Source organism: Chryseobacterium rhizosphaerae (genome assembly GCF_003385455.1).
GTDB classification, from domain to species: Bacteria; Bacteroidota; Bacteroidia; order Flavobacteriales; family Weeksellaceae; genus Chryseobacterium; species Chryseobacterium rhizosphaerae.
Genome location: NZ_QNUF01000001.1, coordinates 1 through 115,343 on the forward strand (window position 1 = coordinate 1; position 115,343 = coordinate 115,343).

General features: G+C 36.4%; 95 protein-coding genes and 1 pseudogene (1 of these 96 running past the window's edge). 57 read left to right on the top strand and 39 right to left on the bottom strand.

Annotation, left to right across the window (positions count from 1 at the left end):
- Positions 1-321 precede the first annotated feature (321 nt).
- A complete protein-coding gene (locus tag DRF57_RS00005; protein ID WP_047492913.1) occupies positions 322-690 on the top strand; it encodes a hypothetical protein in 369 nt (122 codons plus the stop codon).
- A 36-nt stretch (positions 691-726) separates the two neighbouring features.
- Here the strand turns inward: DRF57_RS00005 and DRF57_RS00010 are convergent, their stop codons facing one another.
- Complete coding sequence (locus DRF57_RS00010) at positions 727-1,428, bottom strand: hypothetical protein (protein WP_228450240.1); 702 nt, start codon at positions 1,426-1,428, stop codon at positions 727-729.
- Positions 1,429-1,524: 96 nt separating this feature from the next.
- Between DRF57_RS00010 and DRF57_RS00015 the strand changes: the two genes are divergently transcribed.
- The 30 genes and pseudogenes from DRF57_RS00015 to DRF57_RS00160 all read left to right on the top strand — a co-directional run bounded on the left by DRF57_RS00015 (position 1,525) and on the right by DRF57_RS00160 (position 36,435).
- Positions 1,525-2,097 carry a C40 family peptidase gene (locus tag DRF57_RS00015; protein ID WP_115916201.1) on the top strand — a complete coding sequence of 191 codons (573 nt, stop codon included), beginning with the start codon at positions 1,525-1,527 and terminating at the stop codon, positions 2,095-2,097.
- Between the two features lie 16 nt (positions 2,098-2,113).
- On the top strand, positions 2,114-2,440 hold the full coding sequence (locus tag DRF57_RS00020; RefSeq protein WP_047492909.1) for a LytR/AlgR family response regulator transcription factor: 327 nt from the start codon (positions 2,114-2,116) through the stop codon (positions 2,438-2,440).
- 108 nt (positions 2,441-2,548) lie between these two features.
- Positions 2,549-2,944 (top strand): DUF2255 family protein, encoded by a 396-nt coding sequence (locus DRF57_RS00025; protein ID WP_115916203.1) that lies wholly within the window; start codon positions 2,549-2,551, stop codon positions 2,942-2,944.
- Between the two features lie 94 nt (positions 2,945-3,038).
- Positions 3,039-3,647 carry a methyltransferase family protein gene (locus DRF57_RS00030; RefSeq protein WP_115916205.1) on the top strand — a complete coding sequence of 203 codons (609 nt, stop codon included), beginning with the start codon at positions 3,039-3,041 and terminating at the stop codon, positions 3,645-3,647.
- A gap of 85 nt (positions 3,648-3,732) precedes the next feature.
- A complete protein-coding gene (locus tag DRF57_RS00035; protein ID WP_047492905.1) occupies positions 3,733-4,545 on the top strand; it encodes a 2,3,4,5-tetrahydropyridine-2,6-dicarboxylate N-succinyltransferase in 813 nt (270 codons plus the stop codon).
- A gap of 24 nt (positions 4,546-4,569) precedes the next feature.
- Entirely contained in the window at positions 4,570-5,733 is a 1,164-nt protein-coding gene (locus DRF57_RS00040) for a glycosyltransferase family 87 protein (protein ID WP_047492900.1), read from the top strand.
- A 3-nt stretch (positions 5,734-5,736) separates the two neighbouring features.
- Positions 5,737-6,666 (top strand): glycosyltransferase family 2 protein, encoded by a 930-nt coding sequence (locus DRF57_RS00045; protein ID WP_047492894.1) that lies wholly within the window; start codon positions 5,737-5,739, stop codon positions 6,664-6,666.
- A 1-nt stretch (position 6,667) separates the two neighbouring features.
- Positions 6,668-7,444 carry a polysaccharide deacetylase family protein gene (locus tag DRF57_RS00050; RefSeq protein ID WP_115916207.1) on the top strand — a complete coding sequence of 259 codons (777 nt, stop codon included), beginning with the start codon at positions 6,668-6,670 and terminating at the stop codon, positions 7,442-7,444.
- An 88-nt stretch (positions 7,445-7,532) separates the two neighbouring features.
- Positions 7,533-8,630, top strand: coding sequence for a glycosyltransferase family 4 protein (locus DRF57_RS00055; RefSeq protein ID WP_115916209.1), 1,098 nt, complete (start codon positions 7,533-7,535; stop codon positions 8,628-8,630).
- 248 nt (positions 8,631-8,878) lie between these two features.
- Positions 8,879-9,736: an ATP phosphoribosyltransferase gene (gene hisG, locus DRF57_RS00060; protein ID WP_084084328.1), complete on the top strand. Its 858-nt coding sequence runs from the start codon at positions 8,879-8,881 to the stop codon at positions 9,734-9,736.
- An 11-nt stretch (positions 9,737-9,747) separates the two neighbouring features.
- A complete protein-coding gene (hisD, locus tag DRF57_RS00065; protein ID WP_115916211.1) occupies positions 9,748-11,025 on the top strand; it encodes a histidinol dehydrogenase in 1,278 nt (425 codons plus the stop codon).
- Between the two features lies 1 nt (position 11,026).
- Positions 11,027-12,058: a histidinol-phosphate transaminase gene (gene hisC, locus DRF57_RS00070; RefSeq protein WP_115916213.1), complete on the top strand. Its 1,032-nt coding sequence runs from the start codon at positions 11,027-11,029 to the stop codon at positions 12,056-12,058.
- A complete protein-coding gene (gene hisB, locus DRF57_RS00075) occupies positions 12,055-13,149 on the top strand; it encodes a bifunctional histidinol-phosphatase/imidazoleglycerol-phosphate dehydratase HisB (protein ID WP_115916215.1) in 1,095 nt (364 codons plus the stop codon). Before hisC ends, hisB begins: the two co-directional genes overlap by 4 nt.
- 2 nt (positions 13,150-13,151) lie before the next feature.
- A complete protein-coding gene (gene hisH, locus DRF57_RS00080) occupies positions 13,152-13,730 on the top strand; it encodes an imidazole glycerol phosphate synthase subunit HisH (protein WP_115916217.1) in 579 nt (192 codons plus the stop codon).
- 1 nt (position 13,731) lies between these two features.
- On the top strand, positions 13,732-14,454 hold the full coding sequence (hisA, locus tag DRF57_RS00085; protein ID WP_115916219.1) for a 1-(5-phosphoribosyl)-5-[(5-phosphoribosylamino)methylideneamino]imidazole-4-carboxamide isomerase: 723 nt from the start codon (positions 13,732-13,734) through the stop codon (positions 14,452-14,454).
- The gene (gene hisF / locus DRF57_RS00090) at positions 14,447-15,199 is read left to right on the top strand and encodes an imidazole glycerol phosphate synthase subunit HisF (protein WP_115916221.1); all 753 of its coding nucleotides are present in this window, start codon (positions 14,447-14,449) and stop codon (positions 15,197-15,199) included. Before hisA ends, hisF begins: the two co-directional genes overlap by 8 nt.
- Complete coding sequence (hisIE, locus tag DRF57_RS00095) at positions 15,196-15,783, top strand: bifunctional phosphoribosyl-AMP cyclohydrolase/phosphoribosyl-ATP diphosphatase HisIE (RefSeq protein WP_115916223.1); 588 nt, start codon at positions 15,196-15,198, stop codon at positions 15,781-15,783. Before hisF ends, hisIE begins: the two co-directional genes overlap by 4 nt.
- 562 nt (positions 15,784-16,345) lie before the next feature.
- The gene (locus DRF57_RS00100; RefSeq protein WP_115916225.1) at positions 16,346-17,059 is read left to right on the top strand and encodes a GNAT family N-acetyltransferase; all 714 of its coding nucleotides are present in this window, start codon (positions 16,346-16,348) and stop codon (positions 17,057-17,059) included.
- A gap of 955 nt (positions 17,060-18,014) precedes the next feature.
- Entirely contained in the window at positions 18,015-19,562 is a 1,548-nt protein-coding gene (locus DRF57_RS00105; RefSeq protein ID WP_115916227.1) for a T9SS type A sorting domain-containing protein, read from the top strand.
- 4 nt (positions 19,563-19,566) lie between these two features.
- A complete protein-coding gene (locus DRF57_RS00110) occupies positions 19,567-22,413 on the top strand; it encodes a hypothetical protein (protein ID WP_123863260.1) in 2,847 nt (948 codons plus the stop codon).
- A 7-nt stretch (positions 22,414-22,420) separates the two neighbouring features.
- Entirely contained in the window at positions 22,421-26,074 is a 3,654-nt protein-coding gene (locus DRF57_RS00115; protein WP_228450238.1) for a DUF6443 domain-containing protein, read from the top strand.
- Between the two features lie 6 nt (positions 26,075-26,080).
- Positions 26,081-26,554, top strand: coding sequence for a DMP19 family protein (locus DRF57_RS00120; RefSeq protein WP_115916231.1), 474 nt, complete (start codon positions 26,081-26,083; stop codon positions 26,552-26,554).
- A 287-nt stretch (positions 26,555-26,841) separates the two neighbouring features.
- Positions 26,842-27,771, top strand: a pseudogene (locus DRF57_RS00125) (RHS repeat-associated core domain-containing protein); the annotation flags it as partial.
- A 57-nt stretch (positions 27,772-27,828) separates the two neighbouring features.
- Positions 27,829-28,143 (top strand): hypothetical protein, encoded by a 315-nt coding sequence (locus DRF57_RS00130; RefSeq protein ID WP_115916235.1) that lies wholly within the window; start codon positions 27,829-27,831, stop codon positions 28,141-28,143.
- A gap of 72 nt (positions 28,144-28,215) precedes the next feature.
- The gene (locus DRF57_RS00135) at positions 28,216-28,788 is read left to right on the top strand and encodes a hypothetical protein (protein ID WP_115916237.1); all 573 of its coding nucleotides are present in this window, start codon (positions 28,216-28,218) and stop codon (positions 28,786-28,788) included.
- A gap of 10 nt (positions 28,789-28,798) precedes the next feature.
- Complete coding sequence (locus DRF57_RS00140; protein ID WP_115916239.1) at positions 28,799-29,194, top strand: hypothetical protein; 396 nt, start codon at positions 28,799-28,801, stop codon at positions 29,192-29,194.
- A gap of 134 nt (positions 29,195-29,328) precedes the next feature.
- Positions 29,329-29,724 (top strand): hypothetical protein, encoded by a 396-nt coding sequence (locus tag DRF57_RS00145; protein WP_115916241.1) that lies wholly within the window; start codon positions 29,329-29,331, stop codon positions 29,722-29,724.
- Positions 29,725-30,108: 384 nt separating this feature from the next.
- Positions 30,109-32,997, top strand: coding sequence for a SusC/RagA family TonB-linked outer membrane protein (locus tag DRF57_RS00150; protein ID WP_052188600.1), 2,889 nt, complete (start codon positions 30,109-30,111; stop codon positions 32,995-32,997).
- Between the two features lie 26 nt (positions 32,998-33,023).
- The gene (locus DRF57_RS00155) at positions 33,024-34,532 is read left to right on the top strand and encodes a RagB/SusD family nutrient uptake outer membrane protein (RefSeq protein WP_084085835.1); all 1,509 of its coding nucleotides are present in this window, start codon (positions 33,024-33,026) and stop codon (positions 34,530-34,532) included.
- A 76-nt stretch (positions 34,533-34,608) separates the two neighbouring features.
- A complete protein-coding gene (locus DRF57_RS00160; RefSeq protein WP_115916243.1) occupies positions 34,609-36,435 on the top strand; it encodes an alkaline phosphatase in 1,827 nt (608 codons plus the stop codon).
- A 195-nt stretch (positions 36,436-36,630) separates the two neighbouring features.
- On the opposite strand, the gene DRF57_RS00165 is transcribed toward DRF57_RS00160, so the two are convergent.
- The 6 genes from DRF57_RS00165 to DRF57_RS00190 form a co-directional block, all read right to left on the bottom strand.
- Positions 36,631-37,626, bottom strand: a complete 996-nt coding sequence (locus tag DRF57_RS00165) for a phosphatidylinositol-specific phospholipase C (RefSeq protein ID WP_228450434.1) — start codon at positions 37,624-37,626, stop codon at positions 36,631-36,633.
- 117 nt (positions 37,627-37,743) lie between these two features.
- Positions 37,744-38,424 (bottom strand): hypothetical protein, encoded by a 681-nt coding sequence (locus DRF57_RS00170; RefSeq protein WP_115916245.1) that lies wholly within the window; start codon positions 38,422-38,424, stop codon positions 37,744-37,746.
- A 16-nt stretch (positions 38,425-38,440) separates the two neighbouring features.
- Positions 38,441-38,929, bottom strand: coding sequence for a hypothetical protein (locus tag DRF57_RS00175; protein ID WP_115916247.1), 489 nt, complete (start codon positions 38,927-38,929; stop codon positions 38,441-38,443).
- 84 nt (positions 38,930-39,013) lie between these two features.
- The gene (locus DRF57_RS00180) at positions 39,014-40,237 is read right to left on the bottom strand and encodes a 3-phosphoshikimate 1-carboxyvinyltransferase (RefSeq protein WP_115916249.1); all 1,224 of its coding nucleotides are present in this window, start codon (positions 40,235-40,237) and stop codon (positions 39,014-39,016) included.
- A gap of 78 nt (positions 40,238-40,315) precedes the next feature.
- Complete coding sequence (locus tag DRF57_RS00185) at positions 40,316-40,642, bottom strand: nucleotide pyrophosphohydrolase (protein WP_047488591.1); 327 nt, start codon at positions 40,640-40,642, stop codon at positions 40,316-40,318.
- Positions 40,642-42,051, bottom strand: coding sequence for a hypothetical protein (locus tag DRF57_RS00190; protein WP_115916251.1), 1,410 nt, complete (start codon positions 42,049-42,051; stop codon positions 40,642-40,644). The genes DRF57_RS00185 and DRF57_RS00190 overlap by 1 nt, the downstream gene beginning before the upstream one ends.
- Positions 42,052-42,235: 184 nt before the next feature.
- Here DRF57_RS00190 and DRF57_RS00195 point away from each other — a divergent pair, with 184 nt between their 5' ends.
- The 8 genes from DRF57_RS00195 (at position 42,236) to guaB (ending at position 49,326) form a co-directional block, all read left to right on the top strand.
- A complete protein-coding gene (locus tag DRF57_RS00195) occupies positions 42,236-42,487 on the top strand; it encodes a type B 50S ribosomal protein L31 (protein WP_047489008.1) in 252 nt (83 codons plus the stop codon).
- Between the two features lie 183 nt (positions 42,488-42,670).
- Positions 42,671-43,831: a putative sugar nucleotidyl transferase gene (locus DRF57_RS00200; RefSeq protein WP_115916253.1), complete on the top strand. Its 1,161-nt coding sequence runs from the start codon at positions 42,671-42,673 to the stop codon at positions 43,829-43,831.
- A gap of 99 nt (positions 43,832-43,930) precedes the next feature.
- Entirely contained in the window at positions 43,931-44,440 is a 510-nt protein-coding gene (locus DRF57_RS00205) for an RNA polymerase sigma factor (protein WP_047488602.1), read from the top strand.
- The gene (locus tag DRF57_RS00210; RefSeq protein WP_174772388.1) at positions 44,415-45,083 is read left to right on the top strand and encodes a hypothetical protein; all 669 of its coding nucleotides are present in this window, start codon (positions 44,415-44,417) and stop codon (positions 45,081-45,083) included. The genes DRF57_RS00205 and DRF57_RS00210 overlap by 26 nt, the downstream gene beginning before the upstream one ends.
- Positions 45,084-45,141: 58 nt before the next feature.
- Positions 45,142-46,422 carry a DUF4252 domain-containing protein gene (locus tag DRF57_RS00215; protein ID WP_115916255.1) on the top strand — a complete coding sequence of 427 codons (1,281 nt, stop codon included), beginning with the start codon at positions 45,142-45,144 and terminating at the stop codon, positions 46,420-46,422.
- A 12-nt stretch (positions 46,423-46,434) separates the two neighbouring features.
- A complete protein-coding gene (locus tag DRF57_RS00220) occupies positions 46,435-46,935 on the top strand; it encodes a DUF4252 domain-containing protein (protein WP_047488610.1) in 501 nt (166 codons plus the stop codon).
- A gap of 11 nt (positions 46,936-46,946) precedes the next feature.
- Complete coding sequence (locus DRF57_RS00225; RefSeq protein WP_228450435.1) at positions 46,947-47,672, top strand: hypothetical protein; 726 nt, start codon at positions 46,947-46,949, stop codon at positions 47,670-47,672.
- A gap of 193 nt (positions 47,673-47,865) precedes the next feature.
- The gene (gene guaB / locus DRF57_RS00230; RefSeq protein WP_047488614.1) at positions 47,866-49,326 is read left to right on the top strand and encodes an IMP dehydrogenase; all 1,461 of its coding nucleotides are present in this window, start codon (positions 47,866-47,868) and stop codon (positions 49,324-49,326) included.
- A gap of 66 nt (positions 49,327-49,392) precedes the next feature.
- Here the strand turns inward: guaB and DRF57_RS00235 are convergent, their stop codons facing one another.
- From DRF57_RS00235 to DRF57_RS00245, 3 genes are all read right to left on the bottom strand, one after another.
- Positions 49,393-49,590 carry a KTSC domain-containing protein gene (locus tag DRF57_RS00235; protein ID WP_115916257.1) on the bottom strand — a complete coding sequence of 66 codons (198 nt, stop codon included), beginning with the start codon at positions 49,588-49,590 and terminating at the stop codon, positions 49,393-49,395.
- An 87-nt stretch (positions 49,591-49,677) separates the two neighbouring features.
- Positions 49,678-51,555 carry an AAA family ATPase gene (locus DRF57_RS00240; protein ID WP_206607179.1) on the bottom strand — a complete coding sequence of 626 codons (1,878 nt, stop codon included), beginning with the start codon at positions 51,553-51,555 and terminating at the stop codon, positions 49,678-49,680.
- Complete coding sequence (locus DRF57_RS00245) at positions 51,555-52,625, bottom strand: DUF4407 domain-containing protein (RefSeq protein WP_115916259.1); 1,071 nt, start codon at positions 52,623-52,625, stop codon at positions 51,555-51,557. Before DRF57_RS00245 ends, DRF57_RS00240 begins: the two co-directional genes overlap by 1 nt.
- 227 nt (positions 52,626-52,852) lie before the next feature.
- Here DRF57_RS00245 and DRF57_RS00250 point away from each other — a divergent pair, with 227 nt between their 5' ends.
- From DRF57_RS00250 to DRF57_RS00280, 7 genes are all read left to right on the top strand, one after another.
- The gene (locus DRF57_RS00250) at positions 52,853-54,754 is read left to right on the top strand and encodes a zinc-dependent metalloprotease (RefSeq protein ID WP_115916261.1); all 1,902 of its coding nucleotides are present in this window, start codon (positions 52,853-52,855) and stop codon (positions 54,752-54,754) included.
- Between the two features lie 368 nt (positions 54,755-55,122).
- Positions 55,123-56,763 (top strand): T9SS type A sorting domain-containing protein, encoded by a 1,641-nt coding sequence (locus DRF57_RS00255; protein WP_115916263.1) that lies wholly within the window; start codon positions 55,123-55,125, stop codon positions 56,761-56,763.
- Between the two features lie 3 nt (positions 56,764-56,766).
- Positions 56,767-59,823 carry a hypothetical protein gene (locus tag DRF57_RS00260; RefSeq protein WP_123863261.1) on the top strand — a complete coding sequence of 1,019 codons (3,057 nt, stop codon included), beginning with the start codon at positions 56,767-56,769 and terminating at the stop codon, positions 59,821-59,823.
- 5 nt (positions 59,824-59,828) lie between these two features.
- Positions 59,829-63,419 carry a DUF6443 domain-containing protein gene (locus DRF57_RS00265; protein ID WP_115916267.1) on the top strand — a complete coding sequence of 1,197 codons (3,591 nt, stop codon included), beginning with the start codon at positions 59,829-59,831 and terminating at the stop codon, positions 63,417-63,419.
- A gap of 3 nt (positions 63,420-63,422) precedes the next feature.
- Complete coding sequence (locus DRF57_RS00270) at positions 63,423-63,707, top strand: hypothetical protein (RefSeq protein ID WP_123863262.1); 285 nt, start codon at positions 63,423-63,425, stop codon at positions 63,705-63,707.
- A gap of 446 nt (positions 63,708-64,153) precedes the next feature.
- Positions 64,154-65,047, top strand: a complete 894-nt coding sequence (locus DRF57_RS00275) for an RHS repeat-associated core domain-containing protein (protein ID WP_262511484.1) — start codon at positions 64,154-64,156, stop codon at positions 65,045-65,047.
- A gap of 146 nt (positions 65,048-65,193) precedes the next feature.
- Positions 65,194-65,781, top strand: a complete 588-nt coding sequence (locus DRF57_RS00280; RefSeq protein WP_123863263.1) for a hypothetical protein — start codon at positions 65,194-65,196, stop codon at positions 65,779-65,781.
- 91 nt (positions 65,782-65,872) lie between these two features.
- On the opposite strand, the gene ruvC is transcribed toward DRF57_RS00280, so the two are convergent.
- The gene (gene ruvC, locus DRF57_RS00285) at positions 65,873-66,427 is read right to left on the bottom strand and encodes a crossover junction endodeoxyribonuclease RuvC (RefSeq protein WP_115916273.1); all 555 of its coding nucleotides are present in this window, start codon (positions 66,425-66,427) and stop codon (positions 65,873-65,875) included.
- Between the two features lie 102 nt (positions 66,428-66,529).
- Between ruvC and DRF57_RS00290 the strand changes: the two genes are divergently transcribed.
- Together DRF57_RS00290 and DRF57_RS00295 are read left to right on the top strand one after the other, a co-directional pair.
- Complete coding sequence (locus DRF57_RS00290; RefSeq protein WP_115916275.1) at positions 66,530-67,021, top strand: hypothetical protein; 492 nt, start codon at positions 66,530-66,532, stop codon at positions 67,019-67,021.
- Between the two features lie 2 nt (positions 67,022-67,023).
- Positions 67,024-68,385 carry a T9SS type A sorting domain-containing protein gene (locus DRF57_RS00295; protein WP_115916277.1) on the top strand — a complete coding sequence of 454 codons (1,362 nt, stop codon included), beginning with the start codon at positions 67,024-67,026 and terminating at the stop codon, positions 68,383-68,385.
- 39 nt (positions 68,386-68,424) lie between these two features.
- On the opposite strand, the gene DRF57_RS00300 is transcribed toward DRF57_RS00295, so the two are convergent.
- Positions 68,425-68,952 (bottom strand): 2'-5' RNA ligase family protein, encoded by a 528-nt coding sequence (locus DRF57_RS00300; protein WP_115916279.1) that lies wholly within the window; start codon positions 68,950-68,952, stop codon positions 68,425-68,427.
- Between the two features lie 20 nt (positions 68,953-68,972).
- On the bottom strand, positions 68,973-70,088 hold the full coding sequence (locus tag DRF57_RS00305; RefSeq protein WP_115916281.1) for a serine hydrolase domain-containing protein: 1,116 nt from the start codon (positions 70,086-70,088) through the stop codon (positions 68,973-68,975).
- 264 nt (positions 70,089-70,352) lie between these two features.
- Between DRF57_RS00305 and DRF57_RS00310 the strand changes: the two genes are divergently transcribed.
- On the top strand, positions 70,353-71,762 hold the full coding sequence (locus DRF57_RS00310) for a pyridoxal phosphate-dependent decarboxylase family protein (RefSeq protein WP_115916283.1): 1,410 nt from the start codon (positions 70,353-70,355) through the stop codon (positions 71,760-71,762).
- 35 nt (positions 71,763-71,797) lie between these two features.
- Here DRF57_RS00310 and DRF57_RS00315 read toward each other — a convergent pair whose 3' ends face one another.
- The 3 genes from DRF57_RS00315 to DRF57_RS00325 all read right to left on the bottom strand — a co-directional run bounded on the left by DRF57_RS00315 (position 71,798) and on the right by DRF57_RS00325 (position 77,040).
- Positions 71,798-72,508: a Dph6-related ATP pyrophosphatase gene (locus DRF57_RS00315; protein WP_084085798.1), complete on the bottom strand. Its 711-nt coding sequence runs from the start codon at positions 72,506-72,508 to the stop codon at positions 71,798-71,800.
- 41 nt (positions 72,509-72,549) lie between these two features.
- A complete protein-coding gene (locus DRF57_RS00320; RefSeq protein ID WP_115916285.1) occupies positions 72,550-73,608 on the bottom strand; it encodes a hypothetical protein in 1,059 nt (352 codons plus the stop codon).
- An 84-nt stretch (positions 73,609-73,692) separates the two neighbouring features.
- Positions 73,693-77,040 carry a methylmalonyl-CoA mutase family protein gene (locus DRF57_RS00325; protein WP_047488660.1) on the bottom strand — a complete coding sequence of 1,116 codons (3,348 nt, stop codon included), beginning with the start codon at positions 77,038-77,040 and terminating at the stop codon, positions 73,693-73,695.
- 249 nt (positions 77,041-77,289) lie between these two features.
- Here DRF57_RS00325 and DRF57_RS00330 point away from each other — a divergent pair, with 249 nt between their 5' ends.
- Positions 77,290-77,622 carry a hypothetical protein gene (locus DRF57_RS00330; RefSeq protein ID WP_047488663.1) on the top strand — a complete coding sequence of 111 codons (333 nt, stop codon included), beginning with the start codon at positions 77,290-77,292 and terminating at the stop codon, positions 77,620-77,622.
- 22 nt (positions 77,623-77,644) lie between these two features.
- Here the strand turns inward: DRF57_RS00330 and DRF57_RS00335 are convergent, their stop codons facing one another.
- On the bottom strand, positions 77,645-78,751 hold the full coding sequence (locus tag DRF57_RS00335) for a DUF3667 domain-containing protein (protein WP_115916287.1): 1,107 nt from the start codon (positions 78,749-78,751) through the stop codon (positions 77,645-77,647).
- Positions 78,752-79,094: 343 nt separating this feature from the next.
- Between DRF57_RS00335 and rplM the strand changes: the two genes are divergently transcribed.
- From rplM to rpsB, 3 genes are all read left to right on the top strand, one after another.
- Entirely contained in the window at positions 79,095-79,550 is a 456-nt protein-coding gene (rplM, locus tag DRF57_RS00340; RefSeq protein WP_047488670.1) for a 50S ribosomal protein L13, read from the top strand.
- Between the two features lie 6 nt (positions 79,551-79,556).
- Positions 79,557-79,943 (top strand): 30S ribosomal protein S9, encoded by a 387-nt coding sequence (gene rpsI / locus DRF57_RS00345; protein WP_034746528.1) that lies wholly within the window; start codon positions 79,557-79,559, stop codon positions 79,941-79,943.
- A 208-nt stretch (positions 79,944-80,151) separates the two neighbouring features.
- Positions 80,152-80,913: a 30S ribosomal protein S2 gene (rpsB, locus tag DRF57_RS00350; protein WP_047488674.1), complete on the top strand. Its 762-nt coding sequence runs from the start codon at positions 80,152-80,154 to the stop codon at positions 80,911-80,913.
- A gap of 405 nt (positions 80,914-81,318) precedes the next feature.
- Here rpsB and DRF57_RS00355 read toward each other — a convergent pair whose 3' ends face one another.
- The 10 genes from DRF57_RS00355 to tsf form a co-directional block, all read right to left on the bottom strand.
- Entirely contained in the window at positions 81,319-81,753 is a 435-nt protein-coding gene (locus tag DRF57_RS00355) for a DUF6759 domain-containing protein (protein ID WP_047488677.1), read from the bottom strand.
- 6 nt (positions 81,754-81,759) lie between these two features.
- A complete protein-coding gene (locus DRF57_RS00360; protein WP_115916289.1) occupies positions 81,760-82,461 on the bottom strand; it encodes a DUF6759 domain-containing protein in 702 nt (233 codons plus the stop codon).
- Between the two features lie 17 nt (positions 82,462-82,478).
- On the bottom strand, positions 82,479-83,156 hold the full coding sequence (gene trmB / locus DRF57_RS00365; protein ID WP_047488683.1) for a tRNA (guanosine(46)-N7)-methyltransferase TrmB: 678 nt from the start codon (positions 83,154-83,156) through the stop codon (positions 82,479-82,481).
- Positions 83,157-83,407: 251 nt separating this feature from the next.
- Positions 83,408-84,169 (bottom strand): DUF6759 domain-containing protein, encoded by a 762-nt coding sequence (locus tag DRF57_RS00370; RefSeq protein ID WP_047488686.1) that lies wholly within the window; start codon positions 84,167-84,169, stop codon positions 83,408-83,410.
- Positions 84,170-84,466: 297 nt separating this feature from the next.
- The gene (locus DRF57_RS00375; RefSeq protein WP_047488689.1) at positions 84,467-85,258 is read right to left on the bottom strand and encodes a hypothetical protein; all 792 of its coding nucleotides are present in this window, start codon (positions 85,256-85,258) and stop codon (positions 84,467-84,469) included.
- A 170-nt stretch (positions 85,259-85,428) separates the two neighbouring features.
- A complete protein-coding gene (locus DRF57_RS00380; protein WP_167449333.1) occupies positions 85,429-88,827 on the bottom strand; it encodes a T9SS type B sorting domain-containing protein in 3,399 nt (1,132 codons plus the stop codon).
- A 113-nt stretch (positions 88,828-88,940) separates the two neighbouring features.
- Positions 88,941-91,793 carry a T9SS type B sorting domain-containing protein gene (locus tag DRF57_RS00385; RefSeq protein WP_084085788.1) on the bottom strand — a complete coding sequence of 951 codons (2,853 nt, stop codon included), beginning with the start codon at positions 91,791-91,793 and terminating at the stop codon, positions 88,941-88,943.
- Between the two features lie 282 nt (positions 91,794-92,075).
- Positions 92,076-94,913, bottom strand: coding sequence for a T9SS type B sorting domain-containing protein (locus DRF57_RS00390; protein WP_115916291.1), 2,838 nt, complete (start codon positions 94,911-94,913; stop codon positions 92,076-92,078).
- Between the two features lie 78 nt (positions 94,914-94,991).
- Positions 94,992-98,339, bottom strand: coding sequence for a T9SS type B sorting domain-containing protein (locus tag DRF57_RS00395; RefSeq protein WP_115916293.1), 3,348 nt, complete (start codon positions 98,337-98,339; stop codon positions 94,992-94,994).
- Between the two features lie 194 nt (positions 98,340-98,533).
- Positions 98,534-99,361 (bottom strand): translation elongation factor Ts, encoded by an 828-nt coding sequence (tsf, locus tag DRF57_RS00400; protein WP_047488703.1) that lies wholly within the window; start codon positions 99,359-99,361, stop codon positions 98,534-98,536.
- Positions 99,362-99,504: 143 nt separating this feature from the next.
- Here tsf and DRF57_RS00405 point away from each other — a divergent pair, with 143 nt between their 5' ends.
- The gene (locus tag DRF57_RS00405) at positions 99,505-100,272 is read left to right on the top strand and encodes a DUF6759 domain-containing protein (protein WP_115916295.1); all 768 of its coding nucleotides are present in this window, start codon (positions 99,505-99,507) and stop codon (positions 100,270-100,272) included.
- A gap of 56 nt (positions 100,273-100,328) precedes the next feature.
- On the opposite strand, the gene DRF57_RS00410 is transcribed toward DRF57_RS00405, so the two are convergent.
- Both DRF57_RS00410 and gltX read right to left on the bottom strand, forming a co-directional pair.
- Positions 100,329-101,285: an acetyl-CoA carboxylase carboxyltransferase subunit alpha gene (locus DRF57_RS00410; protein ID WP_047488710.1), complete on the bottom strand. Its 957-nt coding sequence runs from the start codon at positions 101,283-101,285 to the stop codon at positions 100,329-100,331.
- Between the two features lie 49 nt (positions 101,286-101,334).
- Positions 101,335-102,843, bottom strand: coding sequence for a glutamate--tRNA ligase (gene gltX, locus DRF57_RS00415; protein WP_115916297.1), 1,509 nt, complete (start codon positions 102,841-102,843; stop codon positions 101,335-101,337).
- 407 nt (positions 102,844-103,250) lie between these two features.
- Between gltX and DRF57_RS00420 the strand changes: the two genes are divergently transcribed.
- Complete coding sequence (locus DRF57_RS00420) at positions 103,251-104,657, top strand: MAC/perforin domain-containing protein (protein WP_115916299.1); 1,407 nt, start codon at positions 103,251-103,253, stop codon at positions 104,655-104,657.
- Between the two features lie 66 nt (positions 104,658-104,723).
- On the opposite strand, the gene DRF57_RS00425 is transcribed toward DRF57_RS00420, so the two are convergent.
- The 10 genes from DRF57_RS00425 to pdxA all read right to left on the bottom strand — a co-directional run bounded on the left by DRF57_RS00425 (position 104,724) and on the right by pdxA (position 114,172).
- Positions 104,724-105,776 (bottom strand): glycosyltransferase, encoded by a 1,053-nt coding sequence (locus tag DRF57_RS00425; protein WP_115916301.1) that lies wholly within the window; start codon positions 105,774-105,776, stop codon positions 104,724-104,726.
- On the bottom strand, positions 105,773-106,741 hold the full coding sequence (locus tag DRF57_RS00430; RefSeq protein WP_115916303.1) for a CgeB family protein: 969 nt from the start codon (positions 106,739-106,741) through the stop codon (positions 105,773-105,775). Before DRF57_RS00430 ends, DRF57_RS00425 begins: the two co-directional genes overlap by 4 nt.
- Positions 106,738-107,727, bottom strand: a complete 990-nt coding sequence (locus tag DRF57_RS00435; RefSeq protein WP_115916305.1) for a hypothetical protein — start codon at positions 107,725-107,727, stop codon at positions 106,738-106,740. The genes DRF57_RS00430 and DRF57_RS00435 overlap by 4 nt, the downstream gene beginning before the upstream one ends.
- 2 nt (positions 107,728-107,729) lie before the next feature.
- A complete protein-coding gene (locus DRF57_RS00440) occupies positions 107,730-108,527 on the bottom strand; it encodes a DUF5672 family protein (RefSeq protein WP_084085767.1) in 798 nt (265 codons plus the stop codon).
- Between the two features lie 2 nt (positions 108,528-108,529).
- Positions 108,530-109,780 (bottom strand): ornithine--oxo-acid transaminase, encoded by a 1,251-nt coding sequence (gene rocD, locus DRF57_RS00445; protein ID WP_115916307.1) that lies wholly within the window; start codon positions 109,778-109,780, stop codon positions 108,530-108,532.
- Between the two features lie 352 nt (positions 109,781-110,132).
- Positions 110,133-111,488 carry an acetyl-CoA carboxylase biotin carboxylase subunit gene (gene accC / locus DRF57_RS00450; protein ID WP_047385963.1) on the bottom strand — a complete coding sequence of 452 codons (1,356 nt, stop codon included), beginning with the start codon at positions 111,486-111,488 and terminating at the stop codon, positions 110,133-110,135.
- A 98-nt stretch (positions 111,489-111,586) separates the two neighbouring features.
- The gene (gene accB, locus DRF57_RS00455; RefSeq protein ID WP_084085763.1) at positions 111,587-112,069 is read right to left on the bottom strand and encodes an acetyl-CoA carboxylase biotin carboxyl carrier protein; all 483 of its coding nucleotides are present in this window, start codon (positions 112,067-112,069) and stop codon (positions 111,587-111,589) included.
- A 125-nt stretch (positions 112,070-112,194) separates the two neighbouring features.
- Entirely contained in the window at positions 112,195-112,398 is a 204-nt protein-coding gene (gene rpmF, locus DRF57_RS00460) for a 50S ribosomal protein L32 (protein ID WP_007843326.1), read from the bottom strand.
- Between the two features lie 67 nt (positions 112,399-112,465).
- Positions 112,466-112,996: a YceD family protein gene (locus DRF57_RS00465; RefSeq protein WP_047488744.1), complete on the bottom strand. Its 531-nt coding sequence runs from the start codon at positions 112,994-112,996 to the stop codon at positions 112,466-112,468.
- 84 nt (positions 112,997-113,080) lie between these two features.
- Positions 113,081-114,172: a 4-hydroxythreonine-4-phosphate dehydrogenase PdxA gene (pdxA, locus tag DRF57_RS00470; RefSeq protein WP_047488747.1), complete on the bottom strand. Its 1,092-nt coding sequence runs from the start codon at positions 114,170-114,172 to the stop codon at positions 113,081-113,083.
- A 48-nt stretch (positions 114,173-114,220) separates the two neighbouring features.
- Here pdxA and DRF57_RS00475 point away from each other — a divergent pair, with 48 nt between their 5' ends.
- Both DRF57_RS00475 and DRF57_RS00480 read left to right on the top strand, forming a co-directional pair.
- Complete coding sequence (locus DRF57_RS00475) at positions 114,221-114,805, top strand: riboflavin synthase (RefSeq protein ID WP_047488750.1); 585 nt, start codon at positions 114,221-114,223, stop codon at positions 114,803-114,805.
- A gap of 1 nt (position 114,806) precedes the next feature.
- Positions 114,807-115,343, top strand: partial view of a sensor histidine kinase gene (locus DRF57_RS00480; protein ID WP_084085761.1) — the 5' end (the start) only. It continues 918 nt past the right edge of the window; 537 of the gene's 1,455 nt are visible here — the first part of the coding sequence; the start codon lies at positions 114,807-114,809; the stop codon falls past the right edge of the window.

Sequence of the window (115,343 nt, forward strand, 5' to 3'; positions counted from 1 at the left end):
ATGTAAAAATATATAATACAGTAAGTTAATAACTGGATAATATTTAATTAAGAATAAATTAAACTTCTGAGCGAAAGATTAGCTCAAAAATTTTGATCCCTGACATTGTTTGAAAAATATTTGTATTTTAGCCGAAATATGTTGTTTTTTAATAAACATATTGCCTGCTGATTAAAATTCAGACAATTTGAAGAAAAAATTAGTAGATTTGTACGAACAAAAAATAATAAATATTAAACACTATTCTTTGTCACAGGATGTTTTCTGAACAAAACGGAAACAGAGAATAACAGGATTTTAGGTTATAAAACTACTGAAACTATGAAGAAACTTTTTTTACTTTTATTAACGGCGTTTTTATTTATCGGTTGTAGCTCTGATGATGACACTATTTATGATTATATAGGAACATGGTCAGGAACTTATGAAGGGAGTGACAAGGGAGTCTGGAATATTGTGGTAGATAATGCCGGAAAAGTGACAGGTACCATGCATTCTGATGTAAATAACGAAAATTATAATATTTCCGGTAATCTAAGTACTTCAGGAGATTTAACTGCAGTAGTAGGGCTTCCGTCAAAAGGAGATTTCAGAGGAACCTTAAATACGGATAAAAAAGGAAATGGAAATTGGTCCAACTCACTTCCCACCCCTGCAAAATCAGGAAGCTGGAAAGGAGAAAAAAAATAAAATAGAAAGTCTGCAGAGCCCTGCAGACTTTTTTATTTACACAAATCCCATATGAGTAATCGTGTGGGATTCTTTTTTCAAGGCTACAAAATAGATCAGAAAATCATCCTCCGCGAATTGCTTTTTAAAACTGATCTTTTTCTTATTTTCCAGTATCATATGTTCTTCAGCATATTCAGCAGTGTAATGCTCGAAATCCAGCCTGATCGTTATAATGTCAGCCCTATAAGATGGTAAACTTTCATCCAGGAAAAGAGTCTGATCCCGGATTTCTGCTTTTGAGGATAAATTTTTTGTGTTACCCAACGGAAATCCTCTGAGAAGAGCTTTTCCTTCTTCTGTTTTTAATCCTTCCTTTACAGTTCTTTTACCTCTTTCCGATACGGCGTCAAGGTCTTTAATTTCGGTCATTCGCTTCGCAAACTTCTGGTAGAGGAGGGGATCTCCTGCTTCTTTTATATAGTCGGTCAAACTGGCCCGTATGATTTTTCCGACTTTTGAACAGTGCCCAAATTCTGAACTGTTCTGTCTTACTTTTTCATAAGAAGGGCTCTTTTTAAAAGCCGTTTTGTTGAACCCACTTTTCTTCCGAACCACATTTTTGCCGTTCAGATTATAAAAAACCAGGTCACCCACAGCTCCTTTGATCTTGATGAGACTTTCATACGTTGCCATATTGCTATTGCCAAAATTGAATCCAAATATAGGAATAAATAATGGAGATTTAAATTTTAACATATATTTATCATATAGTTGTAGTATAGTTATACCGTAATTAAATTATAAAATGTATATTTGTATATAATTAGTTAATTAAGTAAAAATCAGAGGAGTATGGGACCGGAATTATTTGTGAAAAAACTAAGAATAAAACAGCTGGCTGTTCTAATGATAGCTTCTGCTATTGTCGTTTCCTGTGGATCATCAAAAAGTGCTTCTGCCCATAAAAAATCAGGATCTAAAACGGTGGCAAAATCTGAAAACCTTAGAAGACTTGATTCTAAATTTGATGGAAAAGTCCCAAGATCGGCGAATGATATCCTGAAAGACGCTGAGAAATATATTGGAACTCCCTATAAATTTGGAGGGAATACTTCTTCCGGATTCGACTGTTCCGGGTTTACGGTAAAAGTATTTGAAGAAAATGCTTTCACCCTTCCAAGAAGATCGTCAGACCAGGCCGATGCCGGGAAAAATATAGATATTACCGATGTTAAACCCGGAGATCTGTTATTTTTTGCAACAGCGGGAGGAAGCAGGGTTTCCCATGTAGGAATTGTTCATGACATTGGACCCGATGGGGAAGTGAAGTTTATCCATGCTTCTACCTCAAAAGGAGTGATTATTTCATCCCTGAACGAAAAATACTGGAATAAAGCCTATCTTCATGCCCAAAGAGTTTTGTAACTCATTATAATTTGTAATGGAGAACAGGACATTTGCTTTTGTTAAAACAGATAAAAAACTGATAAAGCTTTTCTTTAAAGATATTACCATCATTAAAGGATTGGGAAACTATGTTGAAGTCCATACCCTTGACCATAAAAGATATATTTATTACAAAAGCCTTAAGGAACTGATTGATAACTTACCCGATGGGTTTATGAGGGTACACAATTCATATATCGTCAATATCATTAATATAGAATCCTTTGAAGATAATCAGCTGATATGTGGAACATTGAAAATTGCTGTTGCTAAAAGCTATAAAGAATGCCTTACTACTGCTCTCAATACAATGATGCTTTAGACCATCTGGATCATAAAAATGTATAAAGACATACTATTTTTAACCAGTTGAATAATAAAGTTTGTATTCTTTTCCTGTTATTCTAGTTTTACAAAAAAAACGTTGAGTATGAATAACAACAAAGCACTGGAGTACATAAAAACAAATTCTATTATCGGAATAAAAGCCGGAAACCAAAGACCTGATTTTTTAGAAATCTGGATGGTGGTCGTCCGGGATAGGATATTTGCCAGATCCTGGGGACTGGCCGAACGAAGCTGGTACCATTCTTTTGTAAAAAATTCTATGGGACAGATCCAGTGTGGTGATACCATCTACACTATAAAGGCAATAATTCCCGATGACATCAATGAACTTACCGACGAAATTAATCAGGCTTACCTGACAAAATACAATACAGGGCAAAATATCCGATACTCAAAAGGAATCATTCGTCAGAAACATATTGATCACACCATGGAATTGATTATTTGTAACGTATTCATCAATAGAAATGAAATCTAATGCCTCTGATAAAAAATCATACTGTCGATTGAATTAAATGATTGCAATAGCATTGCATTCCCAATCTGATGAAATTTGTAGAAAACTATAGATTATGACAGACTTCATGAGATTTTTTATTCCTCTGTATTTTATTCTGTTCTTTACCGTTTCATTTTTGGGAATCAGTTTTACAGTAGCCCGAAAAATTGGTAAAAACCCGAATGTCCTTCCAAAAGATGACTCAGCCTATGGGCTAATTGGTTTTTATTTTAAAATCACTATAATAACGCTGTTCATCTATACTGTGCTTTTTCTGTTGTTTCCCCAGACTGTTTTTTCAACTTTCAGAATCAATATTCTGGATCTTGATAGCATAAGGTATGCTGGGATAACCTTAATGATAATTGCTTTTATTTGGGTGGTTACTGCCCAGGTTCAGATGAAAAACTCATGGCGTATCGGCATCGACAGTAAGACAAAAACCGAACTGATCACCCATGGATTATTCAGATTTTCAAGAAATCCTATATTTCTGGGGATGATGGTAAGTCTTATAGGATTTTTTCTTGCTTTCCCTACAGTCATTGCTTTTATCTTTTCACTGATGGGGTGTATTTTGATGCAGATTCAGATCAGGCTTGAAGAAGAGTATTTGCAAAAACAACACGGACAGGCTTATCTAACTTATAAAAAGAGGGTTGGACGGATGCTGAGCCTTTAGCAAAAGCATAAAGTTAACAGGTATTTTGCTGAACTTTTTTGTATCTTTGGCCGTATAATTTTTCAAACTAATTTAAATAAGAAACATGTCGTTACAACAAACAATTGAAAACATTTGGGATAACAGAGATTTATTACAAAATGAAGACAGCCAGAAAGCGATAAGAGAGGTGATTTCTTTACTTGATTCAGGAGAACTTCGTGTAGCTGAACCTACAGAAAATGGATGGCAGGTAAACGAATGGGTGAAGAAAGCAGTAGTAATGTATTTCCCAATCCAGAAAATGGAAACTATTGAAGTAGGACCATTTGAATTTCATGACAAAATTCCTTTAAAGAAAAATTATGCAGAAAAAGGAGTAAGAGTTGTACCTCATGCGATTGCAAGAGAAGGATCTTTTGTAGCTTCAGGAGTAATTTTGATGCCTTCTTATGTAAATATTGGGGCGTATGTAGATTCAGGAACTATGGTAGATACCTGGGCTACAGTAGGAAGCTGTGCACAAATCGGTAAAAATGTACACTTAAGTGGTGGAGTTGGTATCGGTGGTGTATTAGAGCCGTTACAGGCTGCTCCGGTAATTATTGAAGATGATTGTTTCATTGGTTCAAGATGTATCGTTGTAGAAGGAGTTCATGTGGAAAAAGAAGCCGTACTGGGAGCGAATGTTGTATTGACAGCATCTACAAAAATTATTGATGTGACAGGAAGTGAACCTATTGAAATAAAAGGAAGAGTGCCTGCACGTTCAGTAGTTATTCCTGGAAGTTATACAAAGCAATATCCTGCCGGAGAATATCAGGTTCCATGTGCTCTTATTATCGGACAGAGAAAAGAATCTACAGATAAGAAGACTTCACTTAATGATGCTTTGAGGGAAAATAATGTAGCTGTATAGTTTACAACCATAAAAAATGCCACATTGAAGGAAAAAATTTCATCATTTATACTAAACCCTAAATATATATTTGGGGTTTATATTATTACCGCCATTGCTACAGCCTTGTCAAAATATTCGAGGGGAGAGCGTGCCTACAATAATTACCTGATTTTTAAGAACGTTTTTTTTAACACGCTTAAAGAAAGAAACCTTTATCTTTCTTATCCGGAATACTTGGATGTTAATCATTATGGGGTATTCTTTAGCGTGATTATTGCTCCCTTTGCAATGCTTCCGGATTGGGCAGGTCTAATCCTGTGGAATGTAGCCAATGTGTTGGTTTTCCTACTGGCAGCGAAAAAATTACCGTTCTCGGAAAGAAATAAATCCTTTTTCTTATGGCTTTGTTTACAGGAGTTTATCACCTCCAGCCTTCACCAACAGTTTAATGTGGCACTGGCAGGATTGATTATTCTTTCTGCAGCTCATATTTACAGAAAAGAAGAAGTACAGTCTGCTTTATCAATCTGCATAGGTTTTTTTGTGAAGATCTATGGAATTGTAGGGCTTTCCTCATTCTTCTTCATAAAAGATAAAAAGAAATTCATACTTTCCTTTATTGTTATTTCCTTAGCATTTCTGGCTATTCCGATGTTATATTCATCTGTTCATTTCGGTCTGCAGTCTTATGTAGACTGGTTTGTAGAATTGAAACATAAAAATATGGAGAACCAGCAGCTTGGAAACTTTCAGGATATTTCCCTTATGGGATTTGTGAGAAGAGTACTTGGGGATGCTACAATTCCCAATACCATATTTCTGGCTATCGGGGTTCCGCTTTTCTTTTTACCTTACCTGAGAATCAGCCAGTATAAATATCTGGGTTTTAAACTGTCCATTTTAGCCTCTTCATTATTGTTTGTAGTGTTGTTCAGTTCAAGTTCTGAGCCGCCTACCTATATTATTGCTGTGGCGGGTGCTGTCATTTGGTTTTTGATTCAGGAAAAGAAAAGCCCGGTAGTGATTGCTATGTTGGTTTTTCTGATTCTGTTTACGTGTTTTTCAACTTCAGATTTATTTCCAAAAACAGTAAAAGAGAACTTTATTCTGAAGTATGCCATTAAAGCTGTTCCATGTGTGGTGATATGGCTAAGGCTTACCTGGGAGCTGATGACTAAAAAATATACAGATAAATTATCATACTAACTCATGAAGAAAATCTCAATTGTCATTCCTGCTCATAATGAAGAAGGTAATGTTGCATTAGTCCATGAAAGAATCAGGGATGTTTTTTCCGGGTTGGAAAACTATCATTATGAAGTTATTTTTGTTAATGACGGAAGCAGAGACAATACCCAGCAGCGATTGGAAGAACTGTCTCAACAGTTTGAAGAAGTAAAATATATTGAATTTTCGAGAAATTTCGGACATCAGCCTGCTGTAAAGGCTGGGATGGATAATGCCAATGGCAATGCCGTCATTTCGATGGATGGTGATCTTCAGCATCCTCCAGAACTGATTCCTGAAATGATCAAAAAATGGGAAGAAGGCTATGATATTGTATTTACTGTCAGAACTTATCCCAAAGAAATATCTTTTTTTAAAAGAAAAACATCAGACTTTTTCTATAAAATATTATCCGGCTTATCCGATGTTAATTTAACAAAAGGAGGAGGTTCAGATTTCAGATTAATGGATGCCAATGCTATTGAAGTAATGCGTACCTTTACCGAAGACGATTTATTCCTCAGAGGTCTCACCAGCTGGATGGGATTCAAACAGGCCGGAATTGATTTTAAGGCTGATACAAGATTATCCGGGGAAAGCAGCTATAATTTTAAAAAAATGCTCACTTTTGCCTTTACTGGAATTACAGCTTTTAGTGTAAAACCATTGTATCTGGCCGCTTATTTAGGATTTTTATTTTCAGCACTTTCCATAGTGGGATACGGCACTTATGTGATCCATTCATTTGTTGCAAAAACCGAAATTTCAGGTTGGGCATCTCTGATTATGACTATTGTCTTTTTTGGAGGACTGCAATTGATCATTATGGGAATTATGGGAATTTATTTAGGTAAAATATTTAAGCAGGTGAAAGACAGACCTAATTATATTATTAAAAACAAAAATTTTTAGAATGGTATTATTGAGTTTTGATATCGAAGAATTTGATATGCCATTAGAGTATAAGGGCGAAATTCCCTTTGAAAAGCAAATTTCAATTTCGCAGACAGGACTGGAAAGGATATTGGATATCCTTAAAAAACATCAGGCAAAAGCTACCTTCTTTTCTACGGTAGTTTTTGCTGAAAACAGCAAACACCTTATTGAAAGGTTATTGAAAGAAGGCCATGAGCTGGCTTCCCACACATGGTTTCATTCGGAATTTGAAGAAAAACACCTGAAAGAATCAAGGGAAAGATTACAGGAATTATTCTCAACAGATGTAACGGGATTAAGAATGCCAAGGATGATGCCCGTGGATGAAAAAGCGGTTGAAAAAGCCGGATATTTTTATAATTCATCTGTTAATCCTACTTTTCTTCCGGGAAGATATAACAATTTAAAGGTATCAAGGACCTATTTCAAAGAGGGGAATGTAACCCAAATTCCAGCTTCAGTATCACCCAATTTCAGAATTCCTTTATTCTGGTTGAGTTTTCATAATTTTCCTTTATCATTCTATAAAAAACTGGCTTCAGATACCCTGAAAAAGGATAAATACCTGAATGTTTATTTTCATCCGTGGGAATTTGCAGAAATTAAAGAGGAGGCATTCAAGCTTCCCGGATTTACGGTGAAAAATTCAGGAAGAGATATGGTAGAGAGGTTTGATTCATTCGTGGGCTGGCTTAAAGAAAAAGGCCATCAGTTTGGTACCTTTCAGGAGTTTCAAAAACAGATACAACGATGATATTAGCATCAGCGAAGTTTCATCATAAACAAACCCAGACGAAAGTAACAATTGCCTGTGGTTTTATAAATAAAATAAACAGATCCCTATGAAAATTGCCTTTGACGCAAAACGTTTTTTTCACAATACGTCCGGTTTGGGTAATTATTCCAGAGACCTTGTAAGAATACTTTCTCAATATTATCCTGATAATCAGTATATATTGCTTAATAAAAACACCTCTGAGCGGGGAAAAGATATTCTGGATCGTCCAGATGTCCTGTTTGTTGAAACCTCAAAAGGAAGTCTTTCAAGGCAGCTGAAAATGGGAAAAGATGCCCAGAAACAGGGTGCTGATATTTTCCATGGTCTATCCGGTGAACTGCCGTTGAAATGGGATAAAACACCTATCAAAAAAGTGGTTACGATCCATGATCTGATCTTTATGAGATATCCTCAGTATTATTCTTTTTTTGACAGGAAAATTCATTTCTGGAAATTTAAAAAAGCAGCTGACACAGCCGATAAAATTATTGCCATTTCGGAACAGACCAAAAGAGATATTATCCACTATTTAAAAGTTCCGGAAACTAAAATTGAAGTAATTTACCAGGGCTGTCATAAAGCTTTTAAAGAACAGCAGTCTGAGGGATTTATGCAGTCTGTAAAAGAAAAATGTAAGCTTCCTGAAAGATTTATTCTGAATGTGGGAACGATAGAGGAGCGAAAAAACCTTCTGAATATTGTAAAAGGAATCCACGGAACAGATATTCCTCTGGTAGTAGTGGGAAGAAAGACAAAATATTATCAAAAGATAGAACGCTTCCTGAAAAAGAACAATATGGTAAAGCAAGTCCTGTTTTTGGAAGGGGTTTCCATGGACGAACTGGCTGCGATCTATAAACTGGCTGATATTTTTGTGTACCCAAGTTTCTTTGAAGGCTTTGGAATCCCGGTGATAGAAGCACTTTTCTCAAAAACAGTGACGGTGACCAGCAATACGAGCTGCCTACCTGAAGCGGGGGGAAGTGATTCCGTCTATATTGATCCCAATAATGCTCTCGACATTGGAGCTAAAATAAAATTTTTATGGGAAAATGAATCCGAAAGGAAACGTCGTGTAGAAAGGAGTTTCGAGTTTGTTCAGAAGTTTAATGACCAACCTATTGCAGAGGAGCTGATGAATTTTTATCAAAAAATTATCTGAAAAAACTTTGCATTTTAAAAATAAACCCTACATTTGTACCACAATTCAATACAATGAAACCCATTTTTTTAGCATTACATCATTATTATCATCATCTCTGTTAGGCGGAATTGATTGATATATGTGCATGCTAAAATCAAAAATAATAAAAACCGTCTGAGTAAATAGGCGGTTTTTTTGTTTCCTGAATTCACCTCAGAAATTTTCAATCAATCAGTTTTTATTTACTCGGACTCAAAAAAGACGAAATGAGTAAAATAAAAATTGCAATCCAGAAAAGCGGCCGGCTCTACGAAGAATCTTTACAGCTTCTCAAAGACTGCGGAATATTTGTCAACAACGGTAAAGACCAGCTTAAAGTTTCGGTAGATAATTTTCCTATGGAAATCATGTACCTGCGAAACTCAGACATTCCTCAGTATCTTGAAGATGGGGTAGTGGATATCGCTATTGTAGGCGAAAATCTTTTGATAGAAAAAGCAAAAGATATCCGGATCATTCAGCAGCTTGGTTTTTCCAAGTGCAGGGTTTCCCTTGCTGTTCCCAAAGAGGTGGAAACGGATGAACTGTCTTATTTTCAAGGGCGAAAAATCGCAACTTCCTATCCCAATACCCTAAAGACTTTCTTAGAAAAAAAAGGAATTACTTCAGATATACACATCATCTCAGGTTCTGTAGAAATTGCACCTAATATTGGTCTGGCAGATGGGATCTGCGATATCGTAAGTTCTGGAAGTACTTTGTTTAAGAACGGATTAAGAGAAACTGTCAGCCTTCTTAAATCGGAAGCCGTGCTTGCCCAAACCCCTAAACTATCTCAGGATAAAGAAGTTATTCTCGAAAAGCTTTTATTCAGAATCAAGGCTGTTTTAAAGGCGAAAAAATCAAAGTATATCCTGATGAATGTTCCTAATGAAAAAATAGCGAAGGTAGCAGATGTTCTTCCTGTCCTTAAAAGCCCTACGGTAATTCCTCTGGCAGAAGAAGGGTGGAGCAGTATTCATTCTGTGATCGATGAAGAAAGATTCTGGGACGTGATTGACGAACTGAAAGAAAACGGAGCCCAGGACATACTCATTATTCCCATTGATAAAATGGTCATTTAAAGCACATACCTATGAAAATATACAGATATCCGAATAAGAATATATGGGCAGATTTAGTACAGAGGCCCGTTTTAGAAAGAGCAGAAATCTCAGGACTTGTTGCTGAAATATTTGAAGAAGTAGAAAGAAATGGAGATTCAGCACTTCTTGCATTTAACAGGAAATTTGATCAAGCAGAAACTGATGGTGTCATCGTTTTGGAATCAGAAATTGAAGAAGCCGAAAAGCTGGTTAGCAGTGAGTTAAAGAAAGCTATTCAGCAGGCAAAAGACAATATCTTTCAGTTCCATGAATCACAGAAGCAGAAAGTTCAGAAAATTGAAACAACGAAAGGAGTCATTTGTTGGAGAGAAAATCGTGCCGTTGAAAAGGTAGGGATTTACATCCCGGGAGGAACAGCTCCTTTATTCTCGACGGTTTTAATGCTTGCCATACCGGCTAATCTTGCCGGATGTAAGGAAGTTATTCTCTGTACCCCACCGGATAAAAACGGAAATGTCAATCCTGCGATTCTTTATACAGCAAAACTATGTGGAATATCCAAAGTTTTTAAAACCGGAGGAGCTCAGGCAGTTGTTGCCATGACTCTGGGAACAGAAAGTATTCCCAAGGTGTACAAAATTTTCGGACCGGGAAATCAGTTTGTGGTCGCTGCCAAAGAATATGCCCAACGATATGGAGTCGCCATTGATATGCCTGCAGGACCAAGCGAAGTTCTTGTGATTGCGGATGAGCAAGCTGTGCCGGATTTCTGTGCTGCAGACCTGCTTTCACAGGCTGAGCACGGCAGTGACAGTCAGGTGATTTTCGTGGCTACCGACCTTAAAGTTTTCAATGAGACAATGAGTGCTATTGATCAGCAAATCAAAAAATTGCCAAGAAATGAAATGGCAGGAAAAGCACTGGAAAATAGCTGCTTTATCCTGGTGAATTCCCTAGAAGAAGCTCTTGAGTTCAGCAACCTGTATGCACCGGAACACCTTATTTTGGCAATGAAGGATTTTAAAAAATACATTCCAATGGTTCAGAATGCAGGATCAGTTTTCTTAGGAAATTACTCCTGTGAGAGTGCAGGAGATTATGCCAGCGGAACCAATCACACGCTCCCTACAAATGCTTATGCAAGAAATTATAGCGGGGTTTCCCTGGATAGTTTTGTCAAGAAAATAACATTCCAGCATCTCTCTGAAGAAGGACTTCAGAATTTAGGAAAAACAATAGAGCTCATGGCAGAAGCGGAAGGACTCTTTGCCCACAAAAATGCAGTATCAATAAGATTAAAACGATAAAATGAAAAATATGAATATCAATACTTTAGTACGGGATAATATTTTAAAACTACAGCCTTACATCAGCTTCAGGGATCATAATGAATTTAGCAGTCCTGTGCTGCTGGATGCCAATGAAAGCCCGTTCGGAGAATTTAACCGTTACCCGGATTCTACTCAGAAAAAACTTAAAAATAAACTGGCGGGTCTTAAAAAAGTATCTCCTTCACAGATTGCTGTTGGAAATGGAAGTGATGAGCTTATTGATTTGATTATTAAGGTTTTTTGTGAGCCTAAAAAAGATTCGATACTTATGATGAATCCTTCTTTTGCCATGTATGGGTTCTATGCAGCGATCAATGAAAATAAAGTATTGAAGTTGGATCTGGATGAAAATTTTGAAATTGTCAAAGATGATTTTTTAAAAATTATACAGGAACAGCCCATCAAAATATTCTTTCTGTGCTCACCCAATAATCCAACAGGAAACAGCATAGAAGATATTGAATTTTATATTCAGAATTTTGAAGGAATTGTAGTGGTCGATGAAGCCTATATTGAGTTTTCTGAAAACAAATCAAGCCTGGAACTTCTAGATCAGTATCCTAATCTGATTGTTTTACAGACTTTTTCCAAAGCCTGGGGGACTGCAGGTGCAAGAGTAGGAATGGCTTATGCTTCTGAAGAAATTATACGCCTCATTAATACGGTAAAAGCACCTTATAACGTTAATTCTTTAAGCCAGCAGCTGATTCTGGAAACGATTGATAATGAAGAGAGACTTAAAGAAAACGTCAATAGTATCTTAAAAGAAAGACTATGGCTGAAAGAACAGTTTAAAGAGGTAGATTGTATTTCAAAAGTTTTTCCTACCGATGCCAATTTCTTTTTGATCGAACTGAAAAATGTGGAGGGCGTTTATGACAGGATGCTGGAAAATGAAATTCTGACAAGTAAAAGAGATCCCGCAATTCCCGGATGTATCAGGATTAATATCGGAAACCGTAAAGAAAATGAAATGTTGATTACCGTTTTAAAAAATATTCAATTATGAAAAAAGTGCTTTTTATAGACCGTGACGGGACCCTGATTATCGAACCTCCTACAGATTTTCAGGTGGATTCCCTGGAAAAACTTGAATTTTATCCGGGAGTATTTCAGAACCTTTCCAAAATAGCTAATGAATTGGATTATGAACTGGTAATGGTAACTAATCAGGATGGGTTGGGAACAGATAGTTTTCCTTTCGAAGATTTTATAAAACCTCATGATAAAATGTTGAAAGCTTTCGAAAATGAAGGCATATTTTTCAGTGATATTGTAATAGATAAAAGCTTTGAATATGAGAATCTGCCTACCCGGAAACCGGGTGTTGGAATGCTTGGAAAATATATCTACGGGAATTATGACCTGGAAAATTCATATGTAATTGGTGATAGAGGTAGTGATGTTCAACTAGCTGTAAATTTGGGATGTAAAGCAATTTATCTTAATAATGACTTTAATAATGAATCTGCGCTTAGTACGACCCGGTGGGCAGAGATCTATCAGTTTTTAAAGCAGGGAATGAGAAGAGCTAAAGTATCCAGAAAGACAAATGAAACAGACATTGAAATTGAGATCAATTTGGATGGAAGCGGGAATTCTGAAATTTCTACAGGATTACACTTTTTTGATCACATGCTGGAGCAGATTTCCAGACACGGAAATATGGATCTTGTCATAAAAGTAAAAGGAGATCTTAAAGTGGATGAACACCACACCATAGAAGATACAGGAATTGTATTGGGAGAAGCCGTTGTAAAAGCCTTAGGTAAGAAAAAAGGAATTGAGAGATATGGATTTTTACTGCCTATGGATGATTGCCTGGCACAAGTGGCTATTGATTTCGGAGGAAGATCCTGGCTGGTATGGGATGCCGAATTTAAAAGGGAAAAAATTGGCGATGTGCCAACGGAAATGTTCTCACACTTCTTTAAATCTTTTACGGACGCTTCAAAATCCAATCTGAATATCAAAGCGGAAGGAACCAATGAACACCACAAAATAGAATCTATTTTCAAAGCATTTGCAAAGGCCGTTAAAATGGCAGTAAACCAATCTGATACCAATTATAATTTACCTTCTACAAAAGGAAGTTTATAATCATGATAGCTATAATAAAATATAACGGAGGCAATGTAAGTTCAGTTCAAAATGCACTGAACAGGCTGAAGGCAGATTCTGTAATTACAGATGATCCTGAGCAGATTATAAAAGCGGATAAAGTTATTTTTCCAGGGGTAGGCGAAGCCTCTTCTACCATGAAGCTGCTGAAAGAGAAAGGGCTGGATGTACTTATTCCAAGCCTTAAGCAGCCTGTCCTGGGGATTTGTCTGGGAATGCAGCTGATGTGTGGGGATAACGAAGAAGGAGGTATCCGCGGAATGGGAATTTTTAATGTGAATGTAAAACGGTTCCCACCCACAGATTTAGTTCCTCATATGGGCTGGAATACGGTTTCAGACCAGGAATCATCTCTTTTTTCAGGAATTGAAAAGAATAATGATGTTTATTTTGTCCACAGCTTTTATTGTGAACTGTCTGATTTTACAACTTCTGTGTGTGATTATATCCTGCCGTTCAGTTCATCGTTGCAAAAGGATAATTTTTATGCTGTACAGTTTCACCCGGAGAAATCAGGAGGAATCGGAAGTCAAATATTAACCAACTTTATTAAACTATAACATGAAAATTATTCCAGCCATTGATATTATCGACGGAAAATGTGTGCGCCTGTCAAAAGGAGATTACACTACAAAAAAGATATATAACGAAAACCCTGTAGAAGTTGCCAAAGAGTTTGAAAATTTTGGAATCCGGTATCTTCATTTGGTAGATCTTGACGGAGCAAAATCAAAACACATTGTTAACCGGAAAGTCCTGGAAGATATTGCCGGAGCAACATCTCTTCATATTGATTTTGGAGGTGGGCTAAAGACACAGGAGGATATTGAAACTGCATTCAGTTCCGGAGCACAGCAGATTACATTGGGAAGTATTGCCGTTCAGGATCCTGAATTCTGTTTTGAAATGATTGAAAAATATGGTACTGAGAAAATCATCCTGGGGGCAGACTGTGACAACAGGAAAATTAAAACCTCCGGCTGGCAGGAAGAAAGTGATAAAGATATTATTGATTTTATTCTTCAATATCAGAAAAAAGGAATTCAGCATGTTATATGTACTGATATTGCCAAGGACGGCATGCTGGAAGGACCTTCTACAGGACTGTATATTGAGATTTTATACAAAACGGGAATACAGCTTACGGCAAGCGGTGGCATTTCAGGTATCAAAGACGTCTATAAAATGAAAGATATCGGATGTTCCGGGACTATTATCGGAAAAGCCATTTACGAGGGAAAAATAAGCTTACAACAACTTCAGAACTTTATTGAAAATGCTTAAAAAGAGAATTATTCCATGTTTGGATATTAAAGAAGGCTCCACAGTAAAAGGGGTGAACTTTGAAGGACTTCGCAATGCCGGAGATCCTGTGGAGCTGGCTGTAAAATACGAACAGGATGGAGCTGATGAGCTTGTTTTTCTGGATATTACGGCCACTATTGAAGAAAGAAAAACCTTTGTTGAATTGGTGAGAAAGATAGGTAACGAACTGAGCATACCTTTTACCGTAGGCGGTGGAATTTCCTCTGTTGAGGATGTCAGAAAGCTTTTGGAGGCAGGTGCGGATAAAATCAGCATCAATTCTTCCGCAGTCAAAAACCCACAGCTCATTTCTACACTGGCAAAGGAATTTGGCAGTCAATGTGTAGTGGTAGCGATTGATACCCGTCTGGCAGGAAATATTGATTGGGTGCATATAAAAGGAGGACGTGAAAAAACAGAATGGATGACATTGGAATGGGCCAGAGAAGCAGAATCTTTGGGAGCAGGGGAAATTCTTTTAACTTCTATGGATGGCGACGGAACAAAAAACGGTTTTGATCTCCGGATTACAAAACTGGTTTCTGAAAATGTGGGTATTCCGGTCATTGCCTCGGGAGGAGCTGGAAATGCTGCTGATTTTCTTAAAGTCTTTAATGAAACAAAAGCTACAGGAGCCTTGGCAGCCAGTGTTTTTCATTTTAATGAAATCGGAATTATGGACTTGAAAGAATTATTAAAATCTAAAAAAATTAACGTAAGATGAAAATTAACTTTGATAAAAGCAATGGGCTTATTCCTGTCATTATTCAGGACAATAGAACCCTTCAGGTGGTGATGTTGGGATATATGAATGAAGAAGCTTTTGAAAAAACAAAAAAGGAAGGGGTGGTCACCTTTTTCAGCCGCTCCAAAAACAGACTCTGGACCAAAGGGGAAGAGTCCGGCAATTTTTTAACGGTAAAAGATATCAGAATAGACTGTGATCAGGATACTGTTTTAATAAAAGTGATTCCACGGAATGGGGTCTGCCATACAGGAAGCTTCAGTTGTTTTGGAAATAAGGATTCCAAGGGATTTCTGTATGAGCTGGAAGAAAAGATATCCCAAAGGATTGACAACCGGGTAGAAGAATCATATACCTATTCTCTGTACCAGCGGGGGATTAATAAAGTAGCTCAAAAAGTAGGAGAAGAAGCGGTAGAGCTGGTGATTGAGGCTAAAGATAATAATGAGCAACTCTTTAAAAATGAAGCTGCCGACTTACTTTATCACTTCTTAATTTTACTGAAAACAAAAGGCTATACCTTGGAAGAAATAGAAGAGATCCTTCAGAACAGGGACAAATAAAATTTAAAACTTGTTCAAAGGGTTTTATTTGGTTTATATATATGATGATTATCAGCTAATGTGAATAAAATGACGAATATTTATTCGGTTAGTTTATTATTTTATTTTCAAGTTGTTTAAAATTTCCTGATTATGATACAAAGAAAAGCTAAAAGATGTAAATCTCTCCAGTGTTTTTCTTTTGTCTCATATCGTGTCAGTAATACTTTGAATCCGTATATCCATGCGTTCATTCGTTCTATTATAAATCTTTTTATAGTTCTTTATCAAAAATTTCTTCTCTATCTGAGAGGTTTCCGTTCCTTTTGTTGAAATCAATATTGCCAGACAGATCTTTTCTTATTGATGCATCTACATTATTAAATGACAATTTTTTGTTTAATAAAAAAAATTAATATAAATTATTATAGATGGTTATATTTTCTTCGATATCATTAAATATAGAGTCTTATATTTTCTAATTTGCATGCATGTAAATTAAAAAAAAATATAATGAATTGATTATTAGTGTTGTATTGTGTTTATTTGTGTTTTTTCATAGATTTGTGAAAAACAAAAATGAATGAGAAAAGCAACCTCTCAAGATAGGGAAAAAGTGGTCGCTATATTATGCGAAGCTTTCATAGATGTTCATATCCCCAATTCTATAAATTTTGTTGTGAAAAATTCTGGCAATAGATATAAAAGACTGAAAGGCCTAATGGAATTCCAGTTTGATGTATCTATGTTGGATGGCAGTGTATTTTTAAGTGACGATGATAAAGGCTGTATTTTGTACCTTCATAGAACTAAATTCAGCTTTAAAAAGTTATTATTAGAAATTAAATTGTTATTGACCTGCATAGGTATGGATAATATGTTAAAGGTTTTAAAACGGGAAAAACTCTTAAAAAATTATCATCCTAAGGACAGATATATTCACTTGTGGCTAATGGGTGTTCTTCCTAAGAATCAAGGAAGTGGTATAGGAACTAAACTTTTACAAGAGTCTTTAAATACTTATAAAAATAGGCTTATTTATGTAGAAACTACTACTCTTGAAAATCGAAACTTCTATAAACAAAATGGATTTGAAATTTTTCATGAAACTTTTGAGTTAGATTACCCACTTTATTTTTTAAAACATGTTCAATACGGAAATTTATTTTATTTATATACTGATCATCATATTATTGATAATTATTGTCTCTGTAAAAACCATATCATTTTGGAAAAGGAGAGACAGAAGTTATCATCTAAAATTTTTAGGACTACTTTGTTCTGCACTCATTTATAATATTGTAGAAGGTTTATTGCCAGACAAATATTTTGGCATCAATTTAATATCCCAAAACATTTTTGCTTGGATTATTGGATTAGGAGTTGCTTATCATTACTTTATTTTTACTAAAATTGAATATGGTATAGTCTTACTAAAGAAAATTTCTTTCAGCTTAATTGGAATGTTAGCATTACTAAGTCTGATAATTCTTTTTATTCTCCCGTATACAATTACTGGTTCTTTGTTAATCTGTCACGCACGTACAGAAAACCAACAATAAAGCGTCTTAAATCCATATTCCCCTATCTGTTCATGCGCGAGAACACGTAAGCAATTTTACTTTTCAGGATGTTATATTTTGTTTGTTTCAGTGTTTCGTGCATTGCTAACATTTCCCATCAATAAACGCTTTTACGGAGTTTGTTGGTATCTCTACGTGTGTGAGAAATTTTATTCTTCTAACTGTTATTTATGTCTTTGTTCACCAGTAGTTGAAAAAATATTTATATATTAGCATCAATAATTTTAACGAAACAAGCGTAAGTTTCTATCATTAAGGTAACAGAAAACTCGGAATCTTCTATACAACCTAAAAATGATAGACTTACGCCCGTGTATCTATAATGGCGCGGGCTGTAAGTCATATCTGGTTGTAGGGCCATCCGAGTGCCTCTGTTACTGATTGGCCTCAGCTCTGCGCCTTCTGTGTATTTATTTCAAAAAAATAACAGGAGTTTAGCAATGTGTGGAAAGTTGCTATAAAATACGACACGATCTGTCGCTATGGCTTATTAGCTTTGCCTTAGTTAAGAAATTAAAAACAAATACCAACTTTAAAACAATATTTTTATGAAAACACTCTATTTATCAGCGTAGAACAAGCTACCGTAAAAAAAACATATAAAAATGGGATTTTCACTATGTCGAGAATTAATAATAATTTTTATCTTCACCAATTAAAAGAACAAATATGAAAAAAATCTATTTGAGTGCATTATACTTATGCACAACCTTGGGTATATCATATGCTCAGGAAACAAAGGTCCTATGGCAACGGGACATTACATCCTCCACGCAGGATTTTCTAAGCCAGGTCACCACCACTATCGATGGGCAATACCTGATCACAGGAAGCTCGATTCAGAGCAGTAAACAAAACAATAAACAGAACAACGGTTACGACTTTCATTTAATAAAACTCAACCAGCAGGGAGAACAGGTTTGGGAAAAATACTTCTCTGGTCAAAACCATGATTATTTATCAGGAACTGTGACCACTCAGGACGGAGGATTTTTAATTTCTGGTACCTCATATTCAAACAAAGGTTTGGATAAGAAAGAAGATTCCAAAGGCGGATCGGATATCTGGTTGATCAGGCTGAATGAATTTGGAGACGAACTGTGGCAAAAAACCTTGGGAACTTCATCCGATGAAGAAGCCAGAGCCGTAATCCAAACGACAGATTTAGGCTTTTTTGTGGCTGGAAATGTTCAAAACTCTCCCAAAGGTTACGGTTCCAAAGATGTATTGATTGTAAGACTAGATAAGGATGGCAAGGAATTATCCCAACTTATTTTTGGCGGAAAAAATTTAGACGAAGTAGAAAAAATGATCCCTACGCGGGATGGTGGGGCTTTGTTGGGGGTATATTCCCGAAGTTCTGTTGGAGGCACAAAGAAAACAGAAAACTATGGTGAAGGAGACTATTATATAATCAAACTTAGCAAGGACGGAAAGGTTGAATGGGAAAAGAATTTTGGAGGTAAAGAAGATGACCATATCAGAACATTGGCTTTAACTTCAAACGGATATATTATTGGAGGAGAAAGCAGATCCGAACGATCAGGATCTAAAACAGTTGGAATAGAAGAAGGTACAGACCTATGGTTAATCTCCCTTACCGAAAAAGGAGAACAAGTCTGGCAGAAGTCTTACAATTTCGGTAACAGAGATATTCTGATGGGGATGAACGTGGTCCATTCTGCGGATGACACCTCTATTAAAGGGATTTTACTTGGAGGCTATACACAAACTGAGGGTAGAATAGAAAAAAATGACGAAAGTTTTTGGCTTCTCTATATTGACCAGCAAGGGATTGAAAAATGGAGGAAATATGTAAGTGGAGACTCGAGAAAAAGAGAGGAGAGACTTTCAGATTTGAAACTCAACAGGGATGGCTCGATTGTTATAGCAGGTACCAGTGCTGAAAAATTTGGAGAGGAAAATTGGAAAATTGTAAAGCTGGGAGACAAACAGGTTGATCAGTTAATAGAAAAGCAGGATATCAAGATCTATCCGAATCCGGTTTCAGATTATGCTTATGTAGAAATAGGATTCAACGATTTCAAGGAAGCTGATATTTCAGTTTATGATATGAGTGGAAAGCTTTTACAGCAGATCAAGACGAAGAATAAAGTTACTAAGATTAATACCCAGACTTTGGTTCAAGGGGCTTATCTGGTGACGATAAAAACGGATACTAATAAAACAGCGAATGCTAAATTGATTAAAAAATAATACCATGATAAAGAAAATAGATATACATAGGCTTATATTGCTATTCCTACTCCTATTTGGAATACAGCAGATGTATGCCCAAAACAGTATTGGTGGACCCATAAAAAGCTCGATTGCTTCACCATCAAACTTCTCATTATCCAGCTATTCCAATGTTCCGGTTAATGAAGCTACAGGACTCCCTGACATAAATATTCCACTCTTAAGCGTTCCGATTGATAACGCTATAAACTATCCGATCAGCTTAAACTATAATGTCAAAAATTATGAAAATGAAGATCGGATCAGTGATATTGGATTTGGATGGTCACTGCTGGGAACAAGTGTTGTTTATAGAAAAATAATAGGAAGTATGGATGAGTGCTATTTTTCATCCGGACAGTCTGATTTAGAACCGGATGTTTACTATTACAATTTACCCGGTTTATCAGGAAAATTTATATTTAAAAAAGAAAGTAATAATACATATAACTTGATTAATCTAAGCGCAAATAATGCCAAAATAGAATATACCAGGGACAACAGTAATGCTGCAATATTTAAAGCAGCACAATTTACCATAACCGCTGACAACGGTTACAAGTATTATTTTCAAGAATATGATTACAGTCAATTTGAGTGCGAACCTACTTCGGTTCCTGTATTTAAATCTGCTTTTTATCTGACAAAGATTGTAAGCCCAATAGGAGCAGAGATAGCAAGCTTAGATTATGAAAAGAAAAATAAAACTCCTGTGGGCGGAATCATATACCAATACTGTAAAATAAAGTCTATAAAAACGCCCAGGGGAGAAGTTTCATTTGATTTCGTCTATGATGAAAGCCTTGAAAAGACGGTAAATGACCCTTACACCTTACAAAAGATTTCGCTAAAAAATCCGGCAGGTGAAATCCTGTACAGCTATGTAATAGATAATAGCATTCTCACCCATCCTTATGATGATCCATTACAAAGAAAACGGATCTTAAACTTTGTACGGAAAAATGATAAAAATGGTACAAAGATCGAGCAGACTTCTTTTACTTATAAGAATTTTGCAGATGCATTGGGACGTACTAAGGATGGTATTTTAGAAAAAATAATAAGCCCTACGGGAGGAGTTGTTCAATATAATTATGAAAGTAATGAAAAGTTTTTTGATTATAATGACCCTAGCTATCGGAATTATTTAGAAATATCTGGGTATGATCCTGTTGTCCAAACGAAAGAAACCCTATACAATTCATCATTCAATACTGAAACGGCAAAGATTTACAATTTTACAATCCCCGGAGATGTGAATATTGCTAAAAAATTTGAAATGATGATAGATATACAAAACTATAGCTATCCTCTTCCGGATATACCGGATTGGGAAGACCCTTTCTTTCCCAACGGTCCAAAGCCCAGCACCAAAAAACCTAGCCTAACATTTACTCTCAAAAAAGGAACAGAGCAAGTCAGAAGTAAGGTTTATAAAACCGGGGGAGGGGACACATTTGAATTTTTTAATACAGCAGGGAACTATACCCTTGAAATTGTATCAACAGATCAGGCAAAGGGCAGTGGCTTTTTTTCAATCATAGGAAGGAAATTTTTACCGGGTCCTTTTAGAAATTCAGTTCCGGCAGAGGGAAACAGAATTAAAAATATCCAATATTATAAAAATATATCAGCAACATCGCCCGAAAGAGCTATCAATTACGGTTATGATTCCTTTACCTTAAATGACAGCAGCAGTGGATATCTGGTTAATAGTGAAAGAGAGGATAACACAGGGCGTTATTCTTCTTATATTCTCTATAGGAATGTTAAAGTCTGGGAAAATGGTAAAGGCTACACAAAAAAGACTTTTATAATACCTGATGACTATCCAAAAGTGCAAAATGGAGGCACACAATTAGAGCCTACTTATTTTTGGCCTTACTATAATGTAACAAAAGCAGGTTTGCCTCAAAAAGAAGATATTTATGATGAGCAGAATACTTTATTGGCATCCAATGAGCTTAATTATGAATTAGACTATTATTCTGACAGAGAATATAATTTGAATTTTTACGCCAGAAAGTATTCTACCAAACCCTCTTTTATTAAAAAAGCAGCTCAAAAACAAAAATTATTTTATCCCGGTGGAAAAGTATTGGAGAGTGAATCGGAAACCCAGATTAATACCCAGAATTTTAAACCGTCCTATATGAAGTCGGTTGCCAATGGAGAAACCACTGAAAAATTTTTGAGCTATCCCATGAACCTGTCCGGTTACACTCATCTGCAAAATGCATTTATGACAGGACTCCCTGTAGAAACTCAGGAAAAGGAAAATGGAAAACTCGTATCCAGGTCAACAACATTATTTAATAATAATTCTTTATTGCCAACCTCTGTTGTTACAAGCAATATAGCAGACGGAAGCACCAGAGAAAACTTAAAAATGGATGTATATGATGATAAAGGCAACCTTCTTCAGGTTTCCAATTCAGCAGGATATACTACTGCCATGATCTATGGGTACAACCAGACCTCTTTAATTGCAAAAGTGGAAGGAGCTACCTATAATCAGGTCGCTTCTCTGGCAGCAGATATTATTCAGGCGTCTAACAATGATAACCTGAATGCTGCCTATGAACCTGCATTGATTACCGCATTGGACAATTTCAGGAATAATCCTGCCCTGGCTGGTTATCAGATAACTACCTATACCTATGACCCTGTTGTGGGGATCACAAGTACAACCCCACCGTCAGGATTAAGAGAAATCTATCAGTATGATAATGTGGGAAGGCTGAAAGCTGTAAAAAGAATGGAAAAAGATTCCGGCGGGTCTGTCACTTTTACCACTTTAAAAGAATATCAGTACAACAATAAACCATAATCTAATCATGAAAAAGATATTAAATATATTAAGTTTGTTGTTTGTGTCTCTATGTTTTTCACAAACCAACCTTACCTCATCAGAAAATTATATTTACAGCAAAAGCTGCCTTACCAAAGATTGTTCCAAAGCTTCAGAAACGGTACAGTATTTTGACAGCTGGGGAAAACCCATTCAGGTTATTGATATAAAAGCAACTCCACAGGGAAAAGATATGGTAAGCCATATTGAATACGATCCGTTGGGAAGACAGGTGAAAAACTATCTTCCGGTACCACAGGCAGGGACCCAGAACGGAAGTATCTATACCTCTCCGTTGGCTAATGCTAACGCTGTATATGGCTCGGAGAAAATCTATTCCGAAAAGATACTGGAAAATTCTCCATTAGAAAGAGTATTGCAACAAATAGAGGTGGGAAATCAATGGACTGGTAAACCCGTGAATTTTAATTACGATGCCAATACCGACGGTGAAATAACCCGGTATACCGTTTCAACTAGCTGGCTGGAAGGAAGAACAAAATATGAGGTCACCAAGTCAGGGACCTTCAGTGGCAATACATTGGCTAAGAATACTATTACCAATGAAGATGGAAACATAAGCACAGCATTCAAAAACAAAAAAGGACAGACTATCCTTATCAGAAAAAAAGTTGATGGGCAGAATGCAGATACCTATTATCTCTATAATGAATTTAACCAGCTGGCTTATGTAATTCCTCCACTGGCTTCCCAAGCCGGCTCAGTGGATCAGACTACATTGGATAACCTTTGTTACCAGTATCATTATGATGGTTGGAACAGGCTGGTAGAGAAGAAGATTCCGGGGAAAGGCTGGGAATATTTTGTATATGACAGGCAGGACAGGCTGGTAGCTACTCAGGATGCCAATTTAAAGGCAAAAGGACAATGGCTATACACCAAGTATGATCAGTTTTCAAGAGTGATTATGACCGGAATATGCCAGGCTATGGGGAGTACGCGTTTAGAAGAACAGAATTATGTCAATACAAAAGGAAGCAATAGTGAAACCAGAAGTTCTGGTGTATCTATGAACTATAGCGGAATGGATATCTATTATTCCGTTACCCAGGGTTATCCCCAATATGATAAAGTTTATAATTTCCTAAGCCTTAATTATTATGACACCTATCCTGTAGGAACACCAGCTATTCCTCCACAGGTACTTGGAGAAAATACCCTGCAGGATAATGTCCAAAACTCTATCATAAGTACAAAAGGATTAGCTACCGCAAGCTATGTGAAAAATACCGAAGCCAGTGATATAGGATGGACAAAGAAGTATATCTACTATGACACCAAAGGAAGAGTGGTGAGTGCACATTCCATCAACCATCTTGGTGGCTATACCAGGACCGAGTCTGAACTGGACTTTATTGGAATGGTAAAGCAGTCCAAGGTATATCATAAGAGAATTTCATCCGATACAGAAAAGGTCATTATACAAACTTATGAATATGATAACGGGAACCGTCTGAAAAAACAATGGCATCAGGTCAATGGAAACCCTCAGGAATTATTAAAAGAGAATACCTATAATGAACTTTCCCAGCTTACTAATAAAAAAGTAGGAAACAATCTCCAGAGTATAGATTATGCCTACAATATCAGAGGCTGGATGACCAAAGTCAACGATCCATCCAATTTAGATGGAAAGCTCTTTGGGTATGAAATGAAATATACCAATCCCGTTAATACCAACATCACACCGGGAATATTTAGTGGGAATATTGCGGAAATTGATTGGAATAATGCTTCAGAAAATATATTGAAACGGTATAATTATACATATGATGGTCTTGACAGACTTAAAAATGGGGTGTATTCAGAACCCAATTCTTCAGTGCCGTTCAATAATTATTTCAATGAAAGTCCTACCTATGACCTGAATGGAAATATCAAGACCTTGCAAAGGAATGCCTTTCCTGTTATTGGAGCTACTGCAACACAGGCAGATAACCTGGAGTATCAGTATACCGGGAACAGGCTGGACAAAGTGATAGAAAAATCTCTCAACAATACAGGCTACGAGGGAGGCAATAACCTGATCGATTATGATCAGAACGGGAATATGACCAGTATGAAGGATAAAGGAATCCAGAATGTGACCTACAATTTTCTGGATCTTCCGGGTAACCTTTTCATTACCCAGACTAGTGGTTTTGGTGCTGCTAACGTCAGTTTAGATTACCTTTACTCTGCCGATGGTACCAAGCTTAGAAAAACCTACAGTAGCGGAGGAGGAAAGCTGACATCTTCTGTGATCAGGCTAACAGACTATCTGGATGGTTTCCAGTATACCTATACCGAAAAAAGCCTGGCGTGTATTACCTGCAGAACGGAGGTGGCCTATGAAGAGCAGGCCTACAAAAGCATTGCACTTGAGGGAGGAATAGGATGGATATTGGATTTTGTACCCACCTCCGAAGGCTATTACAGTTTCAGGGAAAACCGTTATATTTACCTGTACAATGACCACCTTGGGAATGCAAGGGTAAGTTTTGTAAGAAACAGCGCAGGAGCTCCTGAAATTATTGATACCAACAACTATTACCCTTTTGGGCTCAACCATATCGGAGGATCGTTCTCTTCTAAATTAGGCAGTCCTTATTCCTATAAATACAATGGGAAAGAGCTTCAGGAAACAGGAATGTATGACTACGGATGGAGACAATATATGCCGGATCTGGGAAGATGGAACGGCATGGATCAATTGGCAGAAAGCTATGCTTCTACTTCTCCGTACGCATATGTTGACAATAACCCGGCCATGATGTATGATCCGGATGGCAGGGAAATAATAGGATCAGGAAGCGGCTGGAAATTCACGGGAAGCGATATTGACCGTCTGGGAAGTTATTTTAGTGGCGGCGGAGATTATGGTTTCTTTTCGGGGCAGCTTAATAGTTGGAATATGGGGAAAACTTCCTCGTTCTGGAGCGGGCTTAATGGGGAAAGTGGCGGTATCCAATTTTCTCTTGATCCAGTCATTGTAAGAGGCCAGGGTAATATCAGGAATTGGAATCTGGGAAGTAATTATCTTCCTAACATCTTTGCCATGGGAATGGCATTTAACAATTCTCTTGCAGGATTTAATTACCAGAATGGAATTGGGAGATTTGATCCAATGGCTTGGGTAAAAAATGACAGAGGAGTAGAGATGATGAGCAGTATGTGGGATGTAGTGGGTATTGTGGCTGCCAACAACATTTCTCAGGAAAACCAAACACAGGCATTAGGGTTAGCTGCTTTAGCGATTATAGCTACAAAAGGAAAAGCTGCACCGGGAATCATAAAGAATGAAAGTAAGATATGGACAGTAGGAGCTTACAATGAACTAAAAGGAGTAGAAATCGGATTAGATGCACATCATGTTGGACAGGGTGCTGTTATGAAGAAATTGGTATCAGGTTTTGATTACAAAACGGCTCCAACAATTCTAGTTCCAAAACTCGGACATACACAAGGTTCTGGAGTACTTTCAAGATCTACTAGTGGATTTACAAATGCAAGGCAAGTAGTAGCTAGAGATATTTTTGAACTGAGAAGGGTTTATGGTGAGAAAGGTATTCCAAATAGCGCTTTACAGGAGCTAATACAATTGAATAAAACAATGTATCCAGAAGCTTTTATTAAATAATAATTTATGAACAATCAACAATTAATAGAAAAAACGTATTTAGAATCCACAAAAGGAATAGAAGAAGAATGGTTTGTTAGTGAAATTCCTTATTGGTATAGTTATATTATTAATCTTCCGGCTTATTTACAAATTACGTATTTAACTGTGGTATTAGAGAATCAGGTTTTAAATGGTGGTTTTCATCAATATTTTGCAAACGGCTATGGACAATTTGCAAAGGAAACAGTAGAAGCTTTAATAGAAATTGGAGCTTTTAAAAAATCTAATTTATTAGATAAGGCCTTGCACATTGTACAAGATGAAAATATGAATGATGTTGAATTTCGGAAGGAGTTATTAAATAAGACCCTTAAAAAACTTTTTGTTACTGATGACTTATATGACCCTTTGGAAAGTTTAGATGATCTGTACTACGATATTGAGGATGAAGATATTTCTGACCTATTAGGAGATTATTTAAATAAAATATTGTTATGAATTTAATTGAATTAGTACAAAAGATTAATGGAATAGATGATGAATTAATAATTTTTCTAGCAGATATGAAAAATTGGTAATGTTCCAAATGTGTTGGTAATAAATTAGAGTATTGATTTTCAATACTCTAATTTTAAAAATATGAATAAGAAGTTGAATTTGAAAAGATATTGTGGATAGCTGGTACAGAAGAAAAGAGAAAATAGGCTATCTAAAGTATTGAAGATCATATGAGGTGTTTCAGATGTGTTGGTGTCTAATCCGGAAATTTATACAGCTATAAATACAACGGCAAAGAGCTTCAGGAAACAGGAATGTATGACTATGGATGGGGACAATATATGCCGGATCTGGGAAGATGGAACGGCATGGATAAGCTTGCAGAGAAATATTATAGCACTAGCCCAAATGCTTATGTAATGAACAATCCGGTGATGAGCTTTGACCCTGACGGAAGGGAAATAAAATTTTTTGGGGGAGGCATTGATCCCAGCACTACCATTTATGGAGGGGATTATTCCGGAATTTCATCATTTTCACCATTTGGAGGATATAGCGGGATGAGTGGAGGTCTTGCTTTTGGGAAAACACAGGCCTATGGAGATTTAATGAATGCGCTTCAAAACGGGGGAGACTTTTCTTTGAAAACGCATAATGGATATATGAGCTGGTGGACGGGAGGTGCTGCAGGAAATGCCAATACTTCACAGGAGATGATAGCGCATATGATGAAACTTGCAGGAAGTGTTCAAAGAGATCTTACTGATATTGCGAACAATCAATATTTTAGCGCGGGACATTTAATAGCGAGCGAATCTGTGGCTCGTTTTGGAGCATATTCCCTAAGCAAAGCTTTAAAACCAGATTATTCAGTAAATTATACAGTTTTGGATGATGCTGCAAAACCGTATAGAATAACAACTATGGCAGGCATTAAATTAAAGCCAGCTACAGCTGCAACTTTAAGTAAATTTGCTAAATATGGAGGAGTAGCCTTAGCTGTAGTTTCTATTGGAGCTACAGAACTTCAGTATGCAGATGGTCAGATAGGAGAAACAGAAAGAATAATGAATCATATGATGACTGGAGTAGGCATGATTCCTACTCCATGGACAATTGGAGCAGGCTTAGTATATGGAGTAGTTACAGGTGGCTATCAAGCAGTAACTGGTAGAAGTATTTTTAATGATATAGGATTCGGTCCGCAAAAGAAATAGAAAATTATGAAATTAATATTTTATCTCATATTCCATTTAAGATTGTTATTTCGGAAAATGAATACATTTAAAACCGAAGATATTGGTTATGAAAAATTTTGGTTGGCTGGTGCTATTACTATTTTTCTCGAATTGAATTTTTCAAGTATTGACAATGTATTTTTTGGTAACTATTTACACATTTACCATAAGTATATTTTTATTTTGATTATACCAATATTTATGTTTTTTGTTTATTATTTACTAATCAATAGGCAGGCATATTTAGATTATAATTTTAAAGAAAATAATAAAGGATATTTAGGATTACTTATCTTATTTATATTAACTGTAATTTTAATGTTTATGGTAGTTCCAAGAAAGAATTATTAATAATTCGGTAATATTCCAAATGTGTTGGTAATAAATTAGAGTATTGATTTTCAATACTCTAATTTTAAAAATATGAATAGGAAGTTGAATTTGAATTCTTATGAATATGATTCTGAAATGCATAAAACCTCACAAACTCTTAGAACATGGTCTGGATATGCTTTTTCAGCCAATAAGTTTATATTTCAACCTGCTGCCGACAGAGCTGTTTTATATGGAGCTGGGGAAGCTTACTCTACCACCAATTTGGTCTTTGAAAAAGCATTACCAAAGATATTAGGCTCAAGAAGAATATACGTGCCATTGATGGAAGTAAGTGTTAAAAATGCACAAAGGCTAGCTGTAGGAACCAGAATTGCAGGAACAGCATTAGGTATAGCAGGAATAGCTTTAGCAGGAAATGATATTAAAAATAATGGAGTAACAACATCTAATTCATTAGATCTTGTAATGTCTGTATTGGCTGTTTCACCTACAGGTTGGGGACAAGCAATAGCAGGGACTTATTTTATTGCTAACGGAATTACAACATTAGTAACAGGAAAAGATATAGGACAACATATTGAGGGTGCTGTTAATACCTATTATAATAATGATGTAAGAGCAGAAGAACAAAGAAAATTTAACGCAGCCATGGGCTATTAAAAATTTATATATGATACTAATTGATTATTTATACTATCAATTTACAAATTTTTATCATCAATTTGAAAAAGATGGTACACATAAGGGATCGGGAATTATTTTAACATGTGCTATGTTATGTTGGAATTTGGTATTTTTTATTATTATATCGGATAAATATTTTAATACTAATATAGGGCCCTCAAACAAATATGCATTAATAATCTATTGCTTGCCAATTATTTTATTTTTAGGTCTAAGATATTGGAAATTTACTTCTTATGAAGAAATTAATGAAAAAGTGCAAAAATTTAGTAAAACAAAGAAGATAATTGCCGATATTTTGTTAATTACTTATGTTATTATCTCTTTTCCTGTATTTATTATTTTTGGTATTTATTTAGGATCGTTAAAAAATACATTTTAATAATTATAAGTTACAATTAGAGCATTGAAATCCAATGCTCTAATTATTTATAAACAAAAAAAAATTACAACATGATATAAAGATAGAAGAACAAAAAAATATAACGCAGCCATGGGCTATTAAAAAAATTATTTATGATATTTACTGATTATATTTATTACCAACTTACTAACTTTTATAAAAATTTCAATAAAGATGGAGCTGAAAAAGGATATGGAATTGTAATGGCCTGTGGTCTGCCTTGTTTGAATATTGTATTTTTAATTATAATATTAGATAATTATTTCAACACTAATCTAGGTCCTTCTAATAAATATTCTTTGATTCTCTATTGCCTACCTTTTATTTTTTTATTAGGATTAAGATATTGGAAATTTACTTCTTATGAAGAGATCAAAGAAAAAGTACAAAAATTTAGTAAAATCAAAAGTACAATTGCTGATATTTTATTAATAATTTATGTCATTATTTCTATACCTGTATTTATTATTTTTGGTATTTATCTTGGTTCATTAAAAAATACATTTTAATTATTACTAAGTTATAATTAGGGCATTGGCTTTCAATGCTCTAATTATTTATAAACAAAAAAAATAAAAATTATAACATGATATAAAGATAGAAAAACAAAAAAATATAACGCAGCGGTAATCTATATCGCAATTATATCCGAAATCAATTCTTCCTTTCCTCCTTTATGTCAAACTTAAAACAAATTTAACATAAAATGCTGTCCATAATATAAATGGAATGATTACTTTATTTGTTTATCTGTTTTGTAATCAGCGTGTTGTATTTTGTAGTGGTATGCGAATATCGGATTAAGCTAAAATTTCTTAATAAAAACATAAGGAAATCTTAATGCTGTCCGGGTCTGGGCTGGTCTAATTTTGCATCTAATTAAAAAGGATGTCATGAATGTATTTAAAGTCCCTGTTTCAGTTTCTTATCTGACGGGGAGGGTTTTACTTATTGGTGCGATATCGGTTTCACCGATGTTTCTTTCTCAAAAAAAAGACAGCTTAAAAGAAAAAGCCATTGATGAAGTTATTGTAGTAGGTTACGGAACACAGAAAAAAAGCAAAGTGTCCGGTGCTGTTACCGAAGCTTCATTAGATAAGCTTACTTCCAGATCTCTTTCAGGAGTAGGAGAAGTCCTTCAGGGGAAAGCTCCCGGAGTAACGGTAGTGAATGAAGGAGGTGATCCTAATGGTTCTCCCAAAGTAAATATCCGCGGTTTAGGTGGTATTAACGGAGAAACTCCTCTTTACGTGGTAGACGGAGTGGTTTTCAACGGAACTCCATCTATTAACCCGAATGATATTCAGGATATCTCTGTTCTTAAAGATGCCTCTGCAGCAATTTATGGAGCAAGATCTTCCGGAGGGGTAATTCTTATTACCACTAAAAAAGGAAAAAAAGGAGTTCTCACTGTAGACTTTGACGTTAAATATGGTATTAACGAGGCCTGGCGATTGAAAGAGTCTTTAAACGCGGCTGAATTTCAGGATGTGATGTACCAGGCTTATGCAAATGCAGGTAAGCTGGGGAGCTTACCCATTGCTTTTAATCCTGAAAAATATCCTGACGGAAGAATTACCAGGACAGACTGGATGAAAGAGATTTTCCGTACAGGAACGATTCAGGAATATAATCTTAATTTAAGCGGTGGTGGAGAAAAGTCCAGATTTTATGTGGGAATGAACCACAGAGCACTGGAAGGGATTTTATTGAATACTCAGGCAAAGCGATATAATTTCAGAGTGAACTCTGAACATAAGGTGAAAGACTGGCTGACGATTGGTGAGAATATGTACTACAATTATTCTGATGGAAATACAGCAGATACTAAAAGTGGATATACGGGAGCTCTGATTGCGGCGATGTATTATCCGCCGAATGTTCCGGTGTATACCCCAACAGGTGCTTTTTCAGGATTACCCATTGATGTGGCCGGTGGTTACGGAGATATGATCAATCCGGTAGCCTATCTTAAGAGGATCAATATCAGGAATCCTACCCATGAAATTTTAATTAATCCTTATGCCGAAATTACGCTGGCAAAAGATTTGAAATTCCGTTCCAATTTCTCACAGACATTTAAAATTGGAAACGTAAAGAATTTTACCTCCAGGGTCTTGGAGGTTGGGAAAATATTTGATACAAACAATTTAGAATATCAGTCTAATAATACATCTACTGCCCTTGCAGAGCAGCTTCTTACCTATAAGTTTACTGCAGGTAAACACAATTTCGACTTCCTGGCAGGTTTTACTTTTCAGAAAACTGTGGAGGATGGATTCCTTGCAAAATCCTTTGATTTCAGAAGTGAGGCAGATGTTTTCCAGCATCTTCAGAATGCAGCAGATACCAATAAAGAAGTATCCAGCTATAGATTCAAACAGGCTTTGGTATCTTATCTGGCAAGGCTAAATTATGATTATGCAGGGAAGTATATCATCAGTTTGCTGGGAAGACGTGATGGTTCTTCATTAGTGGCAAAGCAGAACCGTTTTGCTAATTACTATGCTGTTTCCGGAGCTTGGGTAGTATCCAGAGAAAATTTCATGAATGATATTTCCTGGTTGTCAAACTTAAAACTTAGGGGAAGCTATGGTATTCTGGGAAATCTTGGAGGTATTTCTCCTCAGGCAGTTAATCCGTTAATGACAAGAGATAACAATGTGATTTTTGGACAGGACCCTTCACAGAACATTGCCTATTATGCTACGACGCGTCCCAATCCGGATCTGAAATGGGGAAAATCTGAACAAACTAACTTTGGGGTAGATGCTTCTTTCCTTCACAACAGTCTTTCTTTACAGTTTGATTACTTCGTGAAAAATTCTAAAGATCAGATCTTTAATGTGAGCTTACCCAGTACAGCTACCTATAATAACCAGTATGTAAACGCCGGATTATTTCAGGATAAAGGCTATGAAGTAGGAATTAACTATAATGGTAAGAAGACCGGGGATTTTACTTATTCAGTGGGAGTTACTTTTAGTCAACTAAAAAATACGGTGAAGCAACTTGCTGATGTAGATGAAATTTTTGTTAATGACAATGGAGTAAGAGGTGTATTGAAACCAACCCGTATAAAAATAGGAGATCCTTTATATTCTTTTTACGGATATAAGACAGGTGGTATTTTCCAGTCTCAGGATGAGATTAATAATTATAAAGATGCCAACGGAAATTTAATTCAACCCAATGCAAAACCCGGAGATATTAAATTCCTGAAGAAAGATGGAAATACAGGGGTACTGAGCAACCAGGATTTTGTAAATCTGGGCAGTCCATATCCTAAATTCTCTTATGGATTTTCTTACAATATGACCTGGAAAAATTTTGACCTTAATATTTTCTTACAGGGAGTATATGGGAATAAGATTTTTAACGGGATGAAGTTTATTTCCTTAAATCCAGGTGGAACAGGGCAGAATTATAATATGGACAGAGATATCCTGAATGCCTGGACTCCTCAGAATACCAATACTGATATTCCAAGGCTTGTACATGGTGATCCAAGTGGAAACTATTCCAAGGTATCAGACTTCTATGTGGAAGACGGTTCTTATCTAAGACTGAAAAACCTGACCATCGGGTATTCGTTACCGAGAGAGCTTTACCAAAAGCTTGATGTGAATAAGGTTAGAATCTATGTGACCACCAATAATCTTTTCACTATTACTAAATATACAGGTTTTGATCCTGAAGTAGGAATGAATTCTTATGGGGTAGATACCGGAAGATATCCACAATCGCGCTCATTTATTTTCGGGGTGGAAATAGGATTATAATTTTTAAACAACAAAAAGTAAAAAAAATGAAATTTTTCAATAAAATATTTTTAGTATCAGGAATATCGGCAATGCTTTTATCATGTACAGGAGAGCTGGATGTTCAACCGGAAGGAACCCCTACGGAAGCCAGTTTCTGGAAAACGGAAAATGATCTGATTACCGGTGCCAATGCCATGTATAAACCTCTGTCTGACGGAGAGTTTTACGGAAGAGGATTCTTTTGGTTCATTAATGCCAGTGATGATATGGTAACAGGAAGAGCAAAGAGTGAGGCAGATAATGCCAAGAACTTCAGCAGCAATTATATCGCAGCAGGAGATCTGGAAACCCAATGGAACAAAAGATATAATGTGATCGGAGTTGCCAATCGTGTGATCCGTAACGTTGATAATATTCAGGCTTCAGCAGCTATAAAGAATAAATATTTAGGTGAAGCTTTATTTATGAGCAGCCGGATGTATTTTGAACTGGCATATAACTATGGAAATGAAAAAGCAGGTATTCCTATTATAGACCGCACAAAAGAACCGGATCCCAATCCTATTCCAAGAGCGGCTAATGTGATGGTGAATTACAACTATATTGTGAATGACCTGAAAAGAGCAGCCGAATTATTGCCAACTCAGGCTGAGCTTCCGGCAAAGGATTTCGGAAGACCCCATAAAGCTGCAGCATGGGCACTTTTAGCAAAAGTATATCTGTTTATGAAGGACTGGCAGAATGCAGAATATTGGGCTAATGAAGTCATGACAAAAGGAAACAGAAACCTGTTGAACAATTATACAGATGTCTTTAAAGCCGAAAATAACTATAGCTCAGAATATATCTGGTCCATACCAAGTACCCCTAAATTTAATTCAGTGGGAAGTATTCTTCCGGGAGTAATGCTTGAAAACAAAGGCTGGGGAGAATATAATGGATGGGGATATTTCCAGCCGACAAAAGAACTGTATGATGAATATGAAGCTGGGGATCTCAGAAGAAGTACAACGATTCTAAAACTGGGCGATAAATTTACTTTTAACGGAACTGAAAGAACCTATGCTTCTTCCAATTCTCTTACCGGCTACCAGTTCAATAAATACATGGATGCTTTTAAATATCAGCTGAACAGTGGCCATGTAAGTGCCAACGGGGATTATCCGTGTACAGATCTTGCCGTTCCGATTATGCGTTATGCTGAGGTAATCCTTATCAAGGCAGAAGCTTTACTGATGAAAGGAAGCAATGCTGACGTGGAAATCAATATGATAAGAAAACGTGCCGGTTTAGCTCCAAAATTCGGATGTACTATGGCTGACCTGAAGCACGAAAGACGTTGTGAGCTAGCAGGAGAATGGGCAGACCGACACAGAGATCTTGTCCGTTGGGGAGATGCTAAAGAAACGTATGCAAAACCTCTTCACGGGATAAACAATCAGGAAGTATGGGCGGCAAGAAACTTTAACCCTGCAGTACATAATGTATGGGCCGTTCCGCAAGCTGAAATTGTAAACAGCCATAATGTTATTAAACAAAACGAAGGTTGGTAAAATGTTAATCTAATATATATTATCCACTATGTCATCACAGCATTGCTGTGGTGATATAGTTTTTTTCAAAGGTATTATGAAACTATCAAAAATTTTGGCTGTATTAGCCCTGGCTGTTTTCTCTGAGAATCAGGCACAGAATTATGTAAACTATAGTGTAGGCAATGCCCATTCACATAATGATTATATGCAGGAAATCCCTTTCTGGCAGGCTTATTATGCTAATTTTGGCTCTATTGAAGCAGATGTTTTTCTGGTAAAAGGGAAATTATGGGTAGCCCATACGGAAAAAGAGCTGTCTTCAGACCGGACTTTAGAGAGCCTTTATCTGGACAATATCTCCAAACAGATTAAATTGAATAAAGGACATATTTATCCGGATGCCAATAAAAAGCTTCAGCTGCTTATCGATATCAAGCAGGACTACAAAACAAGTCTCAGCACCTTGGTAAATACCCTGAAGAAATATCCTGAGATTACAGGGAATTCAGGTATTAAAATAGTGATTACGGGAGGAAGGCCTCAGCCGGGTGATTTTAAAAATTATCCCAGCTATCTTTATTTTGATGGAGATCTTGAGAAAAATTATACTCCGGACCAACTGAAAAGGGTAGGAATGTTCAGTGCAGATTTACCTGAGCTTGTAAAATGGAATGGGAAAGGAATTCCAAGGGATGAAGAAACCGATAAGATTAAAAAAGCAGTAGAAAAAGCACATGTTCAGCAAAAGCCAATGCGTTTTTACGGAGCTCCTGATTTCCCTAATGCTTGGGTCAATCTTATGGATATGGGAGTGGATTATATCAATACTGATCATATTCCGGATCTTAAAAAGTTCATGAATACCATTCCTAAAAATTTTTATAAAAATACAAAAGAATACACCACCTATACGCCGACCTATAAAACAGACGGAGTAGCTAAAAAAGTAAAAAATGTAATCCTTCTGATTCCGGACGGAACGTCGTTACCACAGTACTATGCTGCATTTACAGCGAATAAAGGAAAGCTGAATGTTTTTAATATGAAGTCTACAGGATTGTCCAAAACCAATTCTTCCAATGCTTATGTTACAGACTCGGCTCCCGGTTCTACCGCTTTTGCTACAGGTGTGAAAACCAAAAATACATTTGTGGGAGTAGACAATATGGGAAAAGCTTTGGCACAGATTCCTGATATTATCGCAGATAAAGGAATGGTTTCCGGTTTGATTTCTACTGGAGATGTCACCGATGCTACACCTGCAGATTTTTATGCACATTCAGATAACAGGAATAGCTCGGAGCCGATCCTGAAAGACTTTGCTTCTTCCAAAACAAAAATTTTAATCGGGGGTCCTACCAGTGGATTATCCCAGGAAAACCTGCAAAAGTTTAAAGAGGCGAAAGTAGATGTGTTCTATGATTTAAAATCTGTTAGTAAAATAAACAACCGTACATTGATTATTGATCCTTTAGCTTCGCAGAGAATTACAAACGGAAGAGGAAATTGGCTGGCAGATGCTTTTGACCTTACCTTAAATGAGGTAAAGAACAATAAAAAAGGATTCTTTATGATGATCGAAGCGTCACAGACAGATGGAGGAGGACATAGCAATAATATTGAGCAGCTGGTGACCGAGTTATTGGATTTTGATCACGTGGTAGGGAAAGCCATGAAGTTTGCTGATGAAAATAAAGAGACATTAGTGATCGTTGTTGGTGATCATGAAACAGGAGGGTTAACCCTTCTTGATGGGAGCCTTAAAGACGGATGGATATTTGGAAACTTCAGTACCAATGATCACACTTCAATTCCTTCCAGTGTATTTGCGTACGGACCCAATTCCAAAGAATTTACAGGCCTGTTTGAAAATACAGAGATCTTCAATAAGATTTTGGCAGCATATGGCATTCAGAAATAATCTGTAAATATAAACTCAAGGGCATTTTACCCTGGGCTCTCACACAGTTGGGAGATTACGCAGACTATTGATATATCTGCTCAATCTGCAAGAGATGAAAATTATAGGCAGATAGCATTAATTGGATAATAAAACCGGCTGTTTCAAAAGTGAAACAGCCGGTTTTGTATTTATATTTCTTAGAAGTTTAAGATTCTAAAAATTAGTTTTGACGATCAGCTCAGATAGTTCAGCATTGACAAAGTCGATAGGCATTACCCCATAAGATCCTTGTGTATTGGTTTGGAAGAAAGTTTTCAATTTAGGATTAATGCTGTTGGAAACTGTAGGGATGCTAGGTATTCCAAAGATTCCGGGTTTATAGCCACTTGTAAAGTTGACAAAAAGTTTATTGGTGCTGTCGTTCTTTGCTTCATTCAGCAGAGAAGAGATTCCGGCCCACTTATCATCATTATTTGTTACTTTATAATAATCCTGAACCTTCATGGGAGCACCGTTGTTATTAATTTCAAATGTAGTATTGTCTGCCCATGAAGTTGCGTTGATTCCTTTGGCTGTTCCTGCTGAGAACCTTCTTAATAATTTGATCTTTCCCCTTACCTGTCCAAGAGTGGGAATATTGGTTCCCAGATCCCATTTTGATGGATTTTTCTGAATGTACGAATCAAAAGTACTTTCAAAGCTTCTGGTAGTATTGGAAGCGTCATATTCTTCTTTCACAGACATGATGATGGTTTCTGAAGGATGACTCTCCAGAAATGCGTAGCAGGCATTAAGTACATCATCAAAATTCAGATTCTGATAAATAGGACCATGGTGAATGGCAAAAGAATTATCAATATGTCGGCAACGGATATCCAGAAAACGAACCCCTGTATTGAGCTGTTCGCCGATACTTAGGTTTTGAGTTTTTGCCGTACCACTGTTAGAAGGGATTTCTCTGGTAGCACCGGAATCATGAGTTCCCGGAATAGAAATCCTTGAAATAGAAATATTATCCTGAATACCGGACATCCAGCTGTTCATAGCTATAGGAAGTGCTGCATTTCTGGAATTGGCTTTTTCTAGAGCTGTTATCCCTTTATCATTTACATCTCTTTCGATGCTCGAATCTGAGCACGAGAAAAATAAACTTGCGGTGGCAATGCTAAGACTGATCATTGTGAAACGTCTCATGTGGTTCTTGAACATAGTTTTATTATATTTTTATGTAACCTAAAAATAAGAATATGTCAAGATATAAGGAGTTAATTTAATTTTAAGAGATAATTAATTTGTATGATTGGAATAAAGAAGAAAATATACCTTCTAAAAAATGAAATCATCGGTAGAGCCGGGAATTCTGAATCGGTGCTTTCCAATGGTAAAATCATTCATCTTTATAAGAGTCTTCATCTTGTGGGTAAACTCTTTGTGAGAGGGGTCGGGAGCTTTTGTTTCATCATCACAGGATGAATATTCTTTATCAACAATAACCTTTCCCGTTGAAAAATTGATCTCATTCAAAAAACTGAAATCACAGGTATCTTCAAATTGATCATGAGAGCCTATCAAAAAGAAATCTCCGTTCTGATACCGGAAGGTATGGCTATAATTTTGGGTATGTCTTGAATTGGTATTAAATGTCTGAGAAATGGTCAGGGCGTTATTTTTGATGGAAATTCCCGGAGGGGTATTCTCTTCAGGATAGAAGCCCATTCCGCTTGAAAAAAGAACGGTGGAGTTTTCCTTCCAGACCTTAAGACTGTTATCCACGTTTTTCAGAATGTAGAAAACCCTTTTGTAATCTTTAAATTCCGGATAGTCTGTGCTTGCGGAAGCTTTTTGATCCGTATTAAATATCAAAACCACTTCATCTTTCCCGTCCTTATCCAGATCTCCTTTAGATTCGGCAATCTTTGTATATCCTTTCGGTGTTGAAAAATTTTTCAGGCCCTGAGCATTATAGAAAGTGATGGATAAGAAAATAATAAAGAAAAGACTTTTCATACAGATATATTTGAATTTATAATCCGGTATCTTCTTTTTCAATCAATCCGGATTCTTCCAAGTGGCACATACAGCCCTTTATCGTTTTGTAGATCCCGTTAATATCGGTTTCTTTACCCTTAGTATTAGTTACTGTAATGCCCGTAGAATAGGAATTGTCTTCTGCGTAGTATGTTCTGAAAAGCTGATATTGATACCCCTTATTGGTAAAGGTCAAATAGTTGAGCTCCATTCCTGCATTCTGTTTTCCTCCACCTCTCATATAAGATCTGTACTTGAACTTTTTCCAGCTGTCTTTTGTCTTTTCAGCGGGAAATTCCATTTCTACATGATCTTTACTTCCAAAACGGTACTGAATGTATTCATTCTCTTTATCTTTTACCAAGGCCATTTTCTTTCCTGTTTTCGTTTCAAAAGAATACAGGATTTCTTCATTGGGAAGCAGGTATTGTGCCCAAACTGACAATGGAAGTGCCAAAGAAAATAAAATTAAATATTTTTTCATGGAAGGATATGGTGTATTAAATGTAGCAATTTGAAATGATTTTTTGATTCCATATTCAAATTACCACATTCTTAAATTTTCAAATTATTTCGTAACGACAGAAGCCAGATCCTCCCAGAACATTGGGTACGATTTTTCTACAACATCCTCGTCTTCGATATTAAGTTCTTTAATCAGGCAAAAAGGAGCAAAGCTCATCGCCATTCTATGATCCTGGTAGGTTTTGATAGAAATATTTTCTTGCGGATTTCCAAAATGGGTAGATTGGATCGTTAAATCGGTGATTTCTGTTTCCGTTCCCAGTTTTTTCAGCTCATTATATAAAGCCAGTAATCTGTCGGTTTCTTTCACTCTTAAAGTTCCCAATCCGGAAATGTCAAAAGGGATTTGTAGTGCTGCTGCCGTTACACAAAGCGTTTGTGCAATATCCGGACAGTTGTTCATATCCAGCACAATCTTTTCAGGAAAAGAAAAATCCGGCTGAGGTTGTAATGTGATTTTATGCTCGTCTTCAGAAAAGATAGTTTTAATTCCGAAGAAGTCTTCATAGATTTTTGCAATGGCAGAATCCCCTTGTGTAGATTCTTTATAAAAGCTTTTTAAATGAATGGTTTTTCTACCCAAAGCGCAGATAGAGTAGAAGTAAGAAGCCGAGCTCCAGTCACTTTCCACTTCATAGCTTAATGCTGAAGATGCACTGTCCCCGTGGTAGGGCTCTACTTTAATGGTATTTCCTTCAAAGCTGCTTTTAATACCAAACTTTGTTAAAATATCCAGGGTCATTTCAATATAAGATCTTGATGTTACCTCGCCCACAAGATTAATCTTCAGCCCGTTTTCAAGTTTTCCTGCAATAAGAAGAAGCGATGTAATAAACTGACTTGAAATATTGGCAGGAACATTCACCTGGGTTTGAGTGATTTTTCTTCCTGTGATTTTTAAAGGAGGAAACCCTTCATTTTCCAAATATTCAATGTCCACACCAAGATCTCTCAAAGCACTTACCAAATTTTTGATCGGTCTCTCTTTCATTCTCCCTGAGCCGGTAAGAACTGTTGTTTTCCCTTCCTGAATTGAATAATAGGACGTAAGAAAACGCATGGCTGTTCCTGCATGGTGAATATCCACCACATCGGTATTTGCAGATAATGCTTTTTTAAGCAATTGCGTATCCTGAGAATTGGAAAGATTTCCGATTTTTATATTGCTAAACAGACTTTCCAAAATCAATAAACGATTCGAAATACTTTTCGAACCGCTGATCTGTACTGTTTTATCTCCAGTTAATGTTGATTTTTCTAGCTTCATTATTTCTTCATATTTCAAAATCCGGGCATCAGATTTCAGGTATTCATTGTCTGGGACCTGAAATCTGATGATGGGATCTTATTTTAATTTTTCATTATTCTGATGGCGATCCTTATCCCGATCAGTTTTTATTTTCATTTTTTTGTCGAACGCTTCCTGCAGATTGACACCTGTCTGGTTGGCCAAACATAGGGTAACAAAAAGGACGTCTGCCAGCTCTTCTCCAAGATCTTTGCTTTTGTCACTTTCTTTTTCGCTCTGCTCACCATATCTTCTGGCGATGATTCTTGCTACTTCACCCACTTCCTCTGTCAGCATAGCCATATTGGTAAGTTCATTAAAGTATCGTACACCGATGGTTTTTATCCATTCGTCAACCTGTTGCTGTAGATGAGTGATTTCCATTATTGATAAGCTCCAAGAGTAGGGTTAGTTGTTCTGGGTACATTCACGATGTCAAAAGGTACCGTTCCTGCAACGGTTACATTTCCTTTACCTCTGGCCGGAGAAGGCATTTTTAACCTTAAATTCATTTTAGCCATGAAATAATTGACAAACTGAGGGTCCTCATTTTTGATACTTTGTACCACGCTGGTATTATTGTCGAAAGGAAAGCCTGCTTCTGAGGTTCCCGAATATTTTAATAAACAGTTTTGAATTAAGAATTCAAACTGCTGCCCCGGTGTCTGTTCAAAATGAACGGAATTATCTCTGTCAGAATATACAATACTGTTTTGTAGGGTAAGTTGCTGTAAAGCTCCCTGCTCTGTCTGCCCTGCATCATTTTTCCATTCATTGGTTGCAAAAATCCCTGTTCTGTCAAAAGAACTCATGCTTTTGGAATAATTAGCAATTGTGGCATGAGTATAGTTGTGATTTCCCCCTCTGAAAATCCCGATACAGGATGAACCACAATTATTCATTACCAGGTTGTTGGCATTAACTGTAGAGCCTACTGCGTAGATTCCATATTCAAAGAAGGTATGGATGAATGAATTTTTAATAGTCGCTGTAGTCTGTCTCATATCCAGTCCTCTGGTTCCTCCAAAAAGTCTTGCATGGTTCATATTCAGTGTAGAATTGGCTTCCATTCTTATTGAATTCCAGTTTTTAGGAAGGGTATCATGATCCAAATCATTTCTGTCCCCACGGAGAATAACTTGTTCGTCCTGTGTTCCGTTGATATTTAAAGTAGCACCTGAAGAAATTTTCATTCCACTGTTTTGATGGAAATATACTTTCGTACCCTGCTCTATATTCAACATGATATTCGGATTAACAGTCAGGTTCCCATAGATGATTTTGGCTTTATTATTATTCCAGGTCGTATGATTTGTAATTACATTAGGATTAGTGGAGGTTTGAATAAAAAACTCAGCATCCTGAACTACAGAAAATAAAGTGACATGCTGTTGGCCTGTAGGTCCCGTGAAAAGAACTTTATCTTCGGCAATGGCTTCAGGCCCTGAAGCTTCAGGAGCTATTTCAACAAAAATAAAAAGACTGTCTTTCTTTCTTAAGGGAACATCTTTAAAGTCATATCCCGGTTTTCCGTCTACATTGATTCTATATAAGGAAGCAGCTCCTTTTTCAAGATTAATCCTTGGAATCAAAATATCTTTATCCTCATTATTATATACTTTTACAACATATGTTTCTGAACGAACCTGGTGGTAAACTGTGTCACAAAATACCGTATCCCTAGAAAAACGCAGCTCCTGTGAAGGGGCATCGAACGTAATATCGTCCTTATTACATGATACTGCGGCAAGCAGTACCCAGAAAGAAAAAGCCAGTAATAATTTGAATTTCATCGAAATTAAAGTTTAAGTAAGTTCCAAATTTAACGAAAATACTTTGAATTTCTTATCATTAAAAAAATATTGAATTCAGTATTTGCATATTTGAAAAAATGTTGTATTTTTGCAACCTAAAATTAGCAGAGAAATATCCATTACTATTTCGGAAGCAAACTTTAATTTTTTTAAAAATAGTATTATGAAAAACGGAATTCACCCAGAAAATTATAGACTTGTTGTTTTCAAAGATATGAGTAACGACGAGGTGTTTCTTTGCAAGTCTACTGCAGAAACAAAAGACACTATCGAGTATGAAGGACAAGAGTACCCTTTAATCAAAATGGAAATCTCTTCATCCTCTCACCCTTTCTACACTGGTAAAGTAAAACTAGTTGACACTGCAGGTAGAGTTGATAAGTTCATGAACAAATACAAAAAATTCGCTAAGTAATTTTTTGCTATCAAAATATAGAAGTCTTCCAATCTTTTGGAAGACTTTTTTTATGTCACTTTATGACATCTTTTTGTATTTTTGTTTTCAGATAGAATCCGGAAACAGGCATTTTATTTCGGAGGATAAAACCTCCAGCCCTTTGTTTCTGATTTCTACCTTCTAATCTATAACTTCTACAAAATGCAATTAGTATTTTCAGACGCACAATATTGGGAAGACTTTCTTCCACTTACTTTTACCCGCCCTGTTGCAGCAATGCGATGCGGAATCCTTACCTTCTCGGAAAGATGGCAGAAAATTCTGGGAAATAATGAAGTTTCTTATTTTACAGAAAACTATCTTCAGAATAAGTTTAAAAATCCTGAAGATACGGAGAGCCTATTTTTGGTTTCCAATTTTTTGCCCACAGAATCAGTAATTCAGCAGATCAAAGACCTTAAGCAGGGAGAGGCGCTGGTATACGAAGACGAATTGGTGGCGGCCAGGATTAATATGAAGGATTTTTCTTTACATCAGATTGAAAAAATGACGGATATTAAGGAAAAGCTTATTTTCTTTAAAAAGCCTGCAGATCTTTTTACGTACAATCATTATGCTATTGATTTTGACTTTGAACTTCTTACAAAAGGAAGAACTTCACAGGAGCTTTCTTCTACCAACGGTTTCTTAGGAGATAAGAAAGATTTGTTTATTGAAGAAGGAGCGCAGATTGAATTCTCTACCCTGAATACCAAAACAGGAAAAATCTATATCGGTAAAAATGCCGAAGTAATGGAAGGCTGCAATCTTCGTGGTCCTATTACATTAGGGGATGACTCTAAATTTAATCTTGGATCCAAAATCTATGGAGCGACTACTATTGGTCCACATTGTAAAGTAGGAGGTGAAGTAAACAATATTATCATTTTCGGGTATACCAGCAAAGGACATGAAGGCTTTATCGGGAATTCTGTTATCGGAGAATGGTGTAATTTCGGAGCTGATACCAATTCTTCCAATCTTAAAAATAACTACAGCCACGTAAAACTCTGGAACTACAGAACCAAAGCTTTTGAAGATACAGGCTTACAGTTTGCAGGCCTGATTGTGGGAGATCATTCAAAAACAGCAATCAATACCCAATTGAATACAGGAACTGTTATTGGTGTTGCCTCTAACATTTTTAAACCGGGCTTTCCTCCCAATCTCGTAGAAAACTTTTCGTGGGGTGGGCTTAAAGATGATGAAAGGTTTAAACTGGATAAAGTATATGAAGTTGCAGAAAGAGCTATGGGAAGACGAAAAGTCTCTCTAACAGACGATGACAAGGCGATTTTAAAACATATTTTTGATACCTATTAATCTGGGAATAAAAAAAACTTCAATTATTTTGAAGTTTTTTTTATTTTCGATGTAATAGAATGGTAATAGCAATTGTCTTACCTATAAGAAACAAAACTCATGACCCAAGAAACTTTCAAGAATACGGTGTTTATTCTCAAAGACGAGATGTATCGTTTTGCGAAAAGATTCGTCATGAGCAGTGATGAAGCAGAAGATATTGTACAGGATCTGATGATGAAGTTCTGGCAGAAGAAGGAGGAGCTTGAGCAGTTTGGGAATTTTAAATCCTATGCGCTGAAATCTGTCCGGAATGAATGTCTGAACCGTCTGAAGCATCATAACGTGAAAATAGGATTTGCAGATATGCAGCTCCACAAATCAGAGCTCTACAGTATGGAGATTGATAATCTTAAAGAATATATTATAGGATTTATCAACCAGCTTCCTGAAAAACAGAAAATGGTCATCCATATGAAAGATGTAGAGGAGTATGAAGTTTCCGAAATTTCTGAAATGCTGGAAATGGAGGAAAATGCAGTAAGGGTAAACCTGATGCGGGCAAGACAAAAAGTAAAAGAACAAATTACACAACTGATGAGTTATGAAAAAAGATCAATTACAAGATAAATACGACGAAATCTTCCGGGATATAAAGGAGGAGAAAATGGAATGGAGTTTTGAAGACTTTCTTCAGCAGAATGAAGAAAAAGATGCTGAAGAAAAAATAACTCCCATTATTCCTTTAGAAAAGAATAAACCTTCTTTCCCAAAATGGTTCTGGATGGCAGCAGCAGTTCTGTTACTTTTCAGTATTGGATTCGTTTTCAATACCTATCAGAATACAGGTGCTCAGGATGCTGAAAAATTAGTGAAAGATGAAGTATTAAGACAAAAGTCTGACTTTATAGAAGAAAATAATGACCATCAGAGCCAGGTAGCAGTTAATCATACCGATTCTATCTCAGGAGCAAAAAAAGACTCTATTTTTCAGGGGAATTCTGTTGCTGAAAAAGATGTATTGGATGAGATCCTGCCAAAAAGAGGAAGGCTTAAAAAAGAGAGAAAGCCGAGATATGTAAACAACGCTTCTTTCAACAATAAAACAAGAAAAGATTCTACAGGCTATGAAAATTCTTATGTTATTGTTAACGGTAAAAGAATTGATAACGTAGAAGAAGCCATCAATGTGACTAAGTATTCATTCCAGATATTTGCAAATAACGTTAGTGAAAAATTGGTACAGCCTAAAGTGGTAGATGACGATTATTAACTGAAAAAGATGTAGGTCTGATCAGTACTAATCATTAACTTAAAAATAAAATTGACTCATGAAAAAACTATTCATAATATTCGCACTTGCTTTCTCCCATTTTTTTAATGTATATGGGCAAAAAGACAAATTCGATCAGCTTTTTGAAAAATATCAGGAAGTGGAAGGGGTTACTTCCATTAAAATTGCCAAGCCTATGTTTGGAATGCTTAGCAGCCTGAATATTGATGATTCACAGCTGGATCAGATAAAACCATTATTGTCAAAAATTAATGGATTGAAGATTCTGATCACAGAAAATCCGGAAAAAGGAAATACAGCCGACGGCCAAAGAGTTCAGAACAACCTTTCTCAATTGAGCAGAGATGTAGCTTCTTATGTGAAGAATCTCAACTATAGCGAGATCATGACGGTAAATAATGCCGGTGCAAAAGTAAAGTTCCTCTCTTCCGAAGCTAAAAATGGGATGCTGGATGATTTGCTGTTGAGCATTGACGGTGGCGGCGGAGAAAGTATTTTTGTGATGCTGGACGGGAAGCTTTCTATGGATGATGTCAGCAAGATTATTAATTCCAGTGAAACAAAAAAGAATCCTGTAACCAAGACAAGAAATACACTGACTTCAGAAAATAATGTGTCTTATCTGAATGGAGAGGCAAGAAATGTGGGTGAGTTTTCGGGAATTCAGGTAAGTACAGGAGTAAATGTAGTTTTCAAACAGGAAAAACCAACCAGCGTTAAGGTGATTGCTGATGCTGATAAACTGCAATATATTGTTACAAAAGTAGAAAATGGAGTATTGAAGATCCATATCGATAATAAAGGAGTGAGAAACTTAAGGTTCAAAAACTTAAGCGTTAATGTGTCTTCTCCAAAAATGGATAATATTGATATCTCATCAGGATCCAACTTTACAGTCGTTAATGCAATCCAGGAAAAGGATATGAGAATTGATGCATCATCGGGAGCTCATTTGACAGGTGATTTTAAAATCATGGGGGCTGTGGATCTGTCTGTTTCATCGGGAGCGAGCGTAAGAGCGGGAGTAACTGCAGGGAATGTATCCATTAAAAGCTCGAGCGGATCCAGTACCAGCTTAAGTGGAAAAGCCGATTCCGGAGTCATTGATATCAGCAGTGGGGCTGTTTGTAAAGCAGAAGATTTAAAGTTTGACTATGTGGAAACTGAAGCGACATCAGGCGGAAACCTTAGTGTCAGCGTATCTGGAAAATTAAAAGTGAGAGCATCTTCAGGAGGACTGGTAAGATATAAAGGAAATCCAGAAATAGAATCCAATATCAGCAAAACTTCAGGAGGCTCATTAAAAGCTATAGACTAAAAAACAACCATCATGAAAATTCTTAAAAACATTTTTCTTGCCTTCCTCACGGTATTTACACTTCAGTCTTGTATCGTCTCAGGAAAGCCCAATATGGATTTCTTTTCAGATTCCGGGTATGATTTCAAGGGAGCAAAGTTTACAAGCATAAATGTGCCCCTGATGATGGCGAAGCCTTTTATCAAGAAAGCCTTAAGAGAAGATGGCGAAAGTGAAGAGGTCATTGATCTGATCAAAAAGGTTTCTAAAATCAAAGTCCTTACCGTGGAAAACGGAAGCAAGGAAATGCTGAATGATTATGCTAAATATTTAAATAATAACAACTACGAAGACTGGGCGACTGTAAAACATGATGGTGAAAATGTGAATGTACGCGTAAAACAGAATGGAGATGCTATTAAAAATATGCTGATTACTGTAAACTCAAGTAAAGAATTGGTATTTGTAGATGTAAAAGGAAGCTTTACGGCAGATGATATATCGAAGATCATCAATTCTGTTTCAGATAAGTAATTTAATTGCCTATGAGCCAAAACAATTTTAATATCGATAAATTAGTAAAGGAGGTACGTATCCTTAAGGTTTATGCTGTTTCGCTTACTGTGGTTTGTATTCTGTTTTTTATTCTTGCATTCAAAATGCAGTCTTCCCATGAGAAGTTTAAGGAAATAGATGTGGAACGTATCAATATTGTAGAGAAAGACGGCACCTTAAAAATGGTCATCAGCAATAAAGAAAGACAGCATCCCGGAATGGCCAATCATAAAGAAATGAAACCGAGAGAAAGAGAAGCCGGTATGATCTTCTTTAATTCTTTAGGTGATGAATGTGGAGGGCTTGTATATGACGGTAATGAAAAAGGGTCGGGAATGGTGTATTCTGTGGATCAGAGAAGTACAGATCAGGTGATGCAGCTGCAATACTCTGAAGGCACAGGAAGCGATAAAAAAAGAGTATATGGTTTAAAACTTTGGGACAGACCGGATGACTTTCCGTTGGAAGCGGTTATGAAATTCGATGATTCCCTGAAAAAATTAAATGATCCTGTCGCAAGTAAAAAAGCATATGCAAAGCTCCGTGAAGAAGGGAAATTTGGTAGCGAGCGCTTTTTTGCAGGAAAAACATCCAACGGAGATGTAGGTGTTTTTATCCGTGATACAAAAGGAAAGGTTCGGCTTAGGCTTTATGTCGATAAAAATAACCAGACTCATATTGAAAATCTGGATGAAAATGGCAATCCGGTTAAATAACAGAAGTTATGGTACCGTAAAAATAATTTGTAACAAGTAGTTTCAAACATACTAGATTTATTTTGTGATCAAACCATTCTTATTAAAGGGTGGTTTTTTTGATTTAAGTTATAGATTATTAATTTTTATGTAAACTATTAAAAATGATTTTCATATCTCACTAAAATAACCTAATTTTGCAAAGAAAGTAAAGATGTCTATTCATAACAAAATTGTAGAGACAGCCATCACTTTCGATGACGTTCTTCTAGTCCCTTCTTATTCAGAAGTTTTACCTAACCAGGTATCATTAAAATCAAGACTTACCGACAAAATCACGCTGAATGTTCCGATAGTATCTGCTGCGATGGACACTGTTACTGAAGGTGATCTGGCGATTGCTTTGGCAAGAGTTGGAGGCTTAGGTTTTATTCACAAAAATATGACCATTGCTGAGCAGGCTGCACAGGTGAATCGTGTGAAACGTTCCGAAAACGGAATGATTTCAGATCCGGTAACCCTGTCTAAAGATTATACTTTAGGACAGGCCAAAGAAATGATGTCGAAATACAAAATTTCCGGGCTTCCTGTAGTAGATGCTGATAATGTTCTGATAGGAATCATTACCAACAGAGATGTGAAATATCAGGAAAATCTTGATATGAAAGTGGAAGAGATCATGACTAAAGAAAATCTGATCACTTCCGATAAAGATACCAACCTTGAAAAAGCTAAAGAAATTCTTCTTAAAAGCAGAGTAGAGAAACTTCCGATTGTAGATAAAGATAATAAGCTTGTAGGATTAATTACCATCAAGGATATCGATAATCAATTAGAATACCCTAATGCTAATAAAGATCAGGGAGGGCGTCTTATTGTAGGTGCAGGAGTTGGCGTTGGAGAAGATACATTAGATAGAATCGAGGCTTTGGTAAAGGCTGGTGTTGATATCATAGCGATTGACTCTGCACACGGACACTCGAAAGGGGTACTGGACAAGATCTCAGAAATCAGAAAAGCATATCCGGATTTAGATATCGTAGGAGGAAATATTGTGACGGCTGACGCTGCTAAAGACTTAATTGAAGCAGGAGCTAACGTTCTTAAAGTAGGAGTAGGTCCTGGATCTATCTGTACAACGAGAGTGGTTGCCGGAGTAGGTGTACCTCAGTTATCAGCTATTTATAATGTATATGAATACGCTAAATCTAAAAATGTTACTGTCATTGCAGATGGAGGGATTAAACTTTCCGGAGATATTGTAAAAGCAATTGCAAGTGGAGCAGGAGCAGTGATGCTAGGATCTCTTTTAGCAGGAACAGATGAAGCACCGGGTGAAGAGATTATCTTCCAGGGAAGAAAATTCAAATCTTACCAGGGAATGGGAAGTCTTTCTGCAATGAAGAGAGGAGGAAAAGAAAGATATTTCCAAAGTGAAGCTAAAAAATTCGTTCCGGAAGGAATTGAAGGAAGAGTACCTCACAAAGGGAAACTAGAAGATGTGATCTTCCAGTTAACCGGAGGTTTAAGAGCAGGTATGGGATATTGTGGAGCTAAAGATATTGAAGTTTTACAAAAAGATTCCAAATTAGTGATGATCACAGGAAGCGGATTAAAAGAATCCCACCCACATGATGTCATCATTACTCAGGAAGCTCCGAACTACTCTTTATAAAAAAGAAGTTAATATTGTTTAAATAGAAAGCCTTTAAAAGTGAAATACTTTTGAAGGCTTTTTTATTCAGTTTATTCTGGAATAGGTAAATCTGGGTTTAATCACCTTATTTAAGAAAATACCTTTTGATCTGGCTTTTCCAAATTTTTCAACAATATCTGGCGGTACATTAAGATAGTCATAAACAGCTCCTGACTGATATATAATGCGTAATATTTCAGTTTCAGGAAAGTAAATAAAGCTGTTGACAACACTTGATGGCATACTATACCAGAGCAAAAAATGTTCCCGGATAAAACAGAAAAGCTTCCGGGGAGTCCGAAAGCTTTAGGTATAATGATGTAAGTCTTTTTAAAGATGGAGAAGGTTATGATAATCTGCAATATGCAGGTAGCCTTCCTCTTTGATATTTACCTTTACATGATGTTTAATAGCAATATCATAAATTTCTTTTGGAAGCATGCTTCCTTTTTCACTCAGTATTTTGCTTATATCTTTCAACAGGTCCAGGTGGAGAATAAGATCTTCTCTGGTTATTTTGGCAAGATCCTGTATCAGTTTTTCTACCCTCTCATCAGTAATATGCTGCTGCATACGGTGAGGATAGTCTTCCAGATTATAGGTGGCCTGGAAATGTTCCTCAAAACCATATTTTCGGATATAATCTATAGCAAGAGTAGTGGCCTGCTCTCTGTCGTGGCTCCTTCCAATACTGGCATTCTTCTCACCAAAAACAATTTCTTCAGCAATACCTCCTGCAAGATAAATTTTAATTCTATCCAGAATACTTTCCCTTGTATCATGTATCTGATGAGGGAAGGTAAAACCTGCAGCGTAGCTGCTTGCTACCTTGCTTTTCAGCTGTAACGGGGCAAATCCGGTATAAAGCATATAACAAACGGCATGACCGCATTCATGGACGCTGATATTAGCTACTGCATCCTGCTCGTTAGCCTGGCGTATGCTGTCTATTCTTCCCGTATAAGGAATTTCAACCATTCTGCTGCCTATTTTTCCGGTAATGATCTTCCGGTCCATCAGATAATCAATTTCTATGGTTTTGTCCTCATTCATGATCGCTTCAAAAAGAAACTTGCTGAGGTTGGTATCCAAAATATCCACTACACTGCTGAATACGGGACGAACACCCTGTACAGGAAACACTCCGTTTCTATAAATAAGCTCGTTGATATTTTTATTAATTTTCAGGGTAACACCAAATTTTGTTTTGGTCTTATGTCTCAGGTTATTGATCTCCCGCTGAATAAGCTTATAAAAATCTTCTGTTTTTAGTGAAAAATAAATAAGATGGATATTACCAAATCGGGCAACCTGCTCAGGGCGGAATTTTCTGGCTAATGCATTCTTTATATCCACCATTGTAATTTTCTTGGTAAATGCATGGTAGATATTGGCATCTATATCAGCTTCACTGGTTTCGCGGGACATTTGAAAAGCTTCATCCAGGTTTCCACTGATAATGATCAGCATTTTGCTGTAATCCACAGGTTCATAGATTTTCTTTTCCTTTTGTTTCTTACGGATCAGCTTGATCATATCTTCCTCTTTCATATCAATGATGCTCATGACATCATCTTCCATGCTGAGGTATTTCTTAAGCTCTTTTGCATCCCAGAGATTGAGATAGGGGTTTTCTTCCAGATCTGTTTCACCGCCTTTTTTTCGTCTTTCATTTTCCTTTTTTCGCAAAAGATAGGAGAACAGATAATGTTCCAGATCTTCACGTTCCCTTTTACTAAGGCGCCCGTCGCTTAAAAGCTCCCAGAAATCTGTGTATTTAGTTTGGGATACTGGGGTTCCGTCTGGTTCAAGGGTGTTAAAGCGCTGGATCTCGTCAAAAAGAGCAATACTCGGTTTCTCATCACCGAGACCATTCGTTTGAAATATATCTGCAACGCTTTTGCTCCATGAGGTTTCATCACTATTGCTGAGCTCTATTTCCACAAAACGGTTTTGAAAATCCAGAAACCGGACCATCTTTCTTACCAGATCTGTTTTTCCTACCCCTGTCATCCCCCAAAGGCTGATCACCACAGGGCGGGTGAGAATCTCAGGCATCAGATACCATACCTGAATGTATTCCATCAGGTTATCAATAATTTTATCTATTCCAATGAATTCTTTTTTGAGAAAAGCTTTACAGTCATCCAGCTTTTTCTTTTTTTTCCGGATCTCTTCTTTATCAATAATCATATTTGAAAAATACATTATTTTTTTAAATTATCCTTAAAATCATCAATCCGAAAATCGGTCAGCGCATTTCCTTTTTCAATTTTTTCCTTGGAATACAGTCTGAAGTCATTTTCTGTTTTTTCTAAAAGATAATCATAAGGTCCTACATGGGATATTAATTTCACCAAAACAGGAGAGATCTCAAGACAAATAAAAAGCCCCATTATGAAAGTTGCTGCCAGCCCAATGATGGCTGAATTTTTGCCAAGTTCATCCAAAGCCTGCAGTTTTGCTGCAAAACCGTTGAATTTGTCTTCAAAGGTTTCTGAAGATTTTCTTTCTGTTTCCAGGTTAGTATATACTTTGGATATTTCTTTATCCAGATATTCCAGTCTGGGAGCAGATTGTTTCTGAAAATTTTCAAGATCCAGCCTGCGCTGTTCTTTTAACTGCTGTTTACGTTTGGCATTAGGCCCGAAACCTTCTTTTCCACTGGTCAGTCCGGACTGTTTTCCCAAAATTTCTTTTTCCAGTTCTACAGACGCTGAATCATAGGATTTTTGGTATTGGGCTATCTTTTCTGAAATCTGCTGCTTCTCAGTTTCAAAGGGTCCGCTTTGCTGAAGGATTCTTCCGCTCATTTCCCCCTGAAGCTGCTTTTTATTCCTTTGTATAATGGTATTCAGCTGTTTGTTGACTTCTTTTTCGAAGATTTTAAGCTCTAAAGGCTTCGAAATGATAATTCCTAAAAAGGTGGCCAAAATCAGACGCGGAATAGACATCAGGATCTGGTTCCACCATGTTCCGGTTTTCTTAATGGATGAAACAATATAACGGTCCAGGTTGAAGATCATTAATCCCCATAGAATTCCAAATCCTACAGAAGCCCAGATATTATCAAATACCGTATACATGGCATACCCTGCAGATAAAGTAGCAAATACTGCAGTGAAAAGAACGATCCCTCCAATTCCTGAAAATTTATTCCATTCACTTGGGGTTTTTCTCAAAATATGGATGTTTCCGCCGGAACATACCATCAGAAACTGCTGGAACCAATTTATTTTATGATTCCCTTGATTTATAGTTTGTTGGTTTGTTTTCATAACTGAAAATTTATACAAATGTAATACTAAAAATCATACCAATGTAAAAGATAGTATTATGTTTTACCAAGTAACAACTGTTAAAATGCTATTTAGCTGTAAATAAGATTGTTAAATATGTACTGTGAATTTGATAAAAAAAGTGTGGTAATTTTGGCTTTTTATTTTTGATGTTTTATTAGTAAAAGGGTAATTTAGCGCCAAATTAATTTAAAAAAAGTATTTTAATGAAGAAAATTAACATTATTTCTATGCTTTTGTTGTTTATCAATGTGTTTTCTCAAGGTCATGACCATTATTGTGGTTTTGATAGTGAATTAACAAAGATGGATGCCAAATTCCCAGAATTAAAAAAAAGAAGAGAAGAAACAGAAGCCAAATTGAGAAGTATGGACAAGCAGTCCTTTCTTAATAAAGTAGGAGGTAGCACATCGTGGAATGGATTATACACAGGACAGGTTTTTGAAATACCGGTAGTGGTGCATGTTATTGAATCCAGTGCGACAGCTAATACTAATTTAAGCCTTAGTGATCAAAATATTAAAGATTGGATTGACAGAGCCAATAAAATGTATGCAACGACATATGGGAACGGATTCTATCCAGAAGGGGCTGGTGCAACAGGAGGAAATGTAATCCCTTTTAAATTGGTATTGGCAAAAAGGTCTCCAAGTTGTTTACCTACAAGTGGTATTGTAAGATATGATGGTAGTTCAATTCCATTATATGATACCAGAGGTGTTGATTCCAATGGTGCCGGGAACGGAGCTAATGATTCGCAGATAAAAACATTGGCACCACATTGGCCGGAGACTTCCTATTTCAATATTTACGTTGTTATAGGATTTGACGGACAGCAGCAAAATGCCGGTGGATTGATGGGCTATGCAAGATTTCCGGAAACCTATGATTATTTCTATGAAAGTTTCATGAAAGTGGCTACTCTTAAAAATCAAAATGATACTACCCTTACTCATGAGCTGGGGCATGCATTTGGTTTATATCATACTTTTCAGGGAGTAGGTTATACTAATCAGACTTCTTGTCCTGTCAATAACAACTGTGCAACAGATGGAGACAGAGTTTGTGATACTTCACCATCAAGAAGTATGTATGGGGTTGCTGTGCCTGGCAATACAAGTATTGATCCATGTACTTCGCAAAACTATGATGGAACTCAGTATAATGTCATGAATTATACCAATTCTAACCGTAAATTTACAGAAGGCCAAAGAGATAGAGCTATCATGTTGATGATGGAATATAGAAAAAATTTAATTACTTCAACGGCAGGTGTAGATCCTTCAGTTGTAATTCCTTCTCCTGTTTCAATAACAGCGGCGCAATGCAGTCCAACAGGAACTTTGCATCCTGCTAATAACAATTTTGCAATTGGAGCAACAAGAGTTCAGTTTGGGTCAATCAGTAGCATGACTAATGGTTATGATTCAGATGAGGTTTCTCCTAAGTTTTATGAAGATTATACTACGGCTACTTGTATCAGACCTGCGTATTATACAGATATTCCATTAAATTCAAGTACAGCACTAAAAGTGAGCTATGATAATGGTTTTGGGCAAGCAGAGAAATTTGTAACAAAAGTTTGGATAGATTATAATAACAATGGATCATTCGAAGGTTCTGAATTAGTGGTCAATAATACATCAAATTCTATGGCAAGCGGAGCTGGAACTACTTTGACCAGTAATATTACACCTCCTGCAGGTGCAGTAACAGGTACCTATCTGAGAATGAGAGTCGCGGTAGATGCTGCAACTTATGGTGGTACAACTCTTCCTGATATGACGGCTTGTTCTCAATTGCAATATGGGCAAATGGAAGATTATGCCGTAAGAATTACAAGCTCTGAATTAAGCACGACAGAAACTAAAGGAAGTTCAGAATCAAAAATTATATATCTGAAATCTGAAAATAAAATAAACCTGGTTGGAAACAGAAATGATGTGTTTGGAGATTACCAGATTTATGATCTAAGTGGTAAACTTATTCAGAAAGGAAATACTAAAACGAATGAAATTCAAATAAGTAATCAACTACCAAAAGGAGCATTTATCATCAACTATTCTGATAAAAATAAAAATGTTTCTAAGAAATTCTTAAATAATTAGAATGATATCACAATGCTCATGAGTTGAGGTTGTGAATCTTGTATAGAAGCTTAAGGAAATTATAAAAGAGGCCATTTTCACTAATTGTGAGATGGCCTTTTTGCTTTAGCTATACTAGGCTAATATTAAATTGCTATGAGCTGAAATAATATGTAATTTCTTGTTTAGAAGAATTTAAGTTTTCTATTGATTATACGACACGTTTTGTCGCTGTTGAGCAATATTTTTGAATGAAAATAGCGTAAACCTATAAAGAAGTTAATGGATGATGAATTTGTAATCGTTCATGCTAATAAATCTTTCGATAGTGAGGTAAAAAGGGTATTTTTGCAACCGAATTAAACTTATAATAACTTAAAAAACAGGGAATGAAAAAACTTTATCTCGGTGCATTTACCTTATGCACCATTGTGAGTCTATCTGCCCAGGAAGTCATCTGGCAGAAAGACATCAAATCTTCCACTCAGGATTTTCTCAATCAGGTGATCACAACCATTGACCAGCAATATCTTATTACAGGAAGCAGTATTCAGGCTAAAAGCCAGTCACTAGCTGCCAATAACCAGAAACAAAACAACGGTTACGATTTTCATTTGATCAAACTCAACCAGCAGGGAGAACAGGTTTGGGAGAAATATTTTGCCGGACAAAACCACGACTATTTATCCGCAACTGTGACCACTCAGGATGGAGGATTTCTGGTTTCCGGTACTTCCTATTCCGGAAAAGGACTGGATAAAAAAGATGATTCCAAAGGGGGATCGGATATCTGGTTGATCAGACTGAATGAATTTGGTGATGAACTGTGGCAAAAAACCTTGGGAACTTCCTCAGATGAAGAAGCCAAAGCAGTGATTCAAACCACCGACTTAGGCTTTTTTGTGGCGGGAAATATTCAAAACTCATCCAAAGGTTACGGTTCAAAAGATGTCTGGATCACCAGACTGGATAAAGACGGAAAAGAGCTTTCTCAGCTTATTCTGGGAGGAAGAGGCTTGGATGAAGTAGAAAAAATGATACCCACGAAAGACGGCGGAGCATTATTAGGAATCTATTCAAGGAGTTCCGAGGTTCTGGGTTCCGGGGTTGGAAATTCTGAGACTAAACCTTCGACTGAAAGACCCGCTTCCTCAATAGCCATTAGCCAAATGCCAAAAGCCAGCAGCAATTTCGGTGAAGGCGACTACTGGATTGTAAAGCTGGATAAAAACGGAAAAGTAGAATGGGAAAAGAACTTTGGCGGAAAAGGCGATGATCATATCAGAACCCTGGCTCTAACTTCAAACGGTTTTATCATCGGAGGAGAATCCAGATCCGAGAGATCCGGAAACAAATCAGTAGAAATTGAAGAAGGCACAGACCTTTGGCTGATCTCACTGAATGAAAGAGGGGATGAACAATGGCAGAAATCTTACAATTTCAAGAACAGGGATATTTTGATGGGGATGAATGTGATACAGAGTCAAGAGTCAGGATCCAGGAATCAAGATGCCACAAAAGGAATATTGCTCGGAGGGTATACCCAGGCGGAAGGAAGAATAGAGAAAGATGATGAGACTTTCTGGATGCTATATCTGGATGGAAACGGCAATGAACAATGGAGAAAACATGTGAGTGGAGACTCGAGAAAAAGAGAGGAGAGACTTTCGGATTTGAGACTTAACAGAGATGGCTCTATTATTCTGGCCGGAACCAGTGCTGAGGAATTAGGAAAAGAGAACTGGAAGATTGTAAAGCTGGGAGACAAACAGGTGGATCAGTTAATAGAAAAACATGATATCAAGATTTATCCGAACCCTGTATCCGATTATGCTTATGTGGAAATCGGCTTTAATTTCAAAGAAGCTGATATTATGCTGTACGATATGAGTGGAAGACAGCTTCAGAATATAAAAACTAAAAACAATGTTACCAAGTTGAGTACACAGGCTCTTGTACAAGGCGCTTACCTGGTGACCATAAAAACGGATAACAATAAAACAGCAAATGCTAAACTGATTAAAAAATAGATAATGAAAAAAATATACTTATCACTATCACTCCTGCTAGCCACACATTCCTTTTCACAACAAACAAAGGAGCCGATACAAATAAAATCACCACAAACTTATGCATTTGAGAAATATGGAAATGTACCTGTTAATCTTTATACGGGAACACTTGATCTTAGAATACCTATTTATACTATTCCGACAAATGGTGGTAAAAATATAGATGTTTTTGTTTCGTATGATTCGTCCGGTTTTTTACCTCATAAGAAATCTGATTATGCGGGGATGAATTGGTCACTTATGGCAGGAGGAAGAATTACAAGAACTTTAAAAGGTATTCCTGATGAATATAAAGGTATTCCCAATGGAACTGCCGGGAATCCTTTTGGAACAGGGGTAAACCTTCATGGCTTTTTGACTGGAGTTCGGCTCAATCCCTATACTAATACTCAGGTCTATGATTTATACAATGGTACAGGGGGCGTAACTGGGGAGAGTTGGAGATTGGGAACTGTAGATAATGGTTATGAAGGAGAACCTGATGTTTTTAGTTTTAATGCCATGGGGCTTTCCGGAAAATTTATGGTGGGAAATGATGGAAATGTTTTAGTAGAATCAAATGATCCAAATATAAAAGTTGACTTAACAGGAGTAGTTTCTTATGGAGGATATGAATTCTGCAAGCCAACTAATCAAACAATTATTATTACTGATGGACAGGGAAACAAATATTATTTTGGTGGAGATTTCTCCAAATATGAAATAGCATATAATTTACCTCTTCCTGGTCCGTCTAAGCAAAATACGTTTAAAGGATTTCCGTATATAAATTCATTCAGTCTTTCAAAAGTTGAATTTACAAATGGGCAAACTATTAATTTTGGATATGTCCAAGATAATTTAAACAGTACTTTTTGTAGTATTATGTCAAGTACTACAAATGTCCTGAATAATGCTAAAGTACTTAATTTTGAAGGCTACTTTCAGGATGGTGCAAGGGTTGACGATTGGAAAAATTGTCCGGGAGGATTTGCAGGCTGTGCTTCTGCTGTAGCTGGCACACCAGGTTATACTGAAAACTTTGTTTTAACAAAACGTTCTCTCCTTGAGTCTATAAAATATGGAGACAAGGAAATAAAAATTAATTATAAAGATGCTGGCTATCCAATTAAACATTATGAAGGAAGTTCAAGTGCCTTAAATTTCAATGAGTTTTTGGTAGATAATATTCAGATATTCAGTAATAATATTTTGGTTAAGAATACTCTATTTGCTTATGATGATTTTGGAGGAGTAAACAAAAGACCTTTTTTAAAAACAATTACAGAGCCTCAAAGTAATAAAGTCTATAGTTTTGAATACTATAATACATCGAACTTACCAAAGTATGTCACAAAAGGTCTGGATCACTGGGGATATTGGAATGGGAATGATAATAATACCAATATATCACCTTTTGAAACGTACAATTCCGCTACAGGAGATTATACAATAAATAGTACATATAGAGATACTAATATCCAAAAATACAATGTGGGATTGTTAAGTAAGATCACCTATCCAACAAAAGGGTATTCTACTTTTGAATATGAACCTAATTATTATGGTAAGAGAATAGAAAGAAATTCTGCAAGTTCTTTTTTGCCTTCTTTAATGAACAATGCGGGAGTTGTAGGAGGAGCAAGAATTCTCAGACAATATGATTATTCAGAAAACGGAGGAATAATTAATGATAAAACATACAAATATACAATGGCATTAAGCGGGGGAATTTCTTCAGGGATATTGATGAACTGGCCAAGATATATTTATTATATAGAATTTACAAGTCCTACTTCGATTCAGAAGCTGATGATGAGATCTAGTTCTAATGTTCAGCAAAATAGTATGGATAGTTATAATGTAGGATATCAAAAGGTTTTTGAAGTGAATGCAGGAAAAGGATATACGGAGTACAATTTCACCAATTATGAAGACTATCCTGATATTTTAAATCCCGATACTGGAAACTTAAGGAACTATTTCACTTCCGCTCAGATCGCTCCGGAAAATTTGTATAAAAATCTCAGAAATTTATATGGAATTGATAGAAGTATTTTAAGGGGTAAGCTAAAATCAGAAATTATATATGCGGAAGGTTCTGCAAATCCTTTAAAGAAAACAGAATATACTTTCAATGACAATATAGATTTTAATCCTAATAATGCAAAAGACAATAATAATTTTGTAACAGTGCATCATCTTTCAGGTGCCTGGGTACAGGGGTATAAGAAGTTTTTGAATATGTCTGCTATTAAAAAGAAAGTGGTTACAGATTTCTTAAGTAATAATGAGATAAAGAATGCAGAAGAATATTATTATGAGAGTAGTAAACATCTGAACCTTTCCAAAGAGAATATCGTTACATCAGACAATTCCAGTTTATCAAAAAAATATTTATATGCAGAGGATACAGAAGTAAATAATACTTTAATGATATCCAAAAACATGGTGGGTATTCCAGTAAGTTCAGAGATAAAAAAAGACAATAAAATTATTGCAAAAACAGAGACCATTTATCCGGTGGCCTTACCTACCGCTCAAACCGGCAATATTGTACTGCCGTTAGCTGTTAAATCCTATGATCTTCAAAACCCTGCTATTTCAACGACAGAGGTTCAATACGATACATATGACTCAAACGGAAACCTGCAGCAATATACCACAAAAGACGGTATATCCACAGTCATTATCTGGGGATATAATAACACCCAGCCTATCGCTAAAATAGAAGGAGTAACCTTTTCCCAGGTTTCATCTGCTACCAGTGCTATTGTCAATGCTTCTGATTTGGATGGAGCTGCAGGTTCCAATAATGATGAAACCGCTTTATTAAATGCATTAAAAACATTCCGAGCTCAGTTTCCTAATTCTCTGGTGACTACTTACACGTATGATCCGCTGGTAGGAGTAAGAAGCATCACTCCACCATCTGGAATCGGAGAAAGCTACCTTTATGATGCAGTGGGCAGACTTGAAAAAGTAGTTGATGTAAATGGAAAGGTAATAAAGGAAATGAAGTACAACTATAAAAACTAATACCGATGAAAAAAATAATAATTCCTATAGGAGTACTGCTAACATCAAGTGTACAGGCACAGCTTACTCCACTTCCTAACACCGAAAACTATATCCAAGCTAAAACATATCTGGATTATAATGGAGCTACGGCTTCCAAATCTGCTGAAACCGTTCAGTATTTCGATGGATTGGGAAGACCTAAACAGATAGTGAATGTGAAAGCTTCTCCACAAGGAAAGGATGTAGTGACCTATTTTGAATATGACGGATTTGGCAGGCAGGTAAAAGATTACCTTCCCGTTCCCCAATCCGGGACCCTTAATGGGGCTATCGTTCCCAATCCTTTGGCTAATGCAACCAATACACCTTATGGTTCAGAAAAGATTTATGCAGAAAAGATACTGGAAAACTCACCCTTAGATAGAATCCAGCAACAGATTCAGGTGGGAAATGACTGGTCGAATAAGCCTGTGAAGTTTGAATATGATGTTAATACTGCAACAGATGCTATAAAATACACCACTACAACTATATGGGAGAACAATGCGACCAAATCAACCATTGAATACGGAGGGATATATGGAGCAAGCCAGCTTTACAAGAATACACTAACCGATGAAGACGGAAACCAAACTATTGAATTCAAAAATGGGAAAGGGCAGACGTTGATGGTAAGAAAAGTAATCAGCGCCACAGAAAATGCGGACACCTATTATGTTTATAATGAATATGATCAGTTAGCATGGGTAATTCCTCCTTTGTTATCAAAAAAAGTACATTGGGGATGGGCTGATCAACAGGAATTAGCTTATGAATATCGTTACGATGGCAGAAACCGTTTGGTAGAAAAGAAGCTTCCTGGAAAAGACTGGGAATATATGGTGTATGATAAACAGGATAGACTGGTGGGTACACAAGATGCCAATCTCAGAGCCAAAGGACAGTGGATGTACACCAAATATGACCAGTTTTCAAGAGTAATCATGACTGGTATATGCCAAGCCATGGGGAACTCCCGTTTGGAAGAACAGAATTATGCCAATACTAAAGGCAGCAATAGTGAAACCAGAAGCGCTGGTATATCTATGGATTATAGCGGGATGAACATCTATTATTCTGTTACTTCGGGGTATCCCCAATATGATAAAGTTTATAATTTTTTAAGCCTCAATTATTATGATACGTATCCTGTAGGAGCACCTGCCATTCCTTCACAAATACAAGGAAGCGATGTTTTACAGGATAATTCTCAAAACTCTACGGTAAGTACAAAAGGACTGCCCACTGCCAGCTATGTGAAAAATACAGAAGCCAATGATATTGGATGGACAAAGAATTATACTTATTATGATACCAAAGGTAGGCTAATTGGTACTCACTCCATTAATCATTTAGGAGGTTATACCAAAACAGAATCTAAGCTGGATTTTGCAGGTGCTCCACAAAATACCAACACCTATCACATGAGAAAACCCGGCGAGGCAGGAGTAACCATTCAGGAGCGTTTTGTTTATGATTCCCAGAATAGGGTGAAGGAACATTGGCATCAGGTAGATGGTAACCCAGAGCAGCTTCTGACTGAAAATACGTACAACGAACTTTCCCAGCTCAGCAATAAAAAAGTAGGAAACGGTCTTCAAAGTATTGATTACGATTATAATATCAGGGGCTGGATGACCGATATTAATAAAAACCAGATGCCTGTTGTTGATTTAGGCGGAAAGTTATTTGCTTATAAAATTAAATACAACCAGAGAGAAGGTATCGAAAACCCCGATGCTATACAATTCCCCGGGAAGAATGTAAAACCAAGATATAACGGAAATATTGCGGAAATAGACTGGAGGTCTGTACGGAGTATTGGAGCTAACCCACCCATTACCCCCAAAAGGTATGGATATGCCTATGATGGTTTGAACAGACTAAGTGCGGGGTATTATCAGAATCCCAATAATCCGAATAGTAAAGAAAATATAGAATCTTTAGCTTATGATGCAAACGGAAATATTACCAGTCTTTACAGAACTTCAGTAGTTAAAGCGGGAATAAATACAGCAACCGTCATTGATAATCTTACCTATACCTATTCCGGAAATAAGCTAACCAATATTAAAGATAGTACCAATAATCAGGCTGGATATGAAGGCGGTGGTGGTACAATCAGCTATGATCTCAATGGCAATATGAAAGATATGCCGGATAAACAGATTGTAGGAATTAATTATAACCATTTGAATTTACCCAATTCGATAGTTCGTGGTACTAATTTTAATAGTACTAACCTATACCGGGGTGATGGAGTGAAATTACATAAAAGAACCGTTGAATTGAGTGATGGTATTAACGGGACTGTAACGACTACAACTGATACAGATTATTTAGACGGATTTCAGTATAGTCTTATGAATATTGCAGGTGGTGGTTCCCCTGGTGGAGGGGAGGAGCCTGCTGATTTTGCTGTATCTCCCACGAGAAAAGCAATGGAAATAGAGGCGTTCTCCAATGAAACACGAAAGATTTCTCCCACACCTGTAAGTAAAACAGTGGATTTACAGTTTTTTCCAACTGCAGAAGGGTTTTATGATTACGAAAAAGATCAGTATATTTACCAATATAAGGATCATTTAGGAAATGTAAGAATAAGTTTCATCAGAAACAGCACAGGAGCTCTTGAAATTACAGATTCTAATGATTATTACCCATTCGGGATGAGTCATTTAAATACTGGAGCATCTTTCTTTGGACCGAGTACATATAAAAATTATAAGTACAACGGCAAGGAGTTGCAAGAGACAGGTATGTATGATTATGGAGCGAGGATGTATATGCCGGATATTGGTAGATGGGGTGTGGTGGATCCAAGAAGCCAATATACACATGAAGCTTATAGTTACGTTTGGAATAATCCGATTATGTTTGCAGATCCAACGGGAATGCAAGGAGAACAAGTTTCTGATTGGTTTACTGATGGAAAAGGCAATTACAAATGGGATCCTATTGTAACGGGACCGGAAAATACTCCTAAAGACTGGAACTATGTTGGACCAACGGGGAGTTATAGGATCAACGGAGCAACTGTACAGCTTTTAGAAGGAGGAAAAACCTTCACAGATATAGACGAAATTGCTGTAAGTGGAGTTTCTCCAGCGGCAGCAGGTATTGTTCTTTCACAAAATGCTCGTTTTGGTTTTTTTGCTTTTTTAGCGGTTGCTTCATGGTATGTTATTAGCGATTTTGTAAATACTACACCTACTCAGTATGGAACTCGAATTGATCCGATGACACATTCTCCTCATACAATGAATGCGGAATCCGATGCAGGATCAGAATCCAATGCAGAAACAGATAGTACCGACGTAAATGGTGTAAATGTTCCTGATGCAAGAAAAGGAGGAGGAAAGAATGGACAACATGCAAATCTTAAAGCCAAGCAAAGTGCTGGAGAAAAATATGAAGAAGCTAAAAGTAAATTGGATTCCATATCTAGAAAACCCAATAAAACAAAAGAAGATAATAAGTTAAAAACACAATTAGAAAAGCAGGTAAAACATTGGAAAGCAAAAGCACAAGAAACCGGAGAAAACCATAGTAGAAATGCAAAAGGAAATAGATAAACTATGAATTTATATACAATTATTTTTGAATTTATGGGAGGTACATATTGCTCACAAAACCATTCAACAGATGAAAGAGAAGCTTTAGTACGTGCTATTAAAGAAAATATCAAAAATCAAGAACTTACTGATTTTAAAGAAAATCTTTTAAATGATCTTAATTTTTGGATTGAAGAAATAGGAGTTTCTTCGTTAGACGGCTTGAATAACGTTTGGTATTTTTCTTTTTCATACGAGGATGAATCATATCATTGCCATATAATTAAAACGGTTAATCTTCAAGAATAATATGACTCCTCTCGCTGGTTCGATCGTCACGATCGAACTGGGATAAAAGTAAAACCACTGCAAAATTGCGGTGGTTTTTTGCATATAAAGCGACCATATTTTCTGGAAGAAATCTTAAAATCATTACAAAGAAGGATGAATTTTTTATATTTGTGGTACATTAAGAATAAACCCTTGTTTTTTCGAGGATTTTGTTGTGATCAATAGTACGGGTTTTATTTTTCTAATGGCTAGCTAATAGATGGTTTTACTTCTCTACATCTAGAAAAAAACTGGAGTATTTTTGCTTTTTCTATTTCAACCGATCCGGGTTCTGTTTCAAAAAACTATCCCTAGCTGTGCAAAGTCTCCCGACTTTGAGCTAATAAAAATAGAACTGCTATATTTACCAATAACAGGATCATTTAAGAACAAGTTTCACCAGAAACAGCACAGGAGCTCTTGAAATTACAGATTCTAATGATTATTATCCTTTCGGGATGAGCCATTTAAATACTGGAGCATCTTTCTTTGGACCGGGTACATATAAAAATTATAAGTACAACGGAAAAGAATTGCAGGAGACTGAGATGTATGATTATGGTGCAAGGATGTATATGGCAGATATTGGAAGATGGGGTGTATTAGATAATTATAGTGAAAAATATAACTCTTTGTCACCATACAATTATGTTGCTGGAAATCCAATTAGATATATAGATATCAATGGCGAATGGATATACATCAATGACCAAGATGGTACACAATACAGATATCACAATGGAGCGACTCAACATCAAGTTGAGGGAAAATGGACAAATATAAACAGTTCAACACATTTATCGGATTACGTTTTACAGACGGTAGCTGGATTGAATTATTTAGATAAAAATACATCTATAGGAAATACAATGATTAACTATTTTGACCAAGCTCAAGGGAATGATGGAAAAGTGAGGGATATTAATTTCAACTATACAAATGGAGCTTCTCAAGTAAAATATGGAGAAAGTAATATTGTTGAGCTTAATTCTTCAGATAGAAAAGGAGTTTGGACAACAGCAGGAAATGATGGAAAGTCTCCTTCATTGTATGCAACAATAGCACATGAGATGGGACATGTATATGGGAATTTTGCTTTAGGACATATTGCTCAAAACTGTATACCTAATACTGAGGGAAGATTAATAGATAATGCTGGTAGTAGTATTTATTATAATTCAGATGGAACACAAATAAATCCTATTCCAAGTGTTAAAAATGTACTTGATGTTAATAATACAGTACTAAAAAATAGATATAATTATCATGGAGCAGCTGCATTTTACCATTGGCAAAAGTTAAAAAATAGAGCATACTAATAACTAAGGTACCGACAATGAAAAATTTTATATTATTATTAAGTACAATCATATTTACATGTTGTTCTTCACAAAATAAAATATCACTAAAGCAAATGAATGAATCTTTGTTAAAAGATAATTATATATATTATAATACTGCATACATGGATTCGACATTAATAAGAGGAATTAAAAATAATTTTTTGACATACAGATTAGTAGGTGCAAAGTCTTGTAATATTAGTCCTGATAAAAAATATTCTCATATTTATATTGAAGATGGATTCCATGATGAACAGGGTTTTTATAATGGGATGATTATCGTAGATAATGAATTTGCTTGTGAAATTACAACCAGTCCATATAAATTGCGTCTGGATAGCCTTTCATACAATGAGATTAAGATCAAAATTAAAGAGACTGATTTTATATTTTATACAAAAAAGGTTTCTATACAAGATGTAAAAAAGGATTATCCTGACGAATACTTCAGATACGAGTTAGTAAAACAAAATAAAGTAGATAATTTGAAAAAGTGTTTCGAAATAGATCAATATACTCCCAAATCTCCTGTTTATGTAAAGAACTATTATTTTACAAATAAAAAGATAGTTAATTATGACAATATAAGAATAAAATATACTGATATCAAAGATGGTATAGATGGAATGCCTTATCTTAAAGAAGATAAAAAGAAGGAATTTTTTGATTGTATAAATCAATTAAATATTTTGCATGTACAAATGAAATAAGTCTTCTCCGTATGAGTGAGGATACTTGTGTTTACAACTAGAATAAAACCACTGCAACTAAACAGCAGTGGTTTTTATGTTTTTATATAGATTATTTCAACCGATCCGGGTTCTGTTTTAAGAAACTATCCCAGCCGGAGTATGATTTTGTGTCTGCTATAGTTCCGGAATTGAAGTGATGGCATACCGCAACGGCAAGACCATCGGAGGCATCCAGGTATTTTGTGGGGAATTCTTTTAGGTTAAGAAGGTTCTGAAGCATTCCTGCTACCTGTTCTTTACTGGCATTTCCGTTTCCGGTAATGGCCATTTTAATTTTTTTGGGAGAATATTCTGTGATGGGAATATTTCTATGAAGGCTGGCAGCCATGGCTACCCCCTGAGCACGTCCTAATTTTAACATACTCTGTACATTTTTTCCAAAGAAAGGGGCTTCAAGAGCTACTTCGTCAGGATGAAATTCATCAATGAGCGCTAACGTCTTATCAAAAATATATTTAAGCTTCGTTTCGTGATTAGGATATTTTTTTAAGATCAGTTCATGAATGGAGATCATTTCCATTTTACCTTTTTTAACGGAAATAAGACCAAACCCCATGATGGCTGTCCCGGGATCAATACCTAAAATTATTTTCTCTGAAATCATTGGTTCAAAGATAAGGACTTTCTGCCATTTTTTCAGTCATCAAAAAAAATCAAATAGGAGTGATTTGTATTTAAAAGTTTATTAACTTTAAAAAAAATAGACATGAAAAATTTAATCAATTTATTAATCGTTCCCTCTTTTCTGTTTTGTAGTTTTCAGAAAGAGAGTGGGTTAGCTTCGTACGGGAGCGTGGCCGTAGAAAATACGGTAGAAAAAGGTGACCGGATTATTTATTTGTTTTTTAAAGCAGATAAAGACAGATCCGGAAGTGAAAAAATTATCCTTCAGGAAAGCAAAATCTCAGAAGGTAAGATGAAGTCAATGCCTTCTTTTGATCGAAAAGAAGTTCAAAATGGAGATTTTATTATTACGCTTGTAGAAACGGGAGGCAAAGAAATTGCCAAACAGCATGTAAAAGATCCTCTGAATCCGGAACTTGAAGTCTATGAAAAAGAAGGGATGTCCCGGCATAAAGCTTCACTTCAAAATGCGGAGTTCAGTGTGAGGTTTCCCTATTCTGAAAATATGGGTCTTGTAAAAATTGAAAAAGCCACAGACAACGGTGTACAGCTATTATTCACTCAAAAACTATAATCATGAAAAAACTATTATTATCTCTTCTTGTGGGAAGCAGCTGTTTTGGACAGGTATTTGAAAAAGTGCCCCTTTTACAGAATGGCAGCAATGATAAACGTATTGTTATTGCAGTTTTAGGGGATGGTTTTACTTCTGCCCAGCAGACCTCTTTTGTGTCATCTGCCCAGTCAACCATTAATTATCTTTTCACCAAAAGTCCTTATACAGAATACAAAAATTACTTTAATGCGTATGCGGTGAAAGTAGTTTCTGCTGAAACAGGAGTAAAGCATCCGGGAACAGCTACAGACGTTACAGAACCTGTTATACCGGTTTCAAATCCCAATAATTATCTGGGGTCTACCTTTGATGTTGGGGTTCACAGATGTATTTACAGCAATACCACCAATAAAGTTGGGCAGGTTCTGGCTGCTAATATCCCGGATTATGATATCACCTATGTGTTGGGTAATTCTACAGAATATGGAGGTTGTGGAGGAACCTATGCCTTTGCTTCTTTGAATGGTTCTGCCAGTGAAATTGTAGTCCATGAGCTGGGGCATTCTTTTGGAAAATTGGCAGATGAATATTGGTTTGCCGGTTCTCTGGAGTCACCCAACAAAACCCAAAACTCTAATCCGGCTACTATAAAATGGAAAAACTGGGTGGGATTAAACAGTGTGGGAGTCTATCCGTATACAGAGAGCCCAAGCTGGTTCAGACCGCACCAGAGCTGTGAGATGAGGTACCTTAACCAGCAGTTTTGCTCCGTTTGTAAAGAAGCAATTATTGAGAAAATCCACTCTTTAGTTTCCCCTGTAGATTCTTATACTCCGGCTAATAATACAACTGTGAGCGTTACTTCCAATATGACGTTTACGGTGAATGAAGTCCTTCCGATTCCCAATACTTTAGTGAACACCTGGAAATTGAACGGTACTGCTCTAAGTGCAACAGGAAATACTTTAACACTTAGTCCGGCTCAGCTGAACAATGGAAACAATACTCTGCTATTTTCGGTAACAGATAATAATCCGCTGTTAAAAGTAGATAACCATAGTACACTTCATCTTACCAATATTACATGGACCTTAAGTAAGTCGACGCTTAGAGTTGCAGATGTAAAGGCTATAGAAAGAAAGTTCAGTATATATCCGAATCCTGGTGATGGTGAATTTTCTATCCGTGGAAAACAGGATTTTTCCAAAAATACTAAAGTTGAAGTCTATGACGCCTCTGGAAAACTGATTTCCACAAGATTTGAATTAAAAGATTCATCAACGATCTATGTTGATATCAAAAATGTTCCTTCAGGTTCTTACCTTCTCAATGTGACAGAAGATGGGCAGCCCGTTATTTCTCAGAAAATAATAAAAGAATAATTAAAATTTAAAACCGGCTATAATTGCCGGTTTTCTTTTCTATGCTTCTCTCAGATTTTTCTCTGCAATGGGGATCCATTTATAATCATGGCGGAGAAGTAAAATTTTATCAACTAGAAATTTAGTTTTATATTCTTTTGATTGATACTTCTCCCAGGCTTTAAGGTAGTTTTCCCAGGTCAGATTTCTGTATCCAACGGTCATATGGGGATGGAAAGAATATTTCGCAAAATTAAACTGTTGCTTTACCTTGTTGTGAAGCTCTTCTAAATGAGGATTGTTTTCCGGATGGATAAAGATCACCGGATTTTTAGGATTGGGAAAACTCCCAAAACCATTGAGCTCAATTTCAAAAGGAGACATTTGGGTGTCAATTTTCTGAAATGCTGTGAAAATATCAATTTCCAGCTCCGTTTCTCTGGAGAACGGAGGAAAAAGAGTAATATGGGCATCATTTTTTAATGCCTTAGAATTGTCATAAACCAGAGCAAAATCACTCTTGAAAACCTTAACCTCTTCTATGATTTCCTTTGGAGGATAGACGGCTATGAAATACATTTTCTTCATACCATTGAAATGAATGAAAGCTAAAGTACTTCTTTTTTTTGCTTTAGCTGCATTAATGTATTCTCAAGATTATCTGTAATCTTTTTTATTTCAATATGTGGTTTGAACACCAGGCCTTTTCCTTTTGCTTCATCCGCAATATTAGAAAGGATGATCACAGAGGTCTTTGTTTCCGGGTAATAGATATTCAGAGAAGGGGAACCTTTTATATATCCGCTGTGAAAATAGGAGTTGGGCTTTCCGATATTCAGCATGATTCCGTAGGCATAGCCCATTTTTCCAAAGATGGCATGATGTCTTTCTGCACTTTTTGCCATAAATTGTTTTAAGGTTTCAGGCTTCAATATTTTACCTCCATAAAGAGCATTGTTCCAACGGTGAAGATCCTGAATGGTAGAAAGTATTCCTCCGGCAGGAGTTCCTATCTCTTTTCCGTCTAATCTTTTCGGCATATTCGGAACTTCTTCACACAGTGTTCCGTTTCCAACATACGCGCTGGCAAAATTATTTCCTTTAAAGGTATTTCCTGTGGAAGAATTTGTCATTCCTGCTTTTTTAAAAAGCTCCTGTACATTTTCATCATAAGACTTACCGGAAACTTTTTCTACAATTTTCCCCAACGTATTAAACCCGTCATTGGAGTAATGAAAGCCTGAACCGCTTTTAAACATCAGTTTTCCACCAAGAAGATTCAATCCGGAAGTATGGTTGAGAAGCTGATGGATGGTAATATGTTCATAGTCTTTATTCTGAAATTCCTTTACATATTTAGAAGCCTTATCGGTTACATTCAGTTTTCCCTGTTCCATTTGAAGCAGAACCAGAGCTGCAGTAAATTGCTTACTTACGGAACCAATGGCAAAAATGGTATTGCTGTCAATTTTTGCTTTTTTCTTAAAATTTGAATACCCGCTTTCTTTTCTGTAAAGCTGCAGAGAATCCTTAAAGACAGCCACACTTCCATTGAAATGGTACTTTTTAAAGACAGAATCAATCTGTTGTTCCAAAAGAGTGGTTTGAAAAGCGGTAATGGTAGAGTCAATGACGGCATTTTTATCAATGGGAGCTTTAGAAATTTCAGTTTTACATGAGAGTAAAGAACAGAGTAATACCAGGAGTGCTAAATTTTTTATCACGGGTGTTTGTGTTATATGTTATAAATTATTTCAATATGTTTTGAGACCACAGATCATTGATGGGAATATATTCTTGTGAGCAAAGATCAGGTGTTTTTATTTTTAAAATTCAATAGGGTATTCTAAAGATAGTGAAATCTTTAAAAGTTTCAAAAGGATGCAAAATGCGTGCTAGGAATGAATTTAACGGTATTTTTATAGGAACTTAATCTAAACTTAAAGAGTATTTAATACATTTGAAAGGATTATAAGAAATCTACCATCATGAAAGGACATTTGAAAAGTGATTCAGAACAAATTGATTACCTGTTGGATATCATAAAAAGACAGGGAACGGAATATCTGAATAATATTACCGACCGACCGACTTCTATAGATCATACTTTTATACCAGAGCTACAGAGCTTGCCGGAGACGGGCTATGGAACGGAAAAAGCGCTACAGATTTTCAACGAAAAATTCGAGCCGATAATGGTTGGATCTGGAGGTCCCAGATATTGGGGCTTTGTAACAGGAGGAGCTACTCCGGCATCCATTGTGGGGGATTGGCTGGCCACTATTTATGATCAGAATACTCAAACTGTATCAGGACAAGGAGATATTTCAGCGAATATAGAGATCGAAACAATACAGCTTTTGCTTAAACTTCTTCAGCTTCCGGAAAGCTTTCTTGGAGGTTTTGTATCAGGAGCCACTATGTCGAATTTTACCTGCCTGGCTGTGGGCCGTCAATGGTTAGGAAAAGAACAGGGAAGAGATATTGCGAAAGAAGGGGTTTCCGGAACAGTAAAAATACTGACCGCAACTCCACACTCATCTTCCATAAAATCATTGTCATTATTAGGGCTGGGAAGTGATAATATTGTTAAAATTAAAACAGAAGAAGGAAACCGTGAGGCTATCAATATCAAAGATCTTGAAGAACATATTCTGAGACTTACGGGTGAGCCGTTTATCCTGATTTCAAGTGGGGGAACTGTAAATACAGTGGATTTTGATGATTTTAAGGCTATCAGTGAATTAAAAAAGAAATATAATTTCTGGTGGCATATTGATGCGGCTTTTGGTGGATTTGCAGCGTGTTCAGATTCATATAAATACCTTGTGGAAGGTTGGGAATATGCTGACAGTATTACGGTAGACTGTCATAAATGGTTGAATGTTCCTTACGAAAGTGCTGTGTTTTTAATCAAGGAACAACATAAAATTTTGCAGGTAGAAACCTTTCAGAATTCAAATGCTCCTTATCTGGGAGATCCGTTGGATAATTTCAGTTATTTAAATTTTCTTCCTGAAAACTCAAGAAGATTAAAGGCGCTTCCGGCCTGGTTCTCTATCATGGCTTACGGTAGAAAAGGATATCAGGAGATTGTAGATAAGAATATATCATGGGCAAAACAGTTTGGAGAGTTAATTGAAAACAGTAATGATTTTAAATTGCTGGCTCCGGTACGATTGAATACGGTTTGTTTTACATTAAAGGATGGGGTAAAGGAGGATGAGGTAGGGCGATTTCTTGAAAAGCTTAATGATACAGGGAAAGTCTTTATGACACCTACTTTTTATAACCAGCATAACGGAATAAGAGCTGCATTTGTCAACTGGATGACCAGTGAAAAGGATGTTCAGCTAGCATTTGATCTCATGAATGAAATTATTACTGAAATAAAATAATATGTTGAAAAGCCTGCTGATAAATATTCACAGGCTTATTTTAATAGCAGGTCACAGAACCAGAAAATATATTCTCCGTCCTCTTCTTCAGGATTTGCTTTAGGCTTGGGGTATGTTTTCTTTACTGTTTCACCTATTGTAAACTGAATCGGGTTTTTAAAAATGGGACCATCAAACGTAAAGGTGTGAAATTCCCCATTTTCTCCGCAAGGGTCTACATTTTTAGGAAGGTCATTGATGAAATTTTGATCAATAATCCGACCTGCAAAGCTTTTATCCAGATAATTCCCGTTCACACAGGTTACGATGGTTTTGAAACCCAGATCTAAAAATTCATGGATGAGGTCTGATGTATTTTGCTTCCAAAGAGGAAAAACGGCTTTCATGCCGATACTGTTTAACTGTTCTTCTCTGTATTGACGAAGATCTTCGAGGAAAATATCTCCAAAAACAGAATGGGTAACCCCCTGAGCCTGTATTTCAGACATCGTTTTATTCATGATTTCCCGGTATTCTTCCATAGAAGGTTCTTTCGGAAGTTCCATTTTTATCAGGGGTATTCCTATATTGGCAGCCTGCTGCTCCAAAAGAGATACATGAACTCCGTGCATGGAAATTCGCTGAAACTCTTTATTGATACTGGTAAGCAGGGTCGTGACCTCATACCGGTTTTCCTGTAGTGTTTTGTAAAGAGCCAGGGCAGAATCTTTCCCGCTGCTCCAGTTGAATAATGCTTTCGGTTTCATTGTAAAATAAAAATCTCCCAAAAATAGGGAGATTTTATCTATTAGTATCTTTTGTTCTGAATTTCTTTTACAGGAATGAATCCTCCATTAAAGTAATTGATTTTCATTTCAAAAGGGTATGCGGGATTGGTCATAATCAAGACTCCGATAGCTCCAAAAAATGCTGCACCGGTGACCATCATGCTTCCTCTATTGGGATCTGATCTTATTTTTCCAATGAAATAATAATCATTGTCTCTTTTCTCTGCTCTGGTAAACAGATTTTCTATAGAAAGATAGAGGTAAGGTTCACCTTTATATACTACTGCATAGATATCATCTTTTTTAATCTCTTTTTCTTTTCCGTCTGCAGTTTCATAGATTCTTACGATTTTGGGAGCATTACCATAAAATTTTACGTTAGAAATCTCCTGATCAGGTTGTTGATTTTTTAAAGAATTATAGTCTTTATAAACTCCGTCCTTCAATGGAGATGAACTATAAAAAGGGATCGATTCTTTTGCTGTATCATCAAAGTTTTTAACCTGTTCGTAGGTGTAGTGATGAGTGGTTTCAGGTTTTTTAGCAGCATTAGTACTAATAAAGTCAATAAGCATTTCGCTTCCTTTCTGGAGGGTTTCTTTTGTGACATCAGTTGCCCTGTGATCAATCACCTTATCAGACTGATCAATCAAAGAATAAGTTCCATCGTCATTTTTTGAAAATAAAAATGCCTGAAAATAACAATAGCCATGCTCACTTAGCTTAGCCGTAAGCTCTGCAAAATAGAGCTGTTTAAGGTATAAAACTAAAGTCCCATCCTCTGTATTTTCTCCATTGATGCCGTTCAGTACATTCTGAAACTGGCTGGAAAGACTTGAAGCAGAAACAACCCTTGCTTTAGCATTCAAAAGCCCCTGCTGAACAATGCCTAATGAAGTGGTGTCGGTTCTGCGGTCAATCAGTTTGATTGTTTTATAATAGCTTTTATCTACTTTTTTAGTGGGAAGGCTGATGGTAAAATCTTCAGTTCGCTTTTGGGCAGATACGATTGAGGTCAGGAAGAGCGTGACTACCATTAAGACTCTGCTAAAATAATTTTTCATAATTAATCTCTTCATTGGTAAAAGTTTTGGATTAAAAATACAAAAAAACCTCAAAGAAATTCCTTGAGGTTTTAATTTTATAATCTCCTGTTCAGGGTATTACATATTTCTTCTGTACTTGCCACCCACTTCAAATAAAGCATTGGTGATTTGTCCAAGAGAACAGTATTTCACAGCATCCATCATAATCCCAAAAAGGTTTTGCTGATTGATGGCTGCATATTGTAATTTTTTAAGAGCTTCCTCAGATTTATCTTCATTTGATTTTTGGAAATTATGAAGTGTTTCGATCTGAACCTGCTTTTCTTCTTCCGTAGAACGGATTACCTCTCCCGGACGAACCGTAGGTGAACCGTCTTTTCCAAGGAAAGTATTAACTCCAATAATTGGATATTCTCCGGTATGTTTCAGCCACTCATAATGCATAGATTCTTCCTGAATTTTTGAACGTTGGTACATCGTTTCCATAGCACCAAGAACACCGCCTCTTTCCGTAATTCTGTCAAATTCTGCATATACTGCTTCTTCCACAAGATCTGTCAGTTCTTCAATAATAAATGATCCCTGCAGTGGATTTTCATTTTTAGCTAACCCTAATTCTTTATTAATGATCAGCTGAATAGCCATTGCTCTTCTTACAGATTGTTCTGTAGGCGTTGTAATAGCCTCGTCATAAGCGTTGGTGTGTAATGAATTACAGTTGTCATAGATGGCATAAAGTGCCTGCAGCGTAGTTCTGATATCATTGAAATCAATTTCCTGAGCGTGAAGTGAACGTCCTGAAGTCTGGATGTGGTATTTCAGCATCTGGCTTCTTTCGTCAGCTCCATATTTCAGTTTCATAGCTTTTGCCCAGATTCTTCTTGCTACACGTCCGATTACTGAATATTCAGGGTCGATACCGTTGGAGAAGAAGAAAGATAAATTCGGAGCAAAATCGTTGATGTCCATTCCGCGGCTTAGGTAATATTCTACATATGTAAATCCGTTAGCCAATGTAAATGCCAGCTGAGAAACTGGGTTGGCACCAGCTTCAGCAATGTGATATCCTGAAATAGAGACCGAGTAGAAGTTTCTTACTTTTTCTGTGATAAAATATTCCTGAACATCCCCCATCAGTCTTAAAGCAAATTCAGTAGAGAAAATACAGGTGTTCTGAGCCTGATCTTCTTTTAAAATATCAGCCTGAACCGTTCCACGAACGGTAGCGATTGTTTTGGCTTTAATTTCAGCATAAGCTTCTGCCGGAATTACTTCATCTCCTGTAATCCCTAAAAGTTTTAATCCTAAACCATTGTTGGATGGAGGAAGTTCTCCGTTATATTTTGGTCTTTCTAACCCTTTATCGTCAAATTTTGCTTTTAATACAGCTTCAACCTTAGCTTCCAGTTTATGCTCAGCGATGTATTTTTCAACGTTCTGGTCGATGGCAGCATTCATAAAGAAAGCCAGCAGCATTGGAGCCGGACCGTTAATCGTCATTGAAACGGAAGTCATTGCATTCACCAGGTCAAATCCTGAATACAGTTTCTTGGCATCATCCAGAGTGGCGATAGAAACTCCTGCATTTCCGATTTTACCGTAAATATCCGGTGGTAAAGCAGGATCCTGACCGTATAAAGTTACAGAGTCAAAAGCTGTTGATAAACGTTTAGCAGGCATTTCTGCAGAAACGTAATGGAATCTTCTGTTGGTTCTTTCCGGACCTCCTTCCCCTGCAAACATTCTGGTTGGGTCTTCTCCTGTTCTTTTAAAAGGATAAATTCCTGCCGTGTAAGGGAATCCTCCCGGAAGATTTTCCTGGCCTTTCCACTTGATCAGATCCCCCCAATCGTTGTATTTTGGTAATGCAATTTTTGGAATTCTCAAATGAGACAGAGATTCTGTAGAAGTCTCAACTTTAATTTCTTTTCCACGTACGAAATAGGAATAAAACTCCTCATGGAAAGCTTTTTTCGTATCTTCCCAAGACTTCAGGAAGTCGATGTTTTCCTGTTGAAGTTCCTTTTCGGCTTTTTGATATTCCGCATCTAATGCCTCATTGGAAATAATTTTTTTAACCCCTTCAATATGATACATTGTTCTGGCTAATTCAGCCTGCTTTTCAATGTTTTCATCATATATTCTGTTGTTTTCAACAATTTCAGACAGGTAACGAACTCTTTTTGGAGGAATAATCGTTACTTCTTCTGTAATTTCCTGTTCAGCGAAAGTATTTAAATGTAAATCGGAAAACTTATCGTTTACTTTGGAAACAAGCCTGTTGTATAATTCTGTTGTTCCATGGTCATTGAACTGAGATGCTTTTGTAGCGTATACAGGCATTTCATCCAATGGACTTTCCCAAAGTAAATGGTTTCTCTGGAACTGTTTTCTTACCGCCTGAAGTGCATCAAGAGCACCTCGTTTATCAGATTTATTTAAAGCCACTAAATCGGCATAATCTAACATGTCAATTTTCTCAAGCTGAGTGGAGGCTCCATATTCGGGAGTCATCACATACATGGAAACATCTGCAAAATCAGAAACTTCCGAACCGGACTGGCCAATACCTGAAGTTTCCAAAATGATCACATCCGGATGTGCCAGTTTCAATACATTTAAGGCAGAATGAATGAACGGTGATACTGAAACGTTATTTTCTCTTGTGGCCATTGAACGCATATAAACTCTGGGATCATTGATCGCATTCATACGGATTCTGTCTCCTAAAAGCGCTCCTCCTGTTTTCTTTTTCGAAGGGTCTATAGAAATAATGGCAATTTTTTTATCCGGATTTGAACGGATGAAACGTCTTACCAATTCATCTGTCAATGAAGATTTTCCTGCTCCACCTGTACCCGTGATCCCAATGATTGGAATATGTAAATCTTTTGATTTTTCGTCAATAGCTTTTACCAGTTCAGGTTTTTCTTCGGAAAAGTTTTCTACAGCAGAAATGATCTTGGCAATACTTGTCGAGTTTTCAAAACTGATGGCATCTAAATCATCTTCAGTAATTTCTTTACCTGTAGCAAAGTCTGCTCTGTTTACCAGATCATCGATCATTCCCTGTAATCCCAGTTCCCGGCCGTCGTCCGGAGAATAAATTCTGTCGATTCCATAGTCCATCAGATCTTTGATTTCTTCAGGAAGGATAACACCGCCACCGCCACCAAAGATTTTAATCTGTGGTGAGTTTTTCTCTCTTAGCAGGTCATAGATATATTTGAAATATTCATTATGACCTCCCTGATAGGATGTCAGGGCAATAGCATTGGCATCTTCCTGGATAGCTGTGTTGACAACTTCCTCAGCTGATTTATCATGTCCCAGGTGAATCACTTCACATCCGGTTCCCTGAATGACACGACGCATAATATTGATCGCAGCATCATGCCCGTCAAATAAAGAGGCAGCTGTTACGATTCTTACTTTGTTGGTTGGAGTATATTTTTGGGTTTCCATAAAAATTCTAGAAAGTTTCTAAGTTTTCAAATATAACAATAAAAAAAGAACCTTGTGTTTGATTTTATAGTATTGATTTCCATTATATTGCAAGTCGTTATTTAATTAAAACTCCCCGATTTTAGGTCAGGGAGTTTGAGGGTTTGAGAGTTTAAGGCTTCAGGAGTAGTACAGGAAGGGAGAATTGGGTGTTTTCATTTCCAAATTCTCAAATTAAATTCTCTACTTTTGCAAAATATTTTTACAGGTATGCAAAAAGCTTTGATGTATTTCGCGTTGGGAACGGTAGTAAGCTTCCTTATAAATTATTTCTTTCTGAGTTCAGAAAATCTGGGTCTGGATATCTATTATGCTGTTGCCTTTGGTTTAGCCTGGGGGATTGCCTATTATCTCGATACCCCGAACTTTACATTGCCCCAAAAAATGGGATTGTCTTTTGTAGCCATGGGGATCCTCGTTCTTGTGGGAACTTTGATTTTTAAACTTGAACTGGCTATTCCGTCTATTCTTAAGTTTTCTACAGTTTTTGTTGCTTATTATTTATTTGCAAGCTTCAGAGGAAGCAAGTCATTAAGAAAATAAAAGGCTTCCCTATTATATTATACTAGTGAATCATCAGGAAGCTCACTAAGGCAAGACCGGTCACCAAAAACATAAACGCAAAGAAATTAACGGTTAATAATGTAAGTCCGATTATAAAACTTACCATTCCATGGGCATGATAAGCCCGGCGGTGAGCGATGAAGAAATATCCAATATTGTATAATAGCAGGACGCTCATTGTTAAATACAACAATAGGTTAATGGGCCTGAAACTTATTACCCCCACCAATTTGGAGAGTAAGAATATAAATAAGATATTCAATAAAAGGAATGAGAAGTAATGCAGGGTGAAAATTCCGTGATCGAAATACCACCATTTTTTCTTACTGTGAAAAATCCATAAAAAGAAAGCAAAAAGAGGAAGGTAAATGAAAAGAGCCTTTGGGAGATTATGGAATGATTTTTCTATCATATTGACAACGATCTCCTGTTTGGTTACTCCTTTTTCTTTAAGTTCAAAGAATTTATGAGCTAACGGTATTTGAATAAAATCAAGAAAAGAAGGATTTTTAGCGGCAGCCGAGTCATAAGATTTCCTTGTTTTGTAACCTCCATACTCAACATCTGTATCTATTTTTTTGTTCATCTTCAAGACTTCCTTTATTTCATTCACTGTGACGGTGTCCGGTAATACATTTAGATTTTGTATGGATAAGGAATCTTTTCTGGTCAGCGTTCGCTCAGCTTTTATACTGTCGAACATTTTCTGAACCTCGGGTGATTTTATTTTTTCAAAAAAACTTATTTTGGGTGTATTTTTGGAATTGTTGTTGCCGTCAAAATTGAGCTTAACCATCGGGAAAAGGGCAAATACGAAGAAAGTAATAAAACTGACAAAAATATACAGTTTTACAGGAGGTACAAACTTTTGTCTCTTACCTTCCAGATAAGTATTGGTAAGCATTCCTGGTTTGAAGATGAGATTTTTCAGTGTTCCCCAAAACTGACCGTCATAATGGGTGAAATCTTCAATAAAGTGGGTGAAAAGAAAATAAAAAGGCTGGCGTCTTTCAATATTCTCTTGTCCGCAATGGGGACAAAATCTTTCTTCGACCTGATGCCCGCAGTTTAAGCAGGTTTTATCTTCTCTGATTTTTCCGTGGCTCATAGTTCTGGGTTTGGCGCAAATATAATTATTTCGTGAAATAAAATAATGATATTAATAAGTTTTTACGGAAATCATTAAGAAAAATAAAAAAAGAAAGAGTTTTGGGAATAAACTCTTTTCTTTATCATTTGTGTCTTTAGAATCTTCTAAAATTTTTTTTCATCGCAAAATTTTTTTACAAGATTTATGCCAAAGTTTAACATCGTGTTAAAATCTATTAACGTTCCCTCACGAAAGCAATATTCTATAGATTAAATAAAATATGTTTTTCAGTTACAAAAATAATTTGTACCTTTGCACACCCTTTTAGGGGAAAATTATGTTTAATCTTTAACTAAAACGTGTGAATACATTAAGTTACAAAACTGTTTCAGCGAACAAAGCTACTGCTAATAAAGAATGGGTTGTGGTAGACGCTGAAGGACAGCCGTTAGGTAGACTAGCTTCTACGGTTGCAAAGATTTTGAGAGGTAAGCACAAAACGAATTTTACACCTCACGTAGATTGTGGTGATAACGTAATCGTTTTGAATGCTGGGAAAATTACACTTTCCGGAAACAAGTGGGCTGATAAGACTTATATCTGGCATACAGGATATCCTGGTGGACAGAAGTCTATGACTGCGGCTGAACTTCAAAAGAAAGATTCTTTAAAGGTATTAGAGAAGTCTGTAAAAGGTATGTTGCCTAAAAACAAACTAGGATCTGCTATCCTTAAAAATCTTTATTTATATGAAGGTACTGAGCACAAGCATGAAGCTCAACAGCCTAAAACAATTAATGTTAACGAATTTAAATAATTAATTATGTCTATAGTTCACAAAATCGGAAGAAGAAAAACTTCTGTAGCAAGAGTTTATGTAAGACCAGGTTCTGGAATCATTACAGTAAACGGTAAAGACGCTGCAACTTATTTCTCTACAGACGTGATGGTTTACAAATTAAACCAACCGTTTATCCTTTCTGAGACTGTTGGTCAGTATGACGTTACCGTAAACGTATTCGGTGGTGGAAATACAGGTCAGGCAGAAGCTATCAGATTAGGTATTTCAAGAGCTTTATGCGAAATTAATGCTGAATTCAGATTAGCATTAAAGCCTGCTGGTTTACTTACAAGAGACGCAAGAATGGTGGAAAGAAAGAAGCCAGGTCAGAAAAAAGCAAGAAAGAGATTCCAATTCTCAAAACGTTAAGATTTCATGTTGGCGAATGGCTACTGGCTATTGGCTACAGAAATGTATTAAATTTTTTTTAAACTTAATCTCGGCGAAATGCCCATTGCTAAAAGCAAAAAGCCTTACGCCACATTGCCCGTTACGTTTAGCATCCAAACGCTTCTCCCATCTAAAGAAGTTGTTGATTGTTTAAAAGACGGAAAGTAAACTAACAAAAACAGAAAACATGGCAAAAGCAAATGTAAAAGACCTTTTAGAGGCTGGTGTACACTTCGGTCACATGACTAGAAAGTGGAATCCAAATATGGCTCCATACATTTTTATGGAGAAGAACGGTATTCACATTGTAGACTTACATAAAACAGCAGTTAAATTAGATGAAGCTTGCAGCGCTTTAGAAAAATTAACTTCTGCAGGTAAAAAAGTTCTATTCGTTGCAACTAAAAAGCAAGCGAAAGAAGTTGTTGCAAAACACGCTTCAGAACTTAATATGCCTTATATCACAGAAAGATGGCCAGGTGGTATGTTAACGAACTTCGTTACTATCAGAAAGGCTGTAAAGAAGATGAACTCTATCGACAAAATGAAAAAAGACGGTACGTTCGAAACTTTATCTAAAAAAGAAAGATTACAAGTTGACAGACAAAGAGCTAACTTAGAGAAAAACTTAGGTTCTATCTCTGACATGGTTAGACTTCCTTCTGCTGTATTTGTAGTTGATATCTTAAGAGAACACATCGCGGTAACTGAAGCTAAGAAATTAGGTATTCCAGTTTTCGGTATCGTTGATACAAACTCTGACCCTAGAAAAGTAGACTTCGTTATCCCAGGAAACGATGATGCTTCTAAATCTATTGATATGATCCTTAGCGTAGTTTCTGAATCTATCAAAGAAGGTCAGTCTCAAAGAAAAGCTGATAAAGAAAAATCTAAAGAAGAAGGAGAAAAAGTATCTGCTGATACAGATGCTGATTTCGATGCTGAATAATTAAAGAAATTTCTTTACTATAAAAAAAAACGCTGGATTTTATCCGGCGTTTTTTTATTTTAAGAACCTGTTTACATTGTATTCAGGAATTTTATATGTTTGGTTATGAGATGTATGCTTATCCATAGGCTTTGACGAATCAACGAAATTGATTCTATCCTTTGCTCCCTAAAACTATGGATAATGAAGCTAAAGCTTTGCGTTAGAAAAACACATCATCGGTACATCATCTTTTTAATCAAAAAATCCTTAAAGAATGTGATTTGGATAAAGATCTGAATGTTAGATAAAAAATCAAATTTAGAAATTTAAACAGTCTCTAAATTTTTGGTAATGATACTGAATTTGTTGTGCTTACTGAAAATAAAGAAAAAACTAAACCCACAGCATGCTGTGGGTTTTTATTTATCTTGAAAGCTTTACAGAATAGGAGGTTGTGATATACTTGGTCGATTGATAGGAAGAATTGCATACCATACCGGATAATCTGTAATTCTGATTTTTAGGGACCATAGTATAGCCTATTTTTCCAGAAGCTATGGGTATTTTTTTAAAGAAATTATTTCCGCTTACTGTAAGGACCATATTACAAGAGGATTGATTTTCTATGGAAAGAGAGGTCCTTGGATTGCCCGGATCATCATTATTAAGAAGATCACTAAGAACATCAGCGGTTTCAGGTTTATAGGTCTTGATCAGTTCGCTATATTCTCTTTCTGTACTGGCAGCACTGCCGGAATTACCGGAAGGATAAGGGTTTCTTATGGGGTAATTTCCATAATTAACATTACAGCTGGTAAGGATAATGGATGTGCCCATAAAGAACAATAGCTTTTTCATTCAGTTTTATTTTTTGCTTTTTTTTGTTTTCGAAGACTTTTTCGGCGTCATTTTTTTTAGATCCGTTTCCGTATTATTATCTGTTTCTGCCGGGGACTGACCCGGATTGCCAATCGTTATAAATATACTTTTCTTAATCTCTTTTTGAGAGAAGTATTTCAGGTCGCAAACATTGCTGCTTAGGGTATAAGAACCCTTATTAATGACAACAACATTTTCTCCATGGGCAGGAACAGCTAAGTTATAATAGTCTTTTCCTTCAATCCTTAGAACGATATTACAATCCGAATTATTTTTAAACAGCAGGATAGCTTCTTTTCGGGTAATATCCTCGCTTAACATTGCGTTCAGAAGCCTTACCGTCTTTTCTTTGTGCTCTTCAGATGTTTCAGCAATCAGTTTCTTAAATTCTTCAGCTTCACTGGAATTTGGGCTTCTTAAGACGCTTTTGGGAATGTCGGAGATAACAGGCCTTGCCTCCATAGGTTTGGCAGTATGGGCTCCTTTTGTCCACTCAGCATTTTTTAAAGCTATGAGTTTGGGTTTAAGAACACTCCTTTTGGGATCATCGGGATGGGCGTTCTTTAAATATTCTTCAATTTCCTTGATTTTTGTGCTTTTAAGAATGTCTTTACTGCCTTTTTGAGCATCAGTAAAGACAGGGGTAAGGAAAGTGAAAAATAAAATCGTCAAAATTTTTTTTTTCATCAACTTAAGTTATTTCATCAGCTTATCCGGAATTTAATATAGGTTATCGTTTTTCCTTTAGCTGAAAACAGTTCTTCATAATGTGTTTTAATATCTCTCAAATGTTCCGTATTCGGATCATATTCCGGTGCGCCATAAATATCATGGTGAGCACTAATGATTTCGTAGCCTGCTCCCTGTAAATAACCCAGTGTATATCCGTGTAAAAATTCTGAATCTGTTTTTAAATGAATAATACCACCTGGTTTCAGGAACTTTTTATATCGGTCTAAAAAGTCAGGATGTGTCAGCCTATGTTTGGTTCTTTTATATTTGATCTGAGGATCAGGAAACGTAATCCAGATCTCATCTACTTCGTTTTCAGCAAAAAAATGATCCACAAGCTCAATCTGGCTTCTTAAAAAAGCTACATTATTCATATTGCTTTCTACAGCTTCCTTTGCACCAAACCAAAATCTTGCTCCTTTAATATCAATTCCTATAAAGTTTTTTTCAGGAAACGTTTTTGCAAGTCCCACAGAATATTCACCTTTTCCACATCCTAATTCCAATACAATCGGATGATCATTTTTAAAGAAATCTTTTCTCCAGTTCCCTTTCAGTTCAAAGCCTTTCAGCGCATCTTCTCTTGTAGGTTGGATTACATTTGGTAATGTTTTGTTTTCTGCAAATCTTGCTAATTTATTCTTGCCCATTGAATTTATAAAATGACTGCAAAAATATGAAAAAATTAACGATATTGATCAGATCTGTTTACTTTTAACTACAATGAGTGATATTACAAAAAAGAAGCGAGAAACGATTGGGGATAGCGAAAATATCATCACCGTAATGTATAGTGAATGAATGTATTTAATATATAAAATTTATGACTCTAATTTAAATTATAATACCTATCAGGCTTTTTTGGTCATTTTTTAAGCCTGTACTTTTTCTAAGAAAGAAGCTAGTTTCCTAACGCTACCATGATTGGACGCTGGACTGTTTTTTGAGAGGCATACTGCGCACCGCATACCAGGCTGGTGAAAAGGTATTGCCCTTTTTCTATCACCACAGAGCTTTCACCTTTTGAAGGAACGGCAAGCCTGTATTTAGTAGTTCCCACTCCCTCCATTCTTACAATAATATTACAGTCTGATTTATTTTGGATCAGGACGATACATTCTTTGGCATTGGGATCATTATCAAACAACGAATTAAGTATTTTGACCGTTCTGTTTTGATGTTCAGTAGGGGATACTGCCATCAGCATATTGAACTCTTCAGCCTCTGCATCCGGAATAGCTGCATTAGTAGTTGTATTGGCGACAAATGTATTGGCACTGGTACTCGGAGTATATACGGTTGTAGGCTGTTTTGCAGCAAGTTCTGCCTTGTATTTTGCAATCTGTTTCTGCTTGATAATGGCATTCATTTCATCAAAACTGATCTTGGTAGAAGGTCTTCTTCTCAGTAAGGCAAGCATTTCCTGCATATCTTTGACCTTTTGATCCTCAGGATGGGCATTTTTGATATATTCCCTCATCAATTCCATGACCCGGGGTTTTAAAACAGATCTTCGCGGATCATCAGGATGAGCGTCTCTTAAGAAAGCATTGATCTCGTAGATGTTGTTGCTTTTTATAACATTCGTATAGTCTTTTCCCTTTTTTTGGGCAGACATATTAAAGAACAGCACGGAAACAAGAAGTAAAAGTAATTTTTTCATTAATAATATTAAGTTAAAAATGGATACTTTCTCTTAATTTGGTTTGGTGGTAATTAGTGTTTACTATAACGAAATAGTATTGTTTTTATTTTAAACACAAAATTGTGACCTAAAAGTACATATATTTTTGAATAGTAAAGAATTTTCTTTGTTGAAATTTGAATTTTCTATATTCTAAATTGGAGGTTATAACAGACCAATACACACAGTCCTGTAGAAAAAAAACAAATCCATGAAAATATTCTCATGGATCAGTCTGTATAATTTCCGAATAGCTTTCAGCTAAGATGTCAGGTGTTACTTACCAACAACTTCCTGAAGATGGGAGTTTCTCAATCTTTTCTGATAAATCGGGATATATTTTTCAATCGGGATTTTAATGGCTTCAAAATTTCCGGCCAGTACGTAAGGCTGAATATTTTCAGACGTATACACAAACTGCAGGAAGTTATCTATCAGGTTTTCCGGGATTTTAAACCTCAGGAAATAATCCTTTCCTAAATAATTTTTGATTTGGCTTACCGAACCATTCATTCTTTCGTAGGCAAGATAACGCTGTTTTTTCTTCCTTTCTCCGGAGAGCATATCATAAATACTTTCCAGGCTTAATGTAAGTCCACCATCTCTCAATCCTGCAACAGGAAGTTCAGGCGGCGTACCGTCACCCTTAGGCTGTGGCAGGCCGATTACTTTTTTAAGGGCAAGGCTCTTATCTTCTTTTCTAATAGAGTTTACGTCATACCGAAGATTTCCGGTAGGCTTGAACCGGGTGAGTACAATTTCCTGTATTTCATAATACGCTATCTTGAGCTCAATTAAGTTTTTCTGTTCTATTAACTGTGGGGTGAGTTTGACATCCTTTCTCTCTGTAACAATAGAGGTAAAACGGATAACATCCCCCGGATTGGCAGGAATGTTAAAATTACCATTGTAGTCTGTGAGTACAGTCTTCTGTGTATTAAGGTTGGTAACATAAACCTGGTTAAGGTATAAAATAGAATTATCTCTAAGAAATACCTCTCCAGAATATATTTGAGCATTGATTTTTGCAAGGAAAACCAATAATAATAGAGTAAACAGTTTCTTCATATAATGAGGCAAAATTACATAGAAATACAGCAATTTGTTCCTATTAAGATCGCGAATAGTGGTTAAAGTTATATTAAACTTTAGTATTAAATTGTTAATGAGTGTTATAAACTTGGTTTTAATGGTGTTTAAGATGACAAAAAGAACCTTTTATACATTGATAATCGACTTTATCTGTGTTTTACCAAAAGCCAGCTCGAATACTTTATCTCGAGTCCGGATCCATGCTCTGTCCAGCTGATAAAATACCAATAGGTAGCGGTAGGTACATATCTTCCACCCAGTCTTCCGTCCCAGGTATATTTGTTTTCAGGAGTTCCTCTGAAGACTTCTGCTCCATATCTGTCAAAAATTCTGAATACCAGGTTGTCATTAGCCATTAAAGCTGAATAGCTTATTCCTTCATTATATCCGTCACCATTTGGAGTAATGGTATTGATAAGGTTAATGATCGCAAATGATTTTTTGACCTCTTCACACAATTTGGAATCTCTTACAAACGCAGTGTGAGCCCCTCTCGGTACATTTTGAAAAATATTTGAACTTTGCCATACCACTCCATCCAGAGAATACTCATAAGGTGGAGTGCCACCACTTGCTCCTATCTTTACGGTGGTTCCGTCAATCTCAATGGAAGTGATAATGGGAAGTGGTAACTCTGTGACGTTGACGTGCTGTCTGTACACACAGCCGTTCGAGGTAAGATCTACCCAATAGCTTCCCACAGGGACATTGGTGATGGACGGGGTTGAAGCTCCGGTACTCCACAAATATTTGTCGAACCCCGGACCGGCATTTAAGGTGGTGGTCATTTTAGGGCAGATCGCCTGATCCTTCAGCAAGTCTGATTTTTTAGGAATTTTAATGGTGATTTTAATAGAAGCCACTTCCGGGCATACTCCATTTTTTTCAAAACGGATATAATAAGTCTGAGACATATTAATATTTACAGCCGGAGAAATAGGATTGATGTTATTCTGCGCCTCAGCCAAACTTCCGTGAAAAGTAAAGGTAACTGCAGGGTCTGCTGTGAACTGAGCCATGTACTGCGTGAGATTAACTGATTTTATTCCGTCTAAATCATCATCACATATATCCTGGTTAGCAGAGGTTTTTAATAATTGTATCCTGGCCCCAATACTGAATTGTAAAGGTTTAATCACCGTAGCACATCCATCCGGAGAATCTACTCTGATATAGATCGTAACAGGACCGGTATAGCTCCAGGTATTGGAAAGGGTGTTGGCATTTCCGGCGGTAGCATCTGTAAGGCTGGCATAATACCTTACATTTGTAAAATACGTCGGATTGTTAAGGACGATGGTCGTGATATTAGGTAAGATAATATTGACAGTTCCGTCCAGGTTATCATCACAGAAGACCCCATTATAGTTGTCCAGTACGATGGCTTTATTATACAGATTTAGGGTTATTTTTGCTATGCTTTTACAGCCCAGGTTGTTTTTTACTACAGCATATACAATTGTTCCGTTCGGTGCAGAGTATGAATCCGGAGTTACTATCAGGGCCGCAGGATTTTCTGTCTGGGCATCCGCTAGGGTAGGGTAATACGTAATGGTAACTGGGGTGTTGTTTGTGACATTTGCCGTGGTTAAATTAAATACACCAAGTCCATTAATATCACACGCACTCAAGGTTCTGTCTGTTACAGTAAGGGCAAGAATATTGATGGTGACAGTTATCGTTTCGCAATCTGGAAAATCAGGATCATTGCCACAGAAAGTATAGGTAAAAGTATCAGTTCCTGCAGTTCCGGGAGTATTAACGGTATAGGTAATGATTCCGGTAACAGGGTTTATAACTGCTGTGCCCAGAGTAGGAGGTGTTGTAATGGCTACCGTAGCAGGTACAGGAGTCTGTGTTGAGCTGCTAAAGGCAGGTGTTATCGTTTGGGTAGTACATACGTCATAGGTGGCTGTATTGAGCTTTGTACAGTTCAGGACTTTATATTGTCCGGTAACTAAAGGCGCGCAGCGTCCCATGGTTACAGTACAGGTATAGTAGCCTGATTGAGTGGGGGTAATGGAAGATCCCGTAGCTCCGGTGATTAAAATTCCGTTCCTATACCACTGGTAAGTGTCATAAATAATAGGATCTACAGTAAGGATAATTCCGGGAGCACAGTCTCCTCCGGATTTTATAATGACAGGCTGTGTGGGGAATCCCGCAAAAAAACCTCCATAACCTACTGCATCACTTCCTGCATTAATTCCAGCAGTGATTGCTTTATCTGAAATGATAGTTATTGTTCCTGTTACATTTGGAATTCCATAGGTGACCCAATTGGTGGTACCGGTCATATCATATGGCCCTGTACTCGCTAGCGGGGTTGCCCCATTCACTGTTACATTGGCTCCTCTTTCTGTAATGAGATTCAATTTTGTAGGAATATTGAGGATCCCTGAAGGATTTCCATTGGAGTAAACAAAATTTTCGTTAATAAAACCAAGTTCATTAATCTGCTTTGGCAAATAGCAGTTCAGGGCCGGTATAAAGTTGAATCCACCGGTTGCTACCTGATTTAATGCATTATCGCTTCCTGCCAATATCTGATATACATATGCATTTTTAGATGTTTTAACGTATAGATTGTAATGTCCTCCACCCTGTAAGCTATATTTTGTGTCGGGAATTACAAAATATTTTCCGGTATTGATGGTCGCTATAGGTGCAATTTCATTATTTACATAGATCTGAGTATTATCTTCGGTGGCAATCACTACGGCGCCCTCCATATGAGTTCCTATGCTTCCGTTGCCTTTTACAAGGGCAAATTCATTACCAAGTCTTTCTACCGGTACCGCCTGATCCATTAAAATATCGGAACTTGAAGGGTAGTCGCCGGCATATTGACCGTTAAAATTTCCATTGGTGATATTTACCGGTTTGTTTGCCGTGATCTTTGATCCTATAAACCCGTCAAAATTTCCAATACTGTTCCCAATACCATCAATAATATAAGACTGTCCCTTGTTTAGGGTAAAAGTCATCGTCGGATTGGTTGCTCCTGTAGTTCCATTTGAAAACTGTACGAGTGGGTTGTATCCTGTAATGGTAACCGATGTGTTATCTTCTGTCGCTAAAACACTGGTCATGAAATTCAGAATCGTATTACTTACAGAGAGTGGGGCAGACGCTGCATAGAAATTCTTTCCTGTAGAAGGAATTCCTTTGGAGGTAATAATTTCTGCATGGTTATATACCGAGAATCTTAAGTTAGCATAGAAAGGAAACTCTGCTTTTAAATATAACCCTTTTGTGGTAGGAGTAAATAAGTCTGCCTGCTGAGTTGTAATAATATATTCTCTCAGTACATCAAACTTTTGAGGATTGTTTTTACTGATATTCACCGTTCCGATCAGAATATTATTATTATAAATATTAACTGGAAAAGGAGTGGTTCTATTGGTCGATAAATAGATTTTCTGATAAGGATTGGGGCTGCCTGTTCTGTCGATCATCGGGGCAAACCAATGTTCTCTGTCTAATTGGGCAAAGGTAAAGGTGAAAATAGAAAATATAAATAGAAAAGATAGAATTTTCTTCATTCAGTATTAGTATTTATCACAAATTTAATAATAAATGATATTAAAACCTTGAAAAACTAATAAAAAAACCACGACTTTAAAATCGTGGTTTTGAAAATTTTATGTATAATTTTTTACTCTCTGTTTTTTACTAAAATCCAGCCAGAGAATTTAATGGCAGTTTGCTTGCCGGTTGGTTCGGTCCAGCCTATTTCATACCAGTAATTTCCTGTAGAGATTTTCTTATTTCCATCCAGTGTTCCATTCCATTTGTAGCCGTTGGATTTATCTGCCTGATAGACTTTAGTTCCATATCTGTCAAAAATATTAATAACGAGATTGTTTTTATTGGCTAATGCAGAATAATCAATGGCATCATTTACACCATCATTATTAGGCGTAATTACGTTAATCAGGTTAGGAATTGTAATATCTACCTGCAATGGCGTACAATTATAGTCATCCTTTACATATACACTTGCGTTACCTCTAGGCATGTTGGTAAATACATTAGAATCCTGCCAGTTAAGGTTATCAATAGAATATTTATAAGGAGGAGTTCCACCTATCACATATACTGTGATTGAATTGTTTGAAATATCAATATTAGAAATTACAGGTTGTTCAGAAGCGTATACTTTTACTGTTTGTAAGGTAACACAGTCTCCTGTTTTAAGTTTTACCCAATAAGTTCCTACCCCTACATTTTGTATAGACTGAGTTGTTGCTCCTGTGCTCCATTCGTAGCTTTTAAATCCAGGTCCTGCATCAAGTGTTGTTTTATTTTCCATACAAATGATCTTGTCAGCTAACAAATCAGATTTAACTGGGGGTAATACCGTTAAAGTTACCTCTGCTACTCTGTAACATCCATTTGCATTAGATACTTTTACATAGACAACACCCGTTGGAGCCACATAATCTGTTGGAGTCAGAATTTCATTGGTTCCTGCATGGGCATCAGCAAGAGACGGGTAGTATTTCTTGGTGTAATTACCCGGATCGTGAACCAAGGCATTGGTAAGATTGAATAGACCTGTTGCCGGGTTTGATTCAATGAAGCAAGTTCTTAATGAAGCATTCTTTACTACAGGGCTTTCAGATATTGTTAAGTTTAATGTTATTTCTTCACAATCTGTAAACTCAGGATCGTTTCCACAGAACTGATATACGATGGTATCAGGTCCTATATAACCGAAAGAAGGCGCATAGCTTATCACTCCAGTAACAGGATCAATGATGGCATTACCATGTGTCGGAGGAGTAAGAATCGTTACTGTTCCCGGAACTACAGTTTGGGTAGAGTTAGTGAATGTTGGAACAATCTGTTTTACAACATCACATACGGTATCGGTTAAAGTAGTTTTCTTAAGACAAGTAAAAACTTTATATTCCGGGGTAATTACTGCAGGACATGTTCCAACGGTAATTTTTACCGTATAGCGTCCCGACTGTGTAGGAGTATAAGAGTTTGTTGTTGCACCAGGAATAGGTGTTCCGTTTCTGAACCATTGATAGGTATCAAAACTGTCACCTACTTCCAATACTAATCCTGGGATACAGTCTCCTGTTTGTTTTGCAATTACAGGAATGGAAGAGAATCCGGCAAAATATCCTCCATATCCCACTACACCACTTCCTCCTGAAATACCTGCTGTAACAGCTTTTGTAGAGGTTATGGTAACGTTGCCCGTAATGTCCGGCACTGAATAGGATACCCAGTTGGTCGTTCCACTTACGGGAAATGGTCCCTGGGTTGCTGGTAGTGCAGCTCCATTAACGGTAACAGCAGCTCCATTTTCAGTCAGGATGTTTAATTTTACAATATGACTGGTTAGAGTAGTATAATAAGGAAGGTCTTTGATTTTTCCTATTTCGTCAATCTTTCTGGGAAGATAACAGTTCAATGGCGGGATATAATTGAATCCAAGAGTAGCATTACTATCTGCGATACCTGCCATTAATTGATACACATATACATTTTTTGTCGTTCTTATGTACATGTTGTAATGATTGTTACCTTGGTTGATATAATTGGTATTGCTTACTTTATTTACTCTGTAGCTTTCTCCTTCGGCAAGAGTAGCAACAGGAGTAGTTCCATTGTTGATGTATACCTGGGTTCCTCCTTCAGTAGCAATGATTAAAGCATCTTCCATCCTTTTACTGATGTTCCCATTTCCCTTTACAACCACAAATTCATTTCCTAATCTGTCCACTGGTACAGACTGGTCCATAATAATATCGGAACCATCCCAGTATCCTGTTGAAGGTATAGCAAACTGTCCATTAAAATTTCCATTGGTAACAGAAATAGGTTTGTCGGATTCTATTTTGGCTCCAATGAATGCTTCTTTATTCAAAGCTTTATCCCCTGTTCCTTCAATAATGTAAGATTGCCCTTTATTAAGGGTGAAAGTAATAGTGGGGTTGGTAGCTCCTGTCCAGCCATTAGTAAATATAATATTAGCACTATAATTGGAAACAGTCACTTTTGTATTGTCTTCTGTTGCTAAAATACCGGTGGTGAAATTATATAAGCTCCCTAATTCTTCAAGAGGAGCTGTAGCGGCATAGAATTTTGTGCCGATTCCTGCTTTACCTTTTGATGTTAAGATCTCACCATGACTGGATACTGAAAATCTATAGGTAACGAAATAGGGTTTTGTTCCTTTTGTATATAAGCCTTTATTCCCTGGAGTAAAAAGTTCACCATTGGTACTGGCAACCATTCTGTTTAAGGGTACGTCATATGTTTGAGGAGAACCTTTACTGATGGTAACAGTAGCCAATAAAGCACCATTACTGTAAATTTCTACAGGAAAGGGTGTGACAGAATCTGTAGAAAAATACAAAGCCTGCTTGGGATTGCTGAGTACTGTTGATCTGGCTGCCATCGGGGCAAACCAATGTTCTGTATCTCTTTGGGCAAAGAGCATTTGGACTGCCGCAAAGAATAACAGAAAAATGGATAAAATTTTCTTCATAGATATAAAATTAGATTTTTACAAAAATAATAGAATAATTGGTTAGTATTGAAAATATTTTTAATATTAGTTGCTGAATTGGCAAAAAAATACGTGCTACCCAATTGTGATTGATAAACTATAGCTCAAAACCAAGATTCAATTTTCTTTATTAAATGATTGTGTTTTATTGAAGTTTTGATTTTGTGGAACTTCTTTCACTTGATGTGGTTGGGCAAAACAATAGTATATAAATGAAAAAACCACGATAATCATCGTGGTTTTTAAATGGTATTTAAGGGTCTATTCTATATTCTTTACTAAGATCCAGCCTGAATATTTTACTGGAGTTTTCTCTTTATTAGGCTCATTCCAGTTGATATGATACCAATAGGTTCCGGTTCCCAGTTTTTTATCAAAATGTCTTCCGTCCCATTTGTAGTTATTAAATTTATTTCCGGTAAAGACCATGTTTCCATATCTGTCGTATACAACAAAAGAAAGATTTTCTTTATAAGCCAGTTCACTGTAGTCTATATAATCATTTACATTATCTCCGTTAGGAGTAATTGCGTTTAATAAATTAGGGACAGTGATCTCAACAGAAACCGGAGTACAGTCGTAAGCATCTTTCACATAGAATGTATGCTGTCCTCTTGATAATCCTGCGAAAGAATTAGAGTCCTGCCAGTTTACCGTTCCGTCAACTGCAAATTTGTAAGGAGCTTTACCTCCGGTTACAATAACTGTTGCATTGTTGTTGTTAATCTCAATTTGTTGGATAACCGGATCTTCGGCTTTTCTTATTCTTACAATTTGAATAAGGAAACATCCGTTTTTACCAAGCTTTACAGAGTATTCACCCACTCCTACATCTCTGATCCCTGAAGTAGTAGCTCCTGTGTTCCATTCATAAGAATCATATCCAGGTCCTGCATCAATGTTGGTTTTAGCATCCATACATATATACTGGTCTACAAGAAGAGGGGATTTTTTGATAGGCAATGCAATAAGCTCAATTTTTGCATTGGCAGTACAACCTTCAGCGGTTGTTATTTTTACATATACAATACCTCCTGTAGCAGGAAAGTTTTCTGGAGTTGTAATTTCATTGATACCCGCATTAAGATCAGCGAGTGTACGGTAATATTTTTTTACAACCGCGTTGTAGTCGGTTACTTTAGCTTTAGTAAGGTCAAAATAGGCATAAGGAGCTACATCATACCAACATGCCGAAATGCTTGCATCCTGTACGATGAAAGGAACTACCGTAAGTTTTAACGTAATTTCTTCACAGTCGATAAACTCGGTAGCTGCTCCACAGAATTTATATACAATCACATCCGGACCCAGATAATTGGCATTGGGAGTATAAGTAATTTGGCCCGTTGCCGGGTTGATAACGGCTGTACCTTTATTGGGTGGAGTAATAATCATTACTGTACCTGGTGCCGGTGTTTGGGTTGAGGAGGTAAATGCCGGTGTAATAACTTTAGTAGAACATGCATTGAGGGTCTGCGTAGTATGCTTTAAGCATGTTTCCACTTTATAGATAGGCGTAGTAACGGGTGGGCAGGTTCCCATGGTTACTTTTACAGTATAGTTTCCTGATTGGGTAGGGGTGTAAGTAAATGAAGTAGCACCTGCTACTGCAGTTCCGTTGCGGAACCATTGATAGGTTTCATACCCATCATCTACTTCCAGTATTAATCCCGGAACACATTCTCCTGTTACTTTTGCAATAACGGGGATTGATGAAAACCCTGCAAAATATCCTCCATATCCTGCAGTACTGTATCCACCATTAATACCTGCGGTTACCGCTTTGGTAGAAGTAATGGTTACATTTCCTAGTATATCATTGATAGCATAGGTTACCCATTGTGAGTTTCCTGTAAGGGGATAAGGGCCTTCAGCAGCTGTAGGAGTAGCATTGTTTACGGTTACTACAGCTCCGGTTTCAGTCAAAATATTTAATTTTACATGCAAATCACTGGGTGTAGTACTTGCACCTAATGGTCCTAATGGCATTTCGTTGATCTTTCCAATTTCGTCAATCTTTCTTGGAAGAAAACAGTTTAATGGTGGGATATAATTAAATCCATTGGTTGCATCACTATTATCTATTCCAATAAACTGGTAGAGATAAACATTCCTTGAAGTTGAAATAAACATATTGGAATGAGCTCCTGCTCCGGTTTGAGTAACATAGTTCGTCTCATTGATTCTATACCACCCTCCAGCATTGATCGTCTGAACAGGCGTGGTAGATCCATTTAAATATATTTCTGTGTTGTCTTCTGTAGCTACAATAAGCCCACCTTCCATATTAAGATTGGGAGAAGTGGATCTTGTTTTTACCATAGCAAAGGTATTTCCAAGTCTGTCGGTAGGAACAGACTGGTCCAGGATAGGATCTGATCCACTTGGTGCAGAAGAGAAGTTCCCGTTACAGCTTCCGTTGGTAAGGGTTACGGGCTTATCAGATACAACTTTAGCACCAATGAAGCCACTAAGGTTTGCTGTATTCGTTCCAGTACCGGCAAAAATAAAAGACTTTCCTTTGTTCAGTGTAAAGGTCTGGGTGTTTCCTGTAGGTGTACCATTATAAAACTGAACTCCAGCTCCATTCCAGGTTACCGTTACTGTTGTATTATCTTCAGTAGCCATAATTCCTGCTGTGAAATTATTAATGCTGTTAGAAGTGTTTGTATTTGGAGGTGTGGCAACATAAAACTGTTTTCCAATACCTGCTTTTCCTTTGCTGGTGATAATTTCTCCATGGGCAGATTGAGCAAGTCGTAAACTACAGTAGAAAGGTTTATCGCCTTTCAGGTACAATCCTTTTCCAATAGATTTGAAAGCATCGGTAGTGGTGGAAGTCGATATCAAGCTGGGATCAATAAATTCCGACTGAGGATTACCTTTACTGATTGTAACAGTAGCAACAGGAACAGGATTATTATTGTTGTATATTTTTACATCAAAAGGAGTTACAGAATCCGTAGATAAATATATCCTGTTGGAATAGTTGCCTGCATTACTGAAGTATGGTGCTATCCAGTGTTCTGTATCCCTTTGGGCAAAGACTGTATTAATTGTAAAAAAAAACAATACTATGCTAAGTAAAAATTTTTTCATGTGTATGGAGTTAGGATTTCTACAAAATTAAAATAAAATTTCAAATATTGTTAAAAAAATACTAATAAATACGTTGAATTATTCTCGATTTTTGATTAAAAGCCAGCCCGAATGTGAAACTGGTAATTGTGTGTCCGGTTCTGTCCACTGTAAAATATACCAATAGGTTCCCGTAGGAAGATTCCTTCCGTTTACTTTGCCATCCCAAACATAATTTTTATCAGAAGACTTATAAACAGTAGCTCCATATCGGTCTGCTATTTCAATACTGACGTCTTTTTTTATTCTTAAATCAGTATAATTCAATACATCATTGATCCCGTCACCATTCGGAGTAATGGCATTAACAAGATTAAGGACCAAAAACTCTTTCACTACAGGACTGCATCCGTCTGAACCTAAAACATATACTGTATGAATTCCCCGGGATAATCCGGTGAAAACATTGGAAGTCTGATAATTTAATCCGTTTAATGAATATTGGTAAGGGGCCGTTCCACCGGTAACATAAATGGTGGCGGTGGAATTTACAACCTCTATCCTTGTAATGATAGGTGCCTGGGCTACTCCTACATTCACCGTCTGACGGTACACACATCCATTAAATCCAAGATCTACATAATAACTTCCTGCGCCTACAGTAATGGTTTGACTGGTTGCTCCCGTACTCCATACATAGGAGGAAAATCCCGGTCCGGCATCTAAAATGACTTTCTCGCTTGAACAGACAACCTGATTTCGGAGTCTTTCAGATTTTTTCGGAGCTTTTAAAGTAAGGGTTAACGTAGCGGTGTTAGGACATGCTGTATTATGTTGGAATCTTATATAGAAAACACTTGCAGAAGTAAGGTTTTGTGAAGCTGAAATAGGATTAACTCCTGCCTGAGCATTCGCTAATGATGTGTAGAATGATAACACTACAGAAGGATCTGCCGTGAATAATACTTTATAATCAGTGAGGTTTACAGTCTCTGAGCCGTTAAGATCATTATCACAGATATCCACTTTTGCAGTCTCTGTTAGTAGAGGAATTTTATTTCCAATACTGAAGTTTATTTGCCCTAAGGCAGGAGGACATTCACCGGAAATAGAAGAAACCCTTACGTATACTGTTGTAGCGGCTGTGTATGTCCAGTTAACAGGAAGGGTGTTTCCATTTCCTGCAGTAGCATCAGACTGGTTGAGATAGTACCTTACTGTAAAATTCTGAGAATTAGTTACGATTTGTGGGGTTATATTGGCTAAGTTGACACTAACCATTCCATCAAAATTATCATCACAAATAGCAGCATTGAAGGTACTGGTATTAATATTAGGTGAAGGATAGGCTGCTAATGTAATAATGGCTTGTTTAGAACAGCCAAATGCTGAGGTTACATTAGCATAAACAGCTCCTACAGGTCCTGTATAAGAAGTTGGGGTAGTGATCGCGCCGGTTAAATTAGCATTTGTGAAATAAGTAACAGAGGTCCCTGAATCCGGAGTGACATTGGCTGCGGTCAGGTCGAATGTTCCGTTTCCATTACCTGCAGTACATGAGGTTAAAGACGTATTGTTTGTTTGAAGGACATCGGTGTTAATTATAATTTTGAAATATTCAAATGAAGCAGGATTTCCACTTCCCTGAATATAATAGGTGAAGGTGTCCGTAGTGTCGGTAGTAAGTCCTGCATTAGGAGTATATGTAACCTGACCCGTCACAGGGTTGATAGAAGCCGTTCCATTGGCAGGTTGTACGATAATGCTTGTATGGGAAGGATCAACGCTCTGATTAGAATTGGTAAATACTGGCGTTATTACTTTGGTGTTACATGATCCGATCGTATAGGTTGTGGTGGATATGGGTGGGCAGGCTGTATATTCGTATTCATATGTAAGTCTGGACTCACAATTATTCTTGGTGATGTAGCAGGTATAAGTTCCGGTACCATATAATTCCGGATTAATGAAATAGGAAGTTTCTCCGGAAATTACATTTCCATTAAAATACCATTGGTATGCATCATAACTACTGTCTACTTCAAGACGGGTGCCGGCATAGCAATCTCCTGTTTTTGTAATTGCGGGTACGGAAGAGAATCCCGCAAAATAACCGCCATATCCCACGGCTCCGTTTCCGGCCGCTATTCCTGCTGTTACAGGTTTTGTAGAGTTTACAGTGGCATTTCCTGAAACATTAGGGATAGAGTAGGTGACCCAATTAGGGTTTCCGGTGACAGGGTAAGGTCCGTTGGCTGCAATGATAGGATTTCCATTGTATGTTACTGCTGCCCCCGTTTGGGTAATAATATTAAGTTTAGTATTAAAACTGTCATTCCCAATTTTATTAATGAATCCAATTTCATTAATTTCTTTGGGTAAAAAGCAGCTTAACGGTGGGATAAAATTCATTCCTCCGGTTGCATAAACCGTATTTCCGGAAGTCCCGGCGAGAAGCTGATAGACATAAACATTGTTGTTAGCGGAAATACTCATGTTGAAATTTCCATTACCCTGGTTTAGATAATTAGTACCCTGTACAATATAATATTTTCCGGTAGTAAGGGTGATATTATTTACCAGGTTTCCATTGACGGTAAGTTTAGTATTGTCTGCTGTTGCTATCACCAAGGCTGCTTCCATTCCTGAGTTGACAGGACCATTTCCTTTGACCAGTACAAAATCTTTACCCAACCTTTCTACAGGAACAGCCTGATCCATTAGCACATCCACATTGCTGCTGTTTTGGGTAGTATAAATACTGTTGAAATTTCCATTGGTGACAGATACAGGTTTCGTAGCTGTAATTTTTGCCCCTACTAATCCCACCAGATTTGCTGAGGCGAGTGTGCTTTGAGCCTCAATAATATATGATTTGCCTTTATTAAGAGTAAATGTTCTTGATACAGCTGAAATACCATCAGAAAAAACAACGTTTGGATTATATCCGGATAAAGTTACCGTGGTATTGTCTTCCGTAGCAGTAACACCAATGGTGGAGTTGACGTAAGTTTTTGCCGATGTAATAGGAGCTACCCCTACAAAAAAGTTTTTCCCGATGCCGGCTAATCCTTTTGAAGTAATAATCTCAGCCTGGTTGGGGACTGAAAATCTGAAACTGGCAAAGAATTTTTTGCTTCCTTTTGCATATAATCCCATTGAAGTAGATCTGAAGAGACTGCTCACCGAAGAAGCGATCATAAAACTGTTGGGTACCGTTACCCGAATCGGGTTATTTTTACTTACCTGTACCGTTGAAAATACAGTGTTGTTATTGTAAACCTGTACTGAAAATGGGATTGTTTCATTAGTGGAAAGATAGAGATACCCTTCAGGGGTTCCCAGAAGATCACTTGCAGACATGGGAGCAAACCAATGCTCTGTGTCTAACTGGGCATTAACAAACAAACAAATAAAGGTGAAAATAGCCAGTAGAAATTTTTTCATATGTTATTATAAGGGCCGCAAATCTAATTATTAATAATTGATTTTTAGCATGAAAAAATTCTGTCAATGCTGGTTTATAGTGTAATTATTGAATATTTAAAATTCGTGTTATATTGCGTTCATATTAGCTGAAATACTGCATAAAAAATCCCGATGAATTTCATCGGGATCAAATATTTTTTTTGAAAGCTTGATTACACTAAGCTTACTCTTACAAATCCTGTTACTTTTAGGTCTCCGTTTACAGATTTTACATAGTCAGCAACTGAGATACTTCCGTCCTTAATGAAGTCCTGGTGTACCAAAGTGTTGTCTTTGTAGAATCTCTGCATTTTACCTTTAAGGATATTATCGATAATGTTTGCAGGCTTACCTTCTTCAGTAAGTTTGTGTCTTTCGATCTCTAATTCTTTATCGATAGTTTCCTGAGAAACTCTAGTTTCGTCCAAAGCAATTGGGTTCATAGCAGCAACCTGCATAGAAACAGCTTTAGCAGCTTCGTCAGCTCCGTCTACTTTAGCAGAAAGAGAAGTGATTGCAGCAATTTTGTTTCCAGCGTGGATATAAGCTCCTAAGAAATCTCCCTGAATTCTTTCGAAAGATCCAATCTCGATTTTTTCACCGATAACTCCTGTTTGCTCAATTAATTTTTCAGCAACAGTCATTCCGTGGAAGTCAGTAGCTAAAAGCTCTTCTTTAGTAGCAGCGAAGATTGCCATTTCAGCTAATTCGTAAGCTAATTCAATGAAAGCTTCGTTTTTAGCCACAAAGTCAGTCTCACAATTTAAAGAAATAACAACACCTAAAGTATTGTCTTCGTTTACTCTTGCGATTACAGCTCCTTCAGCAGATTCTCTGTCAGCTCTGTTAGCAGCAACTTTTTGTCCTTTTTTTCTAAGGATATCTACCGCTTTTTCGAAGTCTCCTTCAGCTTCAACTAGAGCTTTCTTGCAGTCCATCATACCTGCACCTGTTTGGTTTCTTAATTTCGCTACGTCAGCAGCAACTGGTGTATAAGACATAATATGTATTATTTTTTATTTAAGATTAGTATTAATTTTTAGCTTAATTTTAAAGCAGTGCAAAGATAATGATTTTAATGATAAACTAAAAAATGACTTTTCACGTTATTAATATATTTAATACTATTTTAAAGTTTTGATTAATGAAAAAATTCTTCTTCCTTCTATTTATATGCATTTTTTCTCTTGGTTTTTCCCAAAAAAAGAAAAGATCGAAATCTAAAGCTGTTGTAGAAAAAGAAACAGTGATCATCTATACGGAGCAGGAAGCAGAGGTTTCTAAAGAAGCAAGAATAGTGGCAGGTTTCCTGAAACAAAATCCCGGGCACGCAAAAACAGACTATTTTAAAAGAAAGCTGATGGAAATTATCATGGCCGATAACTCTCCTGAAGCAAAACCTACAATCAAACCGATTAGTAAAGAGAAGATTGAAAAAATAGTAAAAAACAATGAGCTGAATAGTGGAAAAGTACTGGTTGCCAATAAAGCTTCTGCATCTAATAATAAGACAACCTCTTCGGCTAATAATACCTCTGCAGCTATTGATGCTTTAAAAGAAGAAAGAAGTGTAAGCTATGCTTCGGTAGGTTCAGCAAAAAGTGCGGGTTCCTCCAAATCAGAGGCCAGTGAAGAAAATAAAAGAAGAGCAGCGATGCTTACTCATCTTTTTAGTAATGACATCAATAAAAATGAAGCCTACGTCAATATTAAAAACAGGTCCAGCTGTAATCTGATCGTGAAAATAAATGGCAAAAAATATTACAATCTGAGTGTTCCTGCCAAAGGAGAAAACTTTATTCTCATAGATAAAGGAGAATATATACTGACCACTATGGTCTGTGATGCAAAATATTCTTCATTGAAGAAAATTAACCAGGACATTGAAATTGCTCTCAATGTTGCGGATTAGAAGAAGACTAGAGCTAAAAAAAGGGTTAAGAAATATTTTCTTAACCCTTTTGTTTTTTATCCTTTAAACTGACCCATCGCAATGAATTTATCTTGTCTCTGGGTTTCAAGCTCTTGTCCTGTAAATTTGGAAAAAGCTTTTATATTCTGTAAAATAGAACTCTTTAAATTTAAATAAGTGGTTTCCGGATCATACTGAGCGCCTCCAAGAGGTTCCTCAATGATTCCGTCAATGAACTTTTCTCTTAAAGCATCCTGTGGAGTAAGGTTTAATGCATTGGCAGCATCTTCTTTGTGATCCCAGTTTCTCCATAAGATGGATGAACAGCTCTCCGGTGCAATTACGGTATACCACGTATTTTCTAACATATATACCTTATTTCCTACACCTATTCCTAATGCTCCACCACTGGCTCCTTCTCCAATAATATAAGTGAAAATAGGAGTTTTAAGCTGAACCATTTCAAAAATATTTCTTGCAATAGCTTCACCTTGCCCTCTTTCTTCAGCTTCTAATCCTGGATAAGCTCCCGGGGTATCTACTAAAGTGACAACAGGAATGTTGAATTTTTCAGCTAGCTTCATTAGTCTTAAAGCTTTTCTGTATCCTTCAGGATTCGGCATTCCAAATCTTCTGTACTGTCTTTCTTTAGTTGTTCTTCCTTTTTGAGTTCCTATGATCATTACTCTTTGACCATCCAGGGTAATCAATCCTCCAATCATTGCCGGATCATCAGCGAAGTTTCTGTCTCCGTGAAGTTCCAGGAAACTGCCTTTGTCTGCCATTCCGTTGATATAGTCTATGGTATATGGACGATCTGGATGACGGGACAGTTGTACTCTTTGCCAAGGTGTAAGATTTTCGTAGATTTCTTTTTTCTTTTCTAAAATCTTATCCTCAATCTGGCTGCATGCTAATTTTACATCAACACCACTTTCTTCTCCTACTAAAGAACAGGTCTGGTATTGATCCATTAATTCTTTGATAGGAAGTTCGAAACTTAAATATTCCATTTCTTGAAGTAAATTAAATCTTTCAAATGTATGAAAAATTATGGTTATTCTATTTAAAATTATTTATGGCATTGCCTATTCTGGAGATACTTTCCTCTTTTCCAAGGATTTCCAAAATATCAGGAACGTCTGGTCCTTTCAATTCTCCTACTAAAGACAAACGCAAAGGCATCATTACTTTACCCATTCCCAAACCTTTAGTTTCGGCAAAATCGTGAACTGTCTGTTTAAGTGCTTCAGCAGTAAAGTCTGAAGACTCAAGGGTAGATGCTAATTCCCCTAAAATAGCAGAAGTTTCTTCGTTCCATGCTTTTTTTGATGCTTTTTCATCATAGGAAGTTGGAGCTTCGAAGAAAAATTTCCCGTTTTCATAAATGTCTTTTGGGAAAGTAGCTCTTTCTTTCATCAGCTGAATCACTTTTAACAGCTTTTCATCGGAAGAACCGGAAAGATCAAGATCTGTATTTTTAAGAAGCTGAAGAAGTTCTTCATCAGACTTCATCTGAATATACTGGTGGTTGAACCATTCTGATTTTTCTTTACTGAATCTCGCCCCAGCCTTATGAACTTTATGAAGATCAAATTCTTTGATCATATCCTCCAATGGAAGAATTTCCTTATCATCGGCAGGAGACCATCCTAATAAAGCAACCATATTGATGAATGAATCAGGAAGGTAACCATTCTCTCTATATCCCTTGGAAACAACTCCGGTTGCAGGATCTTTAAAATCAAGCGGGAATACAGGGAATCCGAATTTATCACCATCCCTTTTGCTTAATTTTCCTTTACCTTCAGGTTTTAAAATCAAAGAAAGGTGAGCAAATTCTGGAGCTTTCCAACCCATTGCTTCATATAATAAAGTATGAAGTCCTAAAGAAGGCAGCCACTCTTCACCACGGATTACATGAGAAATTTCCATCTCATGGTCATCGATAATGTTGGCAAAATGATAAGTAGGCATCCCGTCATTTTTTACAAGAACCTTATCGTCTAATGTATTGGTATTTACAGACGATTTTCCACGGATAATGTCTTCAAGATTCAATACTCTGTCAACAGGCATTTTAAATCGTACTACATAAGGTGTTTTTTCGGCCAGTAATCTTTGAACTTCTTCCTGAGAAAGAGCCAGAGTATTTCTTAAACGGTTTCTTGTTTTGTTATCATAAGAGAACACTTCACCTCTTGCTTCAAATTCTGCACGCATAGCATCCAGTTCCTCTGGAGTGTCAAAAGCCAGATAAGCATAATCTGTTTTTAAGATCTGCTCAGTATATCGGTCATAGATATCTCTTCTTTCAGATTGTCTGTAAGGGGCAAATTTCCCTCCTTTCTTAGGACTTTCATCAGGAATGATTCCGCACCACTCTAAAGCTTCTTCAATATATTCTTCAGCTCCTTCTACATATCGTGCAGTATCTGTATCTTCAATTCTCAATACAAATTCTCCACCCTGATTTTTAGCAAAAAGATAATCATATAATGCGGTTCTTACGCCTCCCAAATGCAAAGGTCCTGTAGGACTTGGAGCAAAACGTACTCTTACTTTCTCCATTTCAATTTTAATTTTTGCAAATTTACTTAAAATTATGGGTTTAGGAGATGATTTATAATCGTGTATTTTCCGATTTTTAAATTTAAACCTCTTCATTCTCTGAGGATGATGGCTGTCATTGGCTAAAAGATTTAATTACAAAACCTGGTTTATGAAATACCAAACAAGAATTATTTATAATTTGAATATGCATAATGGAATCTGAGAAAAATGATTATACATGTCAATAAAATAGATAAAGCTGATTTTATTTCATAATTAATTCTATGTATAGTGAATGTTTTATCTTTTGTTAATCGATGTTTAAATGTATGTTAAATTCACTAATCAATGATATATATCATTTTTTTATTCTTCCTTAAAATATTGTTGAATATTACCTTTGCAGGGAATTTTAAAACAATACCATGAAAAAACAAATTGTATTTTGCCTTAGCAGCGTGTTAATGCTATTTATGGCTTCATGCTCTTCAGAAGATCTGAGCAGTGAGGTAACAGCCGAGAACCAAGCTAAAGCCAGCCGTTCTATAGTTGGCAGATCTGCAGGAGATGGAGTTTATGATATCCTTGGACATGGATATAATGCTACCGGTGAGTATGCTAATGCCAATGCTGCGGGTTTCAGAGTAATCGATATTGATCGATTTAAGATGGAGCAGGGTGGTAGAATATTAGCTGAGAATACTTATTCACAAGAATATGTGGAAGATTATGGTGAAAATGCAGAATCTTATTCTAAGATGGTTGCTACTAAAGTAAATGCTACAGCAGGAATTCCATTATTTAAGAAAATGCTTTCCGTAGGGTTTAGCTCAGCTGTTACAACCAATCATAAATTTGATGCAAAATATATTTATGGAAGTTATAACCTTCTAATTAAGCAGAGAAGATTAAGACTAAATGCTACCGCAGACATGTTAGGAGACTATTTGACTCCTGAGTTTGCACAAGATCTGCAGAATAAGACTCCTCAGCAAATTGTTCAGGATTATGGGACTCATGTAGCCGTAGATATTTATACAGGAGCTAAAATGGATATTATGTTCCAGTCTGAAACCACTAACGAAAGCCGTGACCGTGCTGCAAGAATTGGAGTGAAAGTGGGAATACTAAAAGTTTTTGATATCGACGCTCAAAATGACGTTAATACATCTGAATCTAGCCAAAACTTTTCCAGAAAATTATCCTACAGAACAAGAGGTGGGGATCCGTCAAAAGGTTTAATTGGAGAAATTAGTATTGATCAGAATACTTCCAAAATTAATATAGCGAACTGGCAAAACAGCTCGACAGTAAATAACTCAGTCCTGGTAGATTTTGGAAACAATGGGTTAGTATTTATTTTTGACCTGATAAAAGATCCTGTTAAAAAGGCGGAGCTTAAATCATATGTAATTCAGTATCTGATTGATAATAAAGTAATGCTTGATTATATCCCGGTTCCTATATATGGCTTCTATAGCGGACAAGAAAGAGATCACTATCTTTCTCATTTGCCAATAACGCCAAATACTTATGTTGCTGAGGGAGAGTTTTTCAAAGCGTATACTTATAAAGCACCTGGTACAATTCCGGTTTATAAATATTATAGTCCACAAGAGAAAGACCATTATTATTCAACTTATCTGGGTACGCCTGCTACTTATACATATGAGGGAATTGCTTTTTATGCGACTATGGACAGCACAAAAAAACCAATTTATCAATTTTATAGCCCATCTCAGAAAGATCATTACTATATTGCTTCCCCGGGAGGAGCTCCGGTTACACCACGTGAATATGTAGCAGAAGGTATTCCTTTTTATGCTTACTAATAAAATAGGTGATATTATACATGAAGAAGCCGTCTGAAAGACGGCTTCTTTTATTTTTTATTGCAGTTATTCCAGTTTCTCTGCCCGAACCATAATGTCATTCCAGATATTGATAATATCTTTTTCCTCATTGCTAATTGTATAATTTGCTAAAACAAACTCAGAAGCAATGCGTCCCTTGTTTATAATTTCATGAGGATTTCGATCATATACCTTTGTAGCTTCTTCTATTTTCAATACAAATTCAAGAATATTACCATCTTCTACAGGGGCTGAAAACTCAGAATTAAAGTATTCTTTTCCTGCCTGCCCTCTATATCCAATTACGTAACATCCACAAGACATAGCTTCAACCGGAGGAAGTCCAAACCCTTCTTTATGATTAAAGCTCAAAAATATAGCAGCCTTTTTAAGAATCTCTGCAACTTCATTTTCACTTTTATTGTCAATGGGCATAATTTTCCAGTCAGAATTATTATTTCTAGATTGGAAAATGTTGATAATCTGAGTACTGTCTTCAGATAGTTTTCGTGGCATGAAGGCAATAATTTTTTCCTTGTTTTCAGAAAAATTGAAAATACTGGCGTTAATCCCTAATCGTATTCTATGAACAGATGTATTGGGGAAAGCGGTCTGGATATAATTCTTAGAGTCTTCGGACACCACGATGGTTTCCAGGGTATTTTTTTTATTGTATGGAAAATCTTCAGCGGAACTTCCTAGTGGGAAACCATTGAATGTATAATAGCAGTTTTGATTAAAAATCACTTTTTTTGTAAAAGGTTCTATTTTATTGATGCTGCTATAGATTTCAGGGAAAACCAGAATAGAATCAGTCTCAATACTAAAACTGATTTTCTTTAAATACATTAATTTTAATTTTTTGCTAATGCTTAGCTTTTTTTTATCCAGATATTTAATTAGCTTAAATAAATAAGGATTATGGACAACCTTTGTATTATTGGGAAACCAAGTTTCTCTCTGATCTGCTTTTTTATGTATGACTGCTGCGTCAAATCCATTTTTATTAAGAATGTCAACCATTCTATAGATTTGTTTTACTCCACCGGATGGGTGAGGATTAGTAGGGCATACAAAATATATTTTTCTTGAGATCATAAGTCTAAAATGGTATTTATCCAGTTTTTGAAAGAATACTTTTCCAGAATTTGTTCGTCAGCCTTTTCATAAGGTGTTGTGAAAAAATCGGAGGGTATTTCTATATTGTTGATATCTTCAATGACAAAAATATTATTTGAATTATAAAAATCATAGTTTTTAATTGCTTTATTTGTGGTAATCAGTTTTTTTCCTGATCCTAAGGCATCAAAAGGTCTGAATGATAATCCTGATTGATTCTCATGGGCAAGATCTAATAGAACACTTCCTTTTTCATTGACTCTATAAGATTCATTAAATGGAAGGATATTGGGCAATTTAATGATGTTTTTTTCGATTTGCTCATCTATACTGAAATCACTGGGATGATAAATGAAACACTTGATATCGATACTTTTCTGATTCATACTGTTGATGATTTTGATCAAATCATCGAAACGTTTATCAAATGTTCCTAAAAAAACAATATCATAAATAGGATTCTTAGAATATAGATCTTCGTTGAAATAAAAATTGCTGATCTTCTTTAAATCATAATTTTTACAATCATCCGTGTCAAAACTAAATGCCAGATCATAATAGGGAATAGTCTCTTTTTGACCCCCTATTTTGCTAAAGCTGTCCCAGAAGACGACGATCTTTTTTTTTCCTTTTTTCTGTACGATATCATACATTTCCTGGTCTAAAAGATCAGGGCGATTCACCAAAATATAATCATAATAGTCCAGCTGGTTCATCTGTCTTATCAGATGTTCCCTTTTTTTCTGGTTCTTTAAATTTTTTCTTAGAAAAGTTTTAGAGAAAAAATTTTCTGCTCTTTCGTAGAAGTTTTTATATTGATATCTTTCGTTTGTAGCACTTATAGCCATTACAGAATCAAAATCTGTATACTTTTTTATACCACTAAAAATAACTTCATTAAATCCATAGTAATCCGGAGCAATAAATAAAAGTCTCTTTTTCATTTTGTTAAAATACAGGTGATCCAATTTGTAAAACTATATTTTTGATAAATTTCTTCAGAAGATTCCCTATAATCATCTGCCAGGAAGTGGGTGATGTCAGACATATTATAGTCATTCAGAAGAAATATATTGCTGGAATTATAAAAGCTATATTCTTTTACCAATTCATTATTAGTGATTAATTTTTTTCTGTATCCTATGGCCTCAAAAACCCTGAAAGAAAGTCCTTTATGAATCGTGTTTTGAAAGTCAAGAATAATTTTTGAAGCTTTTGCATTTTTCATATTTTCTTCAAAACTCATTCCGGTTCTTGTGAAATTTATAGGATATTCCCGGTACTTCTTGATATGTTTTTCTTTAGTGTAGATTACATTGATATTGGTTTTCAGATTTTTTTCCTGAAATAATATAGAAAGGTTGCAAAGCTCCTCAATACGATCTTTCATAAAAGTCCCTACGAAGAAAAGATCTTGTTTTGCTTCAGGTTTTTCGGGCAGATAGTCAAAATAAAAATTGTGAATATGCTTTGTCTGTGGATATCTTATGGTATCTCTTTCGTCAAATACAAAAAAGCTGTCAAAATATTGTATGGTATTTTCTGCTAAAGGGAATCTTTGCATTCCGTCCCATTGGTAAGCCACAGTGTAAGTGCTTTTTTCCTGAATTTTGGCCAGAACATTTTTACTGAAGAGGTCAGGGCGTACCACAAGGGCATAATCTGCATGGCTGATTTTATCAAGAAAAAACAGCTGGGGGTGTTCCTTTTTTTCGGCTAACATTTTGGCTTTAAAAGTTCTGTTGTTGCTGAATGCCTTTTTATAAATATGAATTAAAGACTCTTCTGCGCTAAGTTTTACCTGCGAGCAATCGTGCTCTACAGTAAAAACTTTAAAACCAAGATACTCAAGATTTTTTTTAAAAACCTTTGGTAGCCCAAAGTGATTGGGAACAGCTAATATGATACTTTTATCTTTAAAGTCGTTCATTGTTATATTGAATATCCTGCTTTAGAGAAATAAGGTCTCCAGAAATCTTTCTCCTTATTCCATCTATGGCAGCCAAAAGGAAGTTCTCCTTTATTGATGTTCATTGCTTTCTCCTGTTTGTTCTCAATAGAGAAGAGACAGGCTTCTTTATAATTAGGTTTAGAAAAAATTATACCATTTCTTTCAGGTTCGATACTAAAAAACACATCTTCGGCATAAAATTGCCCTGTATTTTCAGGTTTTAAATAAATTTTTACTACCTCCGGAATGCTTTCAAGAACTTCTATAAACTTTTCTCTCTTTCTTAAAGACAGGCCTCCATTCCCTACAGCATTATAAAGAAGAGATTTGTTTTTTTGCCATTTTCCATTCCCTTTAAAGTTGGTTATTTCTTTAAACTTGGCAATAGTTTTATCAAAAAATAATTTAAAAAAAGGAATATGTTCTGAACTCCGTATCCAGGGAGCCCCAATATAATCGTAGTTTTTTTTACACCAATTTATAAGATCATCTTTAAATACAAAACAGTCAGATTGATAAATTAGTATATATTTTTCTGAAAAACTTTTATAAAAATTTACATTCATCATGAGCTGATTATATCCAAAAATATTTTTGAAATAATGGTCATCAAAACTAATGAATGAAGCATTAAAATCTTTATAGGCATCAAGAGAAAGACTTTTAGGATGTATAAAAGTGATTTTGTAACTTCCTAAAATATGAAATACCTGACTGAATGAAATCAAATCATCACGATCAGGTATCTCTTTATATATTGGAATAATAATATCTACCAAAGTTATTTTGAATATTCTAATACTGTTTTTTCAATGATCTTCACGCAATCCAGTAATTGTTCTTCTGTAATTACCAATGGTGGTGCAAGTCTTATGATATTGCCATGTGTTGGTTTTGCCAATAGTCCGTTTTCTTTTAATTGTAAGCAAAGGTTCCATGCTGTAGAGCTTTCAGGACCATCATTGATCAGAATGGCATTCAAAAGACCTTTTCCTCTTACTTTTGTAATAAGGTCTGTCTTTTCAATCAGCTTTTCGATCTCGGCTCTGAAAACCTGTCCCAGATGTTCTGCTCTTTCAGATAATTTTTCATCAGCTACTACATCTAAAGCGGCTACTGCTACTGCACAGGCAATTGGGTTTCCTCCAAATGTGGAGCCATGCTGGCCGGGCTTAATGACATTCATAATGCTGTCATTTGCTAAAACAGCAGATACCGGGTACATTCCTCCGGAAAGAGCCTTTCCTAGGATCAGAATATCCGGCTGCACATTTTCATGATGACATGCGATGAGCTTTCCTGTTCTTGCAATTCCGGTTTGTACTTCATCTGCAATAAAAAGAACATTGTGCTTTTTACATACTTCAGAAGCATTTTTAAGGAAATTTTCATCCGGTACATATACTCCCGCCTCTCCCTGAATAGGCTCTACTAAAAATGCTGCAATATTTCCAGCCTCTCTGTTCAGAACTTCTTCCAGTGCGGCAACGTCGTTGTAAGGAATTTTGATAAACCCAGGTGTAAAAGGACCATAATTCTGATTAGCATCCGGATCATTAGAGAAAGAAACAATTGTAGTGGTTCTTCCGTGGAAATTATTTTCACAAACAATGATTTTGGCTGCATTTTCTGAAATACCTTTTACCTCATAACTCCATTTTCTGGCAAGCTTTACGGCTGTTTCCACAGCTTCAGCTCCCGAATTCATAGGAAGTACTTTATCAAATCCAAAAAGACTAGTGATTTTTTCCTCGTATTCTCCTAATCTTGAGTTATAGAAAGCTCGTGAAGTTAGCGCCAGTTTTTGAGCCTGTTCTACTAAAGCTTCCACAATTTTAGGATGAGAATGTCCTTGGTTCACAGCAGAATATGCTGAAAGAAAATCATAGTACCTCTTGCCTTCTACATCCCAAACGAAAACACCTTCTCCGCGCTCCAGAACTACTGGAAGAGGATGATAATTGTGGGCTCCATGTTTGTCTTCAAGGTCAATGAAATACTGTGAGTTTTTTGTTTTTTCTGCTGTTGACATATATTTTGCTTTTTGGCAAATTTAAGCAATATTAATGAGATGAATAAATATTAGGATAATATGCTGCGTGGTAATAATTAAAAGCATATTTTGACGCTCATTGAGGTGTTTTAAAGGGGAATCTACCTTCACATATTCACGGTTTCTATCAATAGCCTGAAATTGGTCGGAGACTTTGAATCTTTCTTATAAAGAATAAGCCAGGATCCTCAGGAAAAAGAACGTATAAATTTCTGCAAAAAACAATTGAGAAGTATTATCCTACATTAATGAGTGTACACAAATTATTTATTTAAAATAAAAAAACTGCCCCAAATTAAGAGGCAGTTCATAATATATTTCTAAAATAATCTTAGTGATTATCGTATTTTCTATCCATTACAAAATCTTCCATGAATTTTGTAGTATAGTTTCCTGCTAGATAATCTTCATTATCCATCAATTGTCTGTGGAAAGGAATAGTGGTTTTTACTCCTTCAATATAGAATTCTTCCAGTGCACGTCTCATTTTAGCAATCGCTTCCTCACGGGTCTGAGCCGTAGTGATAAGCTTAGCAATCATAGAGTCATAATTAGATGGAATACTATATCCGGAATAAACGTGAGTATCTACTCTGATTCCATGTCCGCCAGGGATGTTTAATCCTGTGATTTTTCCCGGAGATGGTCTGAAGTCAGCATAAGGATCTTCTGCATTGATTCTACATTCGATTGAATGTAATTTAGGATAATAGTTGATTCCTGAAATAGGAGTTCCTGCTGCAAGAAGAATTTGTTCTCTGATCAGGTCATAATCAATTACCTGCTCAGTGATAGGGTGTTCTACCTGGATTCTTGTATTCATTTCCATGAAATAGAAATTTCTGTGCTTGTCTACAAGGAATTCAATAGTTCCCACACCTTCGTATCCAATAAATTCGGCAGCTTTTACAGCAGCATCACCCATTTTTTCACGAAGTTCATCTGTCATGAACGGAGAAGGAGTTTCTTCAGTTAATTTCTGATTTCTTCTCTGTACAGAACAGTCTCTTTCAGAAAGGTGGCAAGCTTTACCGAACTGGTCACCTGCTACCTGAATTTCAATATGTCTAGGTTCTTCAATCAGTTTTTCCATGTACATACCTCCGTTTCCGAAGGCAGCCACAGCTTCCTGAATTGCAGACTCCCAGTGATCTTTAAGGTCTTCAGCTTTCCAAACGGCTCTCATCCCTTTTCCACCACCACCTGCTGTTGCTTTGATCATTACCGGATATCCCGTTTCTTCAGCAACTTTTACAGCATGCTCATAAGATTCGATTAAACCGTCAGAACCAGGTACACATGGTACACCTGCTGCTTTCATGGTAGCCTTAGCATTAGCCTTATCTCCCATTTTTTCGATTTGCTCAGGAGAAGCACCAATAAATTTGATGCCGTTTTTCTGACAAATTCTTGAAAAGTTAGCATTTTCAGATAAGAATCCGTAACCAGGGTGAATGGCATCTGCATTGGTAATTTCTGCAGCAGCAATAATATTAGGGATTTTAAGATATGAGTCTTTACTCATTGCAGGACCAATACAAACGGCTTCATCAGCAAATCTTACATGAAGACTGTCTTTGTCAGCAGTAGAGTATACTGCTACAGTTTTGATTCCCATTTCTTTGCACGTACGTAAAATACGCATTGCAATTTCGCCACGATTGGCTATTAATATTTTTTTGAACATCTTCTTCAATTTGAAAATTAGATAATTTGAAAATTAGATAATGTTATTTTAATGTAGAATTTAATCTAACATCTAATGTCTAACATCTAACTTCTAAATTAAGATGGATCTACTAGGAATAATGGTTGGTCATACTCTACAGGAGTAGCATCGTCTACTAAAATTTTAACGATTTTTCCACTGATCTCAGAGTCAATCTGGTTAAATAATTTCATAGCTTCAATGACACAAACTACTTTACCAGCAGAAACTTCATCACCTACATTTACAAATACATCTTTATCAGGAGATGGTTTTCTATAGAAAGTTCCGATCATTGGAGACTTGATCGTTACATATTTACTGTCATCAGAAGCAGCCTCAGCTTTTTCAGAAGGTGCAGCAGCTGGAGTTGCAACAGGTGCCGGAGCCGCCGCTGCTTGTGGTGCAGTATGGTAAACTGCAGGCTGTGCATATACAGCATCGCTTCCAGCTAATGGAGTTTTAATAGTGATTTCGAAATCTTTAGTTTTGTATTTTACTTCTGAAACCTCAGCCTTAGATACAAACTTAATAAGATTTTGTATGTCTTTAATGTCCATAAATTTGATATTTGATTTTGGGTCAAAGATACCAAAAAAACGTAAAAAACAATAAAAAACCGCCTAATTTTATTAAAATTGGGCGGTTTTTGTATTAAAATGAGGTTTTTTTGAAAATCCCTCGATTAGTTTTCTTCAGTAGTTGCTACTTCTTTTTCCAATACTACTTTACCTCTGTAGTAAAGTTTTCCTTCATGCCAGTGAGCTCTGTGGTAAAGGTGAAGCTCTCCTGTTGTTGCATCTTTAGCCAATTGAGGAACTACAGCTTTGTAGTGAGTTCTTCTCTTATCTCTTCTTGTGGACGACTGTCTTCTCTTTGGATGTGCCATTTTGTAATAACTTTTTTAATTGATGAGCGATGAGATTCATCATCTCATCATATTTAAATTATTTTATTTAATTTTTATCTTTTAATTTTTTTAATGCTTCCCATCTAGGGTCACTTTCATGTTCTTCCTCTTCAGCTTCTTCAATTTCTTTGGGGCTGAATTGGTCCAGTACTTTAAGATCTTCATCACTTACATTAGGTGAAATCTTTTTCATCGGAATGGATAGCATTACATTTTCGTATATCAAATGCGCTACATTGAAAGCATGCTCTCCGGAAGGAATGGTAATAACATCTTCATTGCTATCATCATATTCTTCTCCGAAATTTACCAGGATCTTGATCTCATTCTCAATAGAATAGTCAAAGTCTTCATTTGTGATATCACAAACCAGCTCAACTAATCCATGGATTTTAATCTCAAATTCTAAGAAAGTAGTGTGCTTATCCAGTAAGACATTCACTGCTATTCTAGGATTTGTAAATTCCTGCTCAGTTTCAAATAATTGAAAGAACGTTTTATCGATCTCAAACTTGAACTCGTGTTTTCCGTTTTTAAGTCCGGAAAAGCTTACGTCATAGTTTCTTAACTTGTCCATAAAATGAGTGTGCAAAAATATGCATTTTTTTTATAATAACAAATAAAATCTAAAACAAATTAATTTAAAACTTATTTTAGAGATTTAAGCTTCAGTTTCATCTGGAAGATCTTCATCTACTCCGTTGTCTGAAACCATTTTTCTAGGCTGCAGACGATTACTCATCAATTCGCTGTATTCATTTCTGTTTTTGAAAACACTAATGGCAGTGAAAATAGCTTCGGTAAAACTCTGTTCATCCGCAATATTTTTCCCCGCAATATCGTAAGCAACTCCATGATCCGGAGATGTTCTTATAAAAGGAAGTCCTGCTGTATAGTTGACGCCCTCTTCATACGCTAATGTTTTGAACGGAGCTAATCCCTGATCGTGATACATCGCTAAAACGGCATCGAAGTTCTTGTATTTACTCGGCTGAAAGAAGCTGTCGGCAGGAAAAGGTCCGAATGCTAATACTCCGTTATCAGAAAGTTCCTTAATCGCTGGAGCAATGATTTCAATTTCCTCATTTCCTATTACACCACCATCTCCTGCATGGGGATTAAGTCCCAAAACAGCAATTTTAGGTTTTTGAACCCGAAAATCTTCAATCAGTGTTTGGTTTAATACTCTGATTTGTTTTTTTATTTTCTCTTTAGAAATGTTTTCTGCAATTTTAGCAATAGGGATGTGGTGGGTAGACACCGCTACTTTTAAATCTTCAGTGACCAGGAACATGAGTCCCTTTTTACTGAATTTTTCTTCAAAGTATCCAGTGTGTCCTGTGTGTTTGAATCCCATTTTCACCATTTCATCCTTATTGATAGGAGCGGTTACCAAAACATCAATATCTCCTTTCATTAATGCCTCTGTAGCTGCTTCCAAAGAATCAATGGCCATTTTTGTGGATTCTTCTGTAGGAACTCCTAATTCTACATTCACATTCTCCTTCGTCAGATTCACCATATTAAGTTTTCCTTCCTGGGCTTGGGAAGCTTCGTTAACATAGTTGAAGTTAAGATTAAGCTTGAAAATATTTTTCTGATAAGTGAATAGCTTTCCCGAACCAAAAATTACAGGGGTGAAAAAATCCGTAATGGTTTTGTCTTTCAGAGACTTCATAATGATCTCTGGTCCTATGCCGTTGAAATCACCGATTGAAATTCCTACTCGTACTTTATGGTTTTTTGGGCTCATTTTGATTATCTTTGAAGATTATAATTTACAAATTTAGCAAAAAATAATATGTTCACAGGAATTATTGAAGCAGTTGGCGTTATTGAGAAGATTGAAGAAAAAGGAAGCAATATAGATTTTACTTTAACTTGCCCTTTTACAAACGAACTTAAAATTGATCAGAGTCTGGCTCATAATGGCTGTTGTCTTACTGTTGTTGAGATTAAAGATAATCAATATGTTGTTACGGCCATCAATGAAACTTTAGAGAAAACCAATCTTGGAAAATGGGAACTGGGGACTGTGGTTAATCTTGAACGCTGCATGAAAATGGACGGAAGGCTAGATGGCCATATTGTTCAGGGACACGTAGATAAAACAGGAGAAGTAGTCAATATTGAAAATAAAGACGGAAGCTATTTTATTACCATTAAGTATGAAGCAGATGGTAATTTTGTTACAGTTCCACAGGGATCAATCACTGTAAACGGAATCAGTCTTACTGTTGCAAAAAGTGAAGATTCACAGTTTTCTATAGCAATTATTCCTTATACCTGGGAATTTACGAATATGAACCATTTAAAAATAGGGGATCAGGTAAATTTAGAATTTGACATCATTGGTAAGTATATTGCTAGGTTAATTAAAAGATAGGATGTCAATAAATAAGTATAAAGGATATAGCTTAAGGAACCGGGTGTTTTTCGGTTTCCTGTTGGTATGCTTTTTAAGTGTTGTGGCAACTTCGCTTGTTCCGTACTTTGTTTTAAGGAATAATTCTTTACAGCAGAGTAATATTGACATGCAGGAGAAAACCAATGCCGTTATGAGGTATCTGGACTATGCTGTTAGCCGGACACTTGTGACAACAGAAGATCTGCCGAAAGTTTTAGGCAATAAAATTTTTGAAATAGCAGATATTAACCAACATGATATTATTATTTATGATTTGAAAGGGAATTATGTGCTTTCCAATAAAGATGAGAGTCTGGTTGAGCAGAAAACGATTCCTATAGAAATCATCAATAAAATCTTATCTACAGATGCCAGGGTAGACCTAACCAGATATGATGCTTCTAAAGATGCCAAGCTTACTTCTTCCTATCTTCTTTTGAAAAATAATGAGCTTGAACCTGTAGGGGTGGTTTATATTCCTTTATATCATAATGTATCTGCTTACCTTGATGTTCTT

Bases quoted from the DNA above. Each gene is read 5' to 3' on its own strand.
- DRF57_RS00005 (WP_047492913.1), top strand. From the start codon at position 322: ATGAAGAAACTTTTTTTACTTTTATTAACGGCGTTTTTATTTATCGGT.
- DRF57_RS00010 (WP_228450240.1), bottom strand. From the start codon at position 1,428: ATGTTAAAATTTAAATCTCCATTATTTATTCCTATATTTGGATTCAAT.
- DRF57_RS00015 (WP_115916201.1), top strand. From the start codon at position 1,525: ATGGGACCGGAATTATTTGTGAAAAAACTAAGAATAAAACAGCTGGCT.
- DRF57_RS00020 (WP_047492909.1), top strand. From the start codon at position 2,114: ATGGAGAACAGGACATTTGCTTTTGTTAAAACAGATAAAAAACTGATA.
- DRF57_RS00025 (WP_115916203.1), top strand. From the start codon at position 2,549: ATGAATAACAACAAAGCACTGGAGTACATAAAAACAAATTCTATTATC.
- DRF57_RS00030 (WP_115916205.1), top strand. From the start codon at position 3,039: ATGACAGACTTCATGAGATTTTTTATTCCTCTGTATTTTATTCTGTTC.
- DRF57_RS00035 (WP_047492905.1), top strand. From the start codon at position 3,733: ATGTCGTTACAACAAACAATTGAAAACATTTGGGATAACAGAGATTTA.
- DRF57_RS00045 (WP_047492894.1), top strand. From the start codon at position 5,737: ATGAAGAAAATCTCAATTGTCATTCCTGCTCATAATGAAGAAGGTAAT.
- DRF57_RS00050 (WP_115916207.1), top strand. From the start codon at position 6,668: ATGGTATTATTGAGTTTTGATATCGAAGAATTTGATATGCCATTAGAG.
- DRF57_RS00055 (WP_115916209.1), top strand. From the start codon at position 7,533: ATGAAAATTGCCTTTGACGCAAAACGTTTTTTTCACAATACGTCCGGT.
- hisG (WP_084084328.1), top strand. From the start codon at position 8,879: ATGAGTAAAATAAAAATTGCAATCCAGAAAAGCGGCCGGCTCTACGAA.
- hisD (WP_115916211.1), top strand. From the start codon at position 9,748: ATGAAAATATACAGATATCCGAATAAGAATATATGGGCAGATTTAGTA.
- hisC (WP_115916213.1), top strand. From the start codon at position 11,027: ATGAAAAATATGAATATCAATACTTTAGTACGGGATAATATTTTAAAA.
- hisB (WP_115916215.1), top strand. From the start codon at position 12,055: ATGAAAAAAGTGCTTTTTATAGACCGTGACGGGACCCTGATTATCGAA.
- hisH (WP_115916217.1), top strand. From the start codon at position 13,152: ATGATAGCTATAATAAAATATAACGGAGGCAATGTAAGTTCAGTTCAA.
- hisA (WP_115916219.1), top strand. From the start codon at position 13,732: ATGAAAATTATTCCAGCCATTGATATTATCGACGGAAAATGTGTGCGC.
- hisF (WP_115916221.1), top strand. From the start codon at position 14,447: ATGCTTAAAAAGAGAATTATTCCATGTTTGGATATTAAAGAAGGCTCC.
- hisIE (WP_115916223.1), top strand. From the start codon at position 15,196: ATGAAAATTAACTTTGATAAAAGCAATGGGCTTATTCCTGTCATTATT.
- DRF57_RS00100 (WP_115916225.1), top strand. From the start codon at position 16,346: ATGAGAAAAGCAACCTCTCAAGATAGGGAAAAAGTGGTCGCTATATTA.
- DRF57_RS00105 (WP_115916227.1), top strand. From the start codon at position 18,015: ATGAAAAAAATCTATTTGAGTGCATTATACTTATGCACAACCTTGGGT.
- DRF57_RS00110 (WP_123863260.1), top strand. From the start codon at position 19,567: ATGATAAAGAAAATAGATATACATAGGCTTATATTGCTATTCCTACTC.
- DRF57_RS00115 (WP_228450238.1), top strand. From the start codon at position 22,421: ATGAAAAAGATATTAAATATATTAAGTTTGTTGTTTGTGTCTCTATGT.
- DRF57_RS00120 (WP_115916231.1), top strand. From the start codon at position 26,081: ATGAACAATCAACAATTAATAGAAAAAACGTATTTAGAATCCACAAAA.
- DRF57_RS00130 (WP_115916235.1), top strand. From the start codon at position 27,829: ATGAATACATTTAAAACCGAAGATATTGGTTATGAAAAATTTTGGTTG.
- DRF57_RS00135 (WP_115916237.1), top strand. From the start codon at position 28,216: ATGAATAGGAAGTTGAATTTGAATTCTTATGAATATGATTCTGAAATG.
- DRF57_RS00140 (WP_115916239.1), top strand. From the start codon at position 28,799: ATGATACTAATTGATTATTTATACTATCAATTTACAAATTTTTATCAT.
- DRF57_RS00145 (WP_115916241.1), top strand. From the start codon at position 29,329: ATGATATTTACTGATTATATTTATTACCAACTTACTAACTTTTATAAA.
- DRF57_RS00150 (WP_052188600.1), top strand. From the start codon at position 30,109: ATGAATGTATTTAAAGTCCCTGTTTCAGTTTCTTATCTGACGGGGAGG.
- DRF57_RS00155 (WP_084085835.1), top strand. From the start codon at position 33,024: ATGAAATTTTTCAATAAAATATTTTTAGTATCAGGAATATCGGCAATG.
- DRF57_RS00160 (WP_115916243.1), top strand. From the start codon at position 34,609: ATGAAACTATCAAAAATTTTGGCTGTATTAGCCCTGGCTGTTTTCTCT.
- DRF57_RS00165 (WP_228450434.1), bottom strand. From the start codon at position 37,626: ATGTTCAAGAACCACATGAGACGTTTCACAATGATCAGTCTTAGCATT.
- DRF57_RS00170 (WP_115916245.1), bottom strand. From the start codon at position 38,424: ATGAAAAGTCTTTTCTTTATTATTTTCTTATCCATCACTTTCTATAAT.
- DRF57_RS00175 (WP_115916247.1), bottom strand. From the start codon at position 38,929: ATGAAAAAATATTTAATTTTATTTTCTTTGGCACTTCCATTGTCAGTT.
- DRF57_RS00180 (WP_115916249.1), bottom strand. From the start codon at position 40,237: ATGAAGCTAGAAAAATCAACATTAACTGGAGATAAAACAGTACAGATC.
- DRF57_RS00185 (WP_047488591.1), bottom strand. From the start codon at position 40,642: ATGGAAATCACTCATCTACAGCAACAGGTTGACGAATGGATAAAAACC.
- DRF57_RS00190 (WP_115916251.1), bottom strand. From the start codon at position 42,051: ATGAAATTCAAATTATTACTGGCTTTTTCTTTCTGGGTACTGCTTGCC.
- DRF57_RS00195 (WP_047489008.1), top strand. From the start codon at position 42,236: ATGAAAAACGGAATTCACCCAGAAAATTATAGACTTGTTGTTTTCAAA.
- DRF57_RS00200 (WP_115916253.1), top strand. From the start codon at position 42,671: ATGCAATTAGTATTTTCAGACGCACAATATTGGGAAGACTTTCTTCCA.
- DRF57_RS00205 (WP_047488602.1), top strand. From the start codon at position 43,931: ATGACCCAAGAAACTTTCAAGAATACGGTGTTTATTCTCAAAGACGAG.
- DRF57_RS00210 (WP_174772388.1), top strand. From the start codon at position 44,415: ATGAAAAAAGATCAATTACAAGATAAATACGACGAAATCTTCCGGGAT.
- DRF57_RS00215 (WP_115916255.1), top strand. From the start codon at position 45,142: ATGAAAAAACTATTCATAATATTCGCACTTGCTTTCTCCCATTTTTTT.
- DRF57_RS00220 (WP_047488610.1), top strand. From the start codon at position 46,435: ATGAAAATTCTTAAAAACATTTTTCTTGCCTTCCTCACGGTATTTACA.
- DRF57_RS00225 (WP_228450435.1), top strand. From the start codon at position 46,947: ATGAGCCAAAACAATTTTAATATCGATAAATTAGTAAAGGAGGTACGT.
- guaB (WP_047488614.1), top strand. From the start codon at position 47,866: ATGTCTATTCATAACAAAATTGTAGAGACAGCCATCACTTTCGATGAC.
- DRF57_RS00235 (WP_115916257.1), bottom strand. From the start codon at position 49,590: ATGCCATCAAGTGTTGTCAACAGCTTTATTTACTTTCCTGAAACTGAA.
- DRF57_RS00240 (WP_206607179.1), bottom strand. From the start codon at position 51,555: ATGTATTTTTCAAATATGATTATTGATAAAGAAGAGATCCGGAAAAAA.
- DRF57_RS00245 (WP_115916259.1), bottom strand. From the start codon at position 52,625: ATGAAAACAAACCAACAAACTATAAATCAAGGGAATCATAAAATAAAT.
- DRF57_RS00250 (WP_115916261.1), top strand. From the start codon at position 52,853: ATGAAGAAAATTAACATTATTTCTATGCTTTTGTTGTTTATCAATGTG.
- DRF57_RS00255 (WP_115916263.1), top strand. From the start codon at position 55,123: ATGAAAAAACTTTATCTCGGTGCATTTACCTTATGCACCATTGTGAGT.
- DRF57_RS00260 (WP_123863261.1), top strand. From the start codon at position 56,767: ATGAAAAAAATATACTTATCACTATCACTCCTGCTAGCCACACATTCC.
- DRF57_RS00265 (WP_115916267.1), top strand. From the start codon at position 59,829: ATGAAAAAAATAATAATTCCTATAGGAGTACTGCTAACATCAAGTGTA.
- DRF57_RS00270 (WP_123863262.1), top strand. From the start codon at position 63,423: ATGAATTTATATACAATTATTTTTGAATTTATGGGAGGTACATATTGC.
- DRF57_RS00280 (WP_123863263.1), top strand. From the start codon at position 65,194: ATGGATTCGACATTAATAAGAGGAATTAAAAATAATTTTTTGACATAC.
- ruvC (WP_115916273.1), bottom strand. From the start codon at position 66,427: ATGATTTCAGAGAAAATAATTTTAGGTATTGATCCCGGGACAGCCATC.
- DRF57_RS00290 (WP_115916275.1), top strand. From the start codon at position 66,530: ATGAAAAATTTAATCAATTTATTAATCGTTCCCTCTTTTCTGTTTTGT.
- DRF57_RS00295 (WP_115916277.1), top strand. From the start codon at position 67,024: ATGAAAAAACTATTATTATCTCTTCTTGTGGGAAGCAGCTGTTTTGGA.
- DRF57_RS00300 (WP_115916279.1), bottom strand. From the start codon at position 68,952: ATGAAGAAAATGTATTTCATAGCCGTCTATCCTCCAAAGGAAATCATA.
- DRF57_RS00310 (WP_115916283.1), top strand. From the start codon at position 70,353: ATGAAAGGACATTTGAAAAGTGATTCAGAACAAATTGATTACCTGTTG.
- DRF57_RS00315 (WP_084085798.1), bottom strand. From the start codon at position 72,508: ATGAAACCGAAAGCATTATTCAACTGGAGCAGCGGGAAAGATTCTGCC.
- DRF57_RS00320 (WP_115916285.1), bottom strand. From the start codon at position 73,608: ATGAAGAGATTAATTATGAAAAATTATTTTAGCAGAGTCTTAATGGTA.
- DRF57_RS00325 (WP_047488660.1), bottom strand. From the start codon at position 77,040: ATGGAAACCCAAAAATATACTCCAACCAACAAAGTAAGAATCGTAACA.
- DRF57_RS00330 (WP_047488663.1), top strand. From the start codon at position 77,290: ATGCAAAAAGCTTTGATGTATTTCGCGTTGGGAACGGTAGTAAGCTTC.
- DRF57_RS00335 (WP_115916287.1), bottom strand. From the start codon at position 78,751: ATGAGCCACGGAAAAATCAGAGAAGATAAAACCTGCTTAAACTGCGGG.
- rpsI (WP_034746528.1), top strand. From the start codon at position 79,557: ATGTCTATAGTTCACAAAATCGGAAGAAGAAAAACTTCTGTAGCAAGA.
- rpsB (WP_047488674.1), top strand. From the start codon at position 80,152: ATGGCAAAAGCAAATGTAAAAGACCTTTTAGAGGCTGGTGTACACTTC.
- DRF57_RS00355 (WP_047488677.1), bottom strand. From the start codon at position 81,753: ATGAAAAAGCTATTGTTCTTTATGGGCACATCCATTATCCTTACCAGC.
- DRF57_RS00360 (WP_115916289.1), bottom strand. From the start codon at position 82,461: ATGAAAAAAAAAATTTTGACGATTTTATTTTTCACTTTCCTTACCCCT.
- trmB (WP_047488683.1), bottom strand. From the start codon at position 83,156: ATGGGCAAGAATAAATTAGCAAGATTTGCAGAAAACAAAACATTACCA.
- DRF57_RS00370 (WP_047488686.1), bottom strand. From the start codon at position 84,169: ATGAAAAAATTACTTTTACTTCTTGTTTCCGTGCTGTTCTTTAATATG.
- DRF57_RS00375 (WP_047488689.1), bottom strand. From the start codon at position 85,258: ATGAAGAAACTGTTTACTCTATTATTATTGGTTTTCCTTGCAAAAATC.
- DRF57_RS00380 (WP_167449333.1), bottom strand. From the start codon at position 88,827: ATGAAGAAAATTCTATCTTTTCTATTTATATTTTCTATTTTCACCTTT.
- DRF57_RS00385 (WP_084085788.1), bottom strand. From the start codon at position 91,793: ATGAAGAAAATTTTATCCATTTTTCTGTTATTCTTTGCGGCAGTCCAA.
- DRF57_RS00390 (WP_115916291.1), bottom strand. From the start codon at position 94,913: ATGAAAAAATTTTTACTTAGCATAGTATTGTTTTTTTTTACAATTAAT.
- DRF57_RS00395 (WP_115916293.1), bottom strand. From the start codon at position 98,339: ATGAAAAAATTTCTACTGGCTATTTTCACCTTTATTTGTTTGTTTGTT.
- tsf (WP_047488703.1), bottom strand. From the start codon at position 99,361: ATGTCTTATACACCAGTTGCTGCTGACGTAGCGAAATTAAGAAACCAA.
- DRF57_RS00405 (WP_115916295.1), top strand. From the start codon at position 99,505: ATGAAAAAATTCTTCTTCCTTCTATTTATATGCATTTTTTCTCTTGGT.
- DRF57_RS00410 (WP_047488710.1), bottom strand. From the start codon at position 101,285: ATGGAATATTTAAGTTTCGAACTTCCTATCAAAGAATTAATGGATCAA.
- gltX (WP_115916297.1), bottom strand. From the start codon at position 102,843: ATGGAGAAAGTAAGAGTACGTTTTGCTCCAAGTCCTACAGGACCTTTG.
- DRF57_RS00420 (WP_115916299.1), top strand. From the start codon at position 103,251: ATGAAAAAACAAATTGTATTTTGCCTTAGCAGCGTGTTAATGCTATTT.
- DRF57_RS00425 (WP_115916301.1), bottom strand. From the start codon at position 105,776: ATGATCTCAAGAAAAATATATTTTGTATGCCCTACTAATCCTCACCCA.
- DRF57_RS00430 (WP_115916303.1), bottom strand. From the start codon at position 106,741: ATGAAAAAGAGACTTTTATTTATTGCTCCGGATTACTATGGATTTAAT.
- DRF57_RS00435 (WP_115916305.1), bottom strand. From the start codon at position 107,727: ATGAACGACTTTAAAGATAAAAGTATCATATTAGCTGTTCCCAATCAC.
- rocD (WP_115916307.1), bottom strand. From the start codon at position 109,780: ATGTCAACAGCAGAAAAAACAAAAAACTCACAGTATTTCATTGACCTT.
- accC (WP_047385963.1), bottom strand. From the start codon at position 111,488: ATGTTCAAAAAAATATTAATAGCCAATCGTGGCGAAATTGCAATGCGT.
- accB (WP_084085763.1), bottom strand. From the start codon at position 112,069: ATGGACATTAAAGACATACAAAATCTTATTAAGTTTGTATCTAAGGCT.
- rpmF (WP_007843326.1), bottom strand. From the start codon at position 112,398: ATGGCACATCCAAAGAGAAGACAGTCGTCCACAAGAAGAGATAAGAGA.
- DRF57_RS00465 (WP_047488744.1), bottom strand. From the start codon at position 112,996: ATGGACAAGTTAAGAAACTATGACGTAAGCTTTTCCGGACTTAAAAAC.
- pdxA (WP_047488747.1), bottom strand. From the start codon at position 114,172: ATGAGCCCAAAAAACCATAAAGTACGAGTAGGAATTTCAATCGGTGAT.
- DRF57_RS00475 (WP_047488750.1), top strand. From the start codon at position 114,221: ATGTTCACAGGAATTATTGAAGCAGTTGGCGTTATTGAGAAGATTGAA.